Genomic DNA, 114239 nt, shown 5'->3' with positions numbered 1-114239 from the left:
GATCCCGGAGGAGATCGACGAGAGCGCGCGCATCGACGGCGCCGGCAACTGGCGGCTGTTCCTGACGATCATCCTGCCGCTGGCGCGCCCGGCGCTCGCCGCGCTGTTCATCCTCGACTTCGTCTCGACCTGGAACGAGTACTCCATCGCGCTCGCCCTGCTGCAGAGCCAGGACTCGTGGACGATCCCGCTCGCCCTGCAGGGCTTCCAGTCGCAGTTCACCAGCTCGTACGGGCCGCTGAACGCCTTCACCATCATGTCCGTGTTCCCCGTGCTGATCGTCTACCTGATGTTCCAGCGCTACTTCGTCGAGGGCGCCTTCGCCGGCGCCGTGAAGGGCTGACCGTGCCGCACACCACCGACACCGCCGACACCGCCGAGCGGTTCTCGCCCGAGACGCGCCTGTTCGAGGTCCTCCGCGACCCGCGTGGCCACGCGATCGTCGAGCGCCACCTGCCCGGGCTGGTGCACTCCTCGATCCTGCACACCCTGCACGGCTACCCGATCGGCCTCGTCGTGGACACCGAGGAGTCGCTCGCCCCGGCCGAGCGCGAGGCGCTGCTCGCCGAGGTCGCCGCGATCCCGACCGAGGAGCCCGCCCCGGTCCGCGAGCAGGAGCGCTTCGTCGAACCCTCCGCCGACTACGAGAGCGCGGACGTCGCGCTCGCCTCGGCCGTCGTGTCCGCACCGGCGACCGCCTCCGTCCACGGGCGCTTCGAGATCGAGCTGCGCGGCCCCTCGCACGGCAACCCGTTCGTCGACGTGGCCCTCTCCGCGATCGTCGACGGACCCGCCGGATCGGTGCGCGTGCCCGGCTTCTACGACGGCGACGGCGTGTACCGCCTGCGCTGGATGCCGGAGACGACGGGCGATCACGCCTGGACCACCTCGAGCACCGCCCGATCGCTGGACGGCATCACCGGCTCGGTCTCGGTCGGAGCCGCGGAGGCGGGCCGCCACGGACCCGTGCGCGTGGCCGACACCTTCCACTTCGCGCACGCCGACGGCACGCGGCACCGCCCGCTGGGCACGACCTCCTACGCCTGGACGCACCAGGGCGACGAGCTCGAGGAGCGGACGCTCGCCTCCCTCGCGACGGCTCCCTTCACCAAGATGCGGATGTGCGTCTTCCCGAAGTCGTACCTCTTCAACGAGAACGAGCCGGTGCTGTACCCGTTCGAGGGCTCGGCGGAGGAGGGCTTCGACCACCGCCGGTTCGATCCGGAGTTCTGGGCGCACCTCGAGCGGCGCATCGAGCAGCTCGGCGAGCTCGGCATCGAGGCCGACCTGATCCTCTTCCACGCCTACGACCGCTGGGGCTTCTCGACGATGGACGCCGTCGCCGACGACCGCTACGTGCGCTACGCGGTGGCGCGGCTCGCGTCGTTCGCGAACGTCTGGTGGTCGCTCGCGAACGAGTACGACCTGCTGTTCGAGAAGACGGAGGAGGACTGGGAGCGCTTCGCCCGCATCGTGGGGGAGGACGACCCCTCGCGGCACCTGCTCTCGATCCACAACTGCCGGGACTTCTACGACTACTCCCGCTCGTGGATCACCCACGCCAGCATCCAGCGGCAGGACGTCTACAAGACGGCCGAGATGACGACGGAGTGGCGGCGCTGGGGCAAGCCCGTCGTGATCGACGAGTGCGCCTACGAGGGCGACATCGATCAGGGCTGGGGCAACATCACCGGTGAGGAGCTGGTGCGCCGGTTCTGGGAGGGTGCGCTGCGCGGCGGCTACGTCGGTCACGGCGAGACCTACGTGCACCCGGAGGACGTGCTGTGGTGGGCGAAGGGCGGCGAGCTGCGGGGAACGAGTCCCGCGCGCATCGCCTTCCTGGAGTCGGTGCTGGCCGAGGGGCCGGAGCGCGGGCTCGAGCCGATCCCGCTCGACTGGGACGTGCCGCGCGCCGGCGTCGAGGGCGAGTACTACCTCTACTACTTCGGCTTCGACCGGCCGACCTACCGCCGCTTCCTGCTCGAGCCCGACGTGTCGTACACGGTCGACGTGCTCGACACCTGGGCCATGACGGTCGAGCGGCTGCCGGGCACCTACTCGGGTCGCTTCCGCATCGACCTGCCGGGCCGCGAGTACATCGCGGTGCGCCTGCAGCGCGCGCTTCCATGCTGATCGAGTAGCCCGCGAAGCGGGCGTATCGACCAGCATGGAGCGCGGGCGTCCTCGATGGCGACCGGCCCGGTCCATGCTGGTCGAGCAGCGGCCCCGGGCCGCATATCGAGACCCCGCCACAGGACCTCAACCGGGGCCCGTGCTTCGTCCAGCCCCCACGACGCGTCCATTCGCAGCCGCCGAGTGCACCGACTGGACTCGGGATGGGGTCTGCTCGTCGTCGCGACCCCGATATGCGTCCGTTCGTCTATCGCGTGTCGAGTCGTGAACCGCGGCCGAATCTCGGCCCCACTTGAGGGGCCGATCACGGCTGGTCCTGCCACTGTGTGATCGAGCTCGAACCCTGCACAGCGTGGCATCGCCGGATCAGTCACCGAGATGTTCGCCACACCGCGCAGCGGGCACAGTGCGGCACGCGCGTCGCCATCGCCTCTGTCCTTCAAGGAGCTCCGGTCCGGCTGCTGCAGGAGTTGACGCCGCGGCTCGGGAGGAGGTCACGCCGGCAGGTGGGGGTATCCGGTCGACGTGCGCGGTCGTTGTGCCAGTGCTCTGATGAGGCGGACGAGCCCGATGCTCCCGCTCAATGGAATTGCGAAGAACAGAAGGCTGAAGCCCACGCCGGTAGCCCAGTGAGTGGTGGTCGAGTCGGGACCCTGCGTGGCCAACCCCGCCGCCAGGAACACCAGCCCGATGTAGGTGATCGTGAGTACTGCGAGGGTGCCGGGTCGTCGCAGACGCTCCGCAGGGGTTCGCCAGCTCGTCGGTGGCTCGAGGGAGCGGCGCAGGAGTCTGATCACCAAAGTCCCGAGCAGCCCGAAGAACCCTGTACTTCCCAAGAGCACGCCGACCGTCACGAGTGAGTAGGAGAGACGTGGGTCGGATGACGCGAGCGAGCCCCAGATGGTGGGGATGAACCCGATGACGCCGCAGCCGAGAGCCGCCCAAATGCCGAAGCCGCCACGGAGAACGGGTTCTCGGCGTCGCTGGCCGCGCAAGGGCGGCAGTGCGATGTGCCCCTCCTCCCGATCGTCCCTGGGACGAGGAAGGGGCGGGGGCGCGGGGACGCCGACCGGCGGGCTGCCGTAGGGAGCCGCGGTGGGCGGCGGATAGTCAGGCTTCGCCTTGGCGGTCGAGTCCGCATCCGCGGGAGCAGGAGCGCTCGGGACGGATGGAGCGACTGCCGTCGGCGGGAGTGGCCTAGTGGTCGCCGGTGCACTGGACTGAAGTACCGCCGGAGCGCTGCCGGGTCCGATCAGTTCTTTGACGGGAATGTCCCGGAGCGGCGCCTCGATGCGGATCTCGGGTCGACCTGTCACCGTCACAGAAGCGGCGACGTCCGAATCTCTCTTGAGAAGACCTGGGGAGAACGTGACGGACGGACGCCCGGTCAGGCTCCAGTTGTCCGACCTGCTGCCGTTGCCGGCCCAGTCGAGTCCCTGCGCCTCGCGGCCGATGAGCACCTCGATCGGACGTCCCGCGTCGAAGGAGTCGGAAGGGATGTCGGCCTTCCCTTGATTGCGGAGCGTCAGGTCGAGACGCCATCTGTCGTTCTCGAGGGAGTGGAGCTGAACAGCGATCAGCAGGAGTCGCTTGGGGTTGTTCCGCATGTAGCCGATGTAGATCGGCACAACCGAGGCGATCGTCGCGAGAAGGCTCAGGACGGCGACGACGATCTCGATCTCCATTCCGGAAGTAAAGCACTCACAGTATTCGTATGCATGATGCCCAGCGGCAGAGGGCCGAGAACCGGTGGTGACCTCGTTTATCGAGGACTCGAATCAATTCGACTAGGCTCGATCGCATGACCGAGAACACAGGCACCACCGAGACTCCGGGGGAGCTGCGCGTCGGCGTCGTCGGCCTCGGCTTCGCCGGCACCACCCACCTCGACGCCTTCCAGGCCCTCCCCGGCGCGCGCGTCGTCGCCCTCGCCGGCCAGGAGGAGGAGCGCCTGCGCGAGCTCGGCGCCACCCGCGGCGTCCCCGACCTCTACGCCGACTGGGAGGAGCTCGTCGCCCGCGACGACCTCGACGTCGTGTCGATCGGCGTCCCCAACCACCTGCACCACCCGATCGCCGTCGCGGCCCTCGCCTCGGGCAAGCACGTCTTCTGCGAGAAGCCGCTCGCCACCACCGCAGAGCTCGCCGCCGAGATGGTCGACGCGGCCCGCGCGAACGACCGTGTGCTCGAGATCGCCTACAACCACCGCCGCCGCGCCGACGTCGCCTACCTGCGCACCTACCTCGACGACGCCCCGCTCGGCGAGATCTACCACGCCCGCGCGAGCTGGCAGCGGCGCACCGGCATCCCGGGCATCGGCTCCTGGTTCACCAGCAAGGAGCTTGCCGGCGGCGGCCCCTTGATCGACCTCGGCTCGCACGTCCTCGACATCGCGCTGCACCTGCTCGGCGAGCCGCGCGTGACCAGCGTCTCCGCGGTCGCGTACGGCGAGATCGGCCGCTCCGGCCGCGGCGGGCGCCCGCACGGCGTCGCCGCGACCGGCACCCACGCGTTCGAGGTCGAGGACTTCTCCAGCGCGCTGCTGCGCCTCGACAACGGCCGCAGCCTGCAGCTCGACGCGTCGTGGGCGAGCTACTCGAAGGTGCACGAGGACATCGAGGTCGAGCTGCTCGGCTCGGCCGGCGGCGCCCGTCTGCACGTCGCCGACTACGCGACGGAGGGGACCCTCACGTTCTACTCCGAGGTCGCCGGTGCCCCCACCACCTCCCGCCCGGACGTCCCGGTGCCCGCCGGGCACCACCGCTCGGTGATCGCGGAGTTCCTGGCCGCGATCGCCTCGGGAGCCGACGCCCCCGCCGGCGGACCCCGCTACGCCGGCCACTACGGCGACTACGCGCTGCACCGCAGCCGGGTGGTCGACGCGATCTACCGCTCCGCCGCCGAGAAGAAGGAGGTGGCGGTCGCATGAGCGCTCCCCTCGAGGTCCTGGTCTGGAACGAGTTCCGCCACGAGACGCGCGGCGACGAGACCGTGATGCGGCACTACCCCGACGGCATCCACCGCGTGATCGCCGACGGGCTGTCCGAGTCGCTCGGCGACGCCGTCTCGGTGCGCACGGCCACCCTCCCCGAGCCCGAGCACGGGCTGACGGAGGAGGCGCTCGCCAAGACGGACGTGCTGCTCTGGTGGGCGCACATCGCGCACCCGGAGGTGTCGGACGAGGTCGTGCAGCGGGTGCTGCGGCACGTGCAGGAGGGGATGGGCATCCTGATCCTGCACTCCGGGCACTACTCGAAGATCTTCCAGGCGCTGATGGGCACGACCTGCTCGCTCAAGTGGCGGAACGACCACGACCGCGAGCTGGTCTGGACGATCGCGCCGACGCACCCGATCGCGGAGGGCGTGCCCAGCCCGATCGTCATCCCCGAGCAGGAGATGTACGGCGAGTACTTCGACATCCCGGTGCCGGAGGAGACCGTCTTCCTCTCGACGTTCTCCGGCGGCGAGGTCTTCCGCTCCGGAGTGACCTACACCCGGGGGCTGGGCAAGGTGTTCTACTTCTCGCCCGGCGACCAGGACTACCCCGTCTACCACCACCCCGACATCAAGCGGGTGCTGGCGAACGCGGTGCAGTGGGCGCGGCCCCGGCGCGAGCGCACCCCGCTCACGGCCGATCACCACCCCCGCGGCTGGTTCGAGTCCTGACCCCTCCCGCGAGATGCCACTTGTGACCGCCTTTCACGGCGTGTCGCGTGCACAAGTGGCATCTCGCGGGGGTCACGGGGTGCGGCGGGCGACCAGCGCGCGCAGGGTCGCGACGCCGAGGGCGGCGACGACGAGGGCCGTCGCCGGGGTGCGGAGCGAGACGGCGGGCAGCATCAGCGCGCTGGTGAAGACGCCCTGGGCGTAGTCGAGCATCTCGAGCGGGTAGCGGGCCAGCACCCGCGTGCCCGCGGCGGCGGAGACGGCGGTGACCAGCACCGGCCCGACCCAGAGCACGGCGAGGCTCACGATCCAGGCGATCACGCGGCCGGCGGAGAGGACCCCGCACCAGGCGAGGGCGAGGCCGGCGAGGATCCCCGGCAGCCACTGCACCGCGTTCAGCAGCGCGAGGCCGGCGCCCGACCCGTCGCGGCTGAGCGGAGCGACCACACCGGTCAGCCAGCCGCCGGCGGTCACCGCCGCGAGCGCGATCGCGATCGTCGCGCCCGGCCGCGGCGCCCGCGCGATCAGCACCAGGATCAGCGCGCCGACCGCGATCGCCCCCACGGTGCCGGCCGTGATCGCGCCGAGGTAGAGACCTGACCAGCGGTCCTCCCGCAGCCCGGCCGCCACGGTCAGCGCCGACTGCGCCAGGGCGATCGCCTGCACGCCGACGGCACCGAGCGCGGCCCCGAGCGGACCCAGGCGGCCACGGCCGAGCCGCGCGGCGAGCCCGGCGAGCGCGGACCCGGTCACGATCACCGAGACGATCAGCGTCAGCGAGTACTGGCTGAAGGGCAGCAGCGCGAGCGGCATCTCCTCCGGCGCCACGTCGGTCGCCCACAGGTTCTGCAGCGGCAGCCGCAGTCCGGTGAGCAGCCACGGCAGCAGCCCGAGCACCCCGGCGGCGGCTCCGACGCCGAGACTCGGGAGCAGGCGCGGGCGGTCGACGGGTGCGGCGGAGGAGGTCACGCGCCCATCCTCGCGCGAGTGCTGTCCCGAGCGGGCGGTTCGTGCGACTGTGGTGGTCCCCCTGCGCATCCCGCACCGTCGCGCCCGCCCGAGCGCACCGCACCCCACACGAGAGGAGGGCCGCCGTGGCCCTCGACCAGACCGTCCGCTCCTCCGCGGCCGAGCTCGACCGGCTCGACCCGCTCGCCGGCTACCGCTCCTGCTTCGTCGGCGCGGACGACCCGGCCCTCCCCGCCTACGTCGACGGCAACTCGCTCGGCCGCCCGCTGAAGGTCCTCACCGAGCGCTACGCCGCGTTCGTCGAGCAGGACTGGGGCCACCGCCTCATCCGCGGCTGGGACGACAGCTGGTTCCAGCTGCCGCTGACCCTCGGCGACCGCCTCGGCTCGGCCGTGCTCGGCGCCGCTCCCGGCCAGGTCGTCGTCGGCGACTCGACCACGGTCTCGCTCTACAAGCTGATCCGCACCGGACTGAGCGCGCGGCCCGATCGCCACGAGATCGTCATCGACCGCGGCAACTTCCCGACCGACCGCTTCGTGGTCGAGGGCATCGCCGCCGAGACCGGCGCGACGATCCGCTGGATCGAGACCGAGTCCGGCAGCGGAGTGACCCCCGAGGACGTCCGCGCGGTCGTCGGCCCCGACACGGCCGTGGTCGTGCTGAGCCAGGTCGCCTACCGCTCCGGCTACGCCGCCGACGTCCCGACCATCACCGGCATCGTGCACGAGCATGGCGCGCTGGTGCTCTGGGACGTCTGCCACTCGGTCGGCGTGCTGCCGATCGAGCTGGACGCCTGGGGCGTGGACCTCGCGACGGGCTGCACCTACAAGTACCTCAACGGCGGGCCGGGCGCGCCCGCCTTCCTCTACGTGCGCCGCGAGCTGATCGCCGGCGCCGCGCAGCCGATCCAGGGCTGGATGGGCGTGAAGGACTCGTTCCGGATGGGGGAGTCGTACGACCCCGCCGACGGGATCCGCCGCTTCCTCAGCGGGACGCCGCCGATCGTCGGGATGCTGGCGATGCAGGCGATGCTCGACCTGATCGAGGAGGCCGGACTGCCCGCGATCCACGCCAAGTCGATCGCGCTGACCGCCTTCGCCGTCGAGCTCTTCGACGAGCACCTCGCCCCGCTCGGCGTGGAGCTGTCGACCACGCGCGAGCCCGCCCGCCGCGGCGGTCACATCACCGTCGACCACCCGGACTTCGCCGCGATGGTGCCGGTGCTGTGGGAGCGCGGGATCATCCCGGACTTCCGGACGCCGAGCGGGATCCGCCTCGGGCTCTCGCCGCTGTCCACGTCGTTCGCCGAGGTCGAGATCGTCGTCACGGCGGTCCGCGACCTGCTCCTGGAGGGGGCGCGCGACGACTCCCGAGAGGCTCACGGCGGCGCGTGAGCGACGTGCTCGAGCTCGTCGCGCGCGAGCCGGACGAGTGCTTGCGCTACGGGGACGCGCCCGAGCAGATCGCCGAGCTGCACCGGGGCGCGGGCCGCGGGCTCGTGCTGATCGTGCACGGCGGCTTCTGGCGCGCGCGCTGGGACCGCGCGCACGCCCGTCCGCTCGCCGCCGCACTCGCTGACGCGGGCTGGTCGGCGCTGCTGATCGAGTACCGCCGGGTCGGCGATCCGGGCGGCGGCCTGCCCGGCACGGTCGACGACGTCCGCGCGGCGATCGCGGCGCTCCCGTCGCTCGTCCCCGCCGAGCAGCGCCCGCGCACGGTGCTGCTCGGCCACTCCGCGGGCGGCCACCTGGCCGTCTGGTCGCAGGCCGCGCACCCGTCCCCGCACGTCGACGCCGTCGTCTCGCTGGCCGGAGTGCTCGACCTGCGCGCTGCCGCCGACGAGCGCCTGGGCGACGGCGCCGTCGCGGAGATGCTCGGGCCGGACGGCCGGCTGGACGACCTCGACCCCGCGCAGCTCCCCGCCCCGCCGATGCCGACGGTGCTGCTGCACGGCGACCGTGACGACGAGGTCCCGATCGAGCAGGCGCGCCGGTACGCCGCAGCGCACCCGTCCGCGCGCCTCGTCGAGCTCCCGGACGCGGACCACTACGCCCCGATCGACCCGCGCACCCCCGCCTTCGCCGCCCTCCTGGCCGTCCTCGCCACCCTCCCCGCGCGCCACTGAGGCCGGCCGGCCCCGAGAGGTGCGGCGAGGTGCCCGCGAGAACGTGAGCGGCCCCGCATCGCGCGCCGGTATGCCAGCCCCCTTTCCTTGCGGGCGCGAGGGGGACTTTGCTGTCTTCGTGACGAAGCCCGAGAAGTATCGGGACGTCGTGTCGTTCCCTCACGCGGGTTCGAGTGCTCGTGGCCGAGGCGCGAGCAGCCACGAGATCCGGAGCCTCGGGGAACTGCGCCAGGAGGATGACCGTGACCAGGTACGACTTCACCGCGACCGCCGAGCGGGACGGGCGATGGTGGCTCGTGACCATCCCGGAGCTCGACTCGGTCGGGTAGGCCAGGACGGTCGGCGAGGTGAACGCCGTCGCTCGCGAGGTCGCTGCCCTCTTCCTGAACGTGCCGGAGGAGGAGGTGCGCGTCACGGTCACCGTGCACGTGACTCCCGCCGCCGGGGCGGCGTGGCGCGAAGACGGTGGGGACGGCTTCGGGATCCGATGAGGGGGCAGGGCTCCCATGCTGGTCGAGTAGCCCCGCAGGGGCGTATCGAGACCCGCCCATCCTCAGCAGAGCGGTCTGCAGACTCGTCCTTCTGACGGTGGTGGATCTCGATACGCCCTCTGCGAGGGCTACTCGATCAGCAGGGACGGCTCCGCGCGGAGACGGTGAGCGACCCGCGAGGCGGCGGGTTCCGTCGCTAGAGGGCCGGCGGGTAGAGGAAGAGGGGGACCTGCGCCGTGGGGAAGGTGCGGGTGACGTAGCTGTGGCGGCCGCCGTAGTTGTACTCCTCGAGGAGCACGGTGCCGTCGTCGTTGACCTTCTGGACGTAGGAGACGTGGTTGTAGGTCCACCAGGCGACGCAGCCGACGATGGGCACCGCGCTGGTGGCCCAGCCCTTCGCGGCCCAGTTGTCCGGCCACTCCCAGGCGCTGCCGCCCATCGGGGTGATGTTGCCCCAGGTGTACTTCCAGGGCGCGGCGGTCGCGCCGGCGTCGCGGTTGAGGCGCCAGGCCACGAAGTCGACGCACTCGCGGTAGTAGTAGCCGAGCGGCGAGAGTCCGCCGCCGTCGTCGTCGATCGTCTCGGAGGGCCACGGGTAGTCGTCACCGACGGCGCGGGTCTGCACGGTGCTGAAGCCGCCGCCGTTCGAGTTCTGGAGCACCGCCGCCTGGCGGCTGGCCTCGTCGAGCTGCGCCTGGGTGGGGGCGGCGAACGCGTCGCGGACGGCGGTCTGCCCGGCCGCCTCCGACGAGACGGTGAGGTTCTGCAGGCCGACCCGGTTCGCTGCGGTGCCGCCCGCCGTCGCGGCGGTGCTGCGGGCGCCGTAGGCGGGGAGGGCCGCGGTGGCGAAGAGACCGCCCACGATGGAGAAGGTGGCGAAGCCGAGGGTGCGGCGGCTGAGCGAGCCGGTGCGGGCGGGCGCGGGTCGCGGGGGAGCGGCGGCGGCGGGCGCCGGCTGCGCAGGAGCGGTGGCGGCCGGCTCGACCCGGGCCGGGGCGATGCGGGCGGGCGCGATGCGGGCGGGCGCGGCGCCGGCCTCAGCCCGGGCCGGCTGCGCGAGGGCGGCGGCCTCGGCGGCGCGCGCCTCGCGGCGGGTGAGGTGCACGGGCGCGGGGGAAGAGGTGTCGGGACACTCCTGCGGGACGGGAATGCCAGTGGTCGACACGCGTGCGCTCTCCTCGGGTGGGGGACTCGGGGCCGGCGCAGCGGGGGCTGCGAGCCGATCCAGGGCGCCGGCAGGGCCCGGCGACGTGTCACTCTAGCCCGCACCCGCCCGGTAACGGAATGATCACGGTCGAACTCGTCGCTCGGCGTCGCCCCCCGGACGGACCCCGGTGGGAGGATGGAGCGACAAGGGAAGGAGCCGTCCATGACCGAATCCACCCCCTCCGGACCCGTGCTCGTCGGCGTCGTCGACGGGCAGCGTCCCGAGGTCGTCCGCACCGCCGCCGGGCTCGCCGCCGGGCTCGGTGCTCCACTGCTGCTGCTCACCGTGGTCGGCGATCCGTACCTCGTCGGCGAGTACGTCGACCCGATGACGGGCGGGATCCCGGTCGGTCTCGTGCCCCGCTCCGGCGGCGGCGACGACGGCCCCACCGAGCCGCCCGGACTCCGCGCGGAGATCGAGTCCGCCCTCTCGGGCACGGCAGTCGACTGGACGCTGCGCACCGTCCAGGGCGAGCCGGCGCTGGTCCTGACCGATGTCGCCGAGGAGGTCGACGCGCGGATGATCGTGGTCGGCACCCGCGAGGCGGGCATGCTCGCCGGCATCGCCGAGTTCCTCAGCGGCAGCGTCGCCGTCCACCTCGCGCACCGCCAGCACCGCCCCGTGCTCGTCGTCCCCCGCGCGGACGGGGGCACCCGGCGGCGCGTCCCGTGGGCCACGGGGGAGTGACCGGCCCGCTGCCCGCGACGCCGTCGCCCGCTCCGCCGTCGTCCGCGACGCCGTCGTCCGCGCCGCCGCTGCACCTGCGGCCGAGCGCGATCCTCCTGGTCGCCGCGGGCGGCGCGGTGGGCACGGCCGCCCGCTACGGGACCGCGCTCGCCCTGCCTCCGCTCGGCGCCGTCCCCGTGGCGACGATCGTGGTCAACCTCGTCGGCGCCTTCCTGCTCGGCCTCCTGCTCGCCGGCCTCGCGCGCCGCGGACCGGACGCCGGCCGGCGCCGCACGCTCCGCCTCCTCCTCGGCACCGGTGTGCTCGGCGGCTTCACGACATACAGCACCTTCTCCCTCGACACCGCGGCGCTCCTCGAGGGCGGTCGCTGGGCCGAGGTCCTCCTCTACGCAGGCGGCACCCTCGTGCTCGGCACCCTCGCCGCGGCGCTCGGCGTCCTGCTCGCGGGTCGGCGCCACGAGAGCCCGGCGTGATGACGCAGCCGCTCCTCCTCCTCTGCGTCGCCCTCGCGGGCGGCGTCGGCGCCGCGGCCCGGCTCGTCCTCGACGGAGTGGCCCGCGCGGTGATCCCCGTGCGCTGGCCGGTGGGGACGCTCCTCATCAACGTCTCCGGCTCGCTGCTGCTCGGGATCGTCACGGGGCTCGCCCTCGGCGGGCGCCTCGACGAGACCTGGCGACTCGTCCTCGGCACCGGCGTCCTCGGCGGCTTCACGACGTTCAGCACGGCGAGCGTCGAGGCGGCGCGGATGCTGCTCGAGCGGCGCTGGGCGGCCGGACTCGGCTACGGGCTCGGGATGTGGGCGGCGGCGCTCGCTGCGGCCGTCCTCGGCGTGGCCCTCACGGGTGCGGTCCTGCCTCCAGTATGAGATGAAGTGTCTCAACAAGGCGGTCCACGCGAGTTCCAGTCCCGCGGTTGAGCCCCCCTTCGTGGGGGTCGAGGGCCTCTGAGGGCTCTTCGCGGACCTCCTGCGCCGAGGCGCGGGTCAAGATATCCGGTGTGACAACGGTGGGTGGTCTGCGGGAGCTGCGGCTCGCCGTCGTCGACGACCAGCCGCTCTACCGCCAGATGCTCGCGTCGCTCCTGCGCGGGGTGCCCGGCGTCCGGAGCGTCGTCGAGGCGTCCTCCGCGGCGGAGGCGCGCCGGCGGATCCGGCCCGCCGAGGTCGACGTCGCCGTGATCGACATCGAGCTGGGCGACGGCGACGGGATCGAGCTCGGCCGCGAGCTGCGCGCCGCCGACCCCGAGCTGGCCGTCGTGCTGCTCTCCGCGGTCGACTCGATGCACCGCTTCCTCCGGCTCGGACGTGCCGAGGTGCGCGGCTGGAGCTACCTCTCGAAGACCTCCTCGCTCACCTCCGGCGCGCTGATGACGGCGATCCGGGCGACCCTTGACGGCCGGACCGTGCTCGATCCCGCCCTGGTCGCCGCGCGCACCGCCCGCCGCAGCTCGCCCGTCGATGCTCTCAGCCGCCGCCAGTACGAGGTGCTCGTCGCGCTCTCCTCGGGGCTCACGAACGCGGCGATCGCGGAGCAGCTCGGCATCGCGGTCCGCTCGGTCGACAACCACGTCAACGCCCTCTACGGCGCGCTCGGCCTGCGCTCCGACGGCGCGCGCAACCCGCGGGTGGACGCGACCCTGCTGTTCCTCGAGCACACGCGATGACGCCGGGGGACGCCGTCCGGCCGCTGCGCGCGGACGCCGCGGAGGACAACCGGGTCCTCTGCCGGATCGTCGCCCTGCTCGGCGGCGTGCTGGCGGTGCTCGCGGCGCTGCAGGCGGTCTTCGCCCTGGGGATGCTGTCGCAGACGGTGCGCGGGATCGAGGGCGGTCCGGTCCTCGACGTCGTCGTGCGCGTGGTCTGCAACACCACGGCGATCGGGCTCGCGGTGGCCCTCGTCGCCGCCCTCCGCCCCGAGCGCCGGGCCCGCGCCGGGCGGCTGCTGATGACCGTCGGGATCGCGGTCGCCGTCGCCCTCGTCCGTGTCGGGCTGCAGCTGATCACCGGGATCTATCCGCCGACCGCGCTCGATGCGCTCGTGGTGGAGCTCGCGGTCGGAGCGGTCGTGGTCGGCCTGATCGTGTCGTTCGGCTTCCTGCTCGTCGAGGCGACCCGACGCGTGCGCGAGAAGGAGCGGGAGCGCGCCCGGGTGCTGCTCCAGGCCGTCGACGCCGTGCAGGCGCTGCAGCAGGAGGAGCTGCGGGTGCGCCGCGAGGTCGCGCAGGGGCTGCACGGGCGGCTGCAGAACACGCTCGTGCTGCTGGCGGCCGAGCTGCGCGTGCTCGCCGCGGCGGCCGATCCGGAGGCTCCCGCGGGCGTGCGCGCCGACGTCCCCGCCGAGCGGCTCAGCGGTCTGGCGACCCGGCTCGACGAGCTGCGCGAGCAGGAGGTCCGCGCGGTCAGCGGGGCGCTCTACCCGGTCGACATCGAGCACGGGCTGGTGGCCGCCGCCCGCGATCTGATCTCGCGGCTGCCGCCGGAGATCGCGGTCGACCTCGACGTGCACGAGGACTACCCGGATCTGGAGGAGCGCGGAGTGGCCCTCGAGCAGCGGGTGCTGCTGGTGCGACTGATCGAGGAGGCGCTGACCAACGCGCTCAAGCACGGCGGCGCCCGCGCGGTCCGGCTGCACCTCGACGTCGATCGCGGAGAGTCCGAGCACTCCGTGATCGTGGGTCTCGACGACGACGGCGGCGGACTCGCCGCGCGGCCGGTGCTCTCGGGGCTCGAGCGGCTGTCGCGCCAGTTCGCGGTCTACGGAGGATCGATCGAGCTGGCGCCGTCGGCCGCGCTGGGCGGCGCGCGCCTCGCCGGTCGGCTGCCGCTGCGCCCGGCGGCGTGACGCGGCGGCGGGGAGGGGGCCTCGGCCCGCCTCCCCGCCGCTGTCGGCTCTGCGCCGTCGACTCGGGGTCTGTCGGCCCCGCGCCCGCCGTCAGCCCTTCGGCGGCGTGTAGAACTGGAGGTCGTTGCCCTCCGAGTCCTTGAAGGGCAGGATGCGGCCCCACTCGTGGTCGCTGATCTCACCCTCGATCGAGGCTCCGCGGGCCTTCAGCCGCTCGAGCTCCTCCTCGATGCTGCCGTCCGGCTGGAACGAGACGACCGCCCCGCCACTCGCCGAGACGGAGGCCGACTCGCGGGCGTTCAGCCCGATCATCAGTCCGCCCGCGTCGAGCTCCGACCAGTCGCTCGAGGTGCTCATCAAGTCGAGGCCGAGGGTGTCGCGGTAGAACGCGACCGCCCGCTCCATGTCCTCGACCGGCACCCATACCGTCGCCACTCCTGCTGCCGCCATGATCCGGTCTCCTTCGATCGATGTTCCCGTCCGCTCACGCTAGGACCGCGTCCCGCGGCGGCTGCGGCGTCCCCACCGTTCGTCCAGGCGGCGACGCGGGATCTGCCAGCGGACGGCGCGGACATCCTCAGCATCGCGGGCGGGAAAGGGGTTGCTTCCGGTGGATCGGGCGCAATCGGAGCAGCTCCCGTCGGGGGTTCCCGCAGAACATCAGCCCGGAGCGGGGCTCATCGCCCCTCGGCGATGACGGACGCTCTCAGCTGATGTTCTGCGCTCGATACGCTGGAAGGAGACCGCGGTGGAGGGCATCGGCGCCCGCCGCGCCCGCCGACCGCCGCTCGAAGGGACTCCCGTGACGACGCCCGCATCGACTCCGCCCCGCCCGACCGAGCCCGGCGACCGGACGCCTCGCCTGCGCGTCGTCGCCGCGACGCCGATCAGCGACGAGCTGATCGCCCGAGTGGTGGAGCTGGAGCCGCGGATCGACTTCGTCGCCGATCAGAGCCTGCTGCCGCCGATGCGCCACCCGGGCGATCACGGCGGCGATCCGGCGTTCGAGCGGACCGCGGAGCAGCAGGCCGCGTTCGAGGAGCTGGTCGACTCGGCCGAGGTCCTCTACGGCATCCCGGGCGAGGATCCTGCCGCGCTCGCCCGCACGGTCGCCGCGAACCCGGGGCTGCGCTGGGTGCAGACGATGCCCGCCGGCGGCGGCGCGCAGGTGAAGAAGGCGGAGCTGAGCGAGGAGCAGCTGGCGCGGGTCGCGTTCTCGACCTCCGCCGGCGTGCACTCCGATCCGCTGGCCGAGTTCTCCCTCTTCGGGCTGCTGGCCGGCGCGAAGACGCTGCCGAGACTGCAGGAGCTGCAGGGCCGGCGGGAGTGGGGCTCGCGCTGGACGATGGGGCTGCTCTCGGAGCAGACGATCCTGATCGTCGGGCTCGGCACCATCGGCCGGGCGACCGCGCAGAAGCTGTCGGCGCTGGGCGCCCGGGTGATCGGGACGAGCCGGCACGAGAGCGAGGTGGAGCACGTCGACGAGATCGTGCAGCCCTCGGCGATCGCGGAGGTCGCCGGGCGGATCGACGGCGTCGTCGTCACCCTGCCCGGGACGGAGCAGACCGAGAAGCTGGTCGGGGCGGACTTCTTCGCGGCCCTGCGCCCGGGAGCGACGCTCGTCAGCGTCGGCCGCGGCACCGTGATCGACGAGGACGCGCTGCTCGAGGCGCTCGAGGACGGCCGGGTCGGCTTCGCGGCGCTCGACGTGGTCGCCCAGGAGCCGCTCGCCGAGGACAGCCCGCTCTGGAATCACCCGAGCGTGCTGCTCAGCCCGCACACCGCGGCGCTGAACGCGGCCGAGGACCGCCTGATCGCCGAGCTCTTCGCCCGCAACGCAGGTCGCTTCCTCGACGGCGAGGAGCTGATCAATCGGGTCGACACGGTCGAGTTCTACTGACGCCTGCCCCTCCGGAGCGCTCCGAGAGCCCTCCACAGCCGCCGATCCGGCGCGAAAGCACGTGAGGAAGCCGGTTTCGCTCTCGCGCGCGCCTCCGACGCCCTACCGTTGCACTATGGCGTCCACCGATACACCCGAACCCGCCCCCCAGGCCGACGGCGCGACCGCGCCCGCCGCCGACAGCACCGCCCCGGCCGCGCCGGCAGCCGAGACCGGCCCCTCCCTGGTCTTCTCGGACCTGGGTCTCAGCGACCCCGTCCTCAAGGCCCTCAAGGAGGTCGGCTACGAGACGCCCTCGGCGATCCAGGCCGCGACGATCCCCTCCCTCCTGTCCGGCCGCGACGTCCTCGGCGTCGCGCAGACCGGCACCGGCAAGACGGCCGCGTTCGCGCTGCCGATCCTCTCCCGCCTCGACGTCTCGCAGAAGACGCCGCAGGCCCTCGTGCTCGCGCCCACGCGCGAGCTGGCGCTACAGGTCTGCGAGGCGTTCGAGCGCTACGCGTCCGGCCTGCGCGGCGTGCACGTGCTCCCCGTCTACGGCGGCCAGGGCTACGGCACGCAGCTCTCGGCGCTGCGCCGCGGCGTCCACGTCGTCGTCGGCACGCCCGGCCGCATCATGGACCACCTCGAGAAGGGCACGCTCGACCTCTCGCACCTCAAGTACCTGGTGCTCGACGAGGCCGACGAGATGCTCAAGATGGGCTTCGCGGAGGACGTCGAGACGATCCTCGCCGACACCCCGGTCGAGAAGCAGATCGCGCTGTTCTCGGCGACCATGCCGTCGCAGATCCGCCGCATCTCGCAGAAGTACCTGAAGGACCCGGAGGAGATCACGGTCAAGGCCAAGACCACGACCTCCGCGAACACCACCCAGCGCTACCTGATGGTGTCCTACCCGCAGAAGGTCGATGCGCTGACCCGCATCCTCGAGGTCGAGAACTTCGAGGGCATGATCGTCTTCGTCCGCACCAAGAGCGAGACCGAGACGCTCGCCGAGAAGCTGCGCGCCCGCGGCTACACGGCCGCCGCGATCAGCGGAGACGTCGCCCAGGCCCAGCGCGAGCGCACCGTCGAGCAGCTGAAGTCGGGCAAGCTCGACATCCTCGTCGCGACCGACGTCGCGGCCCGCGGTCTCGACGTCGATCGGATCAGCCACGTCGTCAACTACGACATCCCGATCGACACCGAGTCCTACGTGCACCGCATCGGCCGCACCGGCCGGGCCGGCCGCAGCGGTGCCGCGATCAGCTTCGTGACCCCGCGCGAGCGCCGCCTGCTCTCGGCGATCGAGAAGGCGACGCGCCAGCCGCTGACCGAGATGCGCCTCCCGAGTGTCGAGGACGTCAACGTCACGCGCCTGTCCCGCTTCGACGACGCCATCACCACGGCGCTGGCCGACCGCGAGCGGCTCGACCGGTTCCGCGACATCATCGGCCACTACGTCGAGCACCACGACGTGGTCGAGTCGGATGTGGCCGCCGCGCTGGCGATCGTCGCCCAGGGCGACGAGCCGCTGCTGCTCTCGCCGGACGACCCGCGCTTCCGCCGCGAGGACAGCCGCGGCGACCGCCCCGAGCGCTCCGACCGGTCCTCGTACGACAACGACCGCGAGCGTCCGGAGCGCCGCCAGCGCTCGTCGAACAGCAACCTCGCGTCGTACCGGATCGAGGTGGGCCGCCGCCAGCGCGTCGAGCCGCGCCAGATCGTCGGTGCGCTCGCGAACGAGGGCGGGCTCAACCGCGGCGACTTCGGGCACATCGACATCCGCCCGGACTTCTCCATCGTCGAGCTGCCGGCCGACCTGTCGCAGGACGTGCTCGACCGCCTCGCCGGCACCCGCATCAGCGGCCAGCTGATCGAGCTCAAGCCCGACCGCCGCCCCAGCCGGGCCGGCGCCGACCGCGGCGGCCGTCCCTCCGGCCCGTCCCGCTCGACCGACCGCCCGGAGCGCAAGCCCCGCTACTGAGCCCAGCCCCCTCTCCTCCGCGAGATGCCACTTGTGCACGCCTTCCACGGCGTGTCGCGCACACAAGTGGCATCTCGCGGAGGTGTTTCACCGGCGTCAGAGGACGTCGGCGTCGGCCAGGGTCTCGGGGCGCAGGAGTGCGCGCGCGCCGACGATCTCGACGCCGATCAGGTGCCCGGCGGCATCGAAGTCGAGGATGATCTCCCCGAATCCGTGCGGGTCGGCGATGTCGTGCACCTGCTGGACGGACTCGCCGGCCTCGGGCTCACGCCCGACGGGCAGGTAGGCGGCGTTCGCACTCGGGTCGTATCGGATCCTCATGACGCTCCACGGTGCCCTCTCCTCCCGCGAGATGCCACTTGTGCGCGCCTTTCGCGGCGTGTCGTGTACGCAAGTGGCATCTCGCGGAGGCGCGGGAGGCGGGGGCGCGGGGAAGGGAGGGCGCGGGTCAGCGGCGGAGGACTCGGCGGGCCAGGACGTTGCCGAGCAGCTGGACGAGCTGGACGATGACGATGATGACGAGCACGGCGGCCCAGGTGACGACCGGCTCGAACTGGCGGTAGCCGTACTGGATCGCGAAGGTGCCGAGACCGCCGGCGCCGATGTAGCCCGCGACGGCGGACATGTCGATGATCGCGACGAAGACGAAGGTGTAGCCGAGGATCAGCGGGCCGAGCGCCTCGGGCAGCAGGACGGTGCGGACGATCCGGAACCGGCTCGCTCCGACCGAGCGGGCGGCCTCGATCACGCCGGGCTGCACGGTCAGCAGGTTCTGCTCGACGATGCGGCCGATGCCGAACGCGGCGGCGAGCGAGAGCGTGAAGATGATCGCGTCGGTGCCGATGCCGGAGCCGACCACGAGGCGGGCGAGCGGCTGAGCGGCGGCGATGAAGATGATGAACGGGATCGGCCGGAAGACGTTGACGATCACGTTCAGCAGGCCGAAGACGACGCGGTTGGCGTAGAGCGCTCCGCCGCGGGTGACGGCGAGACCGAGCCCGATCAGCAGACCGCCGAGCCCGCCGAAGAGCAGGCTGAAGGCCACGATGTAGAGGGTCTGCCCGGTCGCCTCGGCGAGCTGGGGCAGCAGGGGGACGAGCTCGTTCATCGGGGCACCTCCGTGAGGGCGACGCGGGCGCCGAGTCGGGCCAGCAGGGGGTCGATCACGTCGTCGGCGGCGTCGAGCGCGACGGTGAGGTGGCCGAAGGCGCGTCCGCGCACGTCGGTGATGCCGCCGTAGACGAGCTCGAGCGGGACCCCGGCCTGCGCGATCTCGGCGAAGACCTCGCCCTGCGAGGCGGAGCCGTCCGAGAAGGACAGCGTGACGAGCCGGCCGGGGTGGCGCGCGCGCAGCACCGCCGCCTCCTCGGGCGAGGGCACGGTGCGGACGACGGTGGAGACGAAGCGGCGGGTGACCGCCTCCCTCGGCGCCGAGAACACGTCGAAGACGGGGCCGCGCTCCACGATGCGCCCCGCCTCCATCACGGCGACCTTGGTCGCGAGCTGCTGGACGACGTCCATCTCGTGCGTGATGACGACGATGGTGACGCCGAGCTCCTCGTTGATGCGGCGCAGGAGCGCGAGCACCTCGCCGGTGGTGTCCGGATCGAGCGCGCTGGTGGCCTCGTCTGCCAGCAGGATGCGCGGCGACGCGGCGAGGGCGCGGGCGATGCCGACGCGCTGCTTCTGGCCGCCGGAGAGCTGCTCCGGGTGGCTGCGGGCCTTGTCCGAGAGGCCGACGAAGCGGAGCATCTCGTCGACGCGAGCACGCAGCTCGGCGCGGGGAGTGCCGGCGACCTGCAGCGGGTAGGCGACGTTCTGCTCGACGGTCTTGGAGCCGAACAGGTTGAACTGCTGGAAGATCATGCCGATCCCGAGCCGCAGGCGGCGCAGCTCCCGCTCGGGCAGGCCGACGATCTCGCGGCCGTCGATCTCGATGCTGCCGCCGGTGGCGGGCTCGAGGGCGTTGATCAGGCGCGCGAGCGTGCTCTTGCCGGCTCCCGAGTAGCCGATCACGCCGTAGACGTCGCCGGCCTCGATGTCGAGGCTGACGCCGTCCACGGCGGTCAGGGCGGACGCGCCGCGCGCGAGCGGCGGGTAGACCTTGCTCACGTCGGCGAGGCGGATGAGCGGCACGGCGCTTCCTTCACTGCTGGGGGTCGGCACTGCTGGGGATCGGCATGGCCGGGAACGGGCACAGCCGCGCGGCCGGCGCTGCCGAGTGGGCGCTGCCGGCCGCGCGGACGCGGCGGGGGAGGGGGAGGCGTCAGCCCTGGGCCGAGGCGTCGGCCTCGACGGTGGCGAGGGTCGACTGGAGCTCCGCGGCGGGGGTGGTCGCGAAGACGGCCGTGCCGCCGGACTGCTCGGAGACGCCGTCGAGCACGTCCTGCGAGCCCTGGTAGACCTCGACGAGCTTCAGGTACGTCTCGTTCTCGGCGTCGTCGGCGCGGGCCGCGAACACGTTGACATAGGGCACCGCGGTCGGGTCGCTCGGGTCGTCCTGGGTGATGGCGTCGGCGGCCGTCAGGCCCGCGCCCTCGAGGTAGTCGTTGTTGACGACCGCGGCGGCGACGTCGGGGAGCGAGGTCGGGGTGAGCGCCGCGTCGAGCGCGGTGACGGTGACCTTCGAGGCGTCGGTGTCGATGTCGTCGAGGCCGGAGAAGGCGCTGCCGCCGTCCTTCAGCTCGATCAGGCCGGCCGACTGCAGGACGAGGAGCGCGCGGGCCTGGTTGGTCACGTCGTTCGGCACGGCGACGCTCTCGCCCTCGGGGATGTCCTCGACGCTGTCGTACTGGGTCGAGTAGAGGCCGAGCGGGTAGATCGCGGTCGCGCCGATCGGCACGAGGTCGGCGTCGGCGGAGGTGTTGTACTGCGCCAGGTAGACCAGGTGCTGGAACTGGTTGAGGTCGATCTCGCCCTCGGTCAGCGCGGGGTTCAGCTGGTTGTAGTCGGTGAAGTCGACGATCTCGACGTCGATGCCCGCGTCCTCCGCGGCCTGCTCGTAGGTCGCCCAGTAGGGGTCGCTCGCGCCGACCACGCCGATGCGGACGGTGTCGTCGTCCGCGCCGCCGGCGGCCGAGCAGCCGGCGAGGAGGAGGGCGGAGGCGGTGATCGCGGTGGTCGCGAGGAGCGTGCTGCGCAGGGACATGCGGTGGATCCTTCCGTGGAGAGGGATCCGGGCGGCGTCCGCGCCGGGCGGTGCTGGTCACCGCCGGCGCTGCGACCGGCCTCCGGTCGCTCGACGCCGCGACTGCGCGGATCCCGGGGTCCACGGTACGCAGGGGAACGCCGGGCGCGCGAAACGTGCCCGTAACACGGCGACTTCCGCGGGGGAGGACGCGCTGTGGAGGAGAGCTGAGGGGCGGGTCAGCCCGCGAGGGCCCGGTCGTCCGACTCCGCCGCCAGGGCCTCGTGCTTGGCGAGGCGCGCGGCGATCGCGTCGCGCTCGGCCCGGAGCGAGGCGATGGTCGGCTGGTCCAGGCGCGGGTCGGCCAGGTCGGCGAACGGGCTCGACGTGCCGGTGCGGGCCGAGACGAGTGCCGAGTAGGCCTTCGTCGCGGAGCGGAGCTCGGACGCGGCGCGTGCGATCTTGCTCGGCTTCGACGACTTGTCGCCGACGAGAGCGGCGTGCTTGTCGAGGGCGGCTACCAGCGCGCGATGTGCCGCGTCAATCTTCTTGCTCATGCAGGAAGTATGGCGCAGGATCGCCTCTCGAGGCGACGCCCCCGAGGCGCCCACTCCGGCCCCCTCCCGACCGCCCGTCCGCCCACGCGTCCGTCCGCTCCGCGAGATGCCACTTGTGCGCGGGATCGTCGGCGTGTCGCGTGCACAAGTGGCATCTCGCGGGGGTGAAGGGACGGGGGTCGGCGTCAGGGGAGCGGGGTCAGGGTCCAGGCGCCGTCGGTGCGGAGGGCGACGACGCCCGGGAGGGTGGCGTCGACGACGCGCGCGAAGGCGGTGGTGTCACCGAAGGTCTGGCGGGTGCCGGCGGTGCCGAGCACGCGGCCGGAGAGCGAGTCCTCGCTGCTGGCCGGGCCGTAGGCGACGTCGAGGCGCTCGACGTCGTCCGAGAACGCGAGCACCGCGGAGCCGCTGCCCGACTGCTCCCCGGACACCTCGGGCAGGTCGTTCCAGCTGCGCAGGGTGAGCGTCCACGGGCCGTCGGCCTGCACGAGGAGCGACTGGTCGACCGGATCGGCGGCGACGGTCTCGAGGAGCCACGCCGACTCCGTCCCCGCCGCAGCCTCGCCGACCGGAGTGCTGCGGCCGGGCGCCGACACGGTGACGGGCCCGGTGCAGGCCGAGCAGTCGAGCCCGACGACCACCGCGAAGTCGCCCTGCCGCTGGTACGAGACGTCGACCGTCCCCGCGGCCGAGACGCTCGCCGTCGTCCCTTCCGCGATACCGCCGACGCCGATCGCCGCCGGCCCGGGCTCCTCCGCGACGCACCCGCCCAGCAGGAGCGCGGCGCCCGCGAGGACCGCCCCGGCAGTCCCTCGTCGTCGCACGGCCCCAGCCTGCCACCGCCCGCGACGCCATGTCGGTGGCGGGAGGCACACTCCCGCCTGACGGGTGGCGGCATCCGGCGCCGCACCCCCGCGGCGACGGCGGCGGCGACAGAATGGAGCAACGGGATGGAACGCGGAACCGGGAGCGGGTGGAGCCGATGACGATGCAGTTCGACGTCCGACTGATCGGGGCGGGAGCGCCCGAGGGGGAGCTCGAGGCCGACGATCTGCTGGCCCTGGTCGAGAGCCTGAAGGAGCTGGCGTCCAAGATCGGACGTGTCGAGACGATGGCGCACCAGGTCGGCCGCGTTCCGCAGCGGACTCGACGGGTCGCCCGCCTCATGGTCGGGCTGGCGCCGGGGAGCACGACGGTGCGGGTCCACCGGGCCGGTACGCCCGACGCCCTCGACTTCGAGAGCGAGGAGGAGACGGCGTTCGACGAGACGCTCGCAGCCCTCTTCGAGAGCATCGCGCGGAACGATCGACCGCACTGGGTCGGCGACCCCCTCGCGCTGGCGACCGCTCATCTGGTCAGCGCTCTCCAGCAGGCGGCGCAGCACGTCGAGTTCTCGGTCGACGGGCGCACGCACGGCTCCGTCGCGACCCGCTCGCTGCGCCGCGACCTCTGGCAGGCGCCTCGCAGGCAGGGCTCGGATCGCGTCGAGGTGACGGGGCGGCTCTACTCGGCCAATCTGCACACCCATCGCTTCCGCCTCGAGGACGCGGCGGGGTCGAGGATCGACCTCTCCTCGGTCGTCGACGACACGGCGGTCGCGCGTCTGCTGGACTCGATCGTCGTCGCCGTCGGCGTCCCCGAGTACGACTCGGACGGCGGACTCGTCTCGGTGCGGAACGCCTCGGTCTCCGGCATGGGCGACTCCCTCGTCGATCCCCTCGCCGGTGCTCTCGTCCCCTCGGTCGTGCCTCTCGAGGAGATCCTGGCGTCGGCCCCCGGTCCGGACCCCGGACACGCGATCGCGCTCTCCGACGACGAGTTCGACTCGTTCCTGCGCGCGGTCCGAGGATGAGCGACTCGGGCCCGGTCCTGATCGACACCGACGTCTTCAGCCGCCTCTTCGTCCGTCGGCCGCCGGCGGCCCTCCCGGGCGACGTCACCGTGTCGTGGCGACGGGCGCTCCGGGGTCGGCGGGTCGTCGTCTCCTTCCAGTCCCGGGTGGAGCTCCTGCAGGGCGCCGCCGCGGCGAGCTGGGGCGCGAGCCGGACGGACGCGCTGCGATCGCTCCTCGACGGCACGCCCACGATCGGCGTCGACGACGCGGTCATCGAGGCGCACGTGGCTCTGTTCGCCGCGTGCCGACGGATCGGGCATCCCCTGCACGACAAGCGGCACACCGGCGACCGGTGGGTCGCGTCCTGCGCGATGGCGAAGGGCCTTCCCCTCCTCGCCGGAGACGGGGTCTACCGCGGAGTGCCAGGTCTGGGCTTCCTCGACCTGGGGGAGGGGCCGGGGACGGTCGGGTAGCCCCGGCCGAAGGGGGCCCGGCTCCTCTCCGCACCCGCCGCGTCGGAGCGGGGGCGTCAGACCGGGCCGGTGCCGCCGGGGGTGCGCCGGACGGGGGTGGACTCGGAGCGGTGGGCGGCGCTGGTGGAGACGGCGGTGAGGACGCGCTGGACCTCGAGGGCGTCGGCGAAGGTGGGGGTGGCGGGGGTGCCGGCGGCGATCGCCTCGACGAGGTCGACGACCTGGTGGGTGAAGAGGTGCTCGTAGCCGATGCCGTGGCCGGTGGGCCACCAGGCGTCCATGTAGGGGTGCGACGGCTCGGTGACCTGGATGGTGCGGAAGCCCTGGGCGTCCTCGGGGTCGCGGCCGTCGTAGTACTCGAGCTCGTTCATCCGCTCGAAGTCGAAGGCGATCGAGCCGGTCTCGCCGTTGATCTCGATGCGGTTGGCGTTCTTCCGGCCGGTGGCGACGCGAGTGGCCTCGAAGACGCCGAGGGCGCCGCCCTCGAAGGAGGCGGTGAAGGCGGCGGCGTCGTCGACCGTCACCGGACCGCGGGGGGCATCGGCACCGGCACGCCCGCCGAGTCCGACCTGCTCGGCGAGCACCGGCCGCTCGGTGGTGAAGGTGCGCAGCACCGCGGAGACGGAGGTGATCGGCGTGCCGGTCAGCCACTGGGCGCTGTCGATGATGTGCGCGCCGATGTCGCCGAGCGCGCCCGAGCCGGCCTTGGCGGCGTCGAGGCGCCAGGTCAGCGGGGCCTCGGAGTCGCTCAGCCAGTCCTGCAGGTACTGGGCCCGGACGTGCCGGATCGCGCCGAGGCGTCCCTCCTGGACGAAGCTCCTGGCCAGCGCGAGCGCGGGGGTGCGGCGGTAGCTGAAGCCGCACATCGCGACGCGACCGGAGGCGGCGGCCGCGGCGGTCATCCGCTCGGCCTCCTCGACGGAGTTGGCCAGCGGCTTCTCGCAGAGCACGTGCTTGCCGGCCTCGAGGGCGGCGATCGCGATCTCGGCGTGGGTGTCGCCGGGGGTGCAGATGTCGACGAGGTCGATGTCGTCGCGGGCGATCACCTCGCGCCAGTCGGTCGACGACTCGCTCCAGCCGAGGGTCTGGGCGCGCTCGGCGGTGCGCTGCGGGTCGGTGCCGACCAGGACGGCCAGCTCGGGCCGCAGCGGCAGCGGGAAGAAGCGGGGGGCGGTGCGCCAGGCGTGCGAGTGGGTCCGGCCCATGAAGGCGGTCCCCACCATCGCGACGCGCAGTGCTCTGTCGTTCGACATCGTCGTCCTTTCGTCGGCGGGACGACCCTGTCATGCCCGTGCGCGGCTCCGCCAGCACTTTCTGACCCGCGGGAGGGTCCGGCGGAGGGCATCGACGGCCGAAGGTCACGATCCGGTTGCGGCCCGAAGGGGATTCATAGGGTCGGAGAGCGCTCTATAGGGAGACACCATGTCTCGACACGACGGACGACACGCCGTCAGATGTCGCGTAAACCCGCGGATCCCAGGGCTGACGCGGGCGTCGATCACGTTACGAAGCGCTGAGGGACCGCCCGGATCTCCTTCGAAACGGCTCAGAACTTTTGGTTGACCCGCGACTTAAGTGACTGTAGCTTCGTCCGCATGGTCACCGCAGACCCCAGCAGCCCCGCTGCCCAGCCTCTTTCCCGCACCCCGGACACCGCATCAGAGCTGCTTCTGCAGATGCGCGGAATCGTCAAGGTCTTCCCCGGAGCACGAGCCCTCGACGGCGTCGATCTCGACGTCCGCCCGGGCGAGGTGCACTGCCTCCTCGGTCAGAACGGGGCCGGCAAGTCCACGCTGATCAAGACGCTCGCCGGCGCCCACCAGCCCACCGAGGGCGAGATCCTCGTCGACGGCAAGGTCGTCACGATCCCCTCGCCGACGGCCGCTCTCGCGCTCGGCATCGCCACGATGTACCAGGAGCTCGACGTCGTCGACGGCCTCTCCGTCGCCGAGAACATCTACCTCGGCCACGAGCTGTCCCGCGGCGGCTTCACCGCCCGGCACAAGGCCGCGAAGATCACCCGCGAGCTGATGGAGCGCCTCGGCCACCCCGAGATCACGCCGCACCGCGAGGTCGGCAGCCTCTCGGCGGCCGGCAAGCAGATCGTCCAGATGGCCCGGGCCCTCTCGCACGACGCGCGGGTCATCATCATGGACGAGCCCTCCGCGGTGCTCGACTCCGAGGAGGTCGAGAACCTCTTCCACGTCGTCCGCCAGCTCACCGCCGACGGCGTCGCCATCGTCTACATCTCGCACCGCCTGGAGGAGATCCGCGCCATCGGCGATCGGATCACCGTCATCAAGGACGGCGCGACGGTCGCGAAGAACCTCGCCGTCGCCGACACCCCGACCGCGCAGCTGATCACGCTGATGACCGGCCGCGCCGTCGAGTACGTCTTCCCGGACCGCCAGGAGCTGCCGGCCGAGGCCGAGACGCTGCTGAAGGTGGAGAACCTGGGGCTGCGCGGCTCGTTCGCCGACGTCTCGCTCGAGATCCGCGCCGGCGAGGTCGTCGGCCTCGCTGGCCTCGTCGGCTCCGGCCGCTCCGAGATCCTCGAGACGATCTACGGGGCGCGACGCGCCAGCACCGGCACCGTCAGCGTGGCGGGCAAGCGGCTGCGCGCCGGCTCGGTCAGCTCGGCGGTCGACGCCGGCATCGGCCTCTGCCCGGAGGAGCGCAAGAGCCAGGGCCTGCTCCTGGACGAGCCGGTCTACCGCAACATCACCCTCTCGACCTTCGGGCGCTTCGCCAAGAGCGGCTTCCTCGACGAGCGCTCCGAGCGCGCCGCGGCGGCCGAGCAGGCGGTCGCGCTCGACCTCCGCCCGCACGGCGTCGACCGCGACGCGCGCACCCTCTCCGGCGGCAACCAGCAGAAGGCGCTCCTCGCCCGCTGGCTGGTGCGCGGCTGCCGGGTGCTGCTGCTCGACGAGCCGACCCGCGGCGTCGACGTCGGGGCGCGGGCCGAGATCTACACCCTGATCCGGGACCTCGCGACCAACGGCGCCGCCGTGCTCGTGGTCTCCAGCGAGATCGGCGAGGTCCTCGGGCTCTCGGACCGAGTGCTCGTGATCTCCGACGGCGCCGTGGTCCACGAGGGCCCCGCCGATTCGATCGACGAGCACCGCGTGCTCGATCTCGTCATGGAAGGAAGTGCAGCGTGAGCGGACAGCTCGACACCGCGTCGCCGTCGATCGGCGGTCCTCAGGAGGACCCCGGTCGGCACGCGTCGGCGGCGACCGGCGGACCCCGCGGCGGGACCCCGCCGAAGGACGCCCGCTCTGGGCTCCGCGGGATGATGGGCGGCTCGCTCGGCCGGAACATCGGGCTGGTGCTCGCGCTGGTCATCCTCTGCATCGTCGGCTTCGCGACCGCGGGGGAGCGCTTCGCCAGCATCGACAACGTGCTGACGATCCTCCGCCTCGCCGCCGTCATCGGCGTGCTGAGCATCGGCATGACCTTCGTCATCACCTCGGGCGGCATCGACCTCTCGGTCGGCTCGGTGATGGGGCTCGCGACGGTGTGGGCGAGCACGGTCTCGACGCAGTACTACGCCGCCAACACCTCCTGGCTGGTCATCGTCCTCACCGCGGTCCTCGTCGGCCTGGTCTGCGGATTGATCAACGGAGCGCTGATCGCCTACGGCCGCGTCGTCGCCTTCATGGCGACGCTGGCGATGCTCGTCGCGGCCCGCGGCTTCGCCGAGCTGATCTCGAACCGGCAGACGCAGATCGTCACCGTCGACCCGTTCCTCGACTTCTTCCGCGCCGACGTGCTCGGCATCCCGGTGCTCGTGCTGATCTTCGCGCTCGTCGCGGTGGCCGGCTGGATCCTGCTCAACCGCACCACCTTCGGCCGCCGCACCATCGCGGTCGGCGGCAACCCGGAGGCGGCCCGACTCGCCGGCATCAAGGTCCGCCGGCACACCATGTACGTCTACGGCCTCGCCGGTCTGACCGCGGGCATCGCCGCGGTGATGATGCTCGCCCGCACCACGGCCGGCTCCTCCACCAACGGCACGCTCTACGAGCTCGACGCCATCGCGGCGGTCGTCGTCGGCGGCACCCTCCTCGCCGGAGGCCGCGGCACCATCGTCGGCACCGTCTTCGGCGTCCTGATCTTCACGACCCTCACCAACGTCTTCACGCAGAACAACATGTCGACCTCGGCCCAGGCCGTCGCGAAGGGCGCGATCATCGTCGCCGCCGTCCTGCTGCAGCAGCGCTTCGCCGCCCGCGGCAAGTCGTGACCCGGGGCCGCCGGCCCCCGCAGCATCCCTCTCTTGCACTGACAGCACCCACCTCGACCATCCCGGTCACCCTCCGCAGGCACCGCTGTGCCCTGCGGCCCCTCATGGATCCATCGAAGGAGATCACTTCCATGTCCGTTCGCCACCCCTCCGGCACCCGCCTCGGCCGCACCGCCCGCCTCGGCACCGCCGGATTCGCCTTCGGCGCCGTCGCGCTGATGCTCACCGGCTGCATCTCCAACGCCCCCGTCGAGACCGGGAACGCCGGTGGCGGCGGCACCGCGGCCGCCGTCGCCTCCTCGGACAACGACGCCTCGGGCGACACCGTGGTGATCGGCTTCACCGCCCCCGCCGCCGACCACGGCTGGATGGGCGCGGTCAGCCGCGCCGCGCTCGCCGAGGCCGAGAAGTACGACGACGTCGAGCTGCGCACCGCGGAGGGCACCAACGACGTCAACCTGCAGATCAGCCAGGTCGAGACCTTCATCAACGACGGCGTCGACGCCATCGTGCTGCTGCCGATCGACGGCGCGGCGCTCACGGAGGTCGCCACCGAGGCGATGGACGCGGGCATCACCGTCATCAACGTCGACCGCGAGTTCTCCAGCCCGTTCGCCGCCCGCTCGACGGTGCTCGGCGACAACTACGGCATGGGCGTCAGCGCCGGCACCTACCTCTGCGAGGAGCTCGGCGACAACCCGGACGCCGTGGTCGCCGAGATCGCCGGCATCGACTCCCTCCCGCTGACCCAGGACCGCAGCCAGGGCTTCGCCGACGCGCTCGCGGGCTGCGGACTCGACGTGGACAACCGCGTCGCCGCCGACTTCACCGTCCAGGGCGGCGAGCAGGCCGCGGCCAACCTCCTCCAGGCGGCGCCGCAGATCGACGCGATCTGGAACCACGACGACGACCAGGGCGTCGGCGTCCTCGCGGCGATCGACACCGCCGGCCGCGACGAGTTCATCCTCGTCGGCGGCGCCGGCTCGGCGAACATGATGCGCGAGATCGAGGCCGACGACTCCGTGGTCAAGGCCACGGTCGTCTACCCCTCGACCCAGGCCGCGGACGGCATCAAGCTCGCCCGCCTCATCGAGCAGAACAAGTCGATGAGCGACACCACCTCGCTCGGCGTCCCGCGCCAGATCCAGCTCTTCGCGCCGGTCGTCACGAAGGACAACGTCTCCGAGTACCTGCCCTCGGCCTTCGAGTCCTGATCCACCGACTCGACCCGACAGACCCGCCGGCGCGGGGGAGACCTCGCGCCGGCCCCGGACCAGCCGGAAGCGCCACTCCTTAACAAAGAGGAGCGACCGGCATCGGAACAGCATCCGCGAGAGGAGGCGATGACGTAGAACACGGCCCACGGGCCGACTGGAGGAGACCGGGTCCGCACGTCGTGCGGACAGAGACGGACCCGGCCTCTGCGATGAACACCTCGTTGAAGGAATCACATCACGCATGAATGGTAAGCGATCCACGAAGAGAAGCATCAGGCGTCTCTTCGCCCTCGGCATCGCCGGGATGGTGACGGTCTCCGGACTCACCGCTCTCGGCCTGCCCGCCTCGGCCCACGACGGAGTGGACCACGGCTCGGAGCCGGGCGCGGAGTCCGCGCTCGACTGGAGCAACTACGAGAAGGTGCTGCTGACGAAGAACGTCGGCGAACCGATCGACCTCGCCGTCCTGCCGGACAAGTCGGTCCTCCACACGGCTCGGAACGGCGAGATCCGCCACACCGATCCCACGACCGGGACCACGCGCGTCGTGGCCACGATCCCCGTCTACCAGAACTCGGAGGACGGACTCCAGGGCGTCGGCATCGACCCCGACTTCGCCGAGAACCAGTGGGTCTACCTGGTCTACGCGCCCCTCAGCGGCACGCCGACCGGCGCGGCCCCCAACATGCTCCCCGCGGGCGAGGACGAGAGCTACTGGGACCAGTGGAAGGGCGTCAACCGCCTCTCCCGGTTCAAGTGGACCGGCTCCGGGCTCGACATGGCGAGCGAGCAGACGATCATCGAGGTCGAGGCGCAGCGCGGGCAGTGCTGCCACGTGGGCGCCGACTTCGACTGGGACGCCGACGGCAACCTGTACCTCTCGACCGGTGACAACACGCCGGCGAGCGCTCCGGGTGCCGCGGGCTTCGCGCCGAACAACGACGCACCCGGCATGAACCCCGGCTTCGACTCGCGTCGCGGCGCCGGCAACACGAACGACCTGCGCGGCAAGATCCTCCGGATCACGGTCCAGGAGGACGGCTCGTACACGATCCCCGAGGGCAACCTCTTCCCGGTGGGCACCGAGAAGACCCGTCCCGAGATCTTCGTGATGGGCGTGCGCAACCCGTTCAAGATCGACGTCGACGCCGAGACGAACACGCTCTCCTGGGGTGACTACGGACCCGACGCGACGAAGGCCGCCGCGGCCGACGGCGTGCGCGGCCCGATGGGTCTCGTGGAGTGGAACGCGACCGGTCTCGACCAGCCGCAGAACTCCGGCTGGCCCTACGTGCACGGTCCGAACCTGCCCTACAACGAGTGGGACTTCGAGACCGCGACGCCGCGGGAGTTCTTCGACCCGGAGAACCTCAAGAACAACTCGCGCTGGAACACCGGCCTCGTGGACATCCCGGCGGCCACGCCGGCGACCGTCTACTACGGCGACAACCCGGGCGACCAGCCGTTCGACGAGCTCGTGAACTTCGGCTCCAGCAGCGGCCAGGGCCCGATGGGCGGACCGGTCTACCACTTCGACGAGGAGAGCACCTCGTCGTCGAAGTTCCCGGCGTACTGGAACGAGAAGACCTTCTTCGGCGAGTTCTCGCAGGACTACATCGCGGCGTTCACGCTCGATGAGGACCGCGCGGTCACGCACATCGAGGACTTCCTCCCCAACGCGGCGCTCAGCCAGGCCGCGCAGCCGATCCACGACAACCCGATGGACATGGAGTTCGGCCCCGACGGGTCGATGTACGTGCTCGAGTACGGCGACGGGTTCTTCCGCGCCAACCCCGACGCGGGTCTGTACCGGATCGACTACGCCGAGGGCAACAAGGCCCCGCAGGCGCGCTTCACCGCGACGCCGGTGTCCGCCTCCGAGACCCCGCTCGAGGTGACGTTCGACGCCACGGGATCCTCCGACCCCGAGGGCGACGCGCTCACCTACGACTGGGACTTCGACGGCGACGGGACCTTCGACGCCTCCGGCATCACCGCCACGAACACCTACACCGAGCTCGGCCAGTTCACGGCCCGCCTGCGCGTCACCGACGCCAAGGGCAAGTTCAGCCTCACCTCGCGGGTGATCTCGGTGGGCAACCAGGCGCCGCAGATCCGGATCGAGACGCCCGGCAACGGCGCGTTCTTCGAGTGGGGCGACGCGATCCCCTACCGGGTGACCGGCACCGACGCGGAGGACGGCGACCAGATCGTCGGCAGCCGCGTGGGCTGGACCTACGGTCTCGGCCACGACGAGCACGCCCACCCCGAGGTCACCGGCACCGGTGCCACGGGAGCGTTCCCGACGTCCGCCGACTCGCCCGAGCACGGCCCCGGCGCGCTGCTCTACGGCACCGTCGTCGTGACCTACACGGACGCCGGCTACAACGGACTGCCCCCGGCCTCGGCCGAGGCGACGCTGCGGCTGAACCCGAAGACGCAGGAGGCGGAGCACGCCGCCCGCGAGGGCGTCCTGCCCTACGCGGACACCGAGGCGAGCGGCGGAAACGCGGTCAGCGGACTCGGTGCGGGATCCTTCCTGCGCTGGGACCCGGTGAACCTCGCCAACCTGACCGGCGTCGTGGTCCGCGCCACCGGTGAGGGCACCGTCGACCTCCGCTGGAACGCCGCCGACGCGGCGCCCTTCGGAACGGCGACCATCCCCGCCGGCGCGGGCTGGCAGGACGTCCTCGTGCCGTTCTCCGGCCAGCCCACCGGCACCGGGTCGCTCTACGTGACCTCGCCCTCGGGTCTCTCGCTCGACTCCCTCACCTTCCAGGGTGACGGCGCCGGCGACGCGACGGCGCCGACCGTCAGCGCGACCCTCGACCCCGCAGCGCCCACCGGCGTCGGCGGCGTCTACAACCGCGCGGTGAACCTGAACCTCGCGGCGGCCGACAACGGCGCGCTCGCCAGCGTGCAGTACTCGGTCGACAACGGGGCGACCTGGACCACGGTCCGCGCGGCGAACGGCGCCTACTCGGTGCCCTTCACCACGAACGGCGCCCGCACGGTGCAGTACCGCGCCACCGACACCGGCGGCAACGTCTCCGAGGTCGGCACGGTCTCGTTCACGATCGACCTCGGCGCCGCGAACGCGCCGACCGTCGACTCGACGACGACCGTGGCGCTGGACGCCCCGCGCGTCACCTACGGCGCTCCCGGATCGGCGACGGTCACCGTCTCCGGTCAGGGCGGCACCCCCGGCGGCGAGGTCGTCCTCTACGAGGGCGACACCGAGCTCGGCCGCGGAGCCCTCGAGGGCGGGACGGCGACCATCGCCCTGCCGCAGACCCTCGGGGCCGGAACGCACACGATCCGCGCGGCGTACGGAGCGGACGGGACCTTCAAGGCCTCGGCCGGCACCGCCCGCCTGATCGTGTCGAAGGCCGCCTCGGTGCTCACCGCGACCGTCTCGCCGAACCCGGTCAAGCCCGGCGCCAGCGCGCAGGTCTCGGTGGACGCGACGACCTCGACGGGCGTCGCCGGGACCGGCCAGGTGACCGTGATGGTGAAGAGGAACCTCTCCACCGTCGCGATGCTCACCGGCACCCTCGACGAGAACGGCGAGGTCGTCGTGACCCTGCCCAAGCTCGCGGCGGGCAGCTACAAGCTGACCGTCACCCACACCGCCACGGCGAACACGAACGCCGCGTCGACGCTGCTGAACCTCACCGTCCAGCAGTAGTCGCGGCAGGACCGGCCGGCTCGCGCCGCGTGCCCGGGCCGGCCGGTCCTCCTCCTGAACCACCTGCACTGACAGGACCACCTGCACTGACAGGACGCCTGCATCGACAGGGCACCTGCCGTTTCGAAGGAGAAACAATGCACCACCACCACGGATCCATCTCGGCGAAGCCGATGAGCCGGCGCTCGCTGATGACGGCGCTCGCCGCCTCGACGGTCGCCGTCGGAGTCGGGGCGGGCACGCTCGCCTCCTCCGCCTCCGCCGCTCCCGCGCCCTCGTCCGGCGCCAACCGGCTCGTCCCGATCAACCGGATCGGGATCCAGCTCTACAGCGTCCGCGACAAGGTCTCGTCGCTCGGCTTCCGCGCCGTCTTCGAGGAGCTGGGCCGCATCGGCTACAGCGAGATCGAGTTCGCCGGGTACACCCAGGGCAACGTCGGCGCGATCACCCCCCAGGAGATCCGCCAGCTGCTCGACGACAACGGCCTGCGGGCCGTCGGCTCGCACGTCGGCACCAACCTGCTCCGCTCGGAGCTGGGCCGGCAGATCGAGATCGCGCAGATCCTCGGCACCCCGCACCTCGGCACCGGCAACGCACCGACCAACGTCAACACCGTGGCGGGCTACCGCGCGGCGGCGGACGAGTGGAACGCCTGGGGCCAGCAGGTCTCGGCCGCGGGCATGAAGCTCTACCAGCACAACCACGCGGGCGAGTTCGCCTTCGGCTCGGACGACCCGAACACGCGCCTGTACGACGTGTTCTACGACAACACGGACCCCAAGCACGTCTACCTCGAGATGGACGTCTACTGGGCCTACGTGGGCAAGAAGCTCTACCCGGGCTTCGAGCCGCTCGACTACATCAAGCGCAACCCGCGCCGCTACCCGATCCTGCACCTCAAGGACGGCAAGACGAACAACGCGAACACCAACGGCTACGACATCGTCGAGTTCGGTGCGGGCAACCTGCCCTACCAGGCGTTCCTGTCGGAGCTGCGCGACCGCGGCCAGCGCTACGGCGTCTGGGAGCAGGACACGGCGCCCACCCAGGCCGTCGCGCCCAACCCGGTGAACTCGCTCGGCAACGCCGCGCGCAGCTACGACGCGATCGAGGCGCTCCGTGGCTGAGTCCTCGCGCCGCGCCGGCGCCGCACGCATCCTTCCCCGCACCACCACGCGCACCGGCGCATCGAGGAGAACCCCCATGAAGTGGAAGACGCCCACGGCGGTCCTGGCGGCCGCCTCCCTCGCGATGGTCGCCGCGCCGCCCGCCTTCGCGGCGACGACGGACTGCACGACCGAGCTCGGCAACACGACGATCGCGGGCGACCTCAACGTCGCCGCCGGCGAGACCTGCGTGCTGGGCAACGTGGTCGTGCAGGGCTCGATCACCGTCGGCGACGACGCCTGGCTCGACGCCACCTCGGCGACGATCGAGGGCGACGTCATCGGCACGGACGCCTACGGCATCTCGATCGACGGCACCAGCGTCGGCGGCGACGTCGTGTCCTTCTCCGAGGGCTCGCGCGCCGGCTTCCTCTACCTCCGCGACCTCGCCGTCGCGGGCATGGTCGAGGCGGGCGGGATCGACGTCGAGCTGAGCGACGTCTCGGTCGACGGCTCGGTCAGCACCGACGCGGCGAACTACGTCGACGTGGCGCGCACCAGCGTCGGCGGCGACGCGACCTTCGCGGGCAGCGACTTCGGCGTGAGCGTCGGCGGCGCGATCGTCGGCGGCTCGCTCACGGTCAGCGGATCCTCGCGCGGCGTCCTCGTCGGAGCGAACGAGGACGGCTCGCCGGCCGCCCTCGGGAACACCGTCGGCGGGAACCTCGTGCTCTCGGGCAACTCCGGCACCGTGCAGCTGGCGGGCTCGTCGGTCGGCGGGCGGATCACCCTCTCCGAGAACGCTCCGGCGGTCAACTTCGGCGCGGGCAACACCGCGGCCGGGGTCGACGGCGACTTCACCGGAACGGCCGCGGGCGCCGCGGCGGAGGGCGACCAGGCGGTCGCCGTCATCGTGCCGGACGCGCGCGAGGGTGAGCTGACCTGGAGCCTCGAGGGCACCAGCAACCTGGTGAACCTCGGGGTCGCGGAGGAGCAGGGCGACCACTTCGCCGCCTCGGGCGAGCTCGTGCCGGTCCGCGTGACCGACTCGCGCCTGTCGGGACCGGAGTGGTCGGTGACCGCTCAGATCAGCGACTTCCGCGCCGGTGACCAGACGGTCTCGGGGAAGTACCTGGGCTGGACTCCGGAGGTCTTGGAGAACGAGGGCGGTGCCGTCGCCGGCGCTCCCGTCGTCTCCGGGTTCGTCTCGGGCGAGGGCCTCTCCACCGCCCGCGTCCTCGGCTCCGCCGCGGACGGGCACCCGGCCGGCTCCTCGGTCCTCGGCGCCGACCTCGACCTGCAGCTCCCGCTGTCGGTCGGGACCGGCACCTACACCGCCACGCTGACGCTCACCGCGCTCGGCTAGGCCCCTCGGGCGGCCGGTCGCTGACGCGGCCGGTCGCCCCCCTCCCTCTCTTCTCTCTCCGCGAGATGCCACTTGTGCACGCCCGACACGGCGTGTCGCGTGCACAAGTGGCATCTCGCGGGGAGCCACACACCCCTCGAAAGGCTGGACGATGATGTTCCGCTCCACACTTCGCGCGCTGGGCGTCCTGCTCGTCGTCGGACTGGGCGCCGCTGTGCTGCCCGCGCAGGCACTCGGCGAGACCGCCGTGACCTGGGGGGTGCGGCCCGCCGACACCGAGCAGGGCAGCGACCGGCCGAACTACGCCTACGCGCTCGAGCCGGGCGGGCGGCTGAGCGATGCGCTGATCGTGTCGAACTACGACGACGAGGAGCAGACGTTCCGCGTCTACGGCTCGGACGGCTTCGTCACCGAGGCGGGGCAGCTCGATCTGCTGCCGGCCGCCGAGCCGTCCACGCAGCTGGGCAGCTGGATCGCGTTCGAGGCCCCGGACGTCGTCGTCCCCGCGGGCGAGAGTGTCCAGGTGCCGTTCGAGATCGAGGTCCCGGCCGACGCCGTGCCGGGCGACTACGCCGCGGGGGTCGTCTCGTCGATCCTCGTCGAGGGCGAGACCGGGGTCTCGGTCGATCGCCGCCTCGGCTCGCGGATGTACCTGCGCGTCGGCGGCGACCTCGCCCCGCGCCTCTCGGTCGACGGCCTCGCCGTCTCGTACGAGGGCGGCTGGAACCCCTTCGCGCCCGGCTCCGCCACTCTCGACTACACCGTCACCAACGCGGGCAACACCCGCATCGCCCCGGGCGCCGAGCTCGCGGTCTCCGGTCTCCTCGGTCTCGGCAGCGTCGCCGCGACCGACCCGGAGCCGCTGCCCGAGCTGCTGCCGGGCAGCTCGGCCAGCCGGAGCGTCACGGTCGCCGGGGTCTGGCCGCTGTTCGTCGCGACCGCGCGGATCGCGCTGACCGGCTCCGTCGTCACCGCGGACTTCGCCGGGCAGGCGAGCGATCCCGCGGCCGTCCCCGAGGTCGCCGCCGTCTCCGCGGAGTCCTCGACCGCCGCCGTGCCGTGGAGCGCCCTGCTCCTCCTGGCGCTGCTCGTCGGTCTGATCGTGCTGGCCGTCGTGCGCCGCCGCCGCCGGGCCGCGGGCGAGCAGGAGCGCATCGCCGCAGCCGTCGCCGCCGCCCTGAGCGCCTCCTCGTCCGCCCCCTCGTCCGGTGCTCCGCGAGATGCCACTTATGACGACTCCGCACGGCGTGTCGAGGTCACAAGTGGCATCTCGCGGGACGGGACGGACCCGGGCGCGTCGGACGGGGCGGGGGTGCGCTCCTGAGCACCGTCGCCGTCGGGGCGCTCGTGCCCGGCGAGGAGTCGGTGGCCCTCGGGGCGTCGGCGGCCGACACGGCGTCGGCGGACCGGGAGCCGGCGGGCGACACGGCGTCGGCCGACCAGGTGTCGGCGGCCGGCCGGGAGGCGTCAGGCGCCGGGGGTGCTCTGGGCGCGGAGGAGCTCGAGGAAGGCGTCGACGCTGCCCGGGTCGAGCAGGTGCTGGCGCAGCATGAGGGCCGCGCCGCGGACGCCGCCGCTGCCGCCGAGCTCGGCGTTCACGACGTGCAGCCGCTGGGTCGCCAGCGGGAGGGAGCGGCGGTCGACGACCTCGCGGACCCCCGCCAGGATCTCCGGCGCGGCGAGCGCGATGCTGCCGCCGAGCACGATGACCGACGGGTTGAGAAGGCTCACGCAGGTGGCCAGCACCTCGCCGATCTGCAGGCCCGCGATGCGCGCGGCCTCGATCGCCTCGGGATCCCGGTCGCGCAGCAGCACCAGCAGATCGCGGACCGAGTGCACGTCGCGCCCCGCCTCGGCCAGCGCGCGCACCAGCGCGGCGCCGCTCGCGAGCGCCTCGAGGTCGCCGTCGCGGCCGTCCGCCGCCTCGGGTGCGGTGCGCGGCATCTGCACATGACCGAGATCGCCGGCCGCGCCGAGCGCTCCGCGCTGCAGGACGCCGCCCGAGACGATGCCCGAGCCGATGCCGGTGCTGATCTTCACGAAGATCAGGTCCTGCGCGTGCGGGAAGCGCGCGCGCTCGCCGAGCGCCAGCAGGTTCACGTCGTTGTCGACGAGGACGGTCGTGTCGAAGCGGCGCCGGATGTAGCCGGGGATGTCGAAGCCGTCCCAGCCGGGCATGATCGGCGGGCGCACCGGGCGGCCGCTCGCGTGCTCGACCGGCCCCGGGACGCCGAGACCGAAGCCGGCCAGCGCCTCGGGCGCCAGATGCGCGTCGGCGAGGATCTCGTCGCAGACGTCGAGCGCGTGATCGAGCACCCGGATCGGGCCCTGCGCGATGTCGAGCTCCTCGCGCCGCTCGACGACGATGCGGCCGTCGAAGTCGGTCAGCGCGATCGTCGAGTGCGTCGCGCCGAGGTCGATGGCCAGGAACGCGCGGACCGACGGATCGAAGACCAGCCGCGCCGACGGGCGTCCGCCGGTCGAGGGCGCGCGGTCGAGGTGCGTGATCAGGCCGAGCTCGAAGAACAGGTCGAGCCGCGTCGTCACGGCCGTCCGGGCGAGCCCCGTCTCCTCGACCAGCTCGGCGCGGGTGCGCGGGCGGCCGTCCGCGAACAGCCGCAGCAGGTCGCCGGTCTGCGATCCGGCCCGCACGCCCATCCTCAGCGCCCGCCGTCCGCGCGACGGCGCGCGGCGGCTCGGGGGGAGGGGTCGCGGCTCGGCACACCTGAGGAAAGCAGTCGTCGCGAACCGACGCAATCTCGACGCGCGAGCACGGCCCGAATACGCGCCCTGCGGCCGTCCCCACCCTTCTTCACCCACCCCTCAGACAGGAGAGAACGATGACCTCGTCAGACACCACCACCACCACCAGCACCACCACCACCACCAGCACCACCACCAGCACCACCACCGGCACCGTCCCGGCCGGCGGCGCCCCGCAGCAGGAGCGCATCGGCCTCTGGCTGATCGGAGCCCGGGGCAGCGTCGCCACCACGGCCGCCGTCGGCCTGCACGCGATCGCCTCGGGCGCCGCGCCCAGCAACGGCTGCGCCACCGCGACCCCCGCCTTCGAGGACGTCCCGCTCGCGGCGTTCGACTCCATCGTGATCGGCGGGCACGACGTCTCGGCCACCCCGCTGCTCGAGAAGGCGATGAGCCTCGCGGCCGGCGGGATGTTCTCGACCTCCGTCGTCGCCGAGGTCGCCGACCGGCTCGACGCGACCGACGGCGAGATCCGCCGCTCCTTCGCCGTCGAGGGCGGCTCGCAGCAGGACGAGATCGACCGCCAGGCGGCCGACATCGCGGAGTTCCGCGAGCGCCACTCCCTGGCCCGCGTCGTCGTGATCGACGTCGCCTCGACCGAGGTGCTGCCCGCCGACCGCCCCGAGTTCCACGACCTGGCCGCCCTGCGCGCGGCGCTCGCCCGGCCCGGCGAGACGGTGCTGCCGCCCAGCTCGATCGCCGCCCTCGCCGCGGTGACCGCCGGCTCGCCCTACGTCTGCTTCACCCCCTCCACCGCGCTGGCGCTGCCCGCGCTCGAGGAGTGGGCCGCGGAGGCGGGCGTCCCGATCGCGGGGCAGGACGGCAAGACCGGCGAGACCCTGCTCCGCAGCGTGCTGGCGCCGATGTTCACGGCGCGCGGGATGCGCGTGATGTCGTGGGCGGGCGCGAACCTGCTCGGCGGCGGCGACGGGCAGACCCTCGCCGACCCGGAGGCGGTGCGCTCGAAGCTGGTCTCGAAGAACCGCGGACTGCGCAGCCTGCTGGGCGAGGACGTCGTCACTCCGCTGCACATCGACAACGTGCCGGACCTCGGCGACGTGAAGACCGCGTGGGACCACGCGCACGCGGAGGGCTTCCTCGGCTCGCGGATCACGGTGCAGACGATCTGGTCGGCCTACGACTCGGCCCTCGCGGCGCCGCTGATCCTGGACCTGGCGCGGTTGATGTCGCTCGCCGACGCGGCCGGGATCTCGGGTCCGGTCCCCGAGATGGGCTTCTTCTTCAAGGACCCGTGGGGGAGCGACGTGCACGGCTTCGCGGAGCAGACGGCGGAGCTGATCGCGTGGTCGGCGCGCACCGGGGCGGCCGTCGTCCAGCGCTCGCTCGTGGCGGGCGGTCCGATCCGCCATGGCTGAGCTGCGCGACTGGCTCGAGCTCGTGCGCGCCAAGGCGGCGCTCACGGTGCTCGGCGACACGGTGGCGGGGGCGGCGTGGGCCGGCCGGGCACCCGGGGCGCGCACCGTCGCCCTGCCGCTCGCGTCGGCGCTCCTCTACTCCGCGGGGATGGCGCTCAACGACGTCGCCGACGCCGAGCTCGACGCGGTGGAGCGGCCGGAGCGGCCGATCCCGTCGGGGCGGATCCGGCGCGGGGCCGCGCTGGGGCTCGCCGCCGGGCTCACCGGCGCGGGGATCGCGGTCGCGGCGCTGGTGGACGGGCGCCGCTCGCTCCTCGTGAGCGTGCCGCTCGCGGCGAGCATCTGGTCGTACGACCTGCTGGCCAAGCCGACTCCGCTCGGACCCGCGGTGATGGCGGTCTGCCGCGGGCTCGACGTGCTGCTCGGCGCGGGGGCGGACGGCGTGCGCGCGGCGGCTCCCGCCTCGGCCGCCGTCGCGGTGCACACGCTCGGCGTCACCGTGCTCTCGCGCGGCGAGGTGCACGGCACGCGTCCGGCGGTCGCGGGAGCGGCGGCGACCGGCACGGCCGCGCTCGCCCTCGCGCTCGGGGGCGGGGCGGTCCGCGCGAAGGGCTCGCCGGCGATCGGGGCGGTCGTCGGAGTCGCCATCGCCCGCTGGATCGCGCTCGTCCTGGTCCCGCAGCTGCGGGCCGTGCAGACGCCCGATGCGGCGGCGGCGCGGACGGCCACCCGCTCGGGCATCGCGGGGATGATCCCGCTGCAGGCGGCGCTCGCCGGGCTGCGGCGGCCCGAGCTCGGGGCGGCCCTGCTGGGGCTCGACGCGCTCGGCGCGCTCGTGCTGCGGCGCCCGAGGGTCTCGACGGACATCACGTGAGCGCGCGGCAGGCCGGCGCGGGCGGCCCCGGCTCCGGCTCCCGTCCCGGTCCCGTCCTCGGCTACGGCACGAACGGCTTCGCCGACCACACCCTCGACGACGCCCTGACGGTGCTGCACGCCGCCGGCTACCGCGCGGTGGCGCTGACCCTCGGTCATCCGCACCTCGACCCGTTCGCCGACGACGTCCGCGAGCGCAGCCTCGCCCTGCGCGCGCGGCTGGACGAGCTGGGCCTGCGCGTGGTCGTCGAGACCGGCGCGCGCTACCTCCTCGACCCGTTCGCGAAGCACCGGCCGACCCTCGTCGACGAGGAGGCCGGGCCGCGCCTGGCCTTCCTGCACCGCGCGATCGAGATCGCGGCGCTGCTGGGCGCCGACGCGGTGTCGCTCTGGTCGGGAGTGCTGCCCGAGGGCGCCGACCGCGCCCGCGGCTGGCGGCTCCTGGTCGAGCGGATGCGCGGCGTCGTCGCCGAGGCCGAGCGCGCGGGCGTGCGCCTGGCCTTCGAGCCGGAGCCGGGAATGCTGGTCGAGACCGTCGCGGACGCGCTGCTGCTGCGGCGCGAGCTCGGCGATCCGGACGCCTTCGGCCTGACCGTCGACCTCGGCCACTGCGTGGTCGTCGAGCCGGACGGCGTCGTCGGCGCCCTCCGCAGCGCGGCCGGCCTGCTGCTGAACGTCCAGGTCGACGACATGCTGCCCGAGCGGCACGAGCACCTCGAGCTCGGCACCGGGGCGCTCGATCTCGCGGCCGCCTTCGCGACGCTCGACGAGATCGGCTACCGCGGGATCGCCGCCGTCGAGCTGCCGCGGCACTCGCACGACGCCCCGCGCCTCGCGATCGCGAGCCTCGCGGCGATGCGGGCGGCGATCGCGGCGACCGGCGACGGCACGGCCGCAGCGGTCGACGGCGGAGCGACCGGCGCCGACACGGCCGCAGCGCAGCCGCCGCAGCACCCGTGGACCGCCGCGGCCTGCGCCGTCCTGCGCGAGCAGCCGCAGCGCATCGACCGCTTCTTCCCGGCCGCGGGTCGGGAGGCCGGCCGCGCACCGCTGCGCCCCGACGCGGATCCGCAGGGCCTCGTCCACGGAACGGAGGACGACGCGGCGCGCGCGGCGCTGATCGCGGCGGCCGCCTCGGCCCTCGACGACGACGCTCTCGCCGCGCTCCTGCTCCGCCTCTACCGCGGCGGCGACGACGCGGAGCGCCGCGGCGTGCTGGCCGGGCTGCACGCGCTCACCGCCGCCGGCCGGAGCGGCGAGCCGGTCGTCGCGGCCGGTCGCGAGCTGATCGCCGACGCCCTGCGCGCCAACGACACCCGACTGGTCGCCGCGGCGATGGGGCGCTGCGCCGAGGAGCACCTCGACGCGCACTCCTGGCGGCACGGTGTGCTCAAGCTCGTCTTCTGCGGCGTCCCACTCGCGGCCGTCGCCGGGCTCGAGCGGCGGAGCGACCCCGAGCTCGCCGCGATGGCCGGCCGCTTCGCCGACGAGCGCCGCGCCGCCGGCCGCAGCGTGCCGGACGATCTGGCGGTGCTCCTGCCGAGCTGAGCCGCCCCGCACACCCCACGACCCCTCACGAGAAAGGCGCGACGATGCGCATCTTCGACCCGCATATCCACATGACCTCCCGCACGACCGACGACTACCAGGCGATGCACGACGCCGGAGTCCGCGCCGTGGTCGAGCCCTCGTTCTGGCTCGGCCAGCCGCGCACGAGCGTCGGCTCCTTCACCGACTACTTCGACGCCCTGATCGGCTGGGAGCGCTTCCGCGCCGCGCAGTACGGGATCCGCCACCACTGCACGATCGGCCTGAACCCCAAGGAGGCGAACGACCCGCGCTGCCGCGAGGTGCTGCCCGAGCTCGACCGCTACCTCGCCAAGGACGGCGTCGTCGCGGTCGGCGAGACCGGCTACGACTCGCTGACCGCGGAGGAGGACGCGGTCTTCCGCCACCAGCTCGAGCTGGCGAAGGACCACGGCCTGCCCGTGCTCGTGCACACCCCGCACCGCGACAAGGCGGCGGGCACGCAGCAGACGCTCGACGTCGTCGCCGAGTCCGGGATCGACCCCGGCCTCGTCGTCGTCGACCACCTCAACGAGACGACCGTCGACCTCGTCCTCGGCTCCGGCTGCTGGCTCGGCTTCTCGATCTACCCGGACACCAAGATGGACGAGACGCGCCTGGTGACCCTGGTCGAGCGGATCGGCCTGGACCGCGTGCTGGTCAACTCCGCCGCCGACTGGGGTCGCTCCGATCCGCTGACCACGGCGAAGACCGGGCATCTGCTGCTCGTCGCCGGCTTCAGCGCCGACGAGGTCGACCGGCTGCTCTGGCGGAACCCGGTCGACTTCTACGGGCAGAGCGGACGGCTGAACCTCGATCCGATCCCGGGCTTCGACGCCGTCGACGCCATGAGCCGCAGCTTCGAGGGCAACTCGATCCTCCGGGGCGCGCCGCGCGTGGCGGAGGTCGTCTGATGCACCTCTCCTACTGCACCAACGTCCACCCGGCCGAGGACCTCGAGGGCGTCGTCCGCCAGCTCGACGTCTACGCCGGGCCCGCCCGCGTCGCCGCCGGGCTCGAGACCGTGGGGGTGGGGCTGTGGATCCCGCGCGATCTCGCCGCCCGCCTGGTCGCCAGCCGCGAGGACCGCGCCGTGCTCCGCGCCGCGCTCGAGCGCAACGGCCTCGAGGTGCGGACGCTGAACGCGTTCCCCTACGCCGCCTTCCACGCCGAGGTGGTGAAGCTCGACGTCTACCGGCCCGACTGGACGACCCCCGAGCGCCTCGCCTACACGATCGACTGCGCGCGGATCCTCGCCGATCTGCTGCCCGCGGGCGCCGACGGCAGCATCTCGACGCTGCCGCTGGGCTGGCGCGAGGGCTGGGGCGCCGAGCAGGACGCGGCGGCCGTCCGGCAGCTCGGGCTGCTGGTCGCCGAGCTGCGCGAGCTGCGGCGCTCGACCGGGCACGCGATCCGCCTGGCGATCGAGCCCGAGCCGGGCTGCATCCTCGACACGGTCGAGGACGTCGTCGCCTGGCTGCACCCGCGGATCGGCCTGGTCGACCCGGCCTACGTGGGCGTCTGCCTCGACACCTGCCACCTCGCCGTGTCCTTCGCCGACCCCGCCGCGGCCGTCCGCCGCATCCGCGACGCGGGCCTGCGGGTCGTCAAGGTGCAGGCCTCGGCGGCGCTGCACGTCGAGGACCCGGCCGACCCGGCGGCCCGCGCGGCCGTGGGGGCGTTCGTGGAGAAGCGCTACCTCCACCAGACCCGAGAGAACGGCCCCGAGGGGGTGCTCCGGGTGGACGACCTGCCCGAGGCGCTCGACACCCTGCCCGGCGCCGGGCCGTGGCGCGTGCACTTCCACGTGCCGCTGCACCACCGGCCGGCCGCGCCGCTCGCGGCGACGACCGCGGTGCTCGCCGAGGCGGTCACCGCGGTCGAGGCCGCCTGGCCGTACGACGACATCCACCTCGACGTCGAGACCTACACCTGGGCGGTGCTGGCGGATGCGCCGAGCGACCTCTCCGTCGGCATCGGTGCCGAGCTGGCCTGGGCGGCGGAGCACCTGCTCACCCCGCAGGCGCGCGAAGCGCTTCGGGAGGCGGCGCCCGCCGGTCCCGGCGCCGCCCGCGTGGCCGAGGAGGTCGCGCTGTGAGGCCGGTGCTGCTGCTCGACGTGGTCGGGCTCACCGCGACGGCGCTCGCCGACATGCCGCGGCTGTCCCGGCTCGCCCGGGCCGGCGGGCAGCTGCCGCTCGACACGATCCTGCCGGCCGTCACCTGCAGCGTGCAGTCGTCGATGCTCACCGGCACGATGCCCGCGCAGCACGGGATCGTCGGCAACGGCTGGTACTTCCGCGACCTCGGCGAGGTGCACCTCTGGCGCCAGCACAACCGCCTCGTCACGGGGGAGAAGGTCTGGGAGACCGCCCGCCGGCTCTCGGGCGACGACCCGTACCGCGCCGCCAACATCGGCTGGTGGTACGCGATGGGAGCGACGACCGATGTCACCGTGACGCCGCGGCCGATCTACCACGCGGACGGCCGCAAGTCGCCGGACGCCTACGTCCGCCCGCCGGCGCTGCACGACGAGCTGGTCGGCAAGCTGGGCGCCTTCCCGCTGTTCCAGTACTGGGGGCCGACCGCGTCGCTGCGCTCCACGCAGTGGATGGTGGACGCGACCCGGCACGTGCTCGCGGGCGACGGCTCCGGGCCGCCCGAGCTGACCACGGCGTACCTGCCGCACCTCGACTACGACCTGCAGCGCTTCGGGCCGGACTCGCCCGAGGCGCGGCGGGCGTCGTCCGAGCTGGACGTGGTGCTCGCTCCGCTGCTCGACGACGCGGAGGCGCTCGGCGCGTCGGTCGTCGTGGTGGCGGAGTACGGGATCGCGGCGGCCGACACCCCCGTGGACGTCAACCGGCTGCTGCGGCGCGAGGGTCTGCTCGAGGTCTACGTGCAGGACGGCCGCGAGCAGCTGGACCCGTGGACCTCGCGCGCCTTCGCGGTCGCGGACCACCAGATCGCGCACGTCTACGTCCCGGACGCGGCGGACCTGCCGCGGGTGCGCTCGCTGCTCGAGGCGCTGGACGGGGTGGACGATGTGCTCGACCGCGCTGCGCAGGCGCGGTACGGCCTCGACCACGAGCGCTCGGGCGAGTTCGTCGTGGTGGCGCGGCCGGGGGCGTGGTTCACCTACTACTACTGGCTCGACGACGACCGCGCGCCGGACTTCGCCCGCGGCGTCGACATCCACCGCAAGCCCGGCTACGACCCGGCGGAGCTGTTCTTCGACCCCGCCGACAGGCTGGTGAAGGCGAAGGCGGCCGGCAACCTCGCGAAGAAGGCCCTCGGGCTGCGCTACGCGATGAACCTGGTGCCGCTGGACGCGTCGCTGGTGCGCGGCACGCACGGCCGCCTGCCGGCGTCGGCGGCCGACACCCCGCTGGTGCTGACCTCGGACCCGGACCTGCTGCCGGCCGCCGCCGCGTCGCTGCCGGTCACGGCCGTCCGCGACCTGGTGCTCGCGGCGCACGCCCCGTCCCTCGCCCGCGAGGCCGCGTCGTCCCGAGCCTGACGCGGCCCGCCGCTGTGCGCACGCCCCGAGTCGACGCGCACCGGGCTCCGCCACCCCCGCAGCCCCCGTTCCGCGTCCACTCGCATACCCCGCGCCTCGCGAGTGGACGCGCGACGGGCTCTGCGGAGGGCGCGAGCCCCGTTCCGCGTCCTGTCGCGCATCGGAGGGTCACGCCTCAGAAGCGGGTGGCCCTTCGGCCCGCGACGGTGTCGGCGCGCGCCGCGACGATTCCGGGCAACCGGGAGTGGCTCCGGATCCAGGCTGCGAGGTCGTCGTCGATGTACTGCGCCACTTCGCACAGATAGCGGTGGTCGATCATCAGGTCGCGAGCGTGCACCGGCTCGTGGTGTGCGGCTCGGTTGCGGAGCAGTCTCAGCCGCTCCAGACGTGCGTGCAGGTCGCCGCGGCGACCGGTGAAGGAGGGGAACGCCCGCCTGAGTGCGGGCTCCCAGAGTCCGCGGTGGTAGCGGTTCACCAGCAGCCCCTCCCAGAACGACGCCCGCAGCTCGGCGACGAGGTGACCGGCCGACCACTGGCCCTTGCCCCGGCGTCGGTCGAGGAAGCCGACCGCGTCCCGGATCTGATCGCTCTCGTTCGCCCGCAGTGGCGCGACCTCCCACCACGGCTCCCGACCCCAGTGCGCCGCGAGAACGCGGTGCATCGCGTTGCGGACACCGACGTCGAGCGCGGAGCTCGCCCCGAGGATCGAGGTGCTCGCCTCGATGTTCCAGGAGTACAGGCGGAGCGCGGTGGCCTGATCGCCGGTCTCGAGGAGATAAGGGCCCAGGCGACTGCTCCCGATGACCGCCGGCAGATTCGGCAGGGTCGCAGGGTCGACGGGCATCATTCGGCGCCCGGAGCGGAAGCGGACCTCGCGGTCCTGATACCGTTCCTCTTGTATGCCCCGGACGGGACGCGAGAGCGTCGGCGCGCCGGGGCGATCACCGTTAAAGGCGGTCGAGCGTTACGGGCGTGAAGGCTGGTCGGCATCCCTCGATCCTCGAGGGACGGCTGCCTGGCTTCAAGGATCTGGCGCTTCGCGGGTGGTCCGGCGGGCGCCGGGGTGCCTCCCGACCACTCCCCAGTGAGGCAGAAGTCGTCGTGGTGCTCGCCCGTCGGCGCGGGACGCCTGCTCATCCGTGCTCGTTCGTGCCGAGGAGCCACGCGGTCAGCTGCGTGTCGTCGGACAGCTCCACGAGCTGCACGAGCCCCCAGTTCTCCGCGTGGTTCGGCGCGGTCATCAGGTGGTTCTGCCAGTCCTTCGCGTACTCGCGCAGAGAGAGGAGCATGTCGGCCACGAGGGCCTCGTAGTCCTCGTCCTCCACGGTGATCGCCGGGTCGACCATGATCATCGCGAAGACGCCGTCCTCCTGACGCACGCGGACATCGGCGGTGACCGTCCGTGCGAGGTACCTGCGGTACCGCGTGGCGTCGACGACGGCCACGGAGTCGCCGTCGCGGCGCACGGTGACGCTGCTGCCGCGGACCGCTCCGTCGATCACCTGTTCGAAGCTGGTCCGTGCGCTGCGGGTGGTCTCGTAGTGCTGGGCGCCGAGGAGAGTCATCCCTCGCTCAGTGAGCGCGTCGTCGAGGACGTCGAGCACACGAGGTACTCGATGCGTTGCGTCGCTGATGCGGCGCGCGAGCGGTGGGGTGGTCGAGGACATCCGTCGATCCTCGAGGACCGGGCGCGTCGCTCCAAGAAGATGGCGCTCTCGGGGTACTTCCGGCGGCCGCCGATCAGTTCGCTCCGCCGAGGGTCGCGTCGAGGTCCGACAGGTCGAGGACGATGCGGTAGCGGACGTCGTTCGCGGCGAGGCGCTCGAGCGCCTCGCCCACCCGGGCGGAGGGGAGCACCTCGACGTCCGCCGTGACACTGTGCTCCCCGCAGAAGGCGAGCAGCTCGCGGGTGCTGCGGGTGCCGCCACTGCCGCCCGAGGTGAGGCTCTTGCGTCCGATCAGCAGGTCGGTCACGTCCACGGTGACCGGCGCGAGCAGTCCGAGGACGCCGAGCGCGCCGTCGAGGGCGAGCGCGTGCAGGTACGGCGCGAGGTCGTGCGGCGCCGAGACGGTGTCGAGGATCAGGTCGAGCCGCCCGCGCTGCTCGGCCATCGCCTCCTCGTCGCGGGAGACGACGACGTGAGCGGCCCCGAGCGCGAGGGCGTCGTCGGTCTTCGACGCGGACGTGGTGAAGACCGTCACCTCGGCCCGGCTGAGGATCAGGCGGTGGCCGCCCGTGCCGCGGTGGTGCGGCGGCCCGCGGTGAGGCGGAGCAGGATCGTCGCGACGAGCACGATCGCCGCCGCGATCAGCGCCGCCGTTCCCGCGGGCGCCGAGAGGAGCTCGCCCGTGAAGCGCCCGACGGCGACCCAGACGAGGCCCCAGCACAGCGACAGCATCGGCGCGAGGCGGCCGCGGCCGGTGACGGCGATCAGCACGCCGATCAGCGCGGCGACGAGCAGGATCGCGACGGCCCAGGGTGCGGCGCCGGGTCCGTCGGCGCTGCCGATCCCCGAACCGACGAGGGCCGCCGTGATGTTGGCGACGGTCGCGACGCACACCCAGCCGAGGTAGAGGCCGAACGTGCCGTCCGTGAGGACCGCGTCGACGACGCCGCCGGTGCGGCTGGTGCGCAGGATCACGAAGATCCGGGCGAGCACGGCGAGCAGGAGGACGATCACCACGACGCTGAGCACGAGCAGTCCGGCCTGCACGACGAGGATCCACGCGGCGTTCAGCAGCAGGCTCGCCGCGGCCCAATAGCCCAGGCGGCGGTGGCGGGTGCGGGCGGCCTGCGAGGGGAGGAACTGCCAGATCGCGTAGCCGATGAGGCCGGTGTAGATGACGCTCCAGATCGCGAAGGCCGGTCCGTCGGGCGCGACGGGCGTCGACGAGGCGGAGAGCGCGCCGCCGGCGGCGTTCTGGATCTGCGTGCCGCCCGCAGCTCCCGAGCCGATGAAGGAGCCGACGACGGCGAGCACGGCGCTCACGGCGACCACCGACTGCCGGATGCGGTCCGCGCGGGTGGGGGATGTCGTGGCGGTCATGTCGCTCCTCGATTAGTCAGCTGGCTGAGTAATGAGCGTAGCGTGCTCGGCGGGGCCGGCGCACCCGGCTTCTGCGCGGGTGGGTCTCGATACGCGCTTCGCGCTAATAGACCAGCATGGGGCGCGCTGCTCGACCAGCATGTGCGGGGCGCGAGCGAGGGGCATGCCGACCGGCAGGGCGTGCCCGCGGCCCCGTTCCTGCTGATCGAGCAGCCCGCAGAGCGGGCGCATCGAGATCCACGCCGGCAGGGCCGCGCAGCCGCAGGCCCGCCGCCCGAGCGCCTAGCGTGGGACCGTGCCCCCTCCTCCGCCCCGCCCGCTCGCGTGAGCGCGCTCGTGGCCCGGCTCGAGCGCCGGCAGATCCCCGTGTACCTCGCCGCGATCGCCGCCGGCGCCGTGCTCGGTCTGCTGCTGCCCGCCGCCCGGCACCTGGAGGTCGCGATCGAGCCGGTGCTCGGGCTGCTGCTGTTCGCGACGTTCCTCGGCGTCCCGTTCGCGGCGATCGGCCGCTCCCTGCGCGACGTCCGCTTCCTCGCCGCGGTCGCGCTGCTGAACTTCGCCGTCGTCCCCGTCGTCGCCTACGGCCTCTCCCGCTTCGTCGCCGACAGCCCGGCCCTCCTCTTCGGAGTGCTGCTCGTGCTGCTCACCCCCTGCATCGACTACGTGATCGTCTTCGCCGGCCTCGCGGGCGGCGCCTCCGACCGGCTGCTCGCCGCCGCACCGCTGCTGATGCTCGCGCAGCTCCTGCTCCTGCCGCTGTACCTGCTGCTCCTCCTCGGACCGTCCGGCGTCGCCGTCGTCGAGATCGGCCCCTTCCTCCGGGCGCTCCTGCTGCTGATCGTGCTGCCGCTCACGGCCGCCGCGCTCGTGCAGGCCCTCGGCCGCCGGCACCGCGCCGGGCGCGTCGTCGAGTCGACGATGCTCGGCCTGATGGTCCCGCTGATGGCGGCGACCCTCCTCGTCGTCGTCGCCTCCCAGATCGGAGCGGTCGGCGCCGCCGCCGGGGAGCTGCTCGTCCTCGTCCCGCTCTACGCCGCGTTCCTCGCGATCATGGTCGCCGCCGGTCTCGGGACGGCCCGGCTCCTCCGCCTCGACGTCCCCGTGTCACGGGCGCTCGTGTTCAGCGGAGCGACCCGCAACTCCCTCGTGGTGCTGCCGCTCGCCCTCGCCCTCCCCGCGCCGCTGGCACTCGCCCCGGTCGTCGTCGTGACGCAGACCCTCGTCGAGCTGGTGGGAATGGTCGTGCTCGTCCGGCTGGTCCCGCGGCTGGTCCGTGACGGGGCGGCTCCGAAGTAGGGCGGGCTGCCGGACCCGCTTCTCCACCGCTGCGACCCTCGCCCGCCCCGAAGATTGCCATCGACTGCCCAGAATTAGGAATTCCCAATTCCGGCCTATTTTCTCCTACACGCATCCTGAGCGGGCCCGTGTGCGAGGCTGCCGGGATGGCGACGGAGCAGGACGGTCCCCCGCGGTTCGCGGATCCCCGGCGACTCGGCGCGGTCGTGGGCCTCGCCGGCGCCGTTGTCTTCGCCTTCTCGTACTCGCCCGCGGAGCCCGTCGCCCTCGTCGCGCGGATCCTCGTCGCCGCGACGGTCGCCGCCGCGCTCTGGTTCCTCTTCGTCCGGCCGCGTCCGCTCGGGCCGTTCGCGCCGCCGCGGCCGATGCGCCTCGCGGTCTACGGAGCCTGCGTCGTCGCGGAGTTCGCGCTCATCGCCGCCGGCAGCCGCGCCCTCGAGGCGGCGGGCCGCGGCGAGCTCCGGCCGGCGCTGATCGCGCTCGTGGTCGGGCTGCACTTCCTGCCGTTCGCGTGGGCGTTCTCCGAGCGGATGTTCGCCGTGCTCGGCGGCGCGCTGGTCGTGCTCGGCGGGCTGGGCCTGCTCGTCGGCAGCGGGGCGGCGGCCGTGCTCGCGGCGGTGGCGTCCGGCGTCGTGATGGCGCTGCTCCTGCTCGCCTACGCCCTCGGCGCCTTCGCTGTGAAGGGCCGGCCGCGCGAGGACCGGCCGTCCGGGCTCCCCGGCGGCTGAGAGATCCTTCATAGACTGGGGTTCCGTGCTCGGATGAACGTCTCGGTCGTCCGGGACGTACCTCCTCCGACGGGCTCTTCGGCCGGTCGGAACGGGAGGCGTCGATGGCACTCGCGGCGACGACGATGCGACGAGGGGACTGCACGGCGATGACGCATCCCGATCCGGAGCCGGTCGCGGCTTCCGGCCCCGGCGCCGGCATCGACCTCACCGCGGCCTTCGACGAGCACGGGTCCGCCCTGCTGGGCTTCGCCGTCAACGCGCTGCGCGACCGCGGTCTGGCCGAGGACTGCGTGCAGGAGACGTTCCTGCGCGCCTGGCGCTCGCGCGACCGCTACGCCGCCGAGCGGGCGAGCCCGCGCACCTGGCTCTTCGCGATCGCCCGCAACGTGATCGTCGACGCCCACCGCTCCGTGCAGCGCCTGCCGCGCATCGTGCCGGCCGACGCGCTCGAGGACGTCCCCGGCGAGCAGGCCGACCTGCTGGAGCCGCTGATGATGGTCGAGGCGCTCGCCCGCCTCTCGCCCGAGCACCGGCAGGTGGTCGTGGCGATCCACCTCAACGGCGAGAGCTACGCGGAGGTGTCCGCGGCGACGGGAGTCGCGGTCGCGACGCTCCGCACCCGCACGTTCTACGCTCTCAAGGCGCTCCGCACGCAGCTCGCGGGGCCCGACCCGACCTCGGAGGACCGTTCGTGACAGGCGCAGATCGACCGGGCGGAGACGCCGGACGTCGGGAGGAGCTGATCGCCGCGGCGCTCGCCGGCGAGCTGTCGGCCGAGGAGTCCGCCGCGCTGGACCGCCTCCGCGCCGTCGATCCGAGCATCGACGAGGAGCTGGCGTCCTTCGGCGCGGTGCTCGAGGGTCTCCGCGGCGTCGGCCGGTGGGAGGAGCCGCAGCCGTCCGCGGAGCTGGCGGATCGCGTGGCCGCCCTCGGCTCTCCCGCGCCGCTGGTGGCGCTGCCGCGCGTCGGCGGCGCGGAGTCCGTGCCGGCTCGTCCTGCACGGGGGCGCCGGATCGCGCTTCAGGCGACAGCCGCCGCCGCATGCCTCGCGCTCGGCGCGATCGGCGGGCTCGGCGTCCTGGCGCTCACGGACCGTCCACCCGAGGGCGGACCGGGCACCCTCGGCGCGGCCGAGCCGATCGCCTTCGCCGAGGACGCGGACCTCGACATCGACGCCGAGCTCGTCGCGCACACCTGGGGCACCGAGACGATCCTGCGCGGCAGCGGCTTCGCCGTCGGCGAGAGCTACGAGGTCGTCCTCGTCACGGCGACGGGACTGCGGCTCCCCTCCGGCTCGTTCCTCGGCAGCGAGGCCGAGCTCGACTGCGCGATGAACGCGGCGGTCCTGCGTCCCTCCGTCGCGTCGATCGAGATCACCGACGAGAGCGGCGGAGCGGTCGCGGTCGCCGAGCTGCCGGTCGTCGAGAGCTGAGCCGGGGGCGGTCGGTGCGTCGGCGGCCGACCGAGCGGCCGCCGACTCAGCGGCGCGGCCCCGGGACGAGGCGGGTCAGCCGTCCGATCAGCCACTCCAGCGGGCCGATGCCGACGAAGCGCCACCAGAGCACGCCGATCGCCCACACCCCGAGCACGAGCAGGAGCGCGGCGGCGGGCGTGTCCGCTCGGTAGCCGAGGCCCGCAGTCGCGAAGGCGGCGACCACCGCGACCTGCAGCACGTAGACCGAGAGCGCCAGCGAGCCGACCGCACGGAGCGGGGTGAGCGCCGCCGCGATCACCGTGCTCGCCGGCCGCCGCCGGACCGTTGCGAGCAGCACGACGACGACGTATGCGGCGAGCACCAGCCCGAGGTCGTGCAGGGTGTCCGGGTGGCTGCCCGACCCCGCGTCGACGCCGAGCAGCCGCTCGAGCACCGGCCGCACCGGGTAGGCGAGCACGGCGACCACCGCGAGCAGGACCAGCAGGCGCTCGCGCCGGAAGCCGCGCCGCAGCAGCAGCGCGCCGAGCAGGAAGAAGGGGAGCAGGTTGGTCACGCGGTAGTGCGGGTCGACGAAGCTCCACTGCAGCAGCAGGCCGACCGGCGTCCGCCCGTAGAGCACCGTCGGATCCGCGCCCGCCGCGACCGCCGCGTTCAGCGGGGCGCCCAGCACGAGCAGGACGGCGCCGATCACCGCGACGGCGCGGCTGCGCAGGAGCAGGATCGGCGTCCCGAGCGCGAGCGTCAGCCCCAGGTGCGCCAGCACGATCGCGATCCAGCTGCCCCAGGTGCCCAGCCACACGCCGAGCGCGACGAGCACCGCCCCGCGGATCAGGTTCTGCACGACGACGCGTCCGCCGGAGGACGTCGGCCGCGCGAGGACGAGCGCCGCGGACATCCCCATCACCAGGGCGAACAGCGGCGAGGCCAGGTCGTTGACGTTCCCCGCGACGAAGCCGACCGCCCCGCCGCGCAGCCCCGGCACGAGCGGCAGCGCGTGCGCGATCAGCATCGCCACGATCGCGACCCCGCGCAGCACGTCGGGCACGAGCATCCGGTCGGGCTGCAGCCGCGGCGCGGCCCGGGCGGCGCGCGCGACGGTCGTGGTCGCATCCATGGGGAGAGGCTACGGCGTGGCGGCCGCGGCGGGTGCGGCGCACCTTCGGCTCGTGGAATCGGGTCGGGCTCGTCGAATCGGGCGCTTTCCGCGTGCCGGGGTCGAATTCGCGTGCCGGAGGTGCCGGCTGCGGACTCTGAGTGGGGCTGGGCTCGTCTGCTCCACATGTCCGGCTCGTGGAATCGGGTCGGGCTCGTGAAATCGGGCGTTTTCCACGTGCCGGAGTCGATTTCGCGTGCCGAAGGTGTCGACCGCGGTCTCCGGCTCGGGGTGCGCGCGTCTGCTCCGGGCGTTCGGCTCGTGGAATCGGGTCGGGCTCGTCGAATCGGGCGTTTTCCGCAAGCCGGGGGTCGTTTCACGTGCCGGAGGTGTCGACGATGCGCTCCAGCGAGAGGTGTGCGCGTCTGTCCGACATGTTCGGCTCGTGGAATGGGCTCGGGCTCGTCGAATCGGGCCGTTTCCGCGTGCCGGAGTCGATCTCGCGTGCCGGAGGTGTCGGTCGAGGCGGGGATGCGGGGTTGCTGCGAGCCGGGGGCCCGGGCGAGCGCCGGGGCGGCGCGGGCGGCATGCTGGAGGGATGACCGACGCCACCACGCCCGCACCGTCCGTCGATCCCGTGGGAGCGCCCGCAGCCGCGGCCGCAGCCGCGCCCGCCGCCGCGCCGCCCGAGCGCCGCGCGCGCCCGGCCCGCCCGCAGCTCGTCCTGACGGTGCTGCGCACCGAGCGCCTCACCGACCACTTCGTCCGCGTGCACCTCGGCGGCGACGGCTTCGACGCCTTCCTCCAGGCCGCGGACCCCGAGCGGCTCGCCGCGACGGACCGCTACGTGAAGCTGCTGCTCGCTCCTTCCGGCGTCGCCCTCGAGCCGCCGCACGACCTCGACGCCCTGCGCGCCCGCCTCGCCCCCGAGGACCTGCCCGTGCGCCGGACCTACACGATCCGCTCCGTCGACCTCGAGGCCCGCAGCCTCGCCATCGACTTCGTCCTGCACGGCGACGAGGGCGTGGCCGGGCCCTGGGCGGCCGCCGCGCGCCCCGGCGACCGGCTCGAGATGTCCGCCCCCGGCGGCGCCTGGGCACCCAGCGCCGACGCCGCGAACCTCCTGCTCGGCGACGAGTCGGCACTGCCGGCCATCGCGGCGGCGCTCGAGGCGATGCCCGCCGACGCCCGCGGCACCGCGCTGATCGAGGTGCACGGCGCCGAGGACGAGCTCCCGCTCGCCGCTCCGGCGGGCGTCGAGGTGCGCTGGCTGCACCGCGGCGATGAGGAGGCGGGGCTCGCGCTCACGGCGGCCGTCGGCGACCTGCCGCGGCCCGCCGGCCCCGTCGAGGTCTTCGCCCACGGCGAGCGGACCGCGATGAAGCGGCTGCGCGCGATCCTCCAGGACGACTGGGGTGTCGAGCGGGCCGCGCTCTCGCTGTCGGCCTACTGGGCGCTCGGCCGCGCGGAGGACCGCTTCCAGGCCGAGAAGCGCGAGCCGGTCGGCGCGATCTTCGCGGACTGACCGGACCGGAGCCTGCGGCCCGATCGCGCCCCACGACCGCACCGCTCCCGCCGACGACGAAGGGCCCCGCTGCGCGTTCTGCGCACCGGGGCCCTTCTCGCGTGACCCGCCGCCCTCAGGCGCGGATCACTCCGGGAGTCAGACCCGCTTCAGGATGATCGCCGCACTCGTCGTGGCGTTGCCCGCCGCGTCGACGGCCTTCGCCGTCACCGAGTAGCTGCCTTTGGGGAACACCGCGGTGTTCACCGTGAGGTACCAGTTGCCGTCGGACGCCTGGACGGCGTCGCCGAGCTTCGTGGTGCCGACCCAGTAGCTGACGCCGGTCACCGCGGTGTCATCGGAGGCGGTCGCCATCAGGCTGACGACTCCGGTGACCGACGAGCCGGAGCCCGGCGAGACGATCGCGACGGTCGGCGCGGTGCGGTCCACCGGGGCGGGCGCGGCCGTCGGAGTCGCCGTCGGGGTGGCCGTGGGCGTCGCCGTCGGGGTCGCGGTCGCCGTCGGCACGGCGGTCGGAGTGGCCGTCGGAGTAGCCGTGGGCGTGGCGGTCGGCGTCGCGGTCGGCGTGGCCGTCGGCGTCGCGGTGGCGGTCGGGGTCGCGGTGGGCGTCGGCGTCGCGGTCGGCGTCGGAGCGGTCACCCCGCCGAACTGGTCGGCGCCGGCGGTGCGGGAGCCCATCGTCTGGCCGTCGATGTCGGTGCGGGCCGACGTGGTCGACCCCCAGCCGGCGATCTGGGTGCCGGTCGCGGACAGCACGTGCAGGTCGCCGGTGGCCACGGAGGCGAGCGCCGGGGCGCCCTGGATGTTGCCCTGCTGGTTCAGCAGCGACGGCGTCTTGCAGAGCTTGGTGTTCCAGTTCTCGACGATGGTGTTCGTCATCGGGCTGGTGCAGGAGGAGAGGTAGCTGACGATGTTGCGGTCGAAGACCGTGTTCTTCGCCCCGCCGACCCGCAGCGCGCCCGACTCGAAGGTGTTGTTGCGGATGTAGATGCCGTCGGCGGAGGCCTCGCGGAAGTCCGCCGCCGAGCCGCCGCGGCAGTCCGAGGTGATCACGATGCAGCCGGAGACGAAGTTCGACTCGACGGTGATGTCGGTCATGCCGTCGCCGCCGCCGGGGGAGAAGATGATGCCCGCGTTGTAGCAGTTCATCAGCGTGTTGGCGCGGAGGGTGACGTGGTTGCTCTCGAACACCTGGATGCAGTCGGCGTGCAGCCCGTTGTCGATGTTCTGGTCGAAGTTGCGGACCACGTTGTTCTCGATCAGCCCGTTGTCCGTGCCGCCGACCTGGATGCCGTCCATCGACGAGCCGTTCTCGAACAGCGAGTCGCGGACGACGACGTTCGCGCTGCGCACGAAGATGCCGGCGCCGTCGATGTGCATCCGGTTCACCGTGATGCCCGAGCCGTAGGTGTAGAAGGTGCTCTTCGAGAAGATGTCGTTCCACACCGTGTTCGGCGTGTAGACCTTCGTCGAGCCGAGGACGGGCGAGGCGCCCGGCGCGGGCCGCACGGTGACGGGAGCGGCGACGGTCGCCTTCCCGCCCTTGAGGGTCGTCGTCGGGTAGGTGCCGGAGGTGAGCAGCACGGTGTCACCGGCGGCCGCGCTCTGGACGGCGGTGGTCAGGGCGCAGGGAGCGGCTGCGGAGCAGACCGTTCCCGTGCCGGTGGGAGAGGCGTAGCGGTTCGCCGCCGCGAAGCTGGGCGCGGCCGCGAAGAACGCGGCGATCACGACCAGCAGGGCGGCGAGAGTCGCGCTGAGCGTTCGAGTCATGGGCGTGGTGTCCAATCGGGGAAGGTGTGAGCGGGGACTCGGGGCTGGGAGAGGAGAAGGGAGAAGTCGAGGGGAGGCCGCACCGGGCCTCGGCGGTGCGCGCCGGGCGAAAGGGGGGCGACTCCGTACACTGGGCGCGGCGGGAGCGTCCCCGGCGGCCGCGCAGCACCGCTGCAGCTGCCACCGAGCCCCCGCCCAGACGGACGGACGCGGCGATGGGCCGCCTCCGCCACCGAGAAGGACGGCTCCGCGACGGGGCCGGGAACGGGATCGCTGTGAGCGGAGTAGGTTCGCGAGTCCGGACGGTGCTGGGCGGGCTGCGCAAGCGCACCGCCCCGCTGCTGAAGAGCCCGGCGGTGCTCTCGCTCGGAGCGCGCGGCGTCTTCCTCGACGCACCGCGCCTGCGCAGCGCCCGCCGCTCCGGAGGCGCTCAGGGGCGCGCGATCCTCATCGCCCCGCCCGGCGCCGGCAACATCGGCGACGCGGCCCTGGTCGGCGCGTTCCTCGAGAACGTGGCCGGACCGATCACCGTGGTGACCCGCTACAAGGGCGACTTCCGCATCCCGGCCGAGCACGCCGACCGCGTCGAGATCGTCTCGCTGGGCACCCTGCTCTACGGCGGCCTGCCGAGCTTCGTCCGCGACCTGCGCCGCTTCCGGGCCATGCTGCCCGGCGCCGCGTCCGTCTCGATCGTCGGCGCCGACATCATGGACGGCGCCTACAACTTCCGCGCCTCGACCAGCCGCGCGCTCGTCGCCCGCAGCGCCGCGTCGGCCGGAGTCGGCACGCGCGTCCTCGGCTTCAGCTGGAACGGCAAGGCCCACCCGGGCGCCCTCGCGCAGCTCCGCGACGCGGACCGCGCCGGCACGACCCTCTTCCTCCGCGACCCGCTCTCGGTCGAGCGCGCCCGCCGCGACGGACTCGACGCGAAGGCCTCCGCGGACATCGTCTTCTCCGCGCGCTCCGTCGACCAGGGCCGCGCGAGCAGCGAGCTCGCCGCGCTGGACACCTCCGGCGGCATCGCGATCGTCAACGTCTCCGGCCTGATCGACACCGACCAGACCGGCGCCTACGTGGAGATCATCGGCGGCCTGCGCGCCCGCGGACTCGCCGTCGTGCTGCTCCCGCACGTGATCAAGCACGGACCGGACGACCTCGCGGCCTGCCGCAAGGTCTTCGCCGCCCTGCCGGACACCGCGGGCGTCGCCTTCGTCGAGGACGTCCTCACCCCGGCGGAGGTGCGCGGCTTCACCGAGCGCGCGACCGTCACCGTGACCGGCCGCATGCACCTCGCGATCATGTCCCTGATGAAGGGCGTCCCCGCGATCACCCTCGCCACCCAGGGCAAGGTCGAGGGCCTGATGGCGATGTTCGAGCTGCCCTACCTGTGCGTCGAGCCGGGCGCGGGCCTCGCGAGCCGCGTGGGCGACGCCCTCGAGCGCGTCCTCTCGGACCGCGAGAGCGTCTCCGCCGCGATCCTCGCGAAGCTGCCCGCCGTCCAGGAGCTCAGCGCCGCGAACTTCGCCGGCCTGCCGCGCGCCTGACGGGCACGCGCGGGCTGCCGCGCGGGTCAGGGCTGCCGCGCTGGTCAATGCGGGGCTGATCGGCGCTTCGTCGATCGGTGCTCGGCCGATCGGCGTCGGGCTCGTCGACGCGCGGGTCGTCGGCGGCGGGGTCGTCGGCACGGGCGTCCTTCCGGGCGTCTAGGGCGGAGGAGCGGCTCGCTCCACGTCCGCGGCACTGCGGGGAGGGGAGTCGCTCGAGAGGTCGGCCGGGGGCTCCGGCGCTACTGCTGTGACCATAGGGGCGACTTTCGAACGCCTGTTCCCGATGAACCTTCCTCCGGACGGAGGTTCCCGTTCAGGGGGCGCACTCCGGTCCGACGCGCCGCGGATCCGCCTGTTCCCGCCCGTCGGGCACCCCGACCGGACCCGGACGGACATCCGCGGCTTCCACGGCTCCGCGCCGCCCCGGGCGTGTCCCGCACCGGTGCCCGACCTCCGGCTCGCGGAACCACCCGCGGCTCGCCGTCTCCGGCGATCCTCACGAGCCGAAGCCGACCCTGCCTGCCGCAGGCCGCCGCGCCCCCCTCTGCACGAGATCCGGCTCGCGAAACCACGCTCGGCTCGCAAGATCGGACGGTTCCCGCGAGCCCGAGCCGTTTCCGCGTGCCGGAGGTGGTCGCGGTGTGCCGGCCGGCACCTTCGGCTCGTGGAATCGGGTCCGGCTCGCGGGATCGGGCGGTTCTGGCGAGCCGGAGCTGTTCTCGCGTGCCGAAGGTGGTCGCGGTGCGCCGGACGCCACCTTCGGCTCGTGAAATCGGGTCGGGCTCGCAAGATCGGATGGTTTCTGCGAGCCGGAGCTGCTTTCGCGTGCCGGAGGTGGGTGCGTCAGCGTGTGTGCGAGGTTCGGCTCGTGAAATCGGGTTGGGCTCGCGGAATCGGGCGGTTCTGGCGAGCCGGAGCTGCTTTCGCGTGCCGAAGGTGGTCGCGGTGTGGCGGACGGGACCTTCGGCTCGTGGAATCGGGTCGGGCTCGTGGGATCGAGTGGTTTCCGCAAGCCGGAGGTGATTCCGCGAGCCGGAGGTGATTCCGCGTGCCGGAGGTCGCGCCCGGGGCGCTCGGCGTCAGACCAGGCGGCGGCCGCTGAAGCGGTCGATGGGGGCGTCGCGGCGCATAGCGCGCTCGTACATGCGGTGGAACGGCTCGGTCAGCACGCCGTTGGAGCGGTCGAGGGCGTCCTGCCACGCGACGATCTCGCCGAGCTGGGCGGCGAGGTCGGCCCGCAGTGCCGCCTCGTCCACGGTGGTCGACTCGCCGCCGGAGACGACGATCCGGCCGGCCACGATCACGGTGTCGATCGACGAGCCGTTCTCGGAGTAGACGAGCTGGTTCTCCAGGCGCTGGCGCGGGGTGAACGCGAGCGTCTCGAGGTCGAAGAGCACGAGGTCGGCCTGCTTGCCCACCTCGATGCTCCCGGTGACGTCGCCCAGCACGGCACTGCGCGCGCCGCCGATGGTGCCCGCCGTGAGCACCTCCGCGACGGTCGGCCAGGACGCCAGGTCGGGGTCCGTCACCTTGTGCAGCAGGGCCGCCGCCTTCACCACGTCCAGCATCCGCGGGGAGTCGCTGCTCGAGCAGCCGTCGGTGCCGAGTCCGAGGTTCACCCCCGCGTCGTGCAGTGCGCGCCACGGCGCGATGCCGGAACCGAGCTTGAGGTTCGAGATCGGGTTGTGCGAGACGGAGGTGCCCGCCCCGGCGATCGCCGCCATGTCGGAGTCCGTCAGCCAGATCCCGTGCGCGAAGGTGGTGTTGGCGGAGAGGGCGCCGATCCCGGCCATGTACTCGACCAGCGTCGAGCCGTGGAACTCCTCGCCGGTGACCAGCTGGGTCTTGGTCTCGAGGACGTGGATGTGGCACTCCGCGTCGTGCTCGAGCGCCAGCTCCGTCGCTCCGATCAGCAGGTCGGCGCCGACGCGCTGCGGGGCCGACGGCGCGACCATGTAGCGCAGCCGGCCGCCGCCGCGCCCGTGCTGGGTCGCGAAGGCGGTGCGGCTGAAGTCGAGGTAGCCCTCGGTGGTCGGCCGCGCGGCCCCGCGCACCGAGTCGAGCAGCTCGGCCGGCAGGTACTCCTCGAGGAACGGCATGGTCTCGAAGAACGGCTTGCTGATCACGTGCCCGGAGATGTTCGCCCGGATCCCGATCTCGTCGTACGCGTCGAAGACCGCGGCGAGCTGCTCCGCGTCCTGGTCCGGGTTCTCCAGCACGTCGTCGACGAGCGTCGTCACCCCGGCCTTCAGCGATTCCAGCGCGAACAGCGACGAGCGCAGCCGCACCAGATCCGGGGCGACGCGGCTGTCGCCCAGGATCGGGTACGACAGCAGCATCCACAGCTCGAGCGGCAGGTTGTCGTAGCGCCCCTTGTAGAGGTACTCCCACGAGTGGGTGTGCGCGTTGACGAACCCGGGCGTGACCAGCCGGTCGCGTCCGTCGACGACCTCGTCGCCCGGCTCGGGCACCAGCCCCGGGCCGATCTCCGTGATCACGTCGTCGACGATGCGGATGCTCGCCGTGATCGGGACGGCGCCCGAGACCGGGTCCATCGTGATGACGGCGGCGTCGGTGATGAGGAGTGCCATGGCGGTTCCGTTCGTGGTGCGGTGGTGCGGGAGCGGGGAGGAGAGGAGTGCAGGAGCGAGGAGTGCGGGGGAGGGCCGCCGGAGCGACGGGGCCGGCTACCCCAGGACGGGCTCGGCCGTTCGCCCCGCCGGCTCCAGGGCCTCGCGCTTCTGCACCCAGCCCGCGGCGTCGCCCCGGCCGAGCAGCAGGTAGGCGAGCCCCGCGGAGACGCCGCCGGCGAGCCAGGAGACGTCGACGCCGCCGAGCGCGGTCGCGGCCGGACCCTGCAGCGCGGGCACGGAGCCGTTCATGAACAGCCAGGTCAGCGTCGCCCCGATGGCGAACGAGAGCAGCGCGCGCCAGCGGACGTCCGGCAGCAGCGGCGAGCCGACCGGGGCGAAGAGGTGCCCGAAGGAGCGGACCCGCGGCTCGAACACCGTGTAGTGCACGAGCACGATCGCGCCCCACGGAGCGACCCAGCCGACCAGGCCGACGAGCCAGGCGTCGAGGGTGGTCGCGAGATCGTCCTGGAAGACGAAGAAGACGGAGGCCGCGAAGGCGAGCACGCCGACGATCAGGCTCAGCGCCTTGCGGCCGAGGCGGATGTCGAGCGCCTGGGTGGCCATGCCGAACGAGTAGATGTTGAGCACGTTCGTCGCGATCGGGCCGTGCACCACGAGCAGCAGCACCGGGATCGCGAGGGCGCCGAAGTTCTCCACGATCAGCTGACCGGGGTCGACCGAGCCGTTCTTGGTGGCGAGGGTGGCGCCGAGGACGCCGAGCCAGACGACGGGGACGAACTGGCCGAGGACGCTCGCGAAGTAGAGCTTGCGGCGCGAGGCGCGGGGGCTGACGAAGCGGGAGTAGTCGCCCGCGTAGGCGAGCCAGGTCAGGCCCCAGCCGATCCCGATCGCGGTCATCACGATCGACATCGCCGCGATCCGATCGCCGCCGGTGAGGGCGCCCTCGGCCGGACCGGCGTAGGACCAGTCGATGTCGAGGAAGAACCAGGCCACGATCGACATCACGGCGAGCACCAGCAGGGTCGGCGGCACCGTCCAGCGCTCGAACGCGGCGATGGCCTTGTAGCCGAGGAACGAGATCGCGACCTGGATCGCCATGATCACCGCGGCGACCGCGATCTTCCAGCCGAGGTTCGCCGACTCCGGATCGACGAGGCCGACGGAGCCGAGCAGCGCGATCACCAGGTCGAGCACGATCCAGGTGTTGATCGCGCACCAGCCGATCACCACGACGGCCTGGATCACGGCCGGCGCGTAGTTGCCGCGGCGGCCGAAGACGGCCCGGCCGACGAGCATCCCCGTGGCACCGGTGCGCTGACCGAGCAGCACGAAGAAGCCGAAGACGGCCATGCCGACGACGTTGCCGAGCACGAGGACGGTGATCGTGTCCCACAGGCCGAGGCCCATGTTCACTCCGAGCGCGCCGAGGACCCAGTTGATCGGGGCGATGTTGGCGCCCGCCCAGATCCAGAACTGCCCGTCCAGGCGCGCGTTGCGGCGGCTGTCGGGGAGCGGTGTCAGCGCGTCCTCGGTGTCGGTGCCGTGCAGGGTGTCGGAGCTCATGGGTGGATCCTCTCGAGACGTGAGGTGGAGCGGGGCGGAGGGGGGACGAACGGGGGACGGCACGGCGATCGCGCGGGCTGTGGAGGGGCGAGCCGTGCGCGGGCGGGGCGAGGTGGAGCGGAGCCGTGCGCGAGCGGGGCGTGGTCGAGCGGCGCCTGGACGAGCGGGGACCGGGCTCGGCGTCGGGCTCCACCCTCCCGGCACGCCGTTTCGGCGACCGTTGCGCCGTGTAAATTCGCGGTGACGCGAGAGGACGTTCTGCATGGTGATCCCGCTGTCCGAGGCGCTCCTGGACCCGCTGCTCGCGGCCGCCCGGCCGGTCATCGTGGCGGGAGGCGCGACCGCCGGCAGGGTGCCGATCCGGTGGGCCCACGCGAGCGAGCAGCTCGACGTCGCGCCACTCCTGCTCGGAGGCGAGCTGCTGCTGATGGAGGGGGTGAACCTCCATTCGGACCAGGATCCGCAGGAGTGCCGCCGCTACGTGGAGTCCCTGGTCAAGGCGGGGATCGGGGCGCTCGCCGTCGAGCTGTCCGATCGCCTGCCGAGCGTGCCCGCGCCGCTCGTCGCGGCCGCGGACGAGCACGGGCTCGCGGTGCTCGCGCTGCCGCACCGCGTGCCGTTCGTGCAGGTCTGCGAGAGCATCAACACCCGGCTCACCGAGCAGAAGTTCCGGAGCCTGCGGGTGGCGGACAGATTGTCCGGACTTCTCGGCGAGGCGGCGGCGTCGGACGCCGGGATCGACGAGCTGCTGCAGGTCGTCGCGAGCGCGACCGGTGCCACCGCCGCGCTCGTCTCGCCCGCCGGCGAGGAGATCGTGCGCGCCGATCCCGGCCGCGGTGTCGACACGAGCCGCACCGCCGGATCCTCCTCCGGGGTGCTGCGGGCCGGCGACTCGCTGCTCGGCACGCTCTTCCTCCGCGCCCACGACGAGGCCGATCTGCACGCCGTGGCCGTCGCGCTCGACCGCGCGCCGGACGTGCTCGCGATCGCGCTGCTCCGGCGCCGGCCGCCGACCAGTCGCGAGCGGCTCGCCGCGCAGCTCTTCGCGGTCGCCACCGCGCCGGCGGTGCGCCCCGACCCGAGCGCCGAGCTGCAGATCGACGCGCTGCTCGGGCGGCTCGGGGTGGAGGACCGGGAGTGCTTCCTCGGCGTCTGGGCGGACGTCGGCGACGACGAGCGCACCCTCCGCTCGGTCCGCTCGGCGCTCGCGGTCGCCGCGCCTGCGGGCCCGGCCCGGGGCCCCGCGCCCGCCGCCGCGGAGAGCGTCGTCTGCGTCGCGGGCGGCGAGCTGCTGGCCCTCCTGGCCTTCCCGGACGCGGCCGCCCGGGAGCGGGCGCGCGGGCTGCTGCTCGGCGAGTGGCCGTCCGGGGCCGGGACGGCCGCGCTGGTCTGCGTGGGCAGCGGAGCGGACGCCTGCGCGCGGGTGCCGCGCGAGCTGGCGGAGGTGCGCGGGGTGCGGGAGTGGACCCGCGTCGCGAGCGGCGTCGTCGACGCGCGGCTGCACCGGCTCGAGCGCTTCGCCAGCACCCTGCGCGACGACGCGGAGGCCGACGCCCTCGTCGAGGAGGTGCTCGGACCGCTCCGCCACGGCCGCCCGGAGCTGCTCGCCACCCTGGAGGCCTTCGCGTCGCACTGGGGCGGCAAGACCGCCACCGCGGCCGCCCTCGGCATCGGGCGGCAGACGCTCTACGACCGCCTCGCTCGCATCGAGGCCCTGATCGGCCCGCTCGACGCCTCGCCGGCCCGCACCCGCGTGCTCCTCACCGCCGTCTCCCTGCACCGCGCCCGCGCGGCCCTGCCCCCGGCGGCGCCCCGCTCGACCCGCCCGTTCCCGCCGCCGCCGGAGCGCTGACGAGGGCGGGAACGGCCGGTCGGGGTCAGCGCGGCGGGAGCGCGGCGCCGGCGACGGCCGAGCTGCCGAGGTCGCTCTGCGGGAGGGCCTCGCCGGACGCGAGGGCCTCGGTCCACGCCGCGGTGGAGGCGACGGCGGCGAAGTTGGAGTTCAGCAGGGCGAGCAGGGTGGTGTGCACGGTCTCGGCGTCGACGGAGCCGGCCGCGTTCGAGATCGCGATGGCGCCCGTCGCGTCGGAGAGCACCTCGGCGCTCAGTCCGTGCGTCTCGGCCTCGGCGGCGGAGGCGAGGATGCAGTTGTTGGTCATGTAGCCGACCAGGGTGATCGTGTCGACGTCGTGCTCGCGCAGCCAGGCGAGGAGGTCGGTGCCGGCGAAGACCGTGCCGTACTGCTTGGTGATCGATCGCCAGTCGTCCCGGCGGCGGCGCTCGATCTCGGGGTGCAGCGCGAAGCCGGGGGTGCCCGGCGCGAAGACGGGCGCTCCCTCGCCGCTGCTGTGCTGGAAGACGGCGACGGGCAGGCCGGCGGCGGTCGCGGCGTCGAGCGCGGCGGTGACGGCGGGCAGTGAGGTCGCGAGCGGCGGGTAGCGGATCTCGAGCGGTCCGGCGAAGTACTCCTGCTGGACGTCGACGAGGATCAGGGCGCGGCGGGGTGCGGTCATGGGGGGACTCCTGGGTCGGGGGCGGTGCGACCAGCCTGGACCTGCTCGGCTGTGCGGCAGGACTGCTGACGAGCGTTCGGGCGGAGACCGTCGAACGGTGGGTCTCGATACGCCCTGCGGGCTACTCGACCAGCATGGAGCGGCGGTGGGTCTCGATACGCCCTGCGGGCTACTCGACCAGCATGGGGCGGCGGTGGGTCTCGGTGCGTTCTGCGGGCTGCTCGACCAGCATGCTGGGGCGGCGGTGGGTCTCGATACGCCCTGCGGGCTACTCGACCAGCATGGGGCGGCGGTGGGTCTCGGTGCGTTCTGCGGGCTGCTCGACCAGCATGCTGGGGCGGCGGTGGGTCTCGATACGCGCTGGGGGCTGCTCGACCAGCAGGGAGGGAGGGACTCCGAGCTGCGGCACGGGGGCGCGATGCTGCACGGATGCTGCCGGTCGGGCTGCCCGCAGCGCGAGCCGCCCGACCGGCGGGGGCGGGGCGCTACTCGGTCTCGGTGCGGGTCTCGGTCTCGTCCGAGGAGGTGATCTCGGTGTCGGTCTCGTCGGCGCGGTCGCGGAGCGCGTCGGCCATGGCGCCCGCGCCCTCGTCGCCGTGGTCGTGGTCGACCTGCTCGATCAGGCCGCTCAGCTTGTCGTCGTTGCTCGCGTCCTCGGCGCCGTCCATGACGGGGCCGTTCTGCTCGGTGTCGCTCATGACTGCCTCTCCGCGCCGCCGGAGGTCGGCCGCGCGCCTCCGACGCTACGGACCGCGCCGCCGCAGCACCCGCCCTTGACGCGGCGCCCGCACCGTGGAAAGGCCTCCGTCGCTCTCAGCGAGCTCCGGCTCGTGGACAGCGGTCCGGCTCGTGGAATCGGACGATTCCGGCGAGCCCGGCCCGATTCCACGAGCCGGACGTGCGGCGAGAACGCGAAAGGCCCGGCTCCTCCGAGGAGGGGCCGGGCCTTTCAGGCGGGGTGGGTCAGTTCTTGATCACCAGGGTGATCGAGGCGCTGGTGCCCACGTTGCCCGCGGCGTCGGTGGCCTTGGCGACCACGACGTAGGTCGCGTTCGGCCAGTTGCGGCTGTTCGCGGTGAGGGCGAAGGTGCCGTCGGCCTGCTTGACGCCGTCGCCGAGCTTGGTCGAGCCCGACCAGAAGGCGACGCTCGAGACGCCGACGTTGTCGCTCGCGCTGGCGACGAGCGTCACGGTGCCGGTCACGGTCGTCTGGCTGGCGGGCGAGACGATCTTGGCCTGGGGCTTCGTGATGTCGGCGCCGGAGGTCGGCGTCGGGGTGGGCGTCGCGGTCGCGGTGGGCGTCGCGGTCGGCTTCGGGGTCGCGGTCGCCGTGGGCGTCGCGGTCGGAGTCGGCGTGGCGGTCGGAGTCGCGGTGGCCGTCGGCGTGGCGGTCGGAGTCGCGGTCGCGGTCGGCGTGGCCGTCGGAGTCGCGGTCGGAGTCGCGGTGGGCGTCGGGGTGACGACGGTCCCGGCCGGGATCGTGCTCACGCCGTAGCCGTAGTAGCGGCCGGAGACCGGACGGGTCGGGTCGCCGGCGAAGCTGCGGCCGCGGTCGACGGTGGCCGACTTGGCCTGGGCGATCACCTGGGCGATGACCTGCGCGGGGGTCTTGCCCACGCAGGATCCGCCGGCCGCGAGGCAGTCGAGGACGACACCGGAGGCGGCGGCCGTCGACATGCTGGTGCCGGTCTGGATGTACGCGTAGGTGTTGCCCTTCTTGGTCGTGTAGGGGCAGGTGCCGGGCGCGGCGATCGTGTGACCGGCGTCAGCGGCGCTGGCGAAGTTGCTGTTCAGCGTGTAGTTGTCGTCCTTGGTGGTCACGTTCGAGCACGGGACGGCCGCGAGCGAGCCCGGCTTGCCGTCGTAGTTCGCGAAGTTCGTGACGGCGAGGACCTCGTCGTAGGCGGCCGGGATGTACTTCGACAGGTCGGCGGAGGAGTTGCCGGCGGCCGAGACCACGGTCACGCCCTTCGCGACGAGGTCGCAGACGGCCTGGTGGATGGTGTCGCCGTTGGTGCGACCGCAGTTGTTGTCGTCGACGCCGTTCGTGGCGAGCGACATGTTGACGACCTTGATGTTGTAGGTCGCGGCGTTCTGCGACACCCAGTCGAGCGCGCACATCAGCGTCGAGATGGTGCCCTTGTTGTTCGCGTCGAGCGCGCGGACCGAGTAGACCGGGGCGCCGGGGGCGATGCCGACGGTGCCGGAGCCGTTGTCGAGCGCGGCCATGTAGCCGGAGACGCCCGTGCCGTGGCCGTTCGCGTCCTCAGCGGTGCCGGAGCCGAAGCAGTTGACCTGCTTGGCCAGGGTGTAGTCGGGGTGGGCGCTCACGCCGGAGTCGATGACCGCGACGGCGGGCCCGTTCCAGTTGGTGACGCCGTCGCCGGCGGTGACCGGGGCCTTGTCGGCCTCCGCGGTCAGGACGTGCGAGGGCATGGTCTGCGCCTGGCCCTCGACCACCTGGTCGGCGGGCGAGAGGCCGAGCACGCGGCTGTCAGCGGCGAGGATCGCGTACTGACGGGCGGTCAGGGTGGCGGTGAAGCCGGAGACGCCTCCGCCGTAGGACTGATCGAGCGAGAGGCCGAGGGCGCTCGCGAGCGTCGTCGACACGGCCTTCGAGTCGACGGTGACGACGTAGCGGCCGGCACCGGTCTGCGCGGACGCGGACTGGACGGTCGCGGCGGCCTGCGCCGGGAGCGCCGAGGCTCCGACGAGACCGGCGGTGACGACCGCGGCGGCGGCGGAGGCCGCGAGGAAGCGGCGCAGACGACCGGCGGGGCGGCGCGTCGAGGTGGAGCGAGGGATCACGAAGGTCCTGTGTTTCTGTGCGGCGGGCGGGGCGGGGAACCGGGGGCTCGCCGGGCAGCAGTGGCCGACGACTGCCGGACGCTGGGAACGACCGGCGGAGAAGAGCAAGGGGGATCAGGAGCCCAAGGTAGCGGTCCCAGGTTTCGGATGCACTACTCTTCGTGATTTCTCAGTGCGCGGGATCTCGATGCGCCCGCTCCGCGGGCCACTCGATCAGCGTGGACCGCCCGCTGCGGCGGCCGACCATGCTGGTCGAGTAGCCCCGCAGGGGCGTATCGAGACCCACTCCTGCAGAGACTGCTGCTGTCGGCGGCGGATCTCGATAGGTCCGCGGTGCGGGCTACTCGATCAGCATGGTGGGCCCGCGGTGCGGGCTACTCGATCAGCATGGGTGGGCCCGCGCGGCGGGCTGCTCGACGGGCGACCGCGCTCAGCGCGGCCGCGGCGCCCGCAGCACGCGGCGGTACACGTCGATGGTCGCGCGGGCGATCGCGTCCCACTCGAGCGCCGAGAGGTCGGCGGAGGCGTCGGCGTCGACCGCGCGCTCGTCCAGCCAGGCCAGCGCGTCGTCGAGGGCGGCGGTGTCGAAGGCGCCGTCGTAGAGCCGCACCCAGTCCGAGCCGACCAGCGCGGCCAGCTCGTGCATCGCGCCGAGATCCGGCACCAGCACCGGCCGGTCGGCCGAGACCGCGAGGATCGCCGATCCGGAGTTCTGGATCGCCGAGTAGGGCAGCACGACCAGGTCGCTCGCCCGCAGCCAGAGCGCCATCCGCTCGTCGCTGAGGAAGGACAGCTCGAGCCGGATCCGCTCGTCGCCGGCCGCCGCCTCCTCGATCACGCCGCGCAGCGGACCGCGGGCCGGGTTGCCGGCGACCGCGAGCAGCGTGCCGTCGTCCTCCCGCTCGCGGAAGCGCTCGATCAGCGTCGGCACGTTCTTGTAGGGCCGGATCTGCCCGACCGACACGACGAGCCGCGCCTCCGGGTCCAGACCGAGCTCCGCGCGCGCCTCGGCGCGGGTCGCCGAGAAGTCGTAGTCGTGCCGGTAGTGCCCGTGCGGTGTCACGTAGGCCGGCACCGCCGCGAGCTCGGGGTAGGAGCGCCGCATCGCGGTCACGCCGTCCTCGGAGAGGCAGACGATCGCGTCGAGGTTCTCGGTCAGCAGGCGCCGGTACCAGTTGCGCAGGAACGCGGTGCCGCGCTCCTCGTGCGAGGTGACGTTGTGCGCGGTCCAGATCAGGCGCGTCCCGCGGAGGCGGGCGACGCGCAGGAACGCGAAGAAGAAGACCAGCCGCGCGACGATCCGGTAGCGGCGGACCCCGCTGAGGAAGGTCAGGTCCGGCCAGTGCAGGTGCACGACGTCGACCTTCGCGACCAGCAGGCGGAGCCAGGAGAGGTCGCGCACGAGCACGCCCTCGGCGGTCATCGCCGTGTAGAGCCGTGCGTTGTAGGGGTTCGCGTAGCGGGTGCGGAAGGCCGGCTCGGCCTCGACCCGCAGGCGGCGGCTCCGCGCGTCCTCGGAGGAGAGCAGCCCGCGCAGGCGCGTGCGCAGGCGGCCGCGGAGGGTGCGGGTCCCGCCGGCGATCATCGGGCCGCCTCCGTCGAGGCGCCGGTGCCGGGCACCCGGCCGAACAGCGTGCGCTCGGCCTCGGGGTAGCCCACCCGCCAGTCGGCGCGGCGCTGCCAGACCTCGGTCCAGGCGCGGCGCTTGCGGCGCGTCGCGGTCTCGAGCAGGGAGCGCACGAGCGCGCCGGCCTGGAGCAGCGCGATGCCGATCCGGGCGGGCAGCGGCTGCCACGCGAGGCGGATCATCGTGGCCTTGCCCGCCATCACCATGCACATCTTGCGACCGGAGTTGCCCGCGGTGGCGGCGTCGCGGGTGGAGGCGCCGACGTCGTGCACGATCACGGCGGTCGGGACGATCACGGGGCGAAGGCCGGCACGGCGCGCGCGGATCGAGAACTCCGCGTCCTCGCCGTAGAGGAAGAAGCGCTCGTCGAGCCGGCCGACCCGCTCGTACTCGTCGCGCGGCATCAGCAGCAGGCAGCCGGTGATGATCGGCACCTCGCGCACGCTGTCGCGCTGCCAGCGGCCGAGCGACTCCGGGTCGAGCAGCGGGTTGCCGCGGAAGGCGGTGGAGAGCATGGTCGCGTAGGTCAGCAGCGACCACAGGCTCGGCGCGCCCCAGCAGGACGAGGGGTCGACGGAGCCATCGGGCCGGAGGGTGCGCCCGCCGTAGACGCCGTAGCGCGGGTTCGCGACGGCGAACTCGATCAGCGCGCGGAAGGAGCCCTCGAGCACGAGCGTGTCGGGGTTGAGCAGCAGCACGAAGCGCTCGGTCGCAGCCGCGACGCCGCGGTTCACGCCGCGGGCGAAGCCGAGGTTGTCGCCCGCCTCGATGACGGTCGCCTCGGGGTGCGCGGCGCGGATCGCCTCCGCACTGCCGTCCTCGGAGCCGTTGTCGACCACGATGACGTGCGGGGGAGTCGGGGCGTCGCCGAGCGGGATGGACGCGAGGCAGGCCAGCGTCTTCTCCCGGGTGTTGTAGCTGACGACGACGATCGCGAGGCTGGTGTCGACGGCCTCAGGCACGATCGGCCTCCGGTCGCTGCCCGATCACCTTGGCGGGGACGCCGCCGGCGATGCAGTTCGCCGGCAGGTCCTTCGTGACCACCGCGCCCGCTCCGACGATCGCGCCGTCGCCGATGGTGACGCCCGCGACGACGACGACGTTGGCGCCGAGCCAGACGTCGCGGCCGATCACGATGTCCTTCTCGATCTTCGGCTGGTCCATCACGGGCGTGCCCTGGACGATGCCGTAGTTCGAGGCGGTGATCGTGACGTTCGGCGCCAGCAGGCACTTCGCGCCGAGGGTGATCCGGCCGGTGCTGTTGCCCGCCCAGAGGAGCGAGTTCTCGCCGATGTGGGTGCCGGCGCCGAGCGTGATCCGCTCGGCGTTCCGGAACGACACGTTCGGCGCGAACGAGACGTCGGCCCCGCGGGTGAGCCGCGGCACCTGGTCCGCGTGGCTGTACGCGTGGAAGTGCAGCAGGCGCACGGCCTGCAGGTACGTGCGCACCTTGGTGAGGGTGCGCAGCGGTCCGCCGCCCTGGCTCATCGGCCGGCTCCGTTCGGGGTCGTGTCAGTGGGGGTGTCGGCCGCGGTCGTGTCGGTCGGGGCCGCGTCGTTCGAAGCCGTGGCGTCCGCCGGCGCGTCGTCCTCGGCCTCCGCGAGCGGATCGATCACCGGGGCGCCGATCTCGGTCAGCGAGGCGGCGACGGAGTCGATGAAGCGGTCGGCGTCGAGGTCCGAGCGCACCGAGATCGCGATGTCGAGGCGCTTCGTGAAGGAGCTCGCGAACACCGCGGCCTCGTCGTCCGGCTCGGTCACCGGCCAGAGCGTCATCGAGGCGAGCTCGGCGCCGCCGAACCAGCGCGGGCGGAGGAAGACGGGGAGGTAGGACGCGTAGCCCTGCCAGTCCTTCTGCCCGCGGGTGATCCCGCTCTCGCCGGTCTCGACGGCGCGCTGCACCTGCTCGCGCACCGCCGCCACCGTCTCCGCGAGACCGAGCGCCACCGGCACGGCGACGCGCACCATCGACACGTGGTTGCGCTTGACCTCGTTCTTCTCCCGGCGCGGCGACACGGGGACGAGGGTGGCGATCTCCTGGCGCTCCGGGTGCAGCGCGGCGAAGGCGTGCAGCGCGAGCGCGACGGTCAGGTCGGCGACCGAGCCGCCGGCCGCGCGGGCCGCCGACTTCGCGGTCTTGAGGTCGACGGTGAGGATCGCGGCGTCGCGCGGCTTGATGCTGCGCTCGAGCAGTCCCGAGCGGCGGATCCACCAGTCGCGGGCGGAGCGGATGTTGCGCCCGCCGACGCGGGTGATCCGCTTCTTCAGCGGCTTGCGCTTCCACTCGGTCCACTCGTCGGCGAGCGACGCGTGCGTCGACGCGATCTGCCGCCGGGCGGCGAGCGTGAGCGAGATCGGTCCGCGCGGCGGCCGCGGGTCGTCGGGGAAGCGCAGCGGCCGGCGGGTGTACGCCGGGAACTCGATGGGCTCGCCCGAGGTGAACGCCTGGATCAGCACGAGGCCGAACATGCCGTCGCCCAGCGCGTGGTGGATCCGCACCGCGAAGCCGAGCTGCCCGGTCGAGAGCTCGATCACGAGGATGTCCCAGAGCGGCCCCTTCGGATCCATCGGCCCGTTGAAGGCGCCGGTGAGCAGCTCGACGTGGCGCGGGTCCCACTCGACGACGCCCGGGTGGAAGCGCACGTGGTCGCGGACGTCGATCTCGTCGACCGACACCCAGGACGGCGTGAACAGCCCGAGCGGCGCGCGGGCTAGCCGCTGCCGCACCGACGGGGAGGTGCGGATGAACGCCTCCCAGGCGGAGTACACGAGGTCGCGGTCGAGCGAGCCGTCCGCGCGGCGGAACGGGGTGCCGTCGATGATCATCGAGCCGGTGGGCCGGGCGACCTCGTAGACGACGGCGTTCGAGACGAACTTCTCGTCGAGGGTGCGCAGCGGCTCGGCGTGCGGTCGCCCGGTACGGCGAGGGTGTCGGGTCATGGCGGTGCTCCCTGGTCGGAGGCGGAGGAGGGGAGCGGTCAGCTCGGGGTGCCGGCGGGCGCCGAGCCGGCCGACGCGGGGCCTGCAGACGTGGGGCCGGTCTGCAGCCGGATCGGCGTCGGCGGGTACTCGTCGACGAACGTCGAGCCGGAGAGACGGAGGTGGCGCGAGCGGAGGTAGCCGCGCAGGATGCCCTCGACCATCGCGAGCTCGTCGCGCGCGCCGCGGCCGCGCCGCTTCGCCGAGCGCACCAGGCGCCGGCCGCTGCGCACGGCGAGGGTCGCGGTCAGGCGGGCGCCGACCTTCGGCGACAGGCGCCACCACTTGCCCACGAGCGCGCCGAGGCCGAGGCCGTAGCCGCGCATCAGGCGCCGATACGCGACGGGGTTGCGGGTGTTGACGTGCAGGACGACGCTGTCGGGCACGAAGACCGCGGTGCCGCCCGCGGCGAGGGCGCGGCAGAAGATGTCGAGGTCCTCGGCGCCGGCCAGGTAGCGGCCCGCCCCGAGGGTGTCGTCGAAGGCGCCGAGGGTCTGCAGGACGTCGCGGCGGAAGGCCATCACCGCGCCGTGGCCGGCGTCGAGCCCGCGGACGGCGCTGCGGTAGACGATGCGGTCGGTCGGCGCCACGTCGGTGTCGACGAGGGTGTGGTCGAGCATCCGCCCGGTCGCCACGGTGACGTGCTCGTCCTCGAACGCCCGCAGCAGCGCCTCGATCCAGCCCGGCGTCGGCGCGCAGTCGTCGTCCGTGTAGACGACGATCCGCCGGTCGCTCGCGTCGAGCCCGATGTTGCGGGCGATCGAGAGGCCCTTGGTGTCGGTGCGCACGTAGCGGGTGCCCGCCGCGAGAGCGACCTCGCGGGTGCGGGCGTCGGTCGACGCGGAGTCGACGACGATCACCTCGACCGCGGGGTCGGTGCCCGCCGCGATCGACGCGAGGGCCTCCCGCAGCATGTCGGGCCGCTCGCGCGTGCACAGGATGATCGAGACGTCGCGGGGGGCCAGGGCCCCGGATGTCGGGGCGGGAGCGGTCACGGCGTCCTCGGCTGGTCGGAGCGGTCGTCGGAGGCGGAGCGGTCGGCGGGTCGGTCGTCGGAGCGGTCGGCGGCGGCGGCGTCGCGGTCCTCGCGGACGAGCACCATCGCGGCGCGGTACGCGGCCACGAGGTCGACGCTCGCGCGCTCCCAGGTCAGGTTGTCGCGGTTGTCCAGGGCGGCGCGGCGCAGGCGCGCGAGCAGGGCGCGGTCGGAGGAGACCAGATCGAGGTGCGCGGTGAGCGTCTCCACGTCGCGCGGCTCGTGCACTAGCCCCTGCACGCCGTCCTCGAGGTTCGCCCCGGCGGCGGAGGAGACCAGCGGCACGCAGCCGGCGGCCTGCGCCTCCGAGGTGACCAGGGCGCTGCCCTCCTCGATGGTCGGCAGGATCAGCACGTCCGCGTTCGCGAACACCCCGGCGACATCGCCCGTGAAGCCGCACAGCTCGACGCTCGGCTGCTCGAGAAGTCCGGCGAGGCGCTCCCGGTAGCCCGGGGTGAAGTCGCCGTAGACGCGGAAGCGGCCGGTGGTGCTGGCCGTCGACTCCTGCCAGGCCTGCAGCGCGTAGAGCAGGCCCTTGCGCGGCTCGATCCGACCGACGAAGACCGCGGTGAAGACGTGGTCGGGCTCGTCGCGCGGGTCCGGGTCGAACGAGCGGGTCGTGTCGACCTCGGCGCCGTAGCGGTGGCGCAGGAGCTTGCGCGGCGAGAAGCCCTTCTCGAGGAAGGTGCTCTCGACCGAGGCGGACGGCACGAGGATCGCGGTCGCCGCGGCCCACTCGCGCTCCTCGCGGCGCAGGCGCACCGCGTTGTAGGTGTGGGGGGAGCCGGGGGGCGGCGTGATGCCCAGGCGCTCGTACTCCTCCGCGACGACCTCGAAGGCGTGCGCGGTGTGGGTGTTCGGGGCCTCGCGCACCGAGGGCACGCCCTGGCGGGCGGCCTCGTCGAAGGTGCGGGCCGAGCCCCACGGCCAGCCGTGCACGACGTCGTAGTCGCCCTCGGCCAGGATCCGCGCGGTGACGCGGTCGTGGTGAGCGATGGAGCGGCTGCGGCCGAAGAGGCGGTGCGGCAGGCGGACCCCGCCGACGGTGAGGGTGGTCACGGCGCGAGCGACCGGGCCGAGCTGCTCCGTGATCGAGGCAGCGACGACGGTGACGCGGTGGCCGGCGGCGACGAGGGAGCGGACCTGGTGCAGCGCGGTCCAGCCGATGCCCGGCGAGCCGATGCCGTGCGGGAACGAGTAGAGGATCGACAGGGGCGCCCCGGCGGACGGCCGTGCGTCAGCGGGCGCGACGGACGGGACGCTCGTCAGAGGAGCGTCGAGGTCTCGGTCGGTGCTGTCGTGCTCGGTGTGTCGGCGGTCGGGTGGGTCTGCGGCAGTGGTGGAGCACTGGTGCTCATCATCCATGCGTCTCCTGTCGTGAGGGCGGCGCGCTCAGGAATGAACTTTAGCCACCATCCTCGACCACCTGAGAGGAACGCAAGTCCACTCCCGGCTCGGCGAGTCGTCGCTCCCGCAGACTTAACACAGCCGCAATACTTCCGGCATCCGCATGCCGTGGGTTATGGTCACAATGAGTGTGTCGGGGCACCGCACTCAGTGGGGTCCCGGTTCTGTGCTCGTTCCGGCCCCTTCGAGGCATGCCCGAAGGCCGGTGCGAACGCCGCACCTGCACCGCTCCGAAACCGCCCTTCGCACCAGGCTTGCGTCGTCCCAGACCTCGACAGCCGCAATAACCCGTTCCGCCATCACCGCCGTGATGGACGGAGGCGTTGCTCCATCGATTGCAGCAGCAGTGCAACCTCCGAGCATGCGGCGCGTCCCCGAGGTCCCACACCTCGCCGTCTGGAAGTCGAGACCGAGATGTCCGTCCCCCTTTACCTTCGAGTGCTCTGGAGCTACAAATGGCTCCTCGCGGTCGGCCTCGTCGTCGCCGTCCTGGCCGCCATGGTCGCCGGATACACCGTCAAGGACGGTGAGGTCGTCTCGCGCGCCGAGTCGGCCTACCGCTCCGACACCACGATCCTGCTCGGCGGAGGCTCCCGGAACCCGCTCCAGGCGGTCGAGCCCGGCCAGGCGCTGCAGGAGGGCACCTCCGAGGCCCAGCAGAACGACCTGACGAACACCGCGGTCATCTACGCGTACATCGTCAGCGGCTCCGAGATCCGCGCGCAGGTCGAGCAGGCCATCGGCGGATTCGCCGACACCGAGGCCCTCTCCGCCGTCCGCCGCACCACGCAGCCGGCCGGCACCGAGCAGAACCCGGGCCGCTTCAGCCTCCCGATCCTCTCGATCGTCGGCGAGTCGACCGACCCGGCCCGCGCCGTCCTGATCTCGCAGACCGCGACCCAGATCTTCCAGGGCTACATCACCGCCCAGCAGGACGCCCAGGGCGTCGCCCCCGAGCTCCGCGTCACCCTCCAGGTCACCGACCAGGGCGCCGCTGTCGAGCAGGAGGGGTCGAACCCGATCATCCCGATCGCGATCACCGGTCTCGGCGTCTTCCTCGCCTTCATCGCGCTCGCCTTCATCCTCTACAACATCCGCATCTCGCGGGAGCGCGTCACCGCCAACCGCGGCAGCCAGCGCCGCGGCGAGTCCTTCCGGCGCGGCCCGGCCCTGACCGGCACCGCGTCCGAGGACGGCCGGCGCCCCGCCGCCCTCGGCACCGCCCCCGAGAACACCGCCGGGTCGGGTGAGCTGGCCTCCTCCGGGAAGCGCAGCGCCACCTGAGGCGGTCGCAGCAGATGAGCACGCAGACTCTGAAGGGGACCCCACTCGGGGTCCCCGGGAACGACGACCCCTACGCGGGTGAGATCCTCGTCCGCCGGACCTTCACGGTCCGCGCCGTCCTGGCGACCGTCCTGCTCGCGGCCGTCGCCGTCGCAGCGGTCTACTACCTCAATCCGCTGTACGCGGGGGCGATCCTCTTCGGGATCTCGTTCCTGTACCTGACGCGCAAGCTCGTCTTCAACTGGACCGGGGCGTTCATCGTCCTGCTCGGCGTGATCATGTTCATCCCGGTCCGGTACTACGCCCTGCCGATCCCGCTCGGATTCGCCCTGGAGCCGTACCGGCTCGTCATCGTGCTGATGGTCGTCGCGGCCATCGTCGCGCTGATGATCGACCCGGTCTTCGTCTGGCGCCCGGCCGCGTTCGGCTGGCCGATCGGCATCTGGGTCGCCTCGAGCCTGCTCTCGATCGCGGCGAACGTGCAGTTCATCTCCGAGGGCAACCTCGGCAGCGGGGTCGCCGGCGCGATCGTCAACGACCTGCTGATGCTGTCGGTCTTCTTCGTGGCCCGGCTCGTGATGCGCAACGAGAAGCTGATCGAGGCCTTCCTGACCTTCCTGGTCTGGTCGGCCGTGGTCGTCGCCTTCTTCGCCGTCATCGAGCGCGCGACGCAGCAGAACATCTTCACGATGCTCGACAAGTTCCTGCCGCTCGAGCGCCTCGGCGCCGAGCAGGAGGCCTACCGCGCGGGCGGCTACCGCTCGTTCGGCTCGTCGCAGCACCCGATCGCCCTGGCCGTCATGTTCACCATGATGATCCCGATCGCGATCTACCTCTCGAAGTACGCCCGCTGGCCCTTCAACGAGATCAACCGCCGGATCATCTACTACGGCACGATCCTCGCGCTGCTGCTCGGCGTCGTCACCGCGGTCTCCCGCACGGCGATCGTCACCCTCGGCGTGATGTTCCTGCTCACGCTGATCCTGCGGCCGAAGATCGGCGGCTACCTGCTGCTCGGCATGATCCCGGTCCTCGGTCTCGGCTTCGTGCTGATCCCGAAGATCCTCACGGACATGATCGGCTCGTTCCTCGACCCCGACGCCCTCATCGCCTCGCAGTACACCTCCGCGGGCATGGCGGGCGCGGGCCGTCTGGCCGACCTCGAGCCGGCGATGGCGATCGTGCGCGAGCACCCCTTCTTCGGCACCGGAGTCGGCAGCCGCATCGTGGTCGGCGAGGACAAGAACGCGTTCATCCTCGACAACCAGTGGCTGGGCACGCTGCTCGACGGCGGCGCCGTGGGCGTCATCGGCCTGGCCGTGCTGTTCCTGGTGCCGATCGTGATGCTGCTGCGCTACTCGTTCAAGAGCACGACGACCCCGCAGTACGCGAGCCTCGCGTTCGCGATCGCGATCCTGCTGCTCGGCTACACGGTCGCCGCGTACTTCTACGACGCCTTCGGTTTCTTCCAGGCCTTCATGCTCTTCTGGATCCTCCTGGCCGTCGGGGCCTGGGTGCTCACGGAGGCGCCGCGGAAGTCGACCCGTCGACGTCTGTCGCCGGAGGAGGCGGGGCACGTCTCCGCGTTCACCCGCGGCGGTCCGCACATCCCGGTGGGTCAGCCCGCCCTCGGCTCGCACGTCGGCGCTCACGTCGTCCGCAAGCCGGCTCCGATCGAGTCGTGAGCGCCCGCGTCAGCGTCGTCATCCCCGCGCACGACGAGGGGGCGGTGATCGCCCGGCTCCTCCGCGCCCTCGTGGACGGGGACCCGGAGGGCCGGCTCGAGATCGTGGTCGGCGCGAACGGCTGCACCGACGACACCGCGGCCGTGGCCCGGGCCGTCGATCCGCGGATCCTGGTGGCGGAGACGCCCCGGGCGTCGAAGATCGCCGGCCTCAACGCGGCCGACGAGATCGCCACGGTGCTCCCGCGGATCTACGTGGACGCCGACGTGTCGGTGTCGGCCGAGACGCTCCTGGCGCTCGGCGACGAGCTGGCCCGCCCCGGCGGACCGCTCGCCGCCGCGCCGGAGTTCCGCGTCGACACCCGCGGGGCCTCCTGGCCCGTCCGCGCCCACTACTCGATCTGGGAGCTCTCCGACTACCGGGCCCCTGGCCTCGTCGGCTCCGGGATCTACGGCCTCTCGGCCGAGGGGCGGAGCCGCTTCGGCGCCTTCCCCGAGATCATCGCCGACGACCGCTTCGTCCAGCAGCTCTTCACCCCCGAGGAGCGGCTGACGCTCCCCGGCCGGTCCTTCTCCGTGAAGGCCCCGCGCCGGATGCGCAACCAGATCAAGCGCACCGTCCGCATCGCGATCGGCAACGCCCAGCTCGCGGCGTCCGGTCTCGTGCCCGAGCAGTCCGGCCCCGGCGGCGGCGGCCCGGTCGCGCTGCTGAAGCGCGTCCTGCGCCGGCCCTCCCTGTGGCTGGCCTTCCCGATCTACTGCTACGGCTATCTGCGACCCCGCCTCGAGGCGCGGTCGATCATCGCTCGAGGAGGCGTACCCGAATGGAACCGCGACGAGACGACGCGCGCGTGACGGGGTCGACCCCCGCGGGCGGCTCCTCCGCCCGTCACGGCGCTTCGGCGACCGACGCCCAGATCGAGGCGGCGATCGACGACACCGCCCACACCACCGAGACCCTGGCGACCGACGCGATCGCGCAGTCGCCGACCGTGGGGGACGGGCCGAACCTGCCGCCCAAGCGCGCCGGCTCCGACCTCGGCCACAAGGCCAGCCGCGGGGTCATCCAGACCCTCGGCGGCCTGTGGGGCAAGACCGCGATCCAGCTGATCTCGACGATCGTGCTGGCGCGCCTGCTCTCGCCGAGCGACTTCGGCCTGCTCGCAGCGGTCACCGCGATCGTCGGCGTCGCGGATCTCGTGCGCGACTTCGGCCTGACCGGCGCGATCATCCAGGCCAAGAAGATGAGCGAGACCGTCTGGCGGTCGGTGCTCTGGCTGTCGGTCGCGCTCGGCGTGGTCGGCACGATCGTGATCGGCGCCTCCGCCTGGCTCATCGCCGGCATCTACAACGAGCAGGCGCTCGTCGTCCTCACCCTCGCGGTCGCGCCGACGCTCCTCATCAACAGCCTCTGCATGCCGCTCCAGGCTCGCGTGCAGAAGGAGATGAAGTTCGGCCTGATGGCCCAGATCGACGTGATCTCGATGCTCGTCGGCGTCATCGGCTCGATCATCGCGGCCTTCCTCGGCTGGGGCGTCTGGTCGCTCGTCGTGCTGCAGGGCGGCGCGCTGATCTACCGCTTCATCGCGCTCTGGGTCGCCGCCCGCCCCACCTTCGGCCGCCCGCAGATCTCGCGCGAGGTCATCCCGCTGGTCACCACCGGCGGAAGCATCTTCGGCGTCCAGCTGCTCAACTACTTCGCCCGCAACGTCGACAACGTGCTGATCGGCGCGCAGCTCGGCACCGGCGTGCTCGGTCAGTACACGCGGGCCTACTCGCTCTTCCTGCTCCCGCTGCAGCAGCTGAACGGCCCGCTCGGCCGCGTCGCGCTGCCGGTGCTCTCCTCGCTCCAGGACGACGGCGAGCGCTACCGCCGCTACGTCCGCGGCGCGCTGCTCGTGATCGGCTACCTCACCCTGCCGACCTTCGGCGTGCTCGCCGCGCTGGCCGGGCCCCTGGTCGAGCTGCTGCTCGGCTCGCAGTGGTCCTCGTCCGCGACGATCCTGTCGCTGCTGTCCATCGCGGGCATCGCGCAGGGCATCGGCAACGTGCAGGGCTGGATCTACATCTCGCTCGGCCGCGTGCACCGCCAGCTCGTCTACTACGTGGTCACCCGCCCGCTCGTCATCGGCTCGTTCTTCGTGGGCCTGTGGTGGAACGGCGTCGAGGGTCTCGCGCTCCTCTACGGCCTCACCACCCTGGCGCTGCTGGTGCCCGGCTTCTGGCTGGCGATCCGCGGCACCTTCGTCCGCGGCTCCGATGTCATCGTGCCGGTCCTGCGCCCCGCGCTCGTCGTGCCGTTCATGTTCGGCGCTGCCTGGGCCGTCGGCGCGTACACCGACCTGCCCGCGATCCTGCACCTGATCGTCGGCGGTCTCGCCTCGCTGGTGCCGCTGGCGCTCGCGATGGCGATCCCCGCCTACCGCCGCGACATGAACCAGATCCTGGCGTTCGTGAAGCAGGTCCGGAAGCCCAAGCCCAAGGGCCCGGCGGCGCCCGCGTCGCCGGCGTCCCCGACCACCCCGGCCGCCGATGGAGGCGCAGCATGACCCGCACCACCCGCTCCCGTCGCGCCGGCGTCCTCGCCGTCGTGGCCGTGGCCGCCGCGCTGCTGGCCGGCTGCACCTCCGCCCCGACGCCCGCCGAGACGACCGAGCCCGCCGCCTCGGGCGAGCTGCCCTTCGCGGCCGGCTCGATCGCCGCGATGGGCGACTCGATCTCGGTCGGCGTGGCCGCCTGCGGGCAGAACAAGCCCTGCCCCAGCGCGTCGTGGACCACCGGCGAGGACGAGACGGTCGACTCGGTCGCCCGCCGCGCCGGCGAGTCCGTCGGCGCCGTGCCCGAGATCGAGAACGTCGCCTCCAAGGGCGCGACCTCGGCCGAGCTGCCCGGCCAGGCCGAGAAGGCGGTCGCCGCCGCCCCCGACCTCGTCACGATCCTGATCGGCGCGAACGACGTCTGCCGCAAGAACAGCGCCGACATCACCACGCCGGACGCCTTCCGCACCAATGTCACGACCGCGCTCTCGACGCTCTCCACCGGCGCTCCGGAGGCGACGATCTTCGTCTCCTCCGTGCCGAACCTGCTCGACTTCTTCGAGACCGAGCGGACCGACGCCGAGGCCGTCTCGCGCTGGGCCGGCAGCTCCAACTGCAACTCGCTGCTCTACCAGCCCACCTCCGACGACGCGGAGTCGCAGGCCCGCCGCGACAACGTCTCGACGACGATCGACGCCTACAACGACGTCCTGGCCGACGTCTGCGGGGCGACCGCGAACTGCGTCTACGACCAGGGCGCGCTGCACGACTTCGACGTCACCTCCGACGACATCTCCGACGTCGACCACTTCCACCCGTCCCTGGCGGGCCAGGCGAAGCTCGCGGACATCGCCTGGACGGCACTGCTCGCCAACGCCTCCTGACGCGCTGAGCGGGCGCCTGCGGGCGCTGAGGACCGACCCTGAGGGCGGGGGAGCTGCGGCTCCTCCGCCCTCTCGGCGTGCCGGGGGCGTGCGGCGCCGCGGAGCCGAGGCCCGGCGCGCGCATCCTCGGCTCGTGGAATCGCGTCCGGCTCGCGGAAAGCGGTGCTTTCAGCGTGCCGAAGTGGTTTCCGCGTGCCGGAGATCCGCACGTGCATGTTCGGCTCGCGGAATCGCGTCCGGCTCGCGGAATCAGAAGTGTCTAGCGTGCCGGAGCGGTTTTCGCGTGCCGGAGATCCGCACGTGCATGTTCGGCTCGCGGAATCGCGTCCGGCTCGCGGAATGTGGTGTTTTCAGCGTGCCGGAGCGGTTTTCACGTGCCGAAGCTCCGCACGTGCATGTTCGGCTCGCGAAATCGCGTCCGGCTCGTGAAATGACGTCCGGCTCGCGGAATGTGGTGTTTTCAGCGTGCCGGAGTGGTTTCTGCGTGCCGGAGCTCCGGGCATGCATGTTCGGCTCGTGAAACCACCTCCGGCTCGTGGAATGTGGTGCTTTCAGCGTGCCGGAGTGGTTTCTGCGTGCCGGAGGTCCGGGTGTGCAGGTTCGGCTCGTGAAATGACGTCCGGCTCGTGGAGTGGGGCGATTTCAGCGTGCCGGAGTGCTTTTCGCGTGCCGAAGATCCGGGTGTGCTTGTTCGGCTCGTGAAACCACCTCCGGCTCGTGGAATGCGGTGCTTTCAGCGTGCGGAAGCGGTCATCGCGTGCCGGAGGTCGAGGCGTGCAGGTTCGGCTCGTGGAATCGAGTCCGGCTCGTGGAATCGAGTCCGGCTCGTGGAAGGGGGTGTTTTCAGCGTGCCGGAGTGGTTTCTGCGTGCCGGAGGTGCGGGTGTGCAGGTTCGGCTCGTGAAATGACGTCCGGCTCGCGGAAGAAGGCACTTTCGACGTGCCGGAGTGGGTTCCGCGTGCCGGAGGTCCCCCGGCCGCGCGGAGGCGCGGCGCCGCGAGGCGTCAGACGGCCTCGGCGCGGGAGTCGCCGCGCTCGGCGCGCCACGACGGGACGGTCGAGGGCGACGAGGAGCGGCGAGCGGAGCGCGCGCGCGACGGGCTGAAGCGGAACGGCGGCACGGCCGGCGCGAGGGCGGCGGTCCGGCTCGCGGCGCGCAGCAGCAGCTCCTCCGTCAGCTCCTCGGGCGACGCGGCGATGGCCAGGCCGCGCTGGTCGAGCTCGCGGGCGATCTGGATCTGGTGGTCGTCGATGTGCTCGCCGCGCGCGACGAGGCGCGGCACCAGGATCGGTACCTTGCCGGCCTCGATGGCGGTGATGGCGGCGCCGGTGCCCGCGTGGGCGATGACGACGTCCGCCTCCTTCACGGCCTCCTGGAGCTCGTGGTGCGGGACGCTAGCGCGGCCCTCGATGCCGTAGGGCGAGACGTCGGCGAGACCGGTCTGCCAGAGCACCTCGGCGTCCTTCAGCAGCGGCACGGACGCGGCGATCAGGCGGTCGAACGGGTAGAGGTCCTGGGTGCCGACGGAGATGACCGCGCGGCGGATCGCGGAGACGGGCCGGTCCGGACCGGTCGTGTAGGCGTCGAAGATCGAGCCGCCGAACAGCCAGCGCTCGTCCGCCCAGACCGGGTACTGCGTGTAGGTGTTGACGCCGGGCAGGCGCGCCATGATCTTGCCGGTGATCGAGGGCCCGTCGGCGCGCGCGGCGCTCTCGACGTAGTGGCACTCGATGCCGCGCATCGAGGCCTCGGGCATGAACGACACGGCGGGGCTGGAGCCGGTGCTGAAGACGGCGGAGTAGTCGCCCTTCGCCAGGATGCGGTGCGCGATCATCGCGTTCTGCGCGATCGGGCGGGCGTCGCGCGGGGCGGCGAAGCGGCTGAAGGTGACCCGGCGGCCCTCGAGCAGGGAGCGGCTGAGGCCGTTGTCGAAGGTGACCCAGTGCTGATCGGCGGGATCGATCCCGAAGCGGGAGGACAGCGTGAACAGCTGCTTCAGATGCCCTCCACCGGAGCAGACGAACAGGAACTGAGACATGGCGACCCTTCTCCGTCCGGGGAGCTTTCGGGCTCTTCCTCCGGCGGATGCTGACTGAGGCGGTAGTGCAGGGCTGGGTGGTGCAGGGCTGGGTGGTGCGGGGGCTGGGTGGTGCTGGATCGGCGCGGGGCCGGGCGCGGGCCGTGCTCCTCGGGAGAGGAGCGGCTCACGGGAGGGGAGATCCGGCGGCGTCGTGACCGCGCTCTCCCCGGACGGCGCTAGGACTCGGGGGCGTCCTGCGCATCGGCGGGTCGACCGACAGGGGGACGCGCGCGGGGAGGGGCGGGGAGCCTGCGCTGCATCGTGGTCCTGGTCGGTCGGTGGAGATCGGGCGGGAGGGACCGCGACGTCGGGGTCGTCGGCGGTGCCGGCACGGCGGTCCCACTCCTGCGCCTGGACGTTCCTGCGCCTGGACGTGTGCTCGCCGTCCGAGGACGAGGGCACAGCGGAGCGGGCCGCGATGCCACCCCCACGATAGTGAGGCGCCCGATCGTTTGCTACTTCGGAGCCGAGACCTTAGGTGGATTGACTCAGCCGGCCCGGAGAGCCGAGGACCCGCCGGAGCGGCGGCGGCCGCCGTCGCGGTCCAGCAGGATGTCGAGCACGGTCTCGTGGCGCGCGGCCCACGAGTTCGCGTGGATCCATCCGAGGCGCTCGTCCTCGGTGGCGGGGCCGTCGGCGAGGGCGTCGTCGACGACCGCGGCGAACTCCGCCATGGTCGGGACGATGCGGATCCGGTCGCTGATGCCGTGGATCGGCGGCAGGTCGACGGAGATCACCGGGCAGCCGCTCGCGACGTACTCGTAGAGCTTCAGCGGGCTCATCGCCTCGGTCAGCGGGGTGCGGCGGTGCGCGAGGAGGCAGAGCTCGACGTTGCGCATCGTCGCCACCAGCTCGCGGCGGCCGACGGAGTGGTGCAGGTGCACGTTCGCGAACGGCGCGAGCGGAGCCAGGTAGCCCGGGTCGGGCTGCGGGCCCATCAGGACGATCTGCAGCTCGGGGTGCGCGGTGGCGACCGCGACGATCCCCTCGACGTCGAGCCGGTCGTCCAGCGTGCCCACGTGCAGCGCGCGCGGTCCGGGGATCCGGGCGAGCCACTCCGGGGCGTCGGGCACGGGGCCCGTCCACTCCTCGGGCGAGACGCCGTTCGGGACCACGGCGTGCGGTCCGGTCGGCGCGATGCGGTCGATGATCTCCTGCGAGACGGCGGTCACCGAGCGGCCGCTGGTCGCGACGCGGCGGTAGGCCTCCTGGAACGCGGGCCAGTGGTTCTTCCAGCGGGTCGACGTCGTCCAGTCGTCGCGGGCGAAGAACATCACGTGCTCCGCCCACTCGAACGGCGAGAAGCCGGCCACCACGGGGCTGGTCGTGACGACCACGGGCCGCACGAGCTCCATCTCGTCCGCGAGCTTCGCGAGACCGCGGTCGTAGGCCCGGTACTCCTTCTCCAGGCCGGCGATGTCGGTCGGGTCGGAGCGGCGCAGGCGCAGCGGGGTGTGCAGGACGCGCTGCGGGGTCGACGGGAACTCGACCTCGCGGCCCAGCACGCCGCGGGCGAGCGTCGTCGGGAGGAAGCGGTACGGGTTCGCCACGATGAGGCGCCCGACCTGCGGGCTCTCCATCAGGGAGTGCAGGATGCGGTCCGGCGGGCGCATCATGCCGCGGCGGGCCGCGTCCGTGTACGTCTCGTAGGAGAAGGTGAAGACGACGTCGCGGACGACCCCGTCCGCGGTCCGCTCGGGCAGGGTCGGTTCGGGCACAGTCGATTCGGGCACGGCGTTCCTCACGCGAAGGTCCGGATGACGCGCGCGGGCACGCCGACGGCGACGGAGTAGTCGGGGACGTCCTCGCGGACGACGGCGTTCGCGCCGATCACGGCGCCGCGGCCGACGGTGACGCCGGGCATGATCACGGCGTTCTCGCCGAGCCAGGCGCCGCGGCCGATGCGCACCGGGGCGATGCGGTCCACGCCCTGGTCGCGGATGAACCGCGTCGGGTCCATGAAGCCGTGCGAGTGGTCCGAGATGTAGACGCCGCGGGCGATGCCGACGCCCTCCTCGATGACGACGCTCTTCACGGCGGTGATCGCGGTCATGTTCATGCGCACGCGGTCGCCGATGATCAGGGCGGGCGTGGGCGCGTCGTCGGAGGGGACCATCAGCATGCAGTTCGCGCTGATCAGCACGTTCTCGCCGATGGAGATCCGCTTGCCCTGGCCCGGACCGATCCGGAAGGGCAGGCAGATCCGGGAACCCTTGCCGAAGCGGTGGAAACCGCCGGCGACCAGCTTGCTGAAGGCCAGATCGCGTGCTCGCTGCGCGAGGATCGCGAGATCCAGTCCGTTCAAGGCATCAACTCCAGGGATGTCGGCGGGCGGGACGGCGGGGGAGACCGCCCGGTGCCTGGTGGGGGGTGGTGATCGCGCCCAGGGGTGGGGCGCGCGGGTGGAACCCACGATAGCGAGCGCTCGCTGTGGACCACGAGTCCGTGCGGAGCGGCGCCGGGGTTTCAGCCGGGGTTTTAATCGCGCGGAAACACGGCGCACGCGGGGGCGCACGCCCGTGGCGCGCGAGCGGTGGGGGGAGGCGCCACCCTCCACGGTCGCCGAGCATCCCGGCTCCCGGGACCCCCACGGCGCCGCGAGCGTCCGCGGGAGCGTAAAATCACAGGGTCCGCGGAGGCGGCCGTCCGCTCGCCGGGCGGGGCGTCCTCCGGATCGTGCGGGACACCGCACCGACGGACCCGGCGACGCCGCTCGGTCCCCGCGCTCGCGCGACCCCGACCCGCCCGCACCACCAGAGAGGCTCGACCGTGGCCGAAGCCGACACCGCCAGCCGACTGTGGCCCCTGCACCTCGCGCGAGCCGCCGTCGCGGCCGTCGCAGGCGTGGTGGTCACCTTCTCGCCCGACCACGGACCGGCCTTCGGCTTCGCCGTCTTCGCCGGGTTCGCGATCCTCAGCGGAGCCGTCGCCCTCGTGATCGGCCTGCGCACGCCCGTCGGCCGCGGCCGCACCCTCGCCCTCGCCTCCGCCGGGGTCACCCTCGCCGCCGGCGTGCTCGCGCTCGTCGCCCTGCCGGTCGCGGCGCTGCTGCCGTTCATCGCGCTGGTCGCCGGCTGGGCGCTCGTCTCCGGCTCGCTCGAGTTCTCCAGCGGCCGCCGGAGCGCGGGCCTCGCCGCCCGCGACGCGCGGATCATCGGGATCGGCACGGTCCTCCTCGGAGCGGCCTTCGCCCTGCTGCCGCCGCACCCCGTGGTCTCGGTCGGGCTCCTCGGTGCCTACGCCGTGATGCTCGCCGTCTTCCTCGCGATCGCCGCGTTCTCGCTCAAGTGGGCCGCCGGCGCCGATGCCGCCGCACCCTCCACCCCCACCACCGGAGGAGACCGATGACCGCCCCCGACCCCGCCTCGTCCGAGCCGTCGCGCCCCGAGCCCTCGCGCCCCGAGCCCGCGCGCTCCGAGCCGTCGCCGTCCGACGACGACTTCGCGCCGCGCACCTTCCGCCCGACCCGGAAGGACCGCCTGCGCCCCGCCGAGCTGATCGGCCTCTCCGCCGTCATGGCCGCCTTCGTCGGCCTCGTCGTGCTCATGTCGACCCGTGAGCTCGTCGTCGCCCTCATCGGCTTCGGCGTCGCCTTCATCGTCGTGCTCGTCGCCATCGCGATGTTCTCCCTCACCTTCAAGCCCGACGAGGCCGAGATCGCCGACCTCGACGAGCAGGACGGTGCTCATTAGGTCGGTGCGACCGGTTCGTCGGCGCTAGGCGACGGAGTCGCCGGCGCCGACGAGCCGGTCGCACCTCCCCGCGGTCGGCTTGTCGGGCTGGCCGGGTACCGCAGAGCGTGTCGCGTCCGCTCCGCGCAATCGCTTGGCACGCGATTCCGCGGTGCGCTCGCATCTGCGGTGGAGCCCTGTGGGCGCCCCTCCTGGTCGACGGCGTCGGCCCGCGGTGAACCGCGTCCGCCCCCGTCCGCTCATGCTGGTCGAGTAGGCCCGCAGGGCCGTATCGAGACCAACGTGTGCAGACGGCGAGTACAACGGGCGCAGCTGTGTGCCCCTCCCTCAGGACCAGCCGATCGAGCATCACTGCAGGGCCGTCGTCCCCGCCCCCTCATGCTGGTCGAGTAGGCCCGCTCATGCTGTTCGAGTAGGCCCGCTCATGCTGGTCGAGTAGGCCCGCAGGGCCGTATCGAGACCCACGCGTGCAGGCCGCCCGCCGCTGCCCGCTGTCCGCACGCGCTCTACGCGGTGGCGTCGTCCCGGTCGGTCTCGCCGAGCGCGTACGCCAGGCTGCGCGCGTAGATCTCCTCCAGGCGCGACGGGACGATCCGGTACTGCACCGAGCGTCCCCGGCGCTGCTCGCGCGGAAGATTGCCCAGGACCACTCCGGCGTCCTCCAGCTCGATCAGGTGCCGGTAGAGGCTCGTCGTCGTGGCGCGTCCCGTCGGCAGCTCGGGCCCGATCGCCTCCGCGAGCTCGCCGAACAGCAGGCCCAGCTCGGGGCGCGCCGCCCGGGAGAGCGACCGCAGGATCCCCCGGTTGATCTCGCTGCCGATCACCCGGACGGCCAGCTCGGCCTCCTCCGGGGTCGCTCGGTTCGTCGCGGGCGACACAGACGATGACATGCCCTCATCCTCCCGCACGGTGTCGACGCGGAATCGCCCCCGCTGCCGGCACGACACCATCCACGCGGCTGATGATTCGCGCCAACGGAACCATGATCCCATAGGACGGATACGTTGATGACCGTCGGCAGGCCCTCCACGGGTCGGCACGCGGTCGCATCCGGCAGTCGCGTGAGGCACGAGCCTCGACGGGCGCAGAGGAGACGACGGCATGGAACGAGAGCGACGGAATGGGGAGCCCTCCCGAGGCGCAGGGGGCGCGTCCCGTGGGCGGACGCGGCGGCAAGCGCCACCGGCCGCCGCGCACCGGGGACGGATGCCGGCGGGTCGACGATTGGCCGCCGGCCTGCTGGCGACGGGACTGGTCGGCGGCGCAGGCACGTCCTGGGCCGTGACCACCTCCTTCCTCGCGCCGTCGTCGGCGTCGGCCGCCACGCACGGCGCGGGGTTCGATGTCGGGAAGGGATTCCTGGGCGCCTACCGGCATCCGGACGGAACGCTCGCCTACTGCCTGCAGATCATGGCGTCGATCCCGTACAGCCCGACGTCGGGGCCGTCGCTCAACAGCGACTGGAACTCCCTCTCGCCCGATCAGCTCGCGCGCCTGAGTTACATCGTCGACGTGCACGGCACCACGGAGGACGCCAACACTGCGGCCGCGGTCGCGCTCTACGTCTGGGACCTGGCGGACAACGCGGCCTACAACAGCCACGGCATGCCGGGTGACGTCTACTACAGCGCACGAGCCGGGGCGAACCGCGACGCCGTGCTCGGGCTGCTCCGTCAGTACCGGGCCGAGGCCGCCGGGGTGACGGCGGTCACGCCGGGGCGGACGTCGGGGTCGGCGTCGCTGACCCTCGACGTGGACGCGAGCACCGGCACCGGCACCGTCGCTTTTCAGACCGATCCGGCAGGTCAGGCGGGCGCGGTCCATCTGACGAACGCCGTGTTCGACGGAAGCGGGTCGGGGGACTCGACGATGACGAGCGGGGAGTCGCGCCGGTTCCGCGTCGTCCCGGGCGGCGGCTCGGACGTCGCCGTCGAGGCGCGGTCCGACGAGATCCGGGTGGCGGGGGCGTCCGGCTACGTCGGCAACATCACGACGTGGGCTCCGGGGAGGACAGCGGAGCAGTGGTCGGCGTCGAAGGGGCAGAAGATCGACGGCTCGTTCACGATCGCCGCCGCCACGGCGGCCTCCGCGCCGATCCCGATGCTGTTCTCGCCGATCGCGTCGACGCAGGTGTCGACACAGCGGGTGGAGGCGGGGAAGCAGGCGATCGACACCGTTCGGGCGGGAGTCGCGCCGGGGTCGGCCGAGTGGCGCACCCTCGACGGCGCGCCCGTCCCCGTCGTGTACCGGGGAACGCTCCACGGTCCCTTCACCGAGCAGCCGACGCCGTCCGATTCCGCTCCGGCGGGTGCGCCGGTGGTCGGCGGCGTCGAGCTGACCGCGACCGGCCCCGGGTCGTACACGTCTCCGGGCGTCACGGTCCCCTCGGCCGGGTTCTACACGTGGGTCTGGCGGGTCGAGGAGGCGTGGCAGGCGGAGCGCGCGAAGCCGTTCCTGCCCGACGGCTACACGTGGTCGGACCGGTTCGGCCTCGTCGCGGAGACGCACCTCTCGCCGACGACCGTCGCCGCCGAGACCCGAGTCGCGGACGAGGAGATCCCCGTCACGGCGACCTCTACGGACACGCTGACGGTGAAGGACACCGGGGCCTGGCTCAGGAAGGACGGCCGGAACGTCCCCGTCACCTTCACGGGCACCGCCTACTGGGTGCCCGGCACCGGAGAGGTCCCGGCGACGAAGCCCGAGAGCGCGACGGTTCTGACGACGTCGAGCATCGTGGTCGAGGGTCCCGGCACCTTCACGTCGGAGCCGGCGACCGCGCCCGCGGGCTCCGCCGGGCACATCGTCTGGGTGTGGTCCGCTCCCGAGACGCTCTTCACCCGTGGCTGGGCCGACGGATGGGCCACGAGGGGCGAGGTCGTTCGGGTGACGACTCCCGAGGTGCGCACGAGGGCGACGCCGTCCGTCCCGCTGTCGGCCACCGCGAGGGACGAGGCGGTCGTCGACGGCGAGGTGCCGGAGGGGGCCGTGATCACCTTCGAGGCGTACCGGCAGATCGGCGACAGGGCCTCGTGCACGCCCGAGTCCCGGGTCCACGAGGGATCGACGTCGCCGGTCCCCGTCGCCGCGGGGAAGCACGAGAAGACCTCGCACTGGTCCGGCGAGGTCCGCTTCACCGAGCCCGGGACCTACCACTGGGTGGAGACGCTGCTCACGAGGGACGGCAGGGTCCTGCACCGCGGCGAGTGCGGAGCCCCCGGGGAGACGACGAAGGTGACCGTGCCCGGGGTGACGTCGAGAGCCGAGGCCGATGTCGCCGTCAACGACGCGGCGACCGACGACGCGATCGTCACCGGGGACGTCCCCCCGGGTGCGTCCCTCGTGTGGAAGGCCTACCGCGCCGCTCCGGGCCCCGTAGCCTCCGCCCCGGCCGCGCCGCCGGTCTGCGATGCGACGACGCTGGCGGCGGACACGACGGGCGCCCCGGTCGCCGTCGAGGGCGCGGGCACCTACACCTCGCCCCCGATCGTCCTCACCGCCGCGGGCGCCGTGCACTGGGTGGAGGAGCTGCACGCGTTCGACGGGAGCATCCTCGCCCAGGGCGAGTGCGGGGCTCCCGGCGAGACGACCACGGTGCACGCCCCCGACGTCCACACCAGGGCCACCGCTGCAGTGCAGGCGGGAGACCCGGTGAGGGACGAGGCCGTCGTGAACGGCTGGGTCCCGGCCGGCGCCGTGATCACGTTCGAGGCCTTCCGGGCGAGCGGCGACCAGGCCGCGTGCACGGCGGAGAACCGCGTCTACGACGGCTCGGGCAGTCCGGTCGCCACGACCCCCGGTCCGAACGAGAACGCGTCCTCCTGGTCCGCGGAGACCCGCTTCACCGAGCCCGGCAGCTACTACTGGGTCGAGACGCTCGCCGCCGCGGACGGCACGGTCCTCCACCGCGGGGAGTGCGGCGCGCCGGGGGAGACGACCGTCGTCGCACCCGTGCCCGTCCCGCGGGTCGCGACCGCCCTGGCCGAGACCGGCGCCGGACCCGGCCCGTGGATCGGCGGAGCCCTGGCGGCTCTCGCCCTCGGGCTCGGCATCGATGTGTCCGATCGGCGACGACGCGGCCGTGCGAACGCGGTCGTGCCCGACGCGAGCCGGGGCTGATCCGTCGTGCTCCACCACGGAGGGGGTCGGCGTCGGTGGTCGGGGTTAGCGTGCGGGGGTGGCGGAGGCGATCGGGCGATGGTGGGAGCGGCGGCGGTTCTCGCGGGGTGCCGAGGTGCCGTACCCGGTGGGGACGTACCGGGAGGCGTGGGCCTCGTACCCGGTGCTCGTGCGGCAGTACCGACCCGAGTACAACGCGGGGATCGTGCTGAGCCAGATCCCGCCGGCGGCCGACGTGTACCTGTGCTGGCTCTGCGACGCGGGGCACGTGTTCGTCGCGACGCCCGAGGAGCAGCGCCATCGGCCGGGCCGCGAGCGGCGCCGCTCGTCCTGGTGCCCGGACTGCGCGGCACTCGCGAAGCCGCGGAGACCCCTGCCGGCGGCCCCGCCGATCCCCGAACCGACCCCTCGACCCGCGCGGACGTCCCCGTCCGCGACGACATCCCCGTCCGTGGCATCGCAGGCGTCGGCGGTGACGCCCGTGCTCGCAGAGAACCCCGAGCGCCCGCCCGCACCGGCCCATGCCGCGCGTCCTTCCCGCACCCCGGCGCGCACGCCGAGGATCTGCACGAAGACGCCCGCGCTGCCGCCCGGCGAGGCGTTCGCGAGCGCCTGCGCTCCCCCGCCCGCCTCGGCCGTCGAGGCGCGACTCCGGGCGCTGCTGACGGAGCGGCTCGAGTTCGAGCCGGGGTTCACGGCCGTTCGGCTGAGCCGGCCGTTCTTCGAGCACCTGGAGGCGTGGCCGGACATCGTGCTGAGCGAGCTCCGGGTCGCGATCGAGTACGACTCCACGGGGCGGCACGGGCTCGAGCACGTCGGTCGGCGCGAGGAGGCGGATCGGCGGAAGGACCGCGCGCTGCGGGCCGTCGGCTGGGAGGTCGTCCGAGTGCGCACCGGGCGCCTGCCCGTGCTCGGGCCGCACGACGTCCTCGCCTCCGGCGTCTCAGCGGGGCTCGTCGACCGGCTGCTCGACGAGCTGCGGGAGATCCGCGGGCCGCTGCTCGTCGACGCCTGGGCGCGCTGACAGCAGCGGCATCGGGAGGCAGCGGTTCAGGTCCGCAGCGCCAGCGCCTCGCTGCACCAGCGCCGGTGCAGGGCCCACGGGTCGGGCTCGCCCGCCCGGACCGTCTCGACGTGCCGGTCGAGCGCGGGGCTCCGGGTGAACCACTCCGTTCGCTCCAGTCGCTCGGCGGCGAACTGCGCGTGCCGGTGCTGCTCGAGCGGCCGCCCACCGCGCTCGAAGGCCAGCAGCTCCTCGTGGCGCAGCCGGTGCAGCCGCTGCTTCGGGTTGCCGCTGGTGCCGATCTTGATCCGGCCGGCGAAGCGGATGTAGTAGACGACGTCGACCCGAGGGGGTGGCAGCTCGCCGTCGGGGGCGTCGCCGAGCCGCCACTCGCAGGCGGCGCAGAGCCAGCCGGACGGATGCCGCACGCCGAGCCGCGATCCGCAGACGAGGCACGGCGAGGGGAGGGCGTCGACGACGCCGTCCTCGCGCGCCACCCAGTCGTGTGCGAGCCCGAGGTGCGCCGTGCAGAGCGCGACCGGTGCGCCCGGCTCGGCGTCCGAGCGGCAGCCGGCGAGGGCGCAGACGGGCGCGGAGGCGGAGGGCATGCATCGACCGTAGGCACGACCCCCGACATCCGCCGCCGCGTCCGCGCCGGGCGGGGCCGCGGCCTCAGCTCAGGCGGTCGACGAGCTCCGAGGCGATCCCGGTGTAGCCGGCCGGAGTCAGCGCGCGCAGGCGTGCCTTCGCGGCGTCGCCGATGTCGAGGCCGTCGACGAAGACCGCGAGGTCCTCCGCCCCCAGGCGCTTGCCGCGGGTGAGGTCCTTGAGCATCGCGTAGGGGTCGGTGATCGACGAGCGGCCGGCCACGACCTCGGCGCGGATGACGGTCTGGATCGCCTCGGCGAGCACCTCCCAGTTTGTGTCGAGGTCGGCGGCGAGGGCGCGCGGGTCCAGGTCGATCTCGAGCAGGCCGCGCGCGATGTTGTCGAGCGCGAGCAGGGAGTGGCCGAAGGCGACGCCGATGTTGCGCTGCGTCGTGGAGTCGGTGAGGTCGCGCTGCAGCCGCGAGGTGACCAGGGTCTGCGCGAGCGAGTCGAGCAGGGCGCTGGAGAGCTCGAGGTTGGCCTCGGCGTTCTCGAACCGGATCGGGTTGATCTTGTGCGGCATGGTCGACGAGCCGGTCGCCCCGGCCTGCGGGATCTGCCGGAAGTAGCCGAGCGAGATGTAGGTCCAGACGTCGGTGCAGATGTTGTGCAGGATCCGGTTCGCGTGCGCGGCCTTGCCGTAGAGCTCGGCCTGCCAGTCGTGCGACTCGATCTGCGTGGTCAGCGGGTTGAAGACGAGGCCGAGGGAGCCGACGAACTCCTCGGCGAGGGCGGCCCAGTCGGTGTCCGGGTCGGCCGCGAGGTGCGCGGCGAAGGTGCCGGTCGCTCCGCTGAACTTGCCCAGGTACTCGGTCGCCTCGATCTGCGCGACGACCCGCTCGAGCCGGAACGCGTAGACGGCGAACTCCTTGCCCATGGTGGTGGGCGTCGCGGGCTGGCCGTGGGTGCGGCTGAGCATCGACTCGTCGCGGTAGCGCTCGGCGAGCTCGCGCAGGGAGGCGACGACCGAGCGGAGCTTCGGCAGCCAGATGTCGCCGACGGCCTGGCGCACGACGAGCGCGTAGGAGAGGTTGTTGATGTCCTCGCTGGTCGCGGCGAAGTGGGTGAGCTCGACGATGCGGTCCAGGCCCAGCTCGGCGAGCCAGCGGCGCACCAGGTACTCGACGGCCTTCACGTCGTGGCGGGTGGTGGCCTCGAGCTCGGCGAGCTGGTCGATCTCGGGCTGCCCGAAGTCGCGGGCGCGGCGGCGGAGCTCCTCGGCGGCGGCGGCCTCGACCGGCTCGGAGCCGAAGAGACGGCGGTCCGTGAGGGCGAGCAGCCACTCCACCTCCACGTGCACGCGCGCGCGGTTCAGGCCGGCCTCCGACAGATGCTCGCCGAGCGGGGAGACGGCGGCGCTGTAGCGGCCGTCGAGGGGGCTGAGCGGCTGGGGAGGGAGCGAGGTCATGCGGTGGTGCCTTCCGGTTCTCGGGGGTCCCGCGCACTCTGGAGGCTCGAGCGCGGGTCGGTGCGGACCGTGCGGTTGCCGCGCAGTCCCGGTTCGATCTGGGCGAAGAGCGCCCGGCACGCGCGCTCGATCAGCGCGAGCACCGAGTCGAACGCCGCCGCATCGGAATAGTAGGGGTCGGGGACGTCGCCCTGCGCCGAGAGGCCCGGCTCGAAGGCGAGCAGGCGCCGGATCTTCTGCCGGTCGACGTCGGTGCGCGCCCAGGAGCGCAGCGCCCGCTCGTGGCCGTGGTCCAGGGCGACGACGAGGTCGAACTCCTCGAACAGCGCGGGGTCGAACAGCCGCGCGCGGTGCGGGGCGCCGTCGAGTCCCCTGCGCTGCAGCGCGTCGAGGGCGCGGTGATCGGCGTGCTCGCCGAGATGCCACTCGCCGGTGCCGGCCGACGTGATCTCGATGACCGAGCCGAGCCCCGCCCGCTCGGCGAGGGAGCGCAGCACCACCTCGGCCATCGGCGACCGGCAGATGTTGCCGGTGCAGACGAAGCACACGGCGAACGCCGACGGCGCGGGGGAGCGGGGGGTCACCCGCCCATCATGGCGCACCGGAGGTCCTCCACAGCGGTCGGATCCTCGACCTCTCCACGGTTCGACCGAGCGGCCGTCCGCGCCCGCTCGCGCTGCCCGAGGCTTGCCGCAGGGGCAGTGCACGGGACGCAGGAGGTGGCGGAGGGATGACGGTCGAGGCGGGTGCGGGCATGGGTGCGGCCGGGGCTTCGGGTGCGGCCGCCGGTGCGGGGACGGGCGCGCCGTGGCCGAGCGCGGAGGCGGCGGCGCTCGCCGAGCGGATCGGGATGCTGCGCGGGGAGGCGGGCGGTCTCCTCCCCGACGCCGAGTGGGAGGGGGCGGCGGCGCGGCGCTTCGCCGATCGGGCGGCCGAGCTGCTGGCCGGGCTCGCGACGGCGGAGGGGGCGGCGCAGCAGCTCGCGGCGGGAGCGGACGGATGAGCGCGGTCGCTCCCGTGCGGGTCGAGACGGGCGGGCTCGACGAGCGTCGACGGGTGCTCGACCGGCTCTCGGCGGGGCTGGCCGGCTGTGCCGCGCTCGGCGAGGGGGTCGTGGTCGCGGTGCGGCTCGCGGATCCGGGGCGGGCGGGCGAGGCGGCGGTGCTCGGCGAGCGGCTGCGGGGGCTCGAGGCCGAGGCGGCGGCGCTGCGGGACGCGCTCGAGGCGGCCGCGGCGGGGTACGAGCGGGCGGAGGAGGGCGCGGCGCCGGAGCTCTCCGCGGTGTCCGCTCCCGAGGCGGCGGTCGCGGTCTTCGGCCGGCGGGCGGGCGAGTCCCTCGCGCGGCGGCTGCCCGGAGCCGTCGAGGACGCGGCGGTGCTGGTCCGGGCGGTCGCCGATGCCGCGTTCGGGTCGGCGTCGGCCGCGGTGCGGGCGCTCGCGGGTGACGAGTCCGCCCGTGCCGACCTGGAGGAGGAGGGGGAGGATCTCGTCCGCGCGCTGCTGGGCGACCCTCTGGTGATCGAGGGTCTGCGCGGGCTGATCTCCTGGATCGGGCTCGGCACGGAGATCGGGGTGCTGCTCCTGCCGCCGCAGCTGGCCGAGGCGGTGGGTCGTCCGTCGTCCGAGCAGGTGATCGGGGAGGGGGTGGCCTCGGCGGCGGGTGCGCTGGTCGTCCTCGGGACCCTGTTCGGAGTCCTGCCGGCGCCGGGCGAGCGGGAGGTGCGGGTGGAGCGGGTGGCGCCGCCGGCGGTGCGCACGGGCTCGGCCGACGCGCCGCCGACGGGCTGGGGAGAGCTGGCGGCGCGGATCCCGCCGAGCGATCCCGACGGGCCGCAGGTGGTGATCGAGCGCTTCGGCGCCCAGTGGCTGGTCACCCTCTCCGGCACCACCGACTGGAGCGCCGACCCCGAGCAGGCCTTCGGCGCCGCGTCGAACCTGCAGGCGATGAGCGGTCGGCGGGCGGCCTCCGTCGACGGGGCGCTCGCGGCGATGGCGGCGGCCGGGATCCCGCCCGGGGCGCCCGTCACGCTCGCCGCGCACTCGCAGGGCGGGCTGGTCGCCCTCCGGATCGCGCAGTCGGGGCGCTACGACGTGCACGACGTCGTCACCTTCGGCAGCCCGGTGCGGGGACTCGATCTGCCGGACGGCACGCGCTCGGTGTCGATCGAGCACTCGGACGACCTGGTGCCGGCGCTCGGCGGCTTCGGGCGGACGTCGGGGGAGGAGCCCGGCGTCGTGCTGATCGAGCGGGACTCGCCGGCCGGGACTCCCCGCGAGAGCCCGGTGCCCGCGCACGGACTCGAGGCCTACGTCGCGACCGCGCGCGAGCTCGACGTCTCGGCCGACCCGCGGTTGGCGGCGGCCGGGGCCGCGCTCTTCCCGCTCTGGCGGGGAGCGCCGGGAGAGCGGTTCGCCGCCCGGCTGACCACCGTGCCGGTCAGTCCCGGCGGCGGTCGCGGGCGAAGGGACGGAGGAGCAGTCCGAGGAACCAGTTGACGATCGCGAGCACCAGGGCGCCGAGCACGCCCCACCAGAAGCCGTCGACCACCAGGCCGAAGTCGAAGAGACCGCTGATCCAGGCGGTGAGCAGCAGGAGCAGGCCGTTGATCAGGAAGGAGACGAGACCCAGCGTGAGCACGTACAGGGGGAAGGCCACGACGCGGACGACCCCGCCGACCACGGAGTTGACGATGCCGAAGATCACCGCGACCAGGAGGTACGTCAGCACCGCCGCGGTCGGGCCCTCCTCGTACGGATCGACGCGGACGCCGGCGACGACGAGCGTGGTCAGCCAGAGGGCGACGGCGTTGGTGGCGAGGCCGAGGAGGAGTCTGCGCATGCCTCCACTCTCGCAAAGGCGCCGGCGCAGCGGGTATCCGGCGAACCCCCGGTACGGCTCCGCCCGCGGCCCGCCCGCCCGCCGCCCGAATAGCATGGGCCGGGTGACCGACCAGCAGGTGCCACCCGTCCGACTCCGCCCCGAGATCCTCGCGCTGCCGGCCTACCGGCAGGGACGCGCGGCCTCCGCGGACGCGTTCAAGCTCTCCTCCAACGAGAACCCGTTCGATCCGCTGCCCTCCGTGCTCGAGCGGGTGCAGGCGGTCACCGACCTCAACCGCTACCCGGACGCGGCGGCGACCGCGCTGCGGACGGCGCTCGCCGAGAGCTACGGAGTCGGTATCGACGAGGTGATCGTCGGCGCGGGCTCGGTCGCGGTCATCGCCCAGCTGATCACCGCCGCCGCGGGGCCGGGTGACGAGGTCGTGCACGCCTGGCGCTCCTTCGAGGCGTACCCCTCGCTGATCACCACCGCCGGGGCGACCGGCGTCCGCGTACCGCTGCGCGCGGACGACACGCACGACCTCGACGCGATGGCGCAGGCGATCACCGAGCGCACCCGCATGGTGATCGTCTGCAGCCCGAACAACCCGACGGGCACCGTCGCCACCGCGGACGACGTCGCCGCCTTCCTCGACCGCGTCCCCGGCGACGTCCTCGTGCTGCTCGACGAGGCCTACGCCGAGTTCGTCGGCGACGAGCGCGCGGTCGACGGCGCCACCCTCCTCGGCCGCCACCCCAACCTCGTCGTCGCCCGCACCTTCTCGAAGGCGTACGGACTCGCGGGCCTGCGCGTCGGCTACGCGATCGGCCACCCGCGCATCCTCGACGCCGCGCGCTCGACCGCCATCCCCCTCTCCGTCACCCGCTTCGCGGAGACCGCGGCGATCGCCTCCCTCGAGCACCGGGAGGAGCTGCTCGAGCGCGTCGCCCGGATCGCCCGGCTGCGCGACCAGCTCTGGCAGGCGCTCCTCGACCAGGGCTGGACCGTCCCGAAGTCCGAGGCGAACTTCCTCTGGTTCGACACCCGCGACGAGACCGAGCGTGCCGCCGAGGTCTTCGAGCGGGCCGGCGTGGTCGTCCGCGCCTTCCCGCCCGAGGGCATCCGGGTGTCGATCGGCGAGGCGAGTTCTGTCGACAAGCTCCTCACCGCGGCGGCGGAGATTGTCGGGACCCTCCCGAAGGGGCATCCCGCGAGGCGGATAGGTTAGTCGGGTGGCAGCCACCAGCGAGACGCCGACGGTCCAGTTCCTCACCGCGGACGGCCGGTTCGCACCGACCCCCGCGGCCGAGCAGTACGCCCCCTTCCTCGACAGGATCGATGAGGAGCAGCACCGCTCCTTCTACCGGGAGATGGCGGTCGTCCGCCGCTTCGACATCGAGGCGGCGAACCTGCAGCGGCAGGGTCAGCTCGGCCTCTGGGTCCCCAGCCACGGGCAGGAGGCGGCGCAGGTCGGCTCCGCGTTCGCGCTGCGCCCGCAGGACCACGTGTTCCCCTCCTATCGCGAGCACGTCGTCGCGAAGGTCCGCGGCGTCGACCTGCTCCGCGTGCTCGCACTCCTGCGCGGCGTGACGCACGGCGGCTGGGACCCGGCCGACCCGGCGAACGGCAACTTCCACCTCTACACGCTGGTCCTCGGCTCGCAGGCCCTGCACGCGACCGGCTACGCGATGGGGCTCAGCTTCGACGGCGCCACCGGCACCGGTGACCCCGAGAAGGACGCGGCGGTCATCGTCTACTTCGGCGACGGCGCCTCCAGCCAGGGCGACGTCAGCGAGGCGATGGTCTTCGCCGCCAGCTACCAGACGCCCGAGGTGTTCTTCCTGCAGAACAACCACTACGCCATCTCGGTGCCCGTCGCCACGCAGTCGCGCAGCCCGCTCTACCTCCGCTCCTCCGGATTCGGTATCCCCGGCGTGCAGATCGACGGCAACGACGTGCTCGCGAGCTACGCGGTCACCGCGAAGCACCTCGCCGACGCCCGCTCCGGCGGCGGACCCCAGTTCATCGAGGCGCTCACCTACCGCATCGGGGCGCACACCTCGAGCGACGACCCGACCAAGTACCGGACCGACGACGAGCTCGCCTCGTGGGTCGCGAAGGACCCGATCACCCGGTTCTCCGCATACCTCCGCGGTCTCGGTGCACCGCAGTCGTTCTTCGACGAGGTGGACGAGGAGGCGAAGGACTTCGCGGCCGACATCCGCCGGCGCCTGCTCGCGCTCGAGCCGCCGCCCGTCGACGTGATGTTCGACCACGTGTACTCGGAGCCGCACCAGCAGGTGGCGGAGCAGAAGGCGTGGCTCCAGGGCTACGAGGAATCGCTCGGAGGCGACCCGCGATGACGATCGACACGACCACCACCGTCCAGCCGCCGCTCAGCGCGACGCAGCTGGAGTCCATGTCCATGGCGAAGGCGCTCAACGCGGGCCTTCGCCGCGCCATGACCGAGAACGACCGCGTCCTGCTGATGGGCGAGGACATCGGACCGCTCGGCGGCGTCTTCCGCATCACGGAGGGCCTGCACGCCGAGTTCGGCCCGCAGCGCGTGCTCGACACCCCGCTCGCCGAGTCCGGCATCGTCGGCACGGCGATCGGCCTCGCGATGCGCGGCTTCCGCCCCGTCTGCGAGATCCAGTTCGACGGCTTCATCTACCCGGCCTTCGATCAGATCACCTCGCAGCTGGCGAAGATGACGAACCGGCACGAGGGCGCGCTCACCATGCCCGTCGTGATCCGGGTGCCCTACGGCGGGCACATCGGCGCCGTCGAGCACCACCAGGAGAGCAACGAGGCGTACTTCGCGCACACCGCGGGGCTCCGCGCCGTCAGCCCGTCGACCCCGAACGACGCCTACTGGATGATCCAGGAGGCGATCGCCTCCGACGATCCGGTGATGTTCTTCGAGCCCAAGAGCCGCTACTGGCCCAAGGGCGACGTCGACCTCCGCGCCTCCGCCGCCCCCCTGCACGCGACCCGCGTCGTGCGCCAGGGCGACGAGGTCACCGTGGTGGGCTGGGGGCCGATGGTCTCCGTGCTGCTCCAGGCCGCCGAGCTCGCCGGCGAGGAGGGGACCAGCGTCGAGGTCGTCGACCTGCGCTCGCTCTCGCCGATCGACTGGGAGCCGCTGCTCGCGTCGGTCCGGAAGACCGGGCGGCTCGTGGTCGCCCAGGAGGCCTCGGCGAATGTGAGCCTCGGCTCCGAGATCGCCGCGACCGTCACCGAGAAGGCGTTCTACTCGCTCGAGGCGCCGGTGCTCCGGGTCGCGGGCTTCGACACGCCCTTCCCGCCCGCCAAGGTCGAGAAGCTCTTCCTCCCCGACGTCGACCGCGTGCTCGAGGCCGTCGACCGCTCGCTCGCCTACTGAGCGGCACGACGCCTCGCAGCGGCGCCCGCCCCCTCGCGTCCCGACGCGCCCCCTTCCTCACGAACGACCGGCACAGCCAGGAGTCCCGACGATGACAGAGCACTTCCTCCTCCCCGACGTCGGCGAGGGCCTCACCGAGGCCGAGATCGTCGCGTGGCGCGTCAAGGTCGGCGACGAGGTGACCGTCAACCAGGTCCTCGTCGAGATCGAGACCGCCAAGTCCCTCGTCGAGCTGCCCTCGCCCTTCAGCGGCACCGTCGTCGACGTCCTGGTCGACGAGGGCCAGACGGTCGACGTCGGCACGCCGATCATCACCGTGCAGGGCGCGGGCTCGGCCGGATCCGAGATCCCCGCGATGCCCGCGCAGGCGGCCCCGCCCGCCGCGCCGCCCGCTCCCTCCACCACCGAGCCCGGTGAGGGCTCCGGCGCCGCGCTCGTCGGCTACGGCACCGCCGGCGGACACGTCGCCACCCGCCGTCGCCGCCCGGCCGCCGCGCCCGCCGCCGACGCGCCCGCGCGCCCGGCCGCGCCGCCGCGCCCGACCTCGGTCCCGGCCTCCGCCGCGCTGCCCGTCATCGCTAAGCCGCCGATCCGCAAGCTCGCCAAGGATCTCGACGTCGACCTGCTCGAGGTCCAGGCCACGGGCCTGGCCGGCGAGGTCACCCGCGACGACGTCATCCGCCACGCCTCCCAGGCGAGCGTCTTCCGCAACATCCAGACCCCCGCCTGGGGCGACTCCCGCGAGGACCGCATCCCCGTCCGCGGCGTCCGCAAGGCCATCGCCTCGGCGATGTCGCGGAGCGCCTTCACCGCGCCGCACGTCAGCGTCTTCGTCGACGTCGACGCGACCCGCACGATGGAGTTCGTCAAGCGACTGAAGAACTCGCCCGACTTCGCCGGCGTCAAGGTCTCGCCCCTGCTGATCATGGCCAAGGCCATCATCTGGGCGGTGCGGAGGAACCCCACCGTCAACTCCGCCTGGACCGACACCGACATCCTCGTCCGCCACTACGTGAACCTCGGCATCGCCGCGGCGACCCCGCGCGGACTCCTCGTCCCCAACGTCAAGGACGCGCAGTCGATGAGCCTCCTCGAGCTCGCCCAGGCCCTCGAGAAGCTCACCCTCGACGCCCGCGACGGCAAGACCTCCGCCGCCGACATGCAGAACGGCACCATCACCATCACCAACATCGGCGTGTTCGGGATGGACACGGGCACCCCGATCCTCAACCCCGGCGAGGTCGCGATCATCGCCCTCGGCACCATCAAGCAGAAGCCGTGGGTCGTCGACGGCGAGGTCCGCCCCCGCTTCGTCACCACCGTCGGCGGCTCCTTCGACCACCGCGTCGTCGACGGCGACGTCGTCAGCCGCTTCGTCGCCGACGTCGCGAGCGTGCTGGAGGAGCCGGCCCTGCTGCTCGACTAGGCGCCTCCCGCCGTCGCCGGCGCATCTCGATACGCGCCCTGCGGGCGCTACTCGATCAGCATGCACGGGCCACGCGGTCCCCACTCGGTGACCGCCCCATGCCGGCTCGGTGGGCGCCCCATGCTGGTCGAGCAGCCGCGGAGCGGCGTATCGAGACCCCCGCGTCCGACGACGGTGGATCTCGATACGCGCCCGTCGGGCGCTACTCGATCAGCATGTTCCGGTCGCAGGCCGCCCCGTGCTGGGTCGGTGACCGCTTCATGCCGGCTCGGTGCCCGCACCCATGCTGGTCGAGTAGCCGCGGAGCGGCGTATCGAGACCCGCGTGCTCCGAGTTCTTCTGCAGAAGGTCGGCTCAGCGCGGGACCGGGTCGAAGGAGTGCAGGGCGAGCTCGGCGGACAGGAGGGTGCTCGCGGCGGCGCCGCGGACGCTGGTGCCCTGGGAGTCGAGGGGCGGGCTGACGACGGCGGCGCCGAGGCGGCCGGGAGCGGACAGCACGATCGCTCCGGAGACGCTCGACTTGGCGGGGACGCCGACGGAGCGCATCCAGCGGCCCGAGCCGTCGTAGACGCCGCAGGTCGCCATCACCGACACGACGTCCCGGGCGACCCGGGCCGGCACGACGCGCTCGCCCGAGACAGGGTTCACTCCGCCCAGGGCGAGGGTGGCGCCCATCACCGCGAGCGCCTCCGCGTCGACGAGCACGGCGCAGGCCCGGGCGTAGGCGGCGACGGCGTCATCGGCGCCGCGCTGCAGGGTGCCCTCAGCGCGCATCAGGTGCGCGAGGGCGTGGTTGCGGTCGCCGAGCAGGTGCTCGTTCGAGGCGACGCTCTCGTCCACGTCGAGCGGGCGGCCCGCGAACGCCGACAGGCCGCGGAGGATCCGCGCGCTGCGGCCGCTCGCGTCACCGCCGTCGACGAGCGCTGCGGTGAGCAGGGCCCCAGCGTTCACCATCGGGTTCGGCGGGCGGCCGGTGCCGCTCTCGAGCTTCAGCGCGTCGAAGGCCTCGCCGGTCGGCTCGATGCCGACGCGATCCAGAGCATCGCCGTCGGTGTCCAGCAGTGCCAGCGCGAAGAGGAACGGCTTGACCGCCGACTGGATGCTGAACGGCACGTCGGCCTGCGCACTCGAGCGCACGGCCCCGTCGGGCAGCGCGAGTGCGATCGCGCACAGCGACGGATCCGCCGCGGCCAGCTCGGGGATGCTGTCGTCAACAGCCCCGCCGTCCGCCCCGAGGACGCGCCCCCGCAGCTCGTCGAGGTCGTAGTCGCGCGAAGAAGCCATGCCCCCCACCCTGCCACCCCCACCTGCCCCGCCCCCTGCCCACCCCTTCTCCCCGCCGCGAGATGCCACTTGTGCGCGCGACACGCCGTGCGTGGCGTGCACAAGTGGCATCTCGCGGAGCCCGGGGAGGGAGGTCAGCCGAGGATGCGGCGGACGGCCTCGCGGACGACCGCGTCGTCGGCGGGCTCCTCGTCGAGGGCGCGGTGGATGGTCAGGCCCTCCATCAGCGCGTCGAGCATGCGCGCGGTCGTCGGGTCGACGTGGCGCTCGAGGGCGGCGCGGGAGCGGGCCATCCAGCTGCGGGTGATGCTGCGGTACTCGGGGCGGCGGGCGGCGAGCGTGTAGAGCTCGTGGGTGATCACGAGCTCGCGCCGGCTGCCGAAGATGTCGTGCAGGACGACGTCGACGACGGCCTCGCGCGCCTCGTCCGGGGTGCGGGCGTCCGTCATCCGGCGCAGGGTCTGCTCGGCGACGGAGTCGGCGAAGCGGGTGAACGCCTCGTGCAGCAGCTCGTCCATCCCGGCGAAGTGGTAGCTCATCGAGCCGAGCGGCACATCGGCGGCGGCGGCCACGCGGCGGTGCGAGGTGCCGGCGACCCCCTCCTCGGCGATGACGTCGAGGCAGGCGTCGATGATGCGGTCGCGCCGGTGCGGGTCGGTGCGGCGCGCGGCGCGCGGGCGCTCGGCGGTCCCGCTCACTCCGCGATGCTCCGGATCACGCGGGCCGGGTTGCCCACGGCGACGACGCCGGCGGGAATGTCGCGGGTGACCACGGCGCCCGCTCCGATCACGCTGTCGTCGCCGATGCTGACCCCGGGGCAGACGATCACGCCACCGCCCAGCCAGACGTTGTCGCCGATCGTGATCGGCAGCGCCGCCTCGAGCTTGTCGCGGCGCGGACCGGGCTCGACCGGGTGGGTGGGCGTCAGCAGCTGGACGTTCGGGCCGATCTGGCAGTCGGCGCCGATGGTGATCGCCGCGACGTCGAGGGCGGTGAGGTGGTAGTTGACGAAGGTGCGCGGGCCGATCGTGATGTTCTCGCCGTAGTCGACGAACAGCGGGGGCTTCACGAACGCGTCCTCGCCGAGCGAGCCGAGCAGCTCCTCCAGCAGGGGGCGCGCGGCGGCCTCGTCGGCGATCGCGGCGCGGTGGTAGGCATCGGCGAGCCGGACGGCGCGCTGCGCGAGACGGGTGCTCTCCGGGTCGTCGGCGATGTAGAGGTCTCCGGCGAGCATGCGCTCGCGGTTGGTGCGGTCGTCCCCGGCGAAGTAGTCCATGCGCACGATCGTACACACTGCGTGTACGTTCGTACGCATGTCCACCGCTCTCGCGCCGCCGTCCCTCGAGTCGCGCCGCGCCCGCCGCGCCGTCGCCGCGCTCTTCCTGACCAACGGCGCGCTCTTCGCGAACCTCGTCCCGCGCTACCCCGAGATCAAGGCCGACCTGGCGCTCGACAACGCGGCCTACGGAGTCGCGATCGCCGCGTTCCCCGCCGGAGCGATCGTCGCGGGGCTCGCGGCGGCCGTCGTGATCCGCAGGCTCGGCAGCGGCCGGGCCGCCGTGCTCGGCACGATCCTGACCGCGGTCGGCACCGTGCTCGCCGGGTTCTCGCCGTCGCTGCTGGTCTTCGCCGGCGCGCTCGCCTTCGCCGGCGCGACCGACGCGATCACGGACGTGGCGCAGAACACCCACGGGCTGCGGGTGCAGCGCCGCTACGGCCGCTCGATCATCAACTCCTTCCACGCGATCTGGTCGATCGGCGCGGTCCTCGGCGGATCGATGGCGGCCGGCGCGATCGCGCTCGGTCTGCCCCGTGCCCTCCACCTCGGCGTCTCGGGCGTGCTGTTCGCCGTCGTCTCGCTGATCGCGCTGCGGTTCCTGCTCCCGGGCCGCGACGACGAGACCGCGTCGGAGCAGGGCGCCGCTCCCCGCGAGCCCCGGGGCCGGATCAGCCCGCGCGTCGTGCTGGTGCTCGCGGCCCTGGTCGCGGTGGCGATCGCGGGCACGCTCGTCGAGGACGCCGCGTCCACCTGGGCGGCCGTGTACCTCGGCGGTCCGCTCGACGCGAGTGCGGCCGTGGCCGCGTACGGGTTCGTCGCGCTGGTCGGCGCGCAGTTCGTGGGGCGGATCCTCGGCGACCGGCTGGTCGACCGCTTCGGGCAGCGCGCGGTGGTGCGGGTCGGCGGGGCGATCGCAGCGATCGGGATGGGCGCGGCGCTCGCGTTCCCGTCCGTCCCCGGCACGATCCTCGGCTTCGCCGCGGCCGGCCTGGGGCTCGCGACCACCGTCCCCGCGGCGATGCACGAGGCCGACGAGCTCCCAGGGCTGCGGGCGGGCACGGGAGTGACGCTCGTCTCGTGGCTGATGCGGCTGGGCTTCCTGCTGTCGCCGCCGCTCGTCGGGCTGGTCGCCGACGGGGCCGGGCTGCGCGCCGGGCTGCTGGTGGTGCCGATCGCGGGAGTGACGGCGGTGCTGCTGGCCAGCGTCCTCGGCCGCCGTCGCGCGACGGGAGTCGCGGCGTGAGCGGGGTCGGCGCGATGCGCGGGGTCGCGGCGGTGCCCGGCGTCGCGGCGGTGCTCTGGGACATGGACGGCACGATCGTCGACTCGGAGCCGGCGTGGATCCGGGCGCAGGAGGTGCTCGCCGGCCGCTTCGGCCGCGAGTGGACGCGGGCCGACGCGCTCGCGCTGATCGGCAGCACGATGGAGCAGACGGTGCGGGCGCTGCAGGCCGCGGGGGTGGAGCTTCCCGACGCCGAGGTGGAGGCGGCCCTCGAGCGCGATGTGCTCGCGGAGATGCGCCGCGGCCTCCGCTGGCGGCCGGGTGCGCGGGAGCTGCTGCGCGACGTGCACCGCGCGGGCGTGCGGCAGGCGATCGTCACCACCTCCTCGCGGGTGATGGCGCAGGTGGTGGTCGACGCGCTCGCCGCGGAGGTGCCGCTCGCGGCCCTCGTGACCGGCGACGACGTGACGCGGGGCAAGCCGGATCCGGAGCCGTACCTGCTGGCCGCGGCGGCGCTCGGCGTGGACATCGCGCGCTGCGTCGCGATCGAGGACTCGCCGACGGGGCTCGCGGCGGCCGTCGCCTCCGGGGCCCGCGCGATCGGGGTGCCGCACGACGCCGAGCTCGCGCCCGGCGCGGACCGAACGCTCTGGCCGACGCTGGCCGGCCGCGGCGTCGCCGACCTCGAGGCGCTGCTGCGCTGAAGTGTCGGCGGTGGGGATCTCGATACGCCCGCTGTGCGGGCTACTCGATCAGCATGGAGTGGCCCGCGCCGCGAGCGTCGGTCAGCATGGAGGGGCCCGCGCCGCAAGCGTCGGTCAGCACGGGCAGGGAAGGTCCTGCGCCGCGCGTGATGGGGGTCTCCTCATGCTGGTCGAGTAGCGGGCCGCAGGCGCGCGTATCGAGACCCCCCCGTGGATGGAGTGCCGGAGTCTCGGCGGTGGGGGATCTCGATACGCCCGCTGCGCGGGCTACTCGATCAGCATGGGTCGGCCCGGGCCGGCGGGCCGCGCCGCCGGGGCTACGCCGTCAGGGCGACCGCCGTCCAGGAGACGGGGGGCAGCGTCAGCGTCAGCACGCCGTCGGCCAGGACGGCGTCGACGGGCTTGAGGCCCACGCGCTCCTGGTCGTCCTTCGTGTTCTTGGCGTAGACGTCCTCGTCGAAGATGCCGACCGCCTCCGCGACGGTCGAGACGCCGAGGCCGCTGACGTCGACGGTGACCTCGAGGGCCTCGGTCGTCGAGCGGTTCACCAGGAAGACCGAGGCGCGGCCGTCGTCGAGGGTGGCGACGGAGTCGACCAGCGGAGCGTCGCCGTGCCGCGCGGTGGAGTACGTGCCGACCTCGATCCGCGGCTTCAGCACCGAGCCGGAGGCCAGGCGCGCGGTCGTCGAGAACGGGAAGAACGTGGTCTGGCGCCACGCGGCTCCGCCCGGCTCGGTCATGATCGGCGCGATCACGTTGACCAGCTGCGCGAGCGACGCCGAGGTGACCCGGTCGGAGTTCTTCAGCAGCGTGATCATCAGGTTGCCGAGCACGACGGCGTCGGCCACCGAGTAGACGTCCTCGAGCAGGCGCGGGGCGTAGGCCCACTCGCGGGTGCTCTGGTCGCCCTCGGCGTCCGCCTTCTCCTTCTCGGTCCACTCCTGGAGGTACCAGACGTTCCACTCGTCGAAGGAGAGCTTGATGTCCTTGGTCTTGCGGAGCTTGTGCTTGACGTGGTCGACGGTCGCCGAGACGGTCGCGATGAAGAACTCCATCTCGACGGAGGAGGCGAGGAACGAGCCGAGGTCGCCGTCGTACTCCTGGTAGTACGCGTGGCAGGAGACGTACTCGACGTCGTCGTACGCGTGCTCGAGGACGACGCGCTCCCACTCGCCGAAGGTCGGCATCGACGAGCCGGAGGAGCCGCAGACCACGAGCTCGAGCGACGGGTCGGCGATCTTCAGCGCCTTGGCGGTGCGGGAGGCGAGCTTGCCGTAGTCGTCGGCGTTCATGTGGCCGACCTGCCACGGGCCGTCCATCTCGTTGCCGAGGCACCACATCCGGATGTCGTGCGGCTCCGGCGTGCCGTTGGCGATGCGCTGGTCGGCGAGGAAGGTGCCGGCCTTGCCGTTCGCGTACTCGAGCACGTCGAGGGCCTCGAGGACCCCGCGGGTGCCGAGGTTGACGGCGTACATGATCTCGCTGCCGGTCAGCTTCGCCCACTTGGCGAAGTCGTCCAGGCCGACCTCGTTGGTCTCGAGCGAGTGCCAGGCCAGGTCGCGGCGGCGCGGGCGGTTCTCGCGCGGGCCGACGCCGTCCTCCCAGCGGTAGCCGGAGACGAAGTTGCCGCCGGGGTAGCGCACGGTGGTCGAGCCGAGCTCCTTGACCAGCTCGACGACATCGAGGCGGAAGCCGTCCTCGTTCGCAGTCGGGTGCCCGGGCTCGTAGATGCCGTCGTAGACGCAGCGGCCGAGGTGCTCGACGAACGAGCCGAAGAGCCGGGGGTTCACGGGGGCGACGACCGCGGCCGGGTCGAGGGAGATGCGCGCGGTCGCGGCGGCGGTGCTGGCGGTGGCGTCGGTCATGCGGGGCCCTTCCGAGGCGTCGGCGGGCCCCGGCCGGGCCGGAGAGGGAGATCGTCGGCGATCGCCGCCCGCCGTTTCTAACGTTGTACACACGATGGTGCTGGCGTGCGAGGCCGGTGTCAAGCGGCCGCGCACGCCGGCCCGCACGCCCGGAGGCGGTGCGCTTCTCCGCCGCCGCCCAGTCGCGGTGTGCTCGACTGGGGGGCGTGAACGCCCCCGACGCCTGCTCCGCGCTCGCCGACCGCGTCGACGCCCTCGCTGCCGCCTCGCCCCGCCCTCGCGCCCTGATCTCCGCCACCGCGCGCGAGGTCGCCGGCATCCGCCCGTGGCCGCTGGGACTCGTCGATCTCGCCTCCGGCGGCAGCAACCGGATCCGCGGCCGCGGCTTCGAGGAGCCCTACGACGACGGCACGCGCGGCCAGGCCCGGCACTTCGCCGGGGTGGCCGGCGCCTCGCTGCACCTCGGCGGCCCGCTCGCGCACCTCCTGATGCGCACGATCGGCGGCGATCACCGCGGCAGCGCCGACGACCGGCTGACCGGGCGCGCGGTCGAGTGGAGCCGGCTGCTGCGCCGCGGCGAGCTGCCCGTGGCCGAGGCCGGCGACTGGATCCGGCGCGAGATCTGCGCCTGCGCCTGACCCGCGCCGCACCCGCTCGTCCCCGCCGCCGGCTCGCTTCCTCCGCCGGCTCGCCCTCCGCCGAGGCCCGCCCCCGTCAGCCCGCCGTCGACTCCCGCCCGATCAGCGTGAACGCCGCCTCGCGCAGCTCCGGCGGCCCGGTCCGCGTCCCCTCGATCCGCGCCTGCAGCAGCTCGACCGCGGTCCGCGCGATCTCGTCGCGGCCGGAGTCGATGCTGCTGAGACTGGGCGAGGAGTAGCGAGCCTCGTCGACGTCGTCGAAGCCGATCACCGCGACGTCCTCGGGCACCCGGACGCCCGCGTCCTGCAGCGCCCGCAGCGCGCCGAGGGCGAGGGTGTCGTTGAGCGCGAACACCGCGTCGAAGGCGAGCCCGGACTCGAGCAGGCGCCGCATCGCCTCCGCGCCGCCCGAGCGCCGCCACGGCCCGGCGCCGCCGATCAGCCGCGGGTCGAAGGGGATCCCGGCGTCCGCGAGCGCCGCGCGGTAGCCCTCGAGGCGCAGCGACGCCGAGCCGACCCCGCCGCCCTCGTGCGCGCCGAGCGCGAGGATGCGACGGCGGCCCGCGGCGATCAGGTGCGCGGTCGCGGCGCGGGCGGCGGCGACGTTCTGCATCGTGACGTGGTCGGTGCGGTCCGAGAAGATCCGCTCGCCGAGCAGGACCAGCGGGAAGTCGACGTCCAGCGCGTCCTCGTCGCCGCCGCCGAGGCCGAGCGGACTGAAGAGCAGGCCGTCGGTGAGCCGGCGCCGCTCCCCGGTGAGCACCGTGCGCTCGCGCTCGGCGTCGCCCCCGGTCTGCTCGATCAGGACCGTCAGGCCGAGCGGATCCGCGGCCCGCATCACGCTGTCGGCGAGCTCGGCGAAGTACGGCAGGCTCAGCTCGGGCAGCGCCAGCCCGATCACGCCGGTGCGGCCGCGGCGCAGGCTCCGCGCGGCGAGGTTCGGGCGGTAGCCGAGCGCGGTGATCGCGGCCTGCACGCGCTCGCGGGTGGCGGGGCGCACGTGCGGGTAGTCGTGGATGACGTTGGAGACCGTCTTGATCGAGACCTCGGCGGCGCGGGCGACGTCGTGCAGCGTGACCGCCATGTCCCCTCCTCCGCTCGCTGGGCTCACCGTACAACGGGGGCGGCCGAGCGACCTGGCGCGGGATCGCGCGGAGCCCGCCGGGTAGGCTCCGCGGGTGACACGCACCCGACTGGTCCTGCTCGACGTCGACGGCACGCTCCTGGACGAGGGCGTGATCGCCCCGTCGGTGCCGGAGGCGATCACCGGCGCCCGCCGGAACGGCCACCTCGTCCTCGTCGCGACCGGCCGCTCGCGCCCCGAGATCCCGCAGCAGGTGCTCGACCTCGGCTTCGACGGGGTCGTCTCGGCGGCCGGCGGCTTCGTCGAGCTCGACGGCGTCCTACTCGAGTCGCGCACGATGCCGCCCGAGGACGTCGAGGCGATCGCCGGATTCCTCGAGGCGCACCGGATCGCCTACTCGCTGCAGTCGTTCGACGACGTCTTCACCAGCGGGGGAGTGGGCGGCGGCTACGGCACCGTGCCGACGGAGGGCATCGCGAAGGCGACCTTCTTCGGCGACCACCCCGGCACCTTCGCCCTCGTCCGCGACGGCCTCGGCGAGCGCTTCCACGTGATCACCGGCACGATCCCCTCCCTCGGCGACGCGGGCGGCGAGGTCAGCGTCCGCGGCGTCGACAAGGGGTCGGCGCTCCTCCGCCTGGCCGAGCGGCTCGGTCACCCGGTCGCCGACACGATCGCGATCGGCGACAGCTCCAACGACGTCGAGATGCTCGCGGCCGCGGGCCTCGGCATCGCGATGGGGAACGCCTCCGCCGCGGCCCTCGCCGCCGCCGACGAGGTCACCGCGTCCGTCCGCGAGGACGGCGTCCGGGAGGCGTTCCGGCGGCACGGCCTGATCTGACGCCGACCGTGCCGCGCGGCCGATCAGGTGTACCAGGTCGGCTCGGGCACCTCGTTCAGCAGCGTGTAGACGCCGACCTCTCGGCGCTTGTACGGCAGCGGGTCGTGCAGCGAGTGCGTCCGCAGATTGCGCCAGTGCAGGTCGAGCCCGACCGAGCTCGAGGACGCGCGGGCGCCGGTCAGCTCGAAGACGCGGGTCGCGGCGGCCAGGCCGTCCTCGACGATGCGCGCCTTCGCGGCCGCGATCCGCACGGCGATCTCGCCGCGGCGGCGCGGGGTCAGCTCCTCGCGCGGGGCGTGCAGCGCGGCGGAGAGGGCGGCGCCGGTCGCGTCGATCAGCGCCTCGTCGGCCCAGAGCCGCGACTGCAGATCGCCGTAGCCCTCGAGGATGTACCACTCCTCGCTCGCCCGGGCCTTGTCGTCGCCGCCGTAGGGCCACGCGCGGGTGGACTCGCGCGTGTACTGCGCCGCCCGCTCGAGGGCGCCCTGCGCGATGCCGAGGTAGAACTCGGCGAACACCTGCTGGATCGTCGGCACGTTGAGGGTGTTGTACACGAGCGGCTGGAAGACCCGGTCGACGAAGCCGGCGGCCGCGGCCCACGGCACCCGGACGTCGCGGATCTCGACCGAGCCGGACTCGGTCAGGCGCTGCCCCAGGCTGTCCCAGTCGCGGCCGAAGACGATGCCGTCCTGCGCGGTCGGCACGATCGCGAAGACGTGGGTGTCGGTCCCCTCGAGCACGCCCTCGAGCACGGTCAGATCGCTGACCACTCCGCCGGTCGAGAACGACTTGCGGCCGCGGAAGACCAGCTCGTCGCCCTCCTCGCGGATCGACAGGTCCGAGTCGCGCGGGTTCACCGCGCCGCCGTAGAGCAGGTTCCCCTCGGTCGCCTGCCGCTCGACCGCCGCGATCTGCTCGTCCGTGGCGACCAGGCGCGCGGCCCAGGCCCAGAGGTAGTGGTAGCCGAGCAGCTGGCCGATCGAGCCGTCGGCGCGCGCGACGGTGCGGACCACGCGGAGGGCGACGGCCCACTCCTGGCCGCCGCCGCCGTGCTCGAGCGGGCCGAGCAGGGTGACGAGGCCGGCGCTCTTGAGGAGGGCCACCTCGGCGAGGGGGGCGGCGCCGGCGCGGTCGCGCTCGAGCGCGTCGACGGCGAGGACGGCGCCGACCTCCTCGGCGCGGGCGATCCACTCGGCGGGGGTGGCGGGCCGCGGGGCGTCGGCCCAGCGGTCGGGGGCGGACGGGCCTGCGCTGTCCGTCCGGCCTGCGCTGTCGGTCCGGTCCTGGCGGAGCGTCGGGGTCGATGCGGTGCTGGTCACGGTGGGTCCTCTCGATCGGATGATCTCGGTCGCCGCGCTGGTCGCGGGGCGTGCGGCGACTGTGGCAGCGGGGAGTGCTGCCGCGGGGGAATGCGACGACCTGTGACCGCTCGTGACGCCGCGAGACAGAGGGAGGAGGCGCGCACCGCCGTCGATTTTGACAATCGTTATCAATAGTCGCTAGCGTGTCCTCATCCCGACCGTCCCGCTCCTGACCCAGATCGGCTCACCCGTGAAGACCCGCTCCCTCGCCCTCGTCGCACTGCTCGGCAGCACTGCGCTCGCCCTCTCGGCGTGCTCCGGCACGGCCTCCTCGTCCGGCGCCTCCGCCGAGGACGGCGGGAAGGTCGCGGTCGTCGCGTCGACCGACGTCTACGGCGATCTGGTCCGCAGCATCGGCGGCGACCTGGTCGAGGTCACGAGCATCATCGACAGCCCCGACAAGGACCCGCACGAGTACGAGGCCACGGCGCGCGACCAGCTCGCCCTCTCGAACGCGGCCCTCGTGATCGAGAACGGCGGCGGCTACGACGCGTTCGTCGACACGATGATCGACGCGTCCGGCTCCACCGCCCCCGTCATCACGGCCACCGTCGTCGCCGGGCTCGAGGAGGAGCACGACCACGCGGAGGAGTCCGCCGGGGCCGAGTCCGAGGAGGCCGGCCACGACGAGGAGGGCCACGAGCACGCCGCGTACAACGAGCACGTCTGGTACGACCTCGCCGCCGTCCGCGAGATGGTCACCGCCATCGCCGACGAGCTGTCCGCGATCGACGCGGACGACGCGGCGACCTACGAGGAGAACGCCGCGACGCTCGGCGCCTCCCTCGACGGCCTGATCGACCGCGAGGCCGAGCTGAAGGGCACCCTCGGCGGCCGCTCGATCGCCATCACCGAGCCCGTTCCGCTCTACCTGACCGAGGCGCTCGGGCTCGTCAACGCGACTCCGGAGGAGTTCAGCGAGGCGGTCGAGGAGGGCACCGACGTCCCCGCGACCACGCTGCAGGAGACGCTCGCCCTCTTCTCCGACGGCACCGTCGACGCGCTCGTCTTCAACGAGCAGACCGAGAGCTCGCAGACCCAGGCCGTGCTCGACGCGGCGGAGGCGGCCGGCGTTCCGACGGTCGGCGTCACCGAGACGCTGCCCGAGGGCGACGACTACGTCACCTGGATGACCGCGAACCTCGACGCCCTCGAGGGAGCCCTCTCGTCGTGACCCGAGCCTCCTCGACCGCGCCCGCCTCCTCGGAGGCGGGCCTTTCGGCGTCCGTGCTGCAGCTGCGCGGCGCCGGTCTGCGCTTCGGCGACCGCGAGCTGTGGAGCGGCGTCGACCTCGACGTCCAGGCCGGCGAGTTCGTCGCGGTGCTCGGCGCCAACGGGTCTGGCAAGACCAGCCTGCTCCGCGCCGTCCTCGGGCAGCAGCCGCTCAGCACCGGCGAGCTGCGCGTGCTCGGCGAGCCCGTGCACCGCGGCAACCGCCGCATCGGCTACATCCCCCAGCAGAAGCTGGCGGACGAGGGCACACCGCTGCGCGCCCGCGACCTGATCGGCCTCGGCATCGACGGCCACCGCTTCGGCCTGCCCCTGCCCTCGCGCTCGCGCCGCGCGCAGGTCGACGCCCTGCTCGCCTCGGTCGGCGCGACCGACTACGCCGACGCGCCCATCGGCAGTCTCTCCGGCGGTGAGCAGCAGCGCGTCCGGGTGGGTCAGGCCCTCGCCGGCGACCCGGCCCTGCTGCTCTGCGACGAGCCCCTGATCGCCCTCGACCTCGCGCACCAGCGCGCGGTGAGCGAGCTGATCGACCGGCACCGGCGCGAGCGGCACCTCGGCGTCCTCTTCGTCACGCACGACGTGAATCCGGTGCTCGGGATGGTCGACCGGGTGCTCTACCTGGCCGGCGGCCGCTTCCGCATCGGCACCCCCGACGAGGTGCTGCGCTCCGAGGTGCTCAGCGAGCTCTACGACGCGCCGGTCGACGTGATCCGCGCCCGCGGACGCGTCATCGTGGTCGGCGCCCCCGACCACTCGCACGTGCACGAGCACGAGGAGGAGCGCGCATGACCGACGACGTCTGGTCGCAGATCTTCGACTTCTCCGACTACGGCGCGCTGCTCGCGCTGCTGCTGAACTCCGTCATCGCGGGCGCCGTCCTCGGCGTCGTCGGCGGGCTGATCGGCGTCTTCGTGATGTCGCGCGACATGGCCTTCGCGGTGCACGGGATCAGCGAGCTGTCCTTCGCGGGCGCCTCCGCCGGGCTGCTGCTGGGCGTGGGCGTCGTGCAGGGCTCGATCGTCGGCTCGCTGGTCGCGGCCCTCCTGATCGGGCTGCTGGGCTCGCGGGCCCGCGATCGCAACTCGATCATCGCCG

Annotated in this window: 101 protein-coding genes (2 of these 101 only partly in view); 58 read left to right on the top strand and 43 right to left on the bottom strand. The window is 73.2% G+C overall.

Translation table 11 applies throughout. The features are described 5' to 3' along the window. Both HQQ82_RS12115 and HQQ82_RS12110 read left to right on the top strand, forming a co-directional pair. A protein-coding gene (locus HQQ82_RS12115) for a carbohydrate ABC transporter permease (RefSeq protein ID WP_173233482.1) crosses the window boundary here: on the top strand, positions 1-343 show its 3' portion. The gene continues 557 nt to the left of window position 1, outside the view; the window shows 343 of its 900 coding nt (coding positions 558-900); the start codon falls outside the window, past its left edge; it ends in the stop codon at positions 341-343. A gap of 2 nt (positions 344-345) precedes the next feature. Then, the gene (locus HQQ82_RS12110; RefSeq protein WP_367947922.1) at positions 346-2133 is read left to right on the top strand and encodes a DUF5605 domain-containing protein; all 1788 of its coding nucleotides are present in this window, start codon (positions 346-348) and stop codon (positions 2131-2133) included. 494 nt (positions 2134-2627) lie between these two features. Here the strand turns inward: HQQ82_RS12110 and HQQ82_RS12105 are convergent, their stop codons facing one another. Continuing rightward, entirely contained in the window at positions 2628-3818 is a 1191-nt protein-coding gene (locus tag HQQ82_RS12105) for a hypothetical protein (protein WP_173233480.1), read from the bottom strand. A 116-nt stretch (positions 3819-3934) separates the two neighbouring features. Between HQQ82_RS12105 and HQQ82_RS12100 the strand changes: the two genes are divergently transcribed. Together HQQ82_RS12100 and HQQ82_RS12095 are read left to right on the top strand one after the other, a co-directional pair. Beyond that, the gene (locus tag HQQ82_RS12100) at positions 3935-5062 is read left to right on the top strand and encodes a Gfo/Idh/MocA family protein (RefSeq protein WP_173233478.1); all 1128 of its coding nucleotides are present in this window, start codon (positions 3935-3937) and stop codon (positions 5060-5062) included. Next, positions 5059-5799: a ThuA domain-containing protein gene (locus HQQ82_RS12095; protein ID WP_173233477.1), complete on the top strand. Its 741-nt coding sequence runs from the start codon at positions 5059-5061 to the stop codon at positions 5797-5799. Before HQQ82_RS12100 ends, HQQ82_RS12095 begins: the two co-directional genes overlap by 4 nt. A 72-nt stretch (positions 5800-5871) precedes the next feature. On the opposite strand, the gene HQQ82_RS12090 is transcribed toward HQQ82_RS12095, so the two are convergent. Continuing rightward, on the bottom strand, positions 5872-6768 hold the full coding sequence (locus HQQ82_RS12090; protein ID WP_173233475.1) for a hypothetical protein: 897 nt from the start codon (positions 6766-6768) through the stop codon (positions 5872-5874). 125 nt (positions 6769-6893) lie between these two features. Here HQQ82_RS12090 and HQQ82_RS12085 point away from each other — a divergent pair, with 125 nt between their 5' ends. The 3 genes from HQQ82_RS12085 (at position 6894) to HQQ82_RS12070 (ending at position 9384) form a co-directional block, all read left to right on the top strand. Continuing rightward, positions 6894-8162, top strand: coding sequence for an aminotransferase class V-fold PLP-dependent enzyme (locus tag HQQ82_RS12085; protein ID WP_173233473.1), 1269 nt, complete (start codon positions 6894-6896; stop codon positions 8160-8162). After that, positions 8159-8893, top strand: coding sequence for an alpha/beta hydrolase (locus HQQ82_RS12080; RefSeq protein WP_173233471.1), 735 nt, complete (start codon positions 8159-8161; stop codon positions 8891-8893). The genes HQQ82_RS12085 and HQQ82_RS12080 overlap by 4 nt, the downstream gene beginning before the upstream one ends. A gap of 347 nt (positions 8894-9240) precedes the next feature. Next, the gene (locus HQQ82_RS12070) at positions 9241-9384 is read left to right on the top strand and encodes a hypothetical protein (protein ID WP_173233470.1); all 144 of its coding nucleotides are present in this window, start codon (positions 9241-9243) and stop codon (positions 9382-9384) included. 196 nt (positions 9385-9580) lie between these two features. On the opposite strand, the gene HQQ82_RS20620 is transcribed toward HQQ82_RS12070, so the two are convergent. Further along, on the bottom strand, positions 9581-10549 hold the full coding sequence (locus tag HQQ82_RS20620; RefSeq protein ID WP_173233468.1) for a CHAP domain-containing protein: 969 nt from the start codon (positions 10547-10549) through the stop codon (positions 9581-9583). 204 nt (positions 10550-10753) lie between these two features. Here HQQ82_RS20620 and HQQ82_RS12060 point away from each other — a divergent pair, with 204 nt between their 5' ends. The 5 genes from HQQ82_RS12060 (at position 10754) to HQQ82_RS12040 (ending at position 14118) form a co-directional block, all read left to right on the top strand. After that, positions 10754-11278: a universal stress protein gene (locus HQQ82_RS12060; RefSeq protein ID WP_173233466.1), complete on the top strand. Its 525-nt coding sequence runs from the start codon at positions 10754-10756 to the stop codon at positions 11276-11278. Then, positions 11275-11751, top strand: a complete 477-nt coding sequence (locus HQQ82_RS12055) for a CrcB family protein (RefSeq protein WP_367947923.1) — start codon at positions 11275-11277, stop codon at positions 11749-11751. Before HQQ82_RS12060 ends, HQQ82_RS12055 begins: the two co-directional genes overlap by 4 nt. Then, positions 11751-12143 carry a CrcB family protein gene (locus tag HQQ82_RS12050; RefSeq protein WP_173233464.1) on the top strand — a complete coding sequence of 131 codons (393 nt, stop codon included), beginning with the start codon at positions 11751-11753 and terminating at the stop codon, positions 12141-12143. The genes HQQ82_RS12055 and HQQ82_RS12050 overlap by 1 nt, the downstream gene beginning before the upstream one ends. 131 nt (positions 12144-12274) lie before the next feature. Next, entirely contained in the window at positions 12275-12940 is a 666-nt protein-coding gene (locus HQQ82_RS12045) for a response regulator (protein WP_367947924.1), read from the top strand. After that, positions 12937-14118 carry a sensor histidine kinase gene (locus tag HQQ82_RS12040; RefSeq protein ID WP_173233462.1) on the top strand — a complete coding sequence of 394 codons (1182 nt, stop codon included), beginning with the start codon at positions 12937-12939 and terminating at the stop codon, positions 14116-14118. The genes HQQ82_RS12045 and HQQ82_RS12040 overlap by 4 nt, the downstream gene beginning before the upstream one ends. Positions 14119-14208: 90 nt before the next feature. On the opposite strand, the gene HQQ82_RS12035 is transcribed toward HQQ82_RS12040, so the two are convergent. Further along, positions 14209-14568 (bottom strand): VOC family protein, encoded by a 360-nt coding sequence (locus tag HQQ82_RS12035; protein WP_173233460.1) that lies wholly within the window; start codon positions 14566-14568, stop codon positions 14209-14211. 352 nt (positions 14569-14920) lie between these two features. On the opposite strand from HQQ82_RS12035, the gene HQQ82_RS12030 reads away from it, so the two are divergent. Beyond that, a complete protein-coding gene (locus HQQ82_RS12030; RefSeq protein WP_367947925.1) occupies positions 14921-16018 on the top strand; it encodes a D-2-hydroxyacid dehydrogenase in 1098 nt (365 codons plus the stop codon). 115 nt (positions 16019-16133) lie between these two features. Then, on the top strand, positions 16134-17984 hold the full coding sequence (locus tag HQQ82_RS12025) for a DEAD/DEAH box helicase (protein WP_173233458.1): 1851 nt from the start codon (positions 16134-16136) through the stop codon (positions 17982-17984). 96 nt (positions 17985-18080) lie between these two features. Here HQQ82_RS12025 and HQQ82_RS12020 read toward each other — a convergent pair whose 3' ends face one another. The 6 genes from HQQ82_RS12020 to HQQ82_RS11995 form a co-directional block, all read right to left on the bottom strand. Further along, positions 18081-18305, bottom strand: a complete 225-nt coding sequence (locus HQQ82_RS12020) for a DUF2283 domain-containing protein (RefSeq protein WP_173233456.1) — start codon at positions 18303-18305, stop codon at positions 18081-18083. A 127-nt stretch (positions 18306-18432) separates the two neighbouring features. After that, the gene (locus HQQ82_RS12015; protein ID WP_173233454.1) at positions 18433-19092 is read right to left on the bottom strand and encodes a methionine ABC transporter permease; all 660 of its coding nucleotides are present in this window, start codon (positions 19090-19092) and stop codon (positions 18433-18435) included. Next, positions 19089-20120 (bottom strand): methionine ABC transporter ATP-binding protein, encoded by a 1032-nt coding sequence (locus HQQ82_RS12010; RefSeq protein WP_173233451.1) that lies wholly within the window; start codon positions 20118-20120, stop codon positions 19089-19091. Before HQQ82_RS12010 ends, HQQ82_RS12015 begins: the two co-directional genes overlap by 4 nt. 130 nt (positions 20121-20250) lie before the next feature. Further along, on the bottom strand, positions 20251-21132 hold the full coding sequence (locus HQQ82_RS12005) for a MetQ/NlpA family ABC transporter substrate-binding protein (RefSeq protein ID WP_173233449.1): 882 nt from the start codon (positions 21130-21132) through the stop codon (positions 20251-20253). A 218-nt stretch (positions 21133-21350) separates the two neighbouring features. After that, entirely contained in the window at positions 21351-21668 is a 318-nt protein-coding gene (locus HQQ82_RS12000; RefSeq protein ID WP_173233447.1) for a hypothetical protein, read from the bottom strand. A gap of 185 nt (positions 21669-21853) precedes the next feature. Continuing rightward, complete coding sequence (locus HQQ82_RS11995; RefSeq protein WP_173233444.1) at positions 21854-22492, bottom strand: hypothetical protein; 639 nt, start codon at positions 22490-22492, stop codon at positions 21854-21856. Positions 22493-22650: 158 nt separating this feature from the next. Between HQQ82_RS11995 and HQQ82_RS11990 the strand changes: the two genes are divergently transcribed. Beyond that, positions 22651-23520: a hypothetical protein gene (locus HQQ82_RS11990; RefSeq protein ID WP_173233442.1), complete on the top strand. Its 870-nt coding sequence runs from the start codon at positions 22651-22653 to the stop codon at positions 23518-23520. After that, a complete protein-coding gene (locus HQQ82_RS11985) occupies positions 23517-23975 on the top strand; it encodes a PIN domain-containing protein (RefSeq protein WP_173233440.1) in 459 nt (152 codons plus the stop codon). The genes HQQ82_RS11990 and HQQ82_RS11985 overlap by 4 nt, the downstream gene beginning before the upstream one ends. A gap of 56 nt (positions 23976-24031) precedes the next feature. On the opposite strand, the gene HQQ82_RS11980 is transcribed toward HQQ82_RS11985, so the two are convergent. After that, positions 24032-25228 (bottom strand): Gfo/Idh/MocA family protein, encoded by a 1197-nt coding sequence (locus tag HQQ82_RS11980; RefSeq protein ID WP_173233438.1) that lies wholly within the window; start codon positions 25226-25228, stop codon positions 24032-24034. A 423-nt stretch (positions 25229-25651) separates the two neighbouring features. On the opposite strand from HQQ82_RS11980, the gene HQQ82_RS11975 reads away from it, so the two are divergent. The 7 genes from HQQ82_RS11975 (at position 25652) to HQQ82_RS11945 (ending at position 36922) form a co-directional block, all read left to right on the top strand. Next, complete coding sequence (locus HQQ82_RS11975; RefSeq protein ID WP_254071477.1) at positions 25652-27136, top strand: sugar ABC transporter ATP-binding protein; 1485 nt, start codon at positions 25652-25654, stop codon at positions 27134-27136. A 131-nt stretch (positions 27137-27267) separates the two neighbouring features. Then, the gene (locus HQQ82_RS11970) at positions 27268-28221 is read left to right on the top strand and encodes an ABC transporter permease (protein ID WP_173233858.1); all 954 of its coding nucleotides are present in this window, start codon (positions 27268-27270) and stop codon (positions 28219-28221) included. Positions 28222-28352: 131 nt separating this feature from the next. Then, entirely contained in the window at positions 28353-29435 is a 1083-nt protein-coding gene (locus HQQ82_RS11965; protein WP_173233435.1) for a substrate-binding domain-containing protein, read from the top strand. Between the two features lie 244 nt (positions 29436-29679). Beyond that, positions 29680-33126 carry a PQQ-dependent sugar dehydrogenase gene (locus tag HQQ82_RS11960; RefSeq protein WP_173233433.1) on the top strand — a complete coding sequence of 1149 codons (3447 nt, stop codon included), beginning with the start codon at positions 29680-29682 and terminating at the stop codon, positions 33124-33126. A 137-nt stretch (positions 33127-33263) separates the two neighbouring features. Beyond that, positions 33264-34253: a sugar phosphate isomerase/epimerase gene (locus tag HQQ82_RS11955; protein ID WP_254071434.1), complete on the top strand. Its 990-nt coding sequence runs from the start codon at positions 33264-33266 to the stop codon at positions 34251-34253. 76 nt (positions 34254-34329) lie between these two features. After that, positions 34330-35598, top strand: coding sequence for a hypothetical protein (locus HQQ82_RS11950; protein WP_173233431.1), 1269 nt, complete (start codon positions 34330-34332; stop codon positions 35596-35598). 151 nt (positions 35599-35749) lie between these two features. After that, on the top strand, positions 35750-36922 hold the full coding sequence (locus HQQ82_RS11945; RefSeq protein ID WP_173233429.1) for a hypothetical protein: 1173 nt from the start codon (positions 35750-35752) through the stop codon (positions 36920-36922). Positions 36923-37065: 143 nt separating this feature from the next. Here the strand turns inward: HQQ82_RS11945 and HQQ82_RS11940 are convergent, their stop codons facing one another. Then, positions 37066-38250: an ROK family protein gene (locus tag HQQ82_RS11940; RefSeq protein ID WP_367947926.1), complete on the bottom strand. Its 1185-nt coding sequence runs from the start codon at positions 38248-38250 to the stop codon at positions 37066-37068. Between the two features lie 188 nt (positions 38251-38438). Between HQQ82_RS11940 and HQQ82_RS11935 the strand changes: the two genes are divergently transcribed. From HQQ82_RS11935 to HQQ82_RS11910, 6 genes are read left to right on the top strand one after another with little or no spacing between them, the layout of a single operon-like run. Next, the gene (locus HQQ82_RS11935) at positions 38439-39737 is read left to right on the top strand and encodes an inositol-3-phosphate synthase (protein ID WP_173233426.1); all 1299 of its coding nucleotides are present in this window, start codon (positions 38439-38441) and stop codon (positions 39735-39737) included. Next, positions 39730-40611 carry an SCO3242 family prenyltransferase gene (locus HQQ82_RS11930; protein ID WP_216848535.1) on the top strand — a complete coding sequence of 294 codons (882 nt, stop codon included), beginning with the start codon at positions 39730-39732 and terminating at the stop codon, positions 40609-40611. The genes HQQ82_RS11935 and HQQ82_RS11930 overlap by 8 nt, the downstream gene beginning before the upstream one ends. Next, positions 40608-42158, top strand: coding sequence for an EboA domain-containing protein (locus HQQ82_RS20000; protein WP_173233424.1), 1551 nt, complete (start codon positions 40608-40610; stop codon positions 42156-42158). The genes HQQ82_RS11930 and HQQ82_RS20000 overlap by 4 nt, the downstream gene beginning before the upstream one ends. A 44-nt stretch (positions 42159-42202) precedes the next feature. After that, positions 42203-43090 (top strand): TatD family hydrolase, encoded by an 888-nt coding sequence (locus tag HQQ82_RS11920; RefSeq protein ID WP_173233422.1) that lies wholly within the window; start codon positions 42203-42205, stop codon positions 43088-43090. Continuing rightward, positions 43090-44274: a metabolite traffic protein EboE gene (gene eboE, locus HQQ82_RS11915; RefSeq protein ID WP_173233420.1), complete on the top strand. Its 1185-nt coding sequence runs from the start codon at positions 43090-43092 to the stop codon at positions 44272-44274. The genes HQQ82_RS11920 and eboE overlap by 1 nt, the downstream gene beginning before the upstream one ends. Next, on the top strand, positions 44271-45695 hold the full coding sequence (locus HQQ82_RS11910; protein ID WP_173233418.1) for a nucleotide pyrophosphatase/phosphodiesterase family protein: 1425 nt from the start codon (positions 44271-44273) through the stop codon (positions 45693-45695). The genes eboE and HQQ82_RS11910 overlap by 4 nt, the downstream gene beginning before the upstream one ends. Positions 45696-45870: 175 nt before the next feature. Here the strand turns inward: HQQ82_RS11910 and HQQ82_RS11905 are convergent, their stop codons facing one another. From HQQ82_RS11905 to HQQ82_RS11890, 4 genes are all read right to left on the bottom strand, one after another. Beyond that, on the bottom strand, positions 45871-46539 hold the full coding sequence (locus HQQ82_RS11905; protein ID WP_173233416.1) for a hypothetical protein: 669 nt from the start codon (positions 46537-46539) through the stop codon (positions 45871-45873). A gap of 289 nt (positions 46540-46828) precedes the next feature. Next, on the bottom strand, positions 46829-47260 hold the full coding sequence (locus HQQ82_RS11900; protein ID WP_173233414.1) for a prevent-host-death protein: 432 nt from the start codon (positions 47258-47260) through the stop codon (positions 46829-46831). A 175-nt stretch (positions 47261-47435) separates the two neighbouring features. Beyond that, positions 47436-47897, bottom strand: a complete 462-nt coding sequence (locus HQQ82_RS11895) for a zinc-binding dehydrogenase (RefSeq protein WP_173233412.1) — start codon at positions 47895-47897, stop codon at positions 47436-47438. A 17-nt stretch (positions 47898-47914) separates the two neighbouring features. Then, entirely contained in the window at positions 47915-48742 is an 828-nt protein-coding gene (locus HQQ82_RS11890) for a tryptophan-rich sensory protein (RefSeq protein WP_173233410.1), read from the bottom strand. Positions 48743-49066: 324 nt separating this feature from the next. On the opposite strand from HQQ82_RS11890, the gene HQQ82_RS11885 reads away from it, so the two are divergent. The 4 genes from HQQ82_RS11885 to HQQ82_RS11870 all read left to right on the top strand — a co-directional run bounded on the left by HQQ82_RS11885 (position 49067) and on the right by HQQ82_RS11870 (position 52201). Then, a complete protein-coding gene (locus HQQ82_RS11885) occupies positions 49067-50038 on the top strand; it encodes a bile acid:sodium symporter (RefSeq protein ID WP_173233408.1) in 972 nt (323 codons plus the stop codon). Between the two features lie 146 nt (positions 50039-50184). Then, positions 50185-50766, top strand: coding sequence for a hypothetical protein (locus tag HQQ82_RS11880; RefSeq protein WP_173233406.1), 582 nt, complete (start codon positions 50185-50187; stop codon positions 50764-50766). Between the two features lie 149 nt (positions 50767-50915). Beyond that, on the top strand, positions 50916-51464 hold the full coding sequence (locus tag HQQ82_RS11875; protein ID WP_173233404.1) for a sigma-70 family RNA polymerase sigma factor: 549 nt from the start codon (positions 50916-50918) through the stop codon (positions 51462-51464). Beyond that, positions 51461-52201 carry a hypothetical protein gene (locus HQQ82_RS11870; protein ID WP_173233402.1) on the top strand — a complete coding sequence of 247 codons (741 nt, stop codon included), beginning with the start codon at positions 51461-51463 and terminating at the stop codon, positions 52199-52201. The genes HQQ82_RS11875 and HQQ82_RS11870 overlap by 4 nt, the downstream gene beginning before the upstream one ends. 46 nt (positions 52202-52247) lie before the next feature. Here HQQ82_RS11870 and HQQ82_RS11865 read toward each other — a convergent pair whose 3' ends face one another. Further along, positions 52248-53318 (bottom strand): DUF418 domain-containing protein, encoded by a 1071-nt coding sequence (locus HQQ82_RS11865; protein ID WP_173233400.1) that lies wholly within the window; start codon positions 53316-53318, stop codon positions 52248-52250. A 577-nt stretch (positions 53319-53895) separates the two neighbouring features. Between HQQ82_RS11865 and HQQ82_RS11860 the strand changes: the two genes are divergently transcribed. Beyond that, complete coding sequence (locus HQQ82_RS11860; protein WP_173233398.1) at positions 53896-54822, top strand: siderophore-interacting protein; 927 nt, start codon at positions 53896-53898, stop codon at positions 54820-54822. 138 nt (positions 54823-54960) lie between these two features. Here HQQ82_RS11860 and HQQ82_RS11855 read toward each other — a convergent pair whose 3' ends face one another. Then, complete coding sequence (locus HQQ82_RS11855; RefSeq protein ID WP_173233396.1) at positions 54961-56592, bottom strand: Ig-like domain-containing protein; 1632 nt, start codon at positions 56590-56592, stop codon at positions 54961-54963. A 305-nt stretch (positions 56593-56897) separates the two neighbouring features. Here HQQ82_RS11855 and HQQ82_RS11850 point away from each other — a divergent pair, with 305 nt between their 5' ends. Next, positions 56898-58136: a polysaccharide pyruvyl transferase family protein gene (locus tag HQQ82_RS11850; RefSeq protein ID WP_173233394.1), complete on the top strand. Its 1239-nt coding sequence runs from the start codon at positions 56898-56900 to the stop codon at positions 58134-58136. A gap of 1082 nt (positions 58137-59218) precedes the next feature. Here HQQ82_RS11850 and HQQ82_RS11845 read toward each other — a convergent pair. Continuing rightward, positions 59219-60730 (bottom strand): amidohydrolase family protein, encoded by a 1512-nt coding sequence (locus HQQ82_RS11845; RefSeq protein WP_173233392.1) that lies wholly within the window; start codon positions 60728-60730, stop codon positions 59219-59221. A 96-nt stretch (positions 60731-60826) separates the two neighbouring features. Then, positions 60827-62296 (bottom strand): cytosine permease, encoded by a 1470-nt coding sequence (locus HQQ82_RS11840; RefSeq protein WP_216848534.1) that lies wholly within the window; start codon positions 62294-62296, stop codon positions 60827-60829. A 262-nt stretch (positions 62297-62558) separates the two neighbouring features. Between HQQ82_RS11840 and HQQ82_RS11835 the strand changes: the two genes are divergently transcribed. Then, positions 62559-64148: a PucR family transcriptional regulator gene (locus HQQ82_RS11835; RefSeq protein ID WP_173233388.1), complete on the top strand. Its 1590-nt coding sequence runs from the start codon at positions 62559-62561 to the stop codon at positions 64146-64148. Positions 64149-64173: 25 nt separating this feature from the next. Here the strand turns inward: HQQ82_RS11835 and HQQ82_RS11830 are convergent, their stop codons facing one another. The 9 genes from HQQ82_RS11830 to HQQ82_RS11790 all read right to left on the bottom strand — a co-directional run bounded on the left by HQQ82_RS11830 (position 64174) and on the right by HQQ82_RS11790 (position 74623). Continuing rightward, positions 64174-64809, bottom strand: a complete 636-nt coding sequence (locus tag HQQ82_RS11830) for an isochorismatase family protein (RefSeq protein WP_173233387.1) — start codon at positions 64807-64809, stop codon at positions 64174-64176. Between the two features lie 485 nt (positions 64810-65294). Next, a complete protein-coding gene (locus tag HQQ82_RS11825; protein WP_173233385.1) occupies positions 65295-65507 on the bottom strand; it encodes a hypothetical protein in 213 nt (70 codons plus the stop codon). Between the two features lie 265 nt (positions 65508-65772). Beyond that, entirely contained in the window at positions 65773-67617 is a 1845-nt protein-coding gene (locus HQQ82_RS20615; protein WP_173233383.1) for a S8 family serine peptidase, read from the bottom strand. A gap of 430 nt (positions 67618-68047) precedes the next feature. Beyond that, the gene (locus tag HQQ82_RS11815; RefSeq protein WP_173233381.1) at positions 68048-69202 is read right to left on the bottom strand and encodes a glycosyltransferase family 4 protein; all 1155 of its coding nucleotides are present in this window, start codon (positions 69200-69202) and stop codon (positions 68048-68050) included. Further along, entirely contained in the window at positions 69199-70206 is a 1008-nt protein-coding gene (locus tag HQQ82_RS11810; protein ID WP_173233379.1) for a glycosyltransferase family 2 protein, read from the bottom strand. The genes HQQ82_RS11815 and HQQ82_RS11810 overlap by 4 nt, the downstream gene beginning before the upstream one ends. Beyond that, positions 70199-70732 carry a DapH/DapD/GlmU-related protein gene (locus HQQ82_RS11805; protein ID WP_123705671.1) on the bottom strand — a complete coding sequence of 178 codons (534 nt, stop codon included), beginning with the start codon at positions 70730-70732 and terminating at the stop codon, positions 70199-70201. Before HQQ82_RS11805 ends, HQQ82_RS11810 begins: the two co-directional genes overlap by 8 nt. After that, complete coding sequence (locus tag HQQ82_RS11800) at positions 70729-72183, bottom strand: wax ester/triacylglycerol synthase domain-containing protein (protein WP_173233378.1); 1455 nt, start codon at positions 72181-72183, stop codon at positions 70729-70731. The genes HQQ82_RS11805 and HQQ82_RS11800 overlap by 4 nt, the downstream gene beginning before the upstream one ends. Before the next feature lie 38 nt (positions 72184-72221). Further along, positions 72222-73217, bottom strand: a complete 996-nt coding sequence (locus tag HQQ82_RS11795) for a glycosyltransferase family A protein (protein WP_173233376.1) — start codon at positions 73215-73217, stop codon at positions 72222-72224. Beyond that, positions 73214-74623: a glycosyltransferase family 4 protein gene (locus HQQ82_RS11790; RefSeq protein WP_173233374.1), complete on the bottom strand. Its 1410-nt coding sequence runs from the start codon at positions 74621-74623 to the stop codon at positions 73214-73216. Before HQQ82_RS11790 ends, HQQ82_RS11795 begins: the two co-directional genes overlap by 4 nt. Before the next feature lie 456 nt (positions 74624-75079). Here HQQ82_RS11790 and HQQ82_RS11785 point away from each other — a divergent pair, with 456 nt between their 5' ends. From HQQ82_RS11785 to HQQ82_RS11765, 5 genes are read left to right on the top strand one after another with little or no spacing between them, the layout of a single operon-like run. Next, positions 75080-75949 carry a hypothetical protein gene (locus tag HQQ82_RS11785; RefSeq protein WP_173233372.1) on the top strand — a complete coding sequence of 290 codons (870 nt, stop codon included), beginning with the start codon at positions 75080-75082 and terminating at the stop codon, positions 75947-75949. A 14-nt stretch (positions 75950-75963) separates the two neighbouring features. Next, a complete protein-coding gene (locus HQQ82_RS11780) occupies positions 75964-77634 on the top strand; it encodes an O-antigen ligase (protein WP_173233370.1) in 1671 nt (556 codons plus the stop codon). Next, positions 77631-78488: a glycosyltransferase gene (locus HQQ82_RS11775; protein WP_173233368.1), complete on the top strand. Its 858-nt coding sequence runs from the start codon at positions 77631-77633 to the stop codon at positions 78486-78488. The genes HQQ82_RS11780 and HQQ82_RS11775 overlap by 4 nt, the downstream gene beginning before the upstream one ends. Then, positions 78458-80182: a lipopolysaccharide biosynthesis protein gene (locus HQQ82_RS11770; protein WP_173233367.1), complete on the top strand. Its 1725-nt coding sequence runs from the start codon at positions 78458-78460 to the stop codon at positions 80180-80182. The genes HQQ82_RS11775 and HQQ82_RS11770 overlap by 31 nt, the downstream gene beginning before the upstream one ends. After that, the gene (locus HQQ82_RS11765) at positions 80179-81054 is read left to right on the top strand and encodes a GDSL-type esterase/lipase family protein (protein ID WP_173233365.1); all 876 of its coding nucleotides are present in this window, start codon (positions 80179-80181) and stop codon (positions 81052-81054) included. Before HQQ82_RS11770 ends, HQQ82_RS11765 begins: the two co-directional genes overlap by 4 nt. A 1004-nt stretch (positions 81055-82058) precedes the next feature. On the opposite strand, the gene HQQ82_RS11760 is transcribed toward HQQ82_RS11765, so the two are convergent. The 3 genes from HQQ82_RS11760 to HQQ82_RS20370 all read right to left on the bottom strand — a co-directional run bounded on the left by HQQ82_RS11760 (position 82059) and on the right by HQQ82_RS20370 (position 85440). Further along, a complete protein-coding gene (locus tag HQQ82_RS11760; RefSeq protein ID WP_173233363.1) occupies positions 82059-83093 on the bottom strand; it encodes a glycosyltransferase in 1035 nt (344 codons plus the stop codon). 530 nt (positions 83094-83623) lie between these two features. Further along, a complete protein-coding gene (locus HQQ82_RS11755; RefSeq protein ID WP_173233361.1) occupies positions 83624-84868 on the bottom strand; it encodes a hypothetical protein in 1245 nt (414 codons plus the stop codon). A gap of 8 nt (positions 84869-84876) precedes the next feature. Continuing rightward, positions 84877-85440 carry a DapH/DapD/GlmU-related protein gene (locus tag HQQ82_RS20370; RefSeq protein ID WP_173233359.1) on the bottom strand — a complete coding sequence of 188 codons (564 nt, stop codon included), beginning with the start codon at positions 85438-85440 and terminating at the stop codon, positions 84877-84879. A gap of 464 nt (positions 85441-85904) precedes the next feature. On the opposite strand from HQQ82_RS20370, the gene HQQ82_RS11745 reads away from it, so the two are divergent. Both HQQ82_RS11745 and HQQ82_RS19985 read left to right on the top strand, forming a co-directional pair. After that, positions 85905-86483: a hypothetical protein gene (locus HQQ82_RS11745; RefSeq protein WP_173233357.1), complete on the top strand. Its 579-nt coding sequence runs from the start codon at positions 85905-85907 to the stop codon at positions 86481-86483. Then, complete coding sequence (locus HQQ82_RS19985; protein WP_254071436.1) at positions 86480-86827, top strand: hypothetical protein; 348 nt, start codon at positions 86480-86482, stop codon at positions 86825-86827. Before HQQ82_RS11745 ends, HQQ82_RS19985 begins: the two co-directional genes overlap by 4 nt. Positions 86828-87333: 506 nt before the next feature. Here the strand turns inward: HQQ82_RS19985 and HQQ82_RS11735 are convergent. After that, positions 87334-87717 (bottom strand): hypothetical protein, encoded by a 384-nt coding sequence (locus HQQ82_RS11735; RefSeq protein WP_173233356.1) that lies wholly within the window; start codon positions 87715-87717, stop codon positions 87334-87336. A 334-nt stretch (positions 87718-88051) separates the two neighbouring features. Between HQQ82_RS11735 and HQQ82_RS11730 the strand changes: the two genes are divergently transcribed. Then, positions 88052-90946, top strand: coding sequence for a hypothetical protein (locus HQQ82_RS11730; RefSeq protein ID WP_173233354.1), 2895 nt, complete (start codon positions 88052-88054; stop codon positions 90944-90946). Positions 90947-91004: 58 nt separating this feature from the next. Beyond that, positions 91005-91970 carry a hypothetical protein gene (locus HQQ82_RS11725; protein WP_173233352.1) on the top strand — a complete coding sequence of 322 codons (966 nt, stop codon included), beginning with the start codon at positions 91005-91007 and terminating at the stop codon, positions 91968-91970. Between the two features lie 26 nt (positions 91971-91996). On the opposite strand, the gene HQQ82_RS11720 is transcribed toward HQQ82_RS11725, so the two are convergent. From HQQ82_RS11720 to HQQ82_RS11710, 3 genes are all read right to left on the bottom strand, one after another. Then, the gene (locus tag HQQ82_RS11720) at positions 91997-92557 is read right to left on the bottom strand and encodes a GIY-YIG nuclease family protein (RefSeq protein WP_173233350.1); all 561 of its coding nucleotides are present in this window, start codon (positions 92555-92557) and stop codon (positions 91997-91999) included. Positions 92558-92621: 64 nt separating this feature from the next. Beyond that, positions 92622-94004: an adenylosuccinate lyase gene (gene purB / locus HQQ82_RS11715; RefSeq protein WP_173233348.1), complete on the bottom strand. Its 1383-nt coding sequence runs from the start codon at positions 94002-94004 to the stop codon at positions 92622-92624. After that, positions 94001-94588: a low molecular weight protein-tyrosine-phosphatase gene (locus tag HQQ82_RS11710; RefSeq protein ID WP_367947927.1), complete on the bottom strand. Its 588-nt coding sequence runs from the start codon at positions 94586-94588 to the stop codon at positions 94001-94003. Before HQQ82_RS11710 ends, purB begins: the two co-directional genes overlap by 4 nt. Before the next feature lie 146 nt (positions 94589-94734). On the opposite strand from HQQ82_RS11710, the gene HQQ82_RS11705 reads away from it, so the two are divergent. Beyond that, on the top strand, positions 94735-95007 hold the full coding sequence (locus HQQ82_RS11705; protein WP_173233346.1) for a hypothetical protein: 273 nt from the start codon (positions 94735-94737) through the stop codon (positions 95005-95007). Next, a complete protein-coding gene (locus HQQ82_RS11700) occupies positions 95004-96500 on the top strand; it encodes an alpha/beta hydrolase (protein WP_173233344.1) in 1497 nt (498 codons plus the stop codon). Before HQQ82_RS11705 ends, HQQ82_RS11700 begins: the two co-directional genes overlap by 4 nt. Here the strand turns inward: HQQ82_RS11700 and HQQ82_RS11695 are convergent. Continuing rightward, positions 96442-96843, bottom strand: a complete 402-nt coding sequence (locus HQQ82_RS11695) for a phage holin family protein (RefSeq protein ID WP_173233342.1) — start codon at positions 96841-96843, stop codon at positions 96442-96444. The genes HQQ82_RS11700 and HQQ82_RS11695 overlap by 59 nt on opposite strands. A gap of 94 nt (positions 96844-96937) precedes the next feature. Here HQQ82_RS11695 and hisC point away from each other — a divergent pair, with 94 nt between their 5' ends. From hisC to HQQ82_RS11675, 4 genes are all read left to right on the top strand, one after another. Continuing rightward, positions 96938-98053: a histidinol-phosphate transaminase gene (hisC, locus tag HQQ82_RS11690; protein WP_173233340.1), complete on the top strand. Its 1116-nt coding sequence runs from the start codon at positions 96938-96940 to the stop codon at positions 98051-98053. Between the two features lie 4 nt (positions 98054-98057). After that, on the top strand, positions 98058-99188 hold the full coding sequence (locus HQQ82_RS11685; RefSeq protein ID WP_173233338.1) for a thiamine pyrophosphate-dependent dehydrogenase E1 component subunit alpha: 1131 nt from the start codon (positions 98058-98060) through the stop codon (positions 99186-99188). Beyond that, positions 99185-100210 (top strand): alpha-ketoacid dehydrogenase subunit beta, encoded by a 1026-nt coding sequence (locus HQQ82_RS11680; RefSeq protein ID WP_254071437.1) that lies wholly within the window; start codon positions 99185-99187, stop codon positions 100208-100210. The genes HQQ82_RS11685 and HQQ82_RS11680 overlap by 4 nt, the downstream gene beginning before the upstream one ends. Before the next feature lie 91 nt (positions 100211-100301). Continuing rightward, positions 100302-101636, top strand: a complete 1335-nt coding sequence (locus HQQ82_RS11675) for a dihydrolipoamide acetyltransferase family protein (protein ID WP_173233336.1) — start codon at positions 100302-100304, stop codon at positions 101634-101636. Positions 101637-101990: 354 nt separating this feature from the next. Here HQQ82_RS11675 and glsA read toward each other — a convergent pair whose 3' ends face one another. The 3 genes from glsA to HQQ82_RS11660 all read right to left on the bottom strand — a co-directional run bounded on the left by glsA (position 101991) and on the right by HQQ82_RS11660 (position 104202). After that, positions 101991-102920: a glutaminase A gene (glsA, locus tag HQQ82_RS11670; protein WP_173233334.1), complete on the bottom strand. Its 930-nt coding sequence runs from the start codon at positions 102918-102920 to the stop codon at positions 101991-101993. A 134-nt stretch (positions 102921-103054) separates the two neighbouring features. Further along, positions 103055-103618 (bottom strand): TetR family transcriptional regulator, encoded by a 564-nt coding sequence (locus HQQ82_RS11665; protein WP_173233332.1) that lies wholly within the window; start codon positions 103616-103618, stop codon positions 103055-103057. Continuing rightward, positions 103615-104202 (bottom strand): sugar O-acetyltransferase, encoded by a 588-nt coding sequence (locus HQQ82_RS11660; RefSeq protein WP_173233846.1) that lies wholly within the window; start codon positions 104200-104202, stop codon positions 103615-103617. The genes HQQ82_RS11665 and HQQ82_RS11660 overlap by 4 nt, the downstream gene beginning before the upstream one ends. A 31-nt stretch (positions 104203-104233) precedes the next feature. On the opposite strand from HQQ82_RS11660, the gene HQQ82_RS11655 reads away from it, so the two are divergent. Next, entirely contained in the window at positions 104234-105442 is a 1209-nt protein-coding gene (locus tag HQQ82_RS11655) for an MFS transporter (protein WP_173233330.1), read from the top strand. Then, a complete protein-coding gene (locus HQQ82_RS11650) occupies positions 105439-106125 on the top strand; it encodes an HAD family hydrolase (RefSeq protein WP_367947928.1) in 687 nt (228 codons plus the stop codon). The genes HQQ82_RS11655 and HQQ82_RS11650 overlap by 4 nt, the downstream gene beginning before the upstream one ends. A gap of 317 nt (positions 106126-106442) precedes the next feature. On the opposite strand, the gene HQQ82_RS11645 is transcribed toward HQQ82_RS11650, so the two are convergent. Beyond that, positions 106443-107990, bottom strand: a complete 1548-nt coding sequence (locus HQQ82_RS11645) for an alpha-N-arabinofuranosidase (RefSeq protein ID WP_173233328.1) — start codon at positions 107988-107990, stop codon at positions 106443-106445. 206 nt (positions 107991-108196) lie between these two features. On the opposite strand from HQQ82_RS11645, the gene HQQ82_RS11640 reads away from it, so the two are divergent. Further along, the gene (locus HQQ82_RS11640) at positions 108197-108628 is read left to right on the top strand and encodes a hypothetical protein (RefSeq protein ID WP_173233327.1); all 432 of its coding nucleotides are present in this window, start codon (positions 108197-108199) and stop codon (positions 108626-108628) included. 76 nt (positions 108629-108704) lie between these two features. Here the strand turns inward: HQQ82_RS11640 and HQQ82_RS11635 are convergent, their stop codons facing one another. Continuing rightward, positions 108705-109712: a LacI family DNA-binding transcriptional regulator gene (locus HQQ82_RS11635; protein ID WP_173233325.1), complete on the bottom strand. Its 1008-nt coding sequence runs from the start codon at positions 109710-109712 to the stop codon at positions 108705-108707. Positions 109713-109806: 94 nt separating this feature from the next. Between HQQ82_RS11635 and HQQ82_RS11630 the strand changes: the two genes are divergently transcribed. Further along, on the top strand, positions 109807-110553 hold the full coding sequence (locus tag HQQ82_RS11630; protein ID WP_173233323.1) for an HAD family hydrolase: 747 nt from the start codon (positions 109807-109809) through the stop codon (positions 110551-110553). Between the two features lie 23 nt (positions 110554-110576). Here HQQ82_RS11630 and HQQ82_RS11625 read toward each other — a convergent pair whose 3' ends face one another. Beyond that, positions 110577-111872 (bottom strand): monooxygenase, encoded by a 1296-nt coding sequence (locus HQQ82_RS11625; protein WP_173233321.1) that lies wholly within the window; start codon positions 111870-111872, stop codon positions 110577-110579. A 232-nt stretch (positions 111873-112104) separates the two neighbouring features. Here HQQ82_RS11625 and HQQ82_RS11620 point away from each other — a divergent pair, with 232 nt between their 5' ends. The 3 genes in view from HQQ82_RS11620 to HQQ82_RS11610 are tightly spaced (each overlapping or abutting the next) and all read left to right on the top strand, a layout consistent with a single transcriptional unit that may run on beyond the window. Then, complete coding sequence (locus tag HQQ82_RS11620; protein WP_367947929.1) at positions 112105-113088, top strand: metal ABC transporter substrate-binding protein; 984 nt, start codon at positions 112105-112107, stop codon at positions 113086-113088. Next, positions 113085-113933, top strand: a complete 849-nt coding sequence (locus HQQ82_RS11615; RefSeq protein WP_173233319.1) for an ABC transporter ATP-binding protein — start codon at positions 113085-113087, stop codon at positions 113931-113933. Before HQQ82_RS11620 ends, HQQ82_RS11615 begins: the two co-directional genes overlap by 4 nt. Next, a protein-coding gene (locus HQQ82_RS11610) for a metal ABC transporter permease (RefSeq protein ID WP_173233317.1) crosses the window boundary here: on the top strand, positions 113930-114239 show its 5' end (the start). The gene runs 575 nt beyond the window's last position; 310 of the gene's 885 nt are visible here — the first part of the coding sequence; it begins with the start codon at positions 113930-113932; its stop codon lies beyond the right edge, outside the window. Before HQQ82_RS11615 ends, HQQ82_RS11610 begins: the two co-directional genes overlap by 4 nt.

The organism is Rathayibacter sp. VKM Ac-2856 (assembly GCF_013205055.1).
Classification (GTDB): Bacteria; Actinomycetota; Actinomycetes; order Actinomycetales; family Microbacteriaceae; genus Rathayibacter.
The sequence above is the reverse complement of the archived record's forward strand: the minus strand, read 5'-3'. Positions and strand labels throughout refer to the sequence as shown.

Coding starts and splice junctions, on each gene's coding strand:
- HQQ82_RS11635 (WP_173233325.1), bottom strand. CDS start 109,712: ATGGCGGTCACGCTGCACGACGTCGCCCGCGCCGCCGAGGTCTCGATC.
- HQQ82_RS11950 (WP_173233431.1), top strand. CDS start 34,330: ATGAAGTGGAAGACGCCCACGGCGGTCCTGGCGGCCGCCTCCCTCGCG.
- HQQ82_RS11890 (WP_173233410.1), bottom strand. CDS start 48,742: ATGACCGCCACGACATCCCCCACCCGCGCGGACCGCATCCGGCAGTCG.
- HQQ82_RS11720 (WP_173233350.1), bottom strand. CDS start 92,557: ATGCCCTCCGCCTCCGCGCCCGTCTGCGCCCTCGCCGGCTGCCGCTCG.
- HQQ82_RS11980 (WP_173233438.1), bottom strand. CDS start 25,228: ATGTCGAACGACAGAGCACTGCGCGTCGCGATGGTGGGGACCGCCTTC.
- eboE (WP_173233420.1), top strand. CDS start 43,090: ATGCACCTCTCCTACTGCACCAACGTCCACCCGGCCGAGGACCTCGAG.
- HQQ82_RS11970 (WP_173233858.1), top strand. CDS start 27,268: ATGATGGGCGGCTCGCTCGGCCGGAACATCGGGCTGGTGCTCGCGCTG.
- HQQ82_RS11825 (WP_173233385.1), bottom strand. CDS start 65,507: ATGAGCGACACCGAGCAGAACGGCCCCGTCATGGACGGCGCCGAGGAC.
- HQQ82_RS12025 (WP_173233458.1), top strand. CDS start 16,134: ATGGCGTCCACCGATACACCCGAACCCGCCCCCCAGGCCGACGGCGCG.
- HQQ82_RS19985 (WP_254071436.1), top strand. CDS start 86,480: ATGACCGCCCCCGACCCCGCCTCGTCCGAGCCGTCGCGCCCCGAGCCC.
- HQQ82_RS12000 (WP_173233447.1), bottom strand. CDS start 21,668: ATGAGCAAGAAGATTGACGCGGCACATCGCGCGCTGGTAGCCGCCCTC.
- HQQ82_RS11875 (WP_173233404.1), top strand. CDS start 50,916: ATGACGCATCCCGATCCGGAGCCGGTCGCGGCTTCCGGCCCCGGCGCC.
- HQQ82_RS11880 (WP_173233406.1), top strand. CDS start 50,185: ATGGCGACGGAGCAGGACGGTCCCCCGCGGTTCGCGGATCCCCGGCGA.
- HQQ82_RS12095 (WP_173233477.1), top strand. CDS start 5,059: ATGAGCGCTCCCCTCGAGGTCCTGGTCTGGAACGAGTTCCGCCACGAG.
- HQQ82_RS11680 (WP_254071437.1), top strand. CDS start 99,185: ATGACGATCGACACGACCACCACCGTCCAGCCGCCGCTCAGCGCGACG.
- HQQ82_RS11675 (WP_173233336.1), top strand. CDS start 100,302: ATGACAGAGCACTTCCTCCTCCCCGACGTCGGCGAGGGCCTCACCGAG.
- HQQ82_RS12050 (WP_173233464.1), top strand. CDS start 11,751: ATGACGCAGCCGCTCCTCCTCCTCTGCGTCGCCCTCGCGGGCGGCGTC.
- HQQ82_RS11900 (WP_173233414.1), bottom strand. CDS start 47,260: ATGACTCTCCTCGGCGCCCAGCACTACGAGACCACCCGCAGCGCACGG.
- HQQ82_RS11990 (WP_173233442.1), top strand. CDS start 22,651: ATGACGATGCAGTTCGACGTCCGACTGATCGGGGCGGGAGCGCCCGAG.
- HQQ82_RS11905 (WP_173233416.1), bottom strand. CDS start 46,539: ATGCCCGTCGACCCTGCGACCCTGCCGAATCTGCCGGCGGTCATCGGG.
- HQQ82_RS11985 (WP_173233440.1), top strand. CDS start 23,517: ATGAGCGACTCGGGCCCGGTCCTGATCGACACCGACGTCTTCAGCCGC.
- HQQ82_RS11865 (WP_173233400.1), bottom strand. CDS start 53,318: ATGGATGCGACCACGACCGTCGCGCGCGCCGCCCGGGCCGCGCCGCGG.
- HQQ82_RS11705 (WP_173233346.1), top strand. CDS start 94,735: ATGACGGTCGAGGCGGGTGCGGGCATGGGTGCGGCCGGGGCTTCGGGT.
- HQQ82_RS11965 (WP_173233435.1), top strand. CDS start 28,353: ATGTCCGTTCGCCACCCCTCCGGCACCCGCCTCGGCCGCACCGCCCGC.
- HQQ82_RS11735 (WP_173233356.1), bottom strand. CDS start 87,717: ATGTCATCGTCTGTGTCGCCCGCGACGAACCGAGCGACCCCGGAGGAG.
- HQQ82_RS11920 (WP_173233422.1), top strand. CDS start 42,203: ATGCGCATCTTCGACCCGCATATCCACATGACCTCCCGCACGACCGAC.
- HQQ82_RS11975 (WP_254071477.1), top strand. CDS start 25,652: ATGCGCGGAATCGTCAAGGTCTTCCCCGGAGCACGAGCCCTCGACGGC.
- HQQ82_RS11960 (WP_173233433.1), top strand. CDS start 29,680: ATGAATGGTAAGCGATCCACGAAGAGAAGCATCAGGCGTCTCTTCGCC.
- HQQ82_RS11860 (WP_173233398.1), top strand. CDS start 53,896: ATGACCGACGCCACCACGCCCGCACCGTCCGTCGATCCCGTGGGAGCG.
- hisC (WP_173233340.1), top strand. CDS start 96,938: ATGGGCCGGGTGACCGACCAGCAGGTGCCACCCGTCCGACTCCGCCCC.
- purB (WP_173233348.1), bottom strand. CDS start 94,004: ATGACCTCGCTCCCTCCCCAGCCGCTCAGCCCCCTCGACGGCCGCTAC.
- HQQ82_RS11655 (WP_173233330.1), top strand. CDS start 104,234: ATGTCCACCGCTCTCGCGCCGCCGTCCCTCGAGTCGCGCCGCGCCCGC.
- HQQ82_RS11785 (WP_173233372.1), top strand. CDS start 75,080: ATGTCCGTCCCCCTTTACCTTCGAGTGCTCTGGAGCTACAAATGGCTC.
- HQQ82_RS12035 (WP_173233460.1), bottom strand. CDS start 14,568: ATGGCGGCAGCAGGAGTGGCGACGGTATGGGTGCCGGTCGAGGACATG.
- glsA (WP_173233334.1), bottom strand. CDS start 102,920: ATGGCTTCTTCGCGCGACTACGACCTCGACGAGCTGCGGGGGCGCGTC.
- HQQ82_RS11835 (WP_173233388.1), top strand. CDS start 62,559: ATGGTGATCCCGCTGTCCGAGGCGCTCCTGGACCCGCTGCTCGCGGCC.
- HQQ82_RS12005 (WP_173233449.1), bottom strand. CDS start 21,132: ATGTCCCTGCGCAGCACGCTCCTCGCGACCACCGCGATCACCGCCTCC.
- HQQ82_RS11770 (WP_173233367.1), top strand. CDS start 78,458: ATGGAACCGCGACGAGACGACGCGCGCGTGACGGGGTCGACCCCCGCG.
- HQQ82_RS11815 (WP_173233381.1), bottom strand. CDS start 69,202: ATGATCGCCGGCGGGACCCGCACCCTCCGCGGCCGCCTGCGCACGCGC.
- HQQ82_RS12040 (WP_173233462.1), top strand. CDS start 12,937: ATGACGCCGGGGGACGCCGTCCGGCCGCTGCGCGCGGACGCCGCGGAG.
- HQQ82_RS11805 (WP_123705671.1), bottom strand. CDS start 70,732: ATGAGCCAGGGCGGCGGACCGCTGCGCACCCTCACCAAGGTGCGCACG.
- HQQ82_RS11780 (WP_173233370.1), top strand. CDS start 75,964: ATGAGCACGCAGACTCTGAAGGGGACCCCACTCGGGGTCCCCGGGAAC.
- HQQ82_RS11945 (WP_173233429.1), top strand. CDS start 35,750: ATGATGTTCCGCTCCACACTTCGCGCGCTGGGCGTCCTGCTCGTCGTC.
- HQQ82_RS11930 (WP_216848535.1), top strand. CDS start 39,730: ATGGCTGAGCTGCGCGACTGGCTCGAGCTCGTGCGCGCCAAGGCGGCG.
- HQQ82_RS12105 (WP_173233480.1), bottom strand. CDS start 3,818: ATGGAGATCGAGATCGTCGTCGCCGTCCTGAGCCTTCTCGCGACGATC.
- HQQ82_RS12060 (WP_173233466.1), top strand. CDS start 10,754: ATGACCGAATCCACCCCCTCCGGACCCGTGCTCGTCGGCGTCGTCGAC.
- HQQ82_RS12020 (WP_173233456.1), bottom strand. CDS start 18,305: ATGAGGATCCGATACGACCCGAGTGCGAACGCCGCCTACCTGCCCGTC.
- HQQ82_RS11840 (WP_216848534.1), bottom strand. CDS start 62,296: ATGAGCTCCGACACCCTGCACGGCACCGACACCGAGGACGCGCTGACA.
- HQQ82_RS11855 (WP_173233396.1), bottom strand. CDS start 56,592: ATGACTCGAACGCTCAGCGCGACTCTCGCCGCCCTGCTGGTCGTGATC.
- HQQ82_RS12015 (WP_173233454.1), bottom strand. CDS start 19,092: ATGAACGAGCTCGTCCCCCTGCTGCCCCAGCTCGCCGAGGCGACCGGG.
- HQQ82_RS11645 (WP_173233328.1), bottom strand. CDS start 107,990: ATGACCGACGCCACCGCCAGCACCGCCGCCGCGACCGCGCGCATCTCC.
- HQQ82_RS11935 (WP_173233426.1), top strand. CDS start 38,439: ATGACCTCGTCAGACACCACCACCACCACCAGCACCACCACCACCACC.
- HQQ82_RS11760 (WP_173233363.1), bottom strand. CDS start 83,093: ATGTCTCAGTTCCTGTTCGTCTGCTCCGGTGGAGGGCATCTGAAGCAG.
- HQQ82_RS11700 (WP_173233344.1), top strand. CDS start 95,004: ATGAGCGCGGTCGCTCCCGTGCGGGTCGAGACGGGCGGGCTCGACGAG.
- HQQ82_RS11695 (WP_173233342.1), bottom strand. CDS start 96,843: ATGCGCAGACTCCTCCTCGGCCTCGCCACCAACGCCGTCGCCCTCTGG.
- HQQ82_RS12100 (WP_173233478.1), top strand. CDS start 3,935: ATGACCGAGAACACAGGCACCACCGAGACTCCGGGGGAGCTGCGCGTC.
- HQQ82_RS11830 (WP_173233387.1), bottom strand. CDS start 64,809: ATGACCGCACCCCGCCGCGCCCTGATCCTCGTCGACGTCCAGCAGGAG.
- HQQ82_RS11845 (WP_173233392.1), bottom strand. CDS start 60,730: ATGGCACTCCTCATCACCGACGCCGCCGTCATCACGATGGACCCGGTC.
- HQQ82_RS11955 (WP_254071434.1), top strand. CDS start 33,264: ATGCACCACCACCACGGATCCATCTCGGCGAAGCCGATGAGCCGGCGC.
- HQQ82_RS11800 (WP_173233378.1), bottom strand. CDS start 72,183: ATGACCCGACACCCTCGCCGTACCGGGCGACCGCACGCCGAGCCGCTG.
- HQQ82_RS11790 (WP_173233374.1), bottom strand. CDS start 74,623: ATGGATGATGAGCACCAGTGCTCCACCACTGCCGCAGACCCACCCGAC.
- HQQ82_RS11765 (WP_173233365.1), top strand. CDS start 80,179: ATGACCCGCACCACCCGCTCCCGTCGCGCCGGCGTCCTCGCCGTCGTG.